The sequence below is a fragment of the Alcaligenes sp. Me129 genome (assembly GCF_050487245.1).
Taxonomy (GTDB): domain Bacteria; phylum Pseudomonadota; class Gammaproteobacteria; order Burkholderiales; family Burkholderiaceae_B; genus Alcaligenes; species Alcaligenes phenolicus.
Window position 1 is genome coordinate 1 of the sequence record NZ_JBKQGX010000003.1, and the last position, 112,765, is coordinate 112,765.

General features: G+C 57.0%; 107 protein-coding genes, 5 tRNA genes and 1 pseudogene (1 of these 113 cut by a window edge). 53 read left to right on the forward strand and 60 right to left on the reverse strand.

Features of this window, described 5'->3' with window-relative positions:
• Positions 1–85: 85 nt before the first annotated feature.
• The 4 genes from ACLPGZ_RS03910 to ACLPGZ_RS03925 all read left to right on the forward strand — a co-directional run bounded on the left by ACLPGZ_RS03910 (position 86) and on the right by ACLPGZ_RS03925 (position 558).
• Positions 86–162 (forward strand) — tRNA-Asp (locus ACLPGZ_RS03910).
• A gap of 123 nt (positions 163–285) precedes the next feature.
• Positions 286–361 (forward strand) — tRNA-Ala (locus ACLPGZ_RS03915).
• A gap of 25 nt (positions 362–386) precedes the next feature.
• Positions 387–462 (forward strand) — tRNA-Glu (locus ACLPGZ_RS03920).
• A 19-nt stretch (positions 463–481) separates the two neighbouring features.
• A tRNA-Asp gene (locus ACLPGZ_RS03925) sits at positions 482–558 on the forward strand.
• Positions 559–649: 91 nt separating this feature from the next.
• On the opposite strand, the gene ACLPGZ_RS03930 is transcribed toward ACLPGZ_RS03925, so the two are convergent.
• Positions 650–1,837 (reverse strand): MFS transporter, encoded by a 1,188-nt coding sequence (locus ACLPGZ_RS03930; RefSeq protein WP_239055141.1) that lies wholly within the window; start codon positions 1,835–1,837, stop codon positions 650–652.
• A gap of 121 nt (positions 1,838–1,958) precedes the next feature.
• Between ACLPGZ_RS03930 and ACLPGZ_RS03935 the strand changes: the two genes are divergently transcribed.
• The 5 genes from ACLPGZ_RS03935 (at position 1,959) to ACLPGZ_RS03955 (ending at position 10,254) form a co-directional block, all read left to right on the forward strand.
• Positions 1,959–4,670 carry an ATP-binding protein gene (locus ACLPGZ_RS03935; protein WP_239055140.1) on the forward strand — a complete coding sequence of 904 codons (2,712 nt, stop codon included), beginning with the start codon at positions 1,959–1,961 and terminating at the stop codon, positions 4,668–4,670.
• 175 nt (positions 4,671–4,845) lie between these two features.
• Entirely contained in the window at positions 4,846–5,457 is a 612-nt protein-coding gene (locus ACLPGZ_RS03940; protein WP_035271186.1) for a TetR/AcrR family transcriptional regulator, read from the forward strand.
• Positions 5,458–5,511: 54 nt separating this feature from the next.
• Positions 5,512–6,597 carry an efflux RND transporter periplasmic adaptor subunit gene (locus ACLPGZ_RS03945; protein ID WP_009463858.1) on the forward strand — a complete coding sequence of 362 codons (1,086 nt, stop codon included), beginning with the start codon at positions 5,512–5,514 and terminating at the stop codon, positions 6,595–6,597.
• Positions 6,594–9,656, forward strand: a complete 3,063-nt coding sequence (locus tag ACLPGZ_RS03950) for an efflux RND transporter permease subunit (protein ID WP_088451106.1) — start codon at positions 6,594–6,596, stop codon at positions 9,654–9,656. Before ACLPGZ_RS03945 ends, ACLPGZ_RS03950 begins: the two co-directional genes overlap by 4 nt.
• 115 nt (positions 9,657–9,771) lie before the next feature.
• Complete coding sequence (locus ACLPGZ_RS03955) at positions 9,772–10,254, forward strand: DUF3293 domain-containing protein (RefSeq protein ID WP_371477819.1); 483 nt, start codon at positions 9,772–9,774, stop codon at positions 10,252–10,254.
• Here the strand turns inward: ACLPGZ_RS03955 and ACLPGZ_RS03960 are convergent.
• Positions 10,231–10,653, reverse strand: coding sequence for an acyl-CoA thioesterase (locus ACLPGZ_RS03960; protein ID WP_239055139.1), 423 nt, complete (start codon positions 10,651–10,653; stop codon positions 10,231–10,233). The genes ACLPGZ_RS03955 and ACLPGZ_RS03960 overlap by 24 nt on opposite strands.
• A gap of 288 nt (positions 10,654–10,941) precedes the next feature.
• On the opposite strand from ACLPGZ_RS03960, the gene bioB reads away from it, so the two are divergent.
• From bioB to ACLPGZ_RS03975, 3 genes are all read left to right on the forward strand, one after another.
• Entirely contained in the window at positions 10,942–11,958 is a 1,017-nt protein-coding gene (bioB, locus tag ACLPGZ_RS03965) for a biotin synthase BioB (protein WP_429640989.1), read from the forward strand.
• Between the two features lies 1 nt (position 11,959).
• On the forward strand, positions 11,960–12,811 hold the full coding sequence (locus ACLPGZ_RS03970) for an EamA family transporter (protein ID WP_060186311.1): 852 nt from the start codon (positions 11,960–11,962) through the stop codon (positions 12,809–12,811).
• Between the two features lie 164 nt (positions 12,812–12,975).
• The gene (locus tag ACLPGZ_RS03975) at positions 12,976–13,995 is read left to right on the forward strand and encodes a BMP family protein (RefSeq protein ID WP_429640990.1); all 1,020 of its coding nucleotides are present in this window, start codon (positions 12,976–12,978) and stop codon (positions 13,993–13,995) included.
• Positions 13,996–14,097: 102 nt separating this feature from the next.
• Here ACLPGZ_RS03975 and ACLPGZ_RS03980 read toward each other — a convergent pair whose 3' ends face one another.
• The 3 genes from ACLPGZ_RS03980 to tet all read right to left on the reverse strand — a co-directional run bounded on the left by ACLPGZ_RS03980 (position 14,098) and on the right by tet (position 17,695).
• Positions 14,098–15,606: an MFS transporter gene (locus tag ACLPGZ_RS03980; protein WP_429640991.1), complete on the reverse strand. Its 1,509-nt coding sequence runs from the start codon at positions 15,604–15,606 to the stop codon at positions 14,098–14,100.
• A gap of 167 nt (positions 15,607–15,773) precedes the next feature.
• Positions 15,774–16,283, reverse strand: a complete 510-nt coding sequence (locus ACLPGZ_RS03985; protein ID WP_009463866.1) for a peroxiredoxin — start codon at positions 16,281–16,283, stop codon at positions 15,774–15,776.
• 197 nt (positions 16,284–16,480) lie between these two features.
• Positions 16,481–17,695 carry a Tet(A)/Tet(B)/Tet(C) family tetracycline efflux MFS transporter gene (tet, locus tag ACLPGZ_RS03990; protein ID WP_429640992.1) on the reverse strand — a complete coding sequence of 405 codons (1,215 nt, stop codon included), beginning with the start codon at positions 17,693–17,695 and terminating at the stop codon, positions 16,481–16,483.
• Between the two features lie 167 nt (positions 17,696–17,862).
• Here tet and tetR point away from each other — a divergent pair, with 167 nt between their 5' ends.
• Positions 17,863–18,498 carry a tetracycline resistance transcriptional repressor TetR gene (gene tetR / locus ACLPGZ_RS03995; protein ID WP_035271194.1) on the forward strand — a complete coding sequence of 212 codons (636 nt, stop codon included), beginning with the start codon at positions 17,863–17,865 and terminating at the stop codon, positions 18,496–18,498.
• A 187-nt stretch (positions 18,499–18,685) separates the two neighbouring features.
• Here the strand turns inward: tetR and ACLPGZ_RS04000 are convergent, their stop codons facing one another.
• The 3 genes from ACLPGZ_RS04000 to ACLPGZ_RS04010 all read right to left on the reverse strand — a co-directional run bounded on the left by ACLPGZ_RS04000 (position 18,686) and on the right by ACLPGZ_RS04010 (position 21,746).
• Positions 18,686–20,011: a TRAP transporter large permease gene (locus ACLPGZ_RS04000; RefSeq protein ID WP_035271195.1), complete on the reverse strand. Its 1,326-nt coding sequence runs from the start codon at positions 20,009–20,011 to the stop codon at positions 18,686–18,688.
• A complete protein-coding gene (locus ACLPGZ_RS04005; RefSeq protein ID WP_035271196.1) occupies positions 20,008–20,643 on the reverse strand; it encodes a TRAP transporter small permease in 636 nt (211 codons plus the stop codon). Before ACLPGZ_RS04005 ends, ACLPGZ_RS04000 begins: the two co-directional genes overlap by 4 nt.
• A 119-nt stretch (positions 20,644–20,762) precedes the next feature.
• Positions 20,763–21,746: a TRAP transporter substrate-binding protein gene (locus ACLPGZ_RS04010; RefSeq protein WP_429640993.1), complete on the reverse strand. Its 984-nt coding sequence runs from the start codon at positions 21,744–21,746 to the stop codon at positions 20,763–20,765.
• A 115-nt stretch (positions 21,747–21,861) separates the two neighbouring features.
• Here ACLPGZ_RS04010 and ACLPGZ_RS04015 point away from each other — a divergent pair, with 115 nt between their 5' ends.
• The 7 genes from ACLPGZ_RS04015 to ACLPGZ_RS04045 all read left to right on the forward strand — a co-directional run bounded on the left by ACLPGZ_RS04015 (position 21,862) and on the right by ACLPGZ_RS04045 (position 27,633).
• Positions 21,862–23,832, forward strand: a complete 1,971-nt coding sequence (locus tag ACLPGZ_RS04015; protein WP_052159349.1) for a PAS domain S-box protein — start codon at positions 21,862–21,864, stop codon at positions 23,830–23,832.
• Positions 23,825–24,463, forward strand: a complete 639-nt coding sequence (locus ACLPGZ_RS04020; RefSeq protein WP_035271198.1) for a response regulator transcription factor — start codon at positions 23,825–23,827, stop codon at positions 24,461–24,463. The genes ACLPGZ_RS04015 and ACLPGZ_RS04020 overlap by 8 nt, the downstream gene beginning before the upstream one ends.
• A 79-nt stretch (positions 24,464–24,542) precedes the next feature.
• Positions 24,543–25,046 (forward strand): cyclic pyranopterin monophosphate synthase MoaC, encoded by a 504-nt coding sequence (gene moaC / locus ACLPGZ_RS04025; RefSeq protein WP_009463872.1) that lies wholly within the window; start codon positions 24,543–24,545, stop codon positions 25,044–25,046.
• A 19-nt stretch (positions 25,047–25,065) separates the two neighbouring features.
• Positions 25,066–25,323, forward strand: a complete 258-nt coding sequence (gene moaD, locus ACLPGZ_RS04030) for a molybdopterin converting factor subunit 1 (protein WP_009463873.1) — start codon at positions 25,066–25,068, stop codon at positions 25,321–25,323.
• Between the two features lies 1 nt (position 25,324).
• A complete protein-coding gene (locus tag ACLPGZ_RS04035) occupies positions 25,325–25,804 on the forward strand; it encodes a molybdenum cofactor biosynthesis protein MoaE (protein ID WP_035271202.1) in 480 nt (159 codons plus the stop codon).
• Positions 25,797–26,327 carry a molybdenum cofactor synthesis domain-containing protein gene (locus ACLPGZ_RS04040; RefSeq protein ID WP_060186308.1) on the forward strand — a complete coding sequence of 177 codons (531 nt, stop codon included), beginning with the start codon at positions 25,797–25,799 and terminating at the stop codon, positions 26,325–26,327. The genes ACLPGZ_RS04035 and ACLPGZ_RS04040 overlap by 8 nt, the downstream gene beginning before the upstream one ends.
• Positions 26,328–26,427: 100 nt before the next feature.
• Positions 26,428–27,633, forward strand: a complete 1,206-nt coding sequence (locus tag ACLPGZ_RS04045) for a molybdopterin molybdotransferase MoeA (RefSeq protein WP_083054421.1) — start codon at positions 26,428–26,430, stop codon at positions 27,631–27,633.
• A gap of 229 nt (positions 27,634–27,862) precedes the next feature.
• Here the strand turns inward: ACLPGZ_RS04045 and mobA are convergent, their stop codons facing one another.
• The 3 genes from mobA to ACLPGZ_RS04060 form a co-directional block, all read right to left on the reverse strand.
• Entirely contained in the window at positions 27,863–28,462 is a 600-nt protein-coding gene (mobA, locus tag ACLPGZ_RS04050) for a molybdenum cofactor guanylyltransferase MobA (RefSeq protein WP_115634241.1), read from the reverse strand.
• Positions 28,459–29,562: a GTP 3',8-cyclase MoaA gene (gene moaA / locus ACLPGZ_RS04055; RefSeq protein ID WP_115634242.1), complete on the reverse strand. Its 1,104-nt coding sequence runs from the start codon at positions 29,560–29,562 to the stop codon at positions 28,459–28,461. The genes mobA and moaA overlap by 4 nt, the downstream gene beginning before the upstream one ends.
• Before the next feature lie 210 nt (positions 29,563–29,772).
• A complete protein-coding gene (locus ACLPGZ_RS04060; protein WP_022983231.1) occupies positions 29,773–30,879 on the reverse strand; it encodes a substrate-binding domain-containing protein in 1,107 nt (368 codons plus the stop codon).
• Positions 30,880–31,080: 201 nt separating this feature from the next.
• Here ACLPGZ_RS04060 and ACLPGZ_RS04065 point away from each other — a divergent pair, with 201 nt between their 5' ends.
• Genes ACLPGZ_RS04065 through ACLPGZ_RS04085 form a run of 5 tightly spaced genes read left to right on the forward strand, consistent with a single transcriptional unit; the run spans position 31,081 to position 37,234 of the window.
• Positions 31,081–31,587, forward strand: a complete 507-nt coding sequence (locus tag ACLPGZ_RS04065) for a formate dehydrogenase subunit gamma (protein WP_042483136.1) — start codon at positions 31,081–31,083, stop codon at positions 31,585–31,587.
• A complete protein-coding gene (locus ACLPGZ_RS04070; RefSeq protein ID WP_429640994.1) occupies positions 31,584–33,152 on the forward strand; it encodes a formate dehydrogenase beta subunit in 1,569 nt (522 codons plus the stop codon). The genes ACLPGZ_RS04065 and ACLPGZ_RS04070 overlap by 4 nt, the downstream gene beginning before the upstream one ends.
• 13 nt (positions 33,153–33,165) lie before the next feature.
• Positions 33,166–36,087, forward strand: coding sequence for a formate dehydrogenase subunit alpha (fdhF, locus tag ACLPGZ_RS04075; RefSeq protein ID WP_203145096.1), 2,922 nt, complete (start codon positions 33,166–33,168; stop codon positions 36,085–36,087).
• A 32-nt stretch (positions 36,088–36,119) separates the two neighbouring features.
• On the forward strand, positions 36,120–36,986 hold the full coding sequence (gene fdhD / locus ACLPGZ_RS04080; RefSeq protein ID WP_026485082.1) for a formate dehydrogenase accessory sulfurtransferase FdhD: 867 nt from the start codon (positions 36,120–36,122) through the stop codon (positions 36,984–36,986).
• On the forward strand, positions 36,983–37,234 hold the full coding sequence (locus ACLPGZ_RS04085; RefSeq protein ID WP_009463888.1) for a formate dehydrogenase subunit delta: 252 nt from the start codon (positions 36,983–36,985) through the stop codon (positions 37,232–37,234). Before fdhD ends, ACLPGZ_RS04085 begins: the two co-directional genes overlap by 4 nt.
• 60 nt (positions 37,235–37,294) lie before the next feature.
• Here ACLPGZ_RS04085 and ACLPGZ_RS04090 read toward each other — a convergent pair whose 3' ends face one another.
• Both ACLPGZ_RS04090 and ACLPGZ_RS04095 read right to left on the reverse strand, forming a co-directional pair.
• Entirely contained in the window at positions 37,295–37,756 is a 462-nt protein-coding gene (locus ACLPGZ_RS04090) for a universal stress protein (protein ID WP_009463889.1), read from the reverse strand.
• Positions 37,757–37,843: 87 nt separating this feature from the next.
• The gene (locus ACLPGZ_RS04095; protein ID WP_009463890.1) at positions 37,844–38,185 is read right to left on the reverse strand and encodes a protein tyrosine phosphatase family protein; all 342 of its coding nucleotides are present in this window, start codon (positions 38,183–38,185) and stop codon (positions 37,844–37,846) included.
• A gap of 50 nt (positions 38,186–38,235) precedes the next feature.
• On the opposite strand from ACLPGZ_RS04095, the gene ACLPGZ_RS04100 reads away from it, so the two are divergent.
• The gene (locus tag ACLPGZ_RS04100; protein WP_239055132.1) at positions 38,236–38,832 is read left to right on the forward strand and encodes a GNAT family N-acetyltransferase; all 597 of its coding nucleotides are present in this window, start codon (positions 38,236–38,238) and stop codon (positions 38,830–38,832) included.
• Positions 38,833–38,841: 9 nt separating this feature from the next.
• On the opposite strand, the gene ACLPGZ_RS04105 is transcribed toward ACLPGZ_RS04100, so the two are convergent.
• Positions 38,842–39,600, reverse strand: a complete 759-nt coding sequence (locus tag ACLPGZ_RS04105; protein WP_239055131.1) for a ChbG/HpnK family deacetylase — start codon at positions 39,598–39,600, stop codon at positions 38,842–38,844.
• A gap of 60 nt (positions 39,601–39,660) precedes the next feature.
• On the opposite strand from ACLPGZ_RS04105, the gene ACLPGZ_RS04110 reads away from it, so the two are divergent.
• A complete protein-coding gene (locus tag ACLPGZ_RS04110) occupies positions 39,661–40,038 on the forward strand; it encodes a GtrA family protein (RefSeq protein ID WP_022983235.1) in 378 nt (125 codons plus the stop codon).
• Here the strand turns inward: ACLPGZ_RS04110 and ACLPGZ_RS04115 are convergent.
• Together ACLPGZ_RS04115 and ACLPGZ_RS04120 are read right to left on the reverse strand one after the other, a co-directional pair.
• Complete coding sequence (locus ACLPGZ_RS04115) at positions 39,977–41,647, reverse strand: ArnT family glycosyltransferase (protein WP_226348173.1); 1,671 nt, start codon at positions 41,645–41,647, stop codon at positions 39,977–39,979. The two genes, ACLPGZ_RS04110 and ACLPGZ_RS04115, sit on opposite strands and share 62 nt — an antisense overlap.
• A gap of 142 nt (positions 41,648–41,789) precedes the next feature.
• Complete coding sequence (locus ACLPGZ_RS04120; RefSeq protein ID WP_060186300.1) at positions 41,790–42,809, reverse strand: glycosyltransferase family 2 protein; 1,020 nt, start codon at positions 42,807–42,809, stop codon at positions 41,790–41,792.
• Positions 42,810–43,152: 343 nt separating this feature from the next.
• On the opposite strand from ACLPGZ_RS04120, the gene ACLPGZ_RS04125 reads away from it, so the two are divergent.
• Both ACLPGZ_RS04125 and ACLPGZ_RS04130 read left to right on the forward strand, forming a co-directional pair.
• A complete protein-coding gene (locus ACLPGZ_RS04125) occupies positions 43,153–43,557 on the forward strand; it encodes a group III truncated hemoglobin (protein ID WP_026485076.1) in 405 nt (134 codons plus the stop codon).
• A 2-nt stretch (positions 43,558–43,559) separates the two neighbouring features.
• The gene (locus ACLPGZ_RS04130; protein ID WP_035271217.1) at positions 43,560–44,012 is read left to right on the forward strand and encodes an RrF2 family transcriptional regulator; all 453 of its coding nucleotides are present in this window, start codon (positions 43,560–43,562) and stop codon (positions 44,010–44,012) included.
• Between the two features lie 76 nt (positions 44,013–44,088).
• On the opposite strand, the gene serA is transcribed toward ACLPGZ_RS04130, so the two are convergent.
• From serA to ACLPGZ_RS04165, 7 genes are all read right to left on the reverse strand, one after another.
• Entirely contained in the window at positions 44,089–45,297 is a 1,209-nt protein-coding gene (serA, locus tag ACLPGZ_RS04135; protein WP_035271218.1) for a phosphoglycerate dehydrogenase, read from the reverse strand.
• Between the two features lie 220 nt (positions 45,298–45,517).
• Positions 45,518–46,519 carry a cytochrome-c peroxidase gene (locus ACLPGZ_RS04140; RefSeq protein WP_374697812.1) on the reverse strand — a complete coding sequence of 334 codons (1,002 nt, stop codon included), beginning with the start codon at positions 46,517–46,519 and terminating at the stop codon, positions 45,518–45,520.
• A 275-nt stretch (positions 46,520–46,794) separates the two neighbouring features.
• Positions 46,795–47,499, reverse strand: coding sequence for an ABC transporter ATP-binding protein (locus tag ACLPGZ_RS04145; protein WP_009462239.1), 705 nt, complete (start codon positions 47,497–47,499; stop codon positions 46,795–46,797).
• The gene (locus ACLPGZ_RS04150; protein ID WP_009462241.1) at positions 47,492–48,313 is read right to left on the reverse strand and encodes an ABC transporter ATP-binding protein; all 822 of its coding nucleotides are present in this window, start codon (positions 48,311–48,313) and stop codon (positions 47,492–47,494) included. Before ACLPGZ_RS04150 ends, ACLPGZ_RS04145 begins: the two co-directional genes overlap by 8 nt.
• Positions 48,310–49,272 (reverse strand): branched-chain amino acid ABC transporter permease, encoded by a 963-nt coding sequence (locus ACLPGZ_RS04155; protein ID WP_009462243.1) that lies wholly within the window; start codon positions 49,270–49,272, stop codon positions 48,310–48,312. The genes ACLPGZ_RS04150 and ACLPGZ_RS04155 overlap by 4 nt, the downstream gene beginning before the upstream one ends.
• Positions 49,273–49,275: 3 nt before the next feature.
• A complete protein-coding gene (locus tag ACLPGZ_RS04160; RefSeq protein WP_022983237.1) occupies positions 49,276–50,196 on the reverse strand; it encodes a branched-chain amino acid ABC transporter permease in 921 nt (306 codons plus the stop codon).
• A 20-nt stretch (positions 50,197–50,216) separates the two neighbouring features.
• Positions 50,217–51,386: an ABC transporter substrate-binding protein gene (locus ACLPGZ_RS04165; protein ID WP_009462245.1), complete on the reverse strand. Its 1,170-nt coding sequence runs from the start codon at positions 51,384–51,386 to the stop codon at positions 50,217–50,219.
• A gap of 325 nt (positions 51,387–51,711) precedes the next feature.
• Here ACLPGZ_RS04165 and ACLPGZ_RS04170 point away from each other — a divergent pair, with 325 nt between their 5' ends.
• The 4 genes from ACLPGZ_RS04170 to ACLPGZ_RS04185 all read left to right on the forward strand — a co-directional run bounded on the left by ACLPGZ_RS04170 (position 51,712) and on the right by ACLPGZ_RS04185 (position 54,579).
• Entirely contained in the window at positions 51,712–52,149 is a 438-nt protein-coding gene (locus ACLPGZ_RS04170; protein ID WP_137430704.1) for an Ivy family c-type lysozyme inhibitor, read from the forward strand.
• 74 nt (positions 52,150–52,223) lie between these two features.
• Complete coding sequence (locus tag ACLPGZ_RS04175) at positions 52,224–52,418, forward strand: heavy-metal-associated domain-containing protein (RefSeq protein ID WP_022983238.1); 195 nt, start codon at positions 52,224–52,226, stop codon at positions 52,416–52,418.
• A 229-nt stretch (positions 52,419–52,647) separates the two neighbouring features.
• Positions 52,648–53,712: a bifunctional DNA-binding transcriptional regulator/O6-methylguanine-DNA methyltransferase Ada gene (ada, locus tag ACLPGZ_RS04180; RefSeq protein ID WP_060186297.1), complete on the forward strand. Its 1,065-nt coding sequence runs from the start codon at positions 52,648–52,650 to the stop codon at positions 53,710–53,712.
• A 117-nt stretch (positions 53,713–53,829) separates the two neighbouring features.
• Positions 53,830–54,579: an SDR family oxidoreductase gene (locus tag ACLPGZ_RS04185; protein WP_429640995.1), complete on the forward strand. Its 750-nt coding sequence runs from the start codon at positions 53,830–53,832 to the stop codon at positions 54,577–54,579.
• Between the two features lie 64 nt (positions 54,580–54,643).
• Here ACLPGZ_RS04185 and ACLPGZ_RS04190 read toward each other — a convergent pair whose 3' ends face one another.
• From ACLPGZ_RS04190 to ccmA, 10 genes are read right to left on the reverse strand one after another with little or no spacing between them, the layout of a single operon-like run.
• The gene (locus ACLPGZ_RS04190) at positions 54,644–55,381 is read right to left on the reverse strand and encodes a cytochrome c biogenesis CcdA family protein (RefSeq protein ID WP_179136456.1); all 738 of its coding nucleotides are present in this window, start codon (positions 55,379–55,381) and stop codon (positions 54,644–54,646) included.
• A gap of 1 nt (position 55,382) precedes the next feature.
• A complete protein-coding gene (gene ccmI, locus ACLPGZ_RS04195; protein WP_022983240.1) occupies positions 55,383–56,258 on the reverse strand; it encodes a c-type cytochrome biogenesis protein CcmI in 876 nt (291 codons plus the stop codon).
• The gene (locus ACLPGZ_RS04200; RefSeq protein WP_060186295.1) at positions 56,255–56,728 is read right to left on the reverse strand and encodes a cytochrome c-type biogenesis protein; all 474 of its coding nucleotides are present in this window, start codon (positions 56,726–56,728) and stop codon (positions 56,255–56,257) included. Before ACLPGZ_RS04200 ends, ccmI begins: the two co-directional genes overlap by 4 nt.
• Positions 56,725–57,255, reverse strand: coding sequence for a DsbE family thiol:disulfide interchange protein (locus ACLPGZ_RS04205; protein ID WP_009462261.1), 531 nt, complete (start codon positions 57,253–57,255; stop codon positions 56,725–56,727). Before ACLPGZ_RS04205 ends, ACLPGZ_RS04200 begins: the two co-directional genes overlap by 4 nt.
• Positions 57,252–59,219 (reverse strand): heme lyase CcmF/NrfE family subunit, encoded by a 1,968-nt coding sequence (locus tag ACLPGZ_RS04210; RefSeq protein ID WP_429640996.1) that lies wholly within the window; start codon positions 59,217–59,219, stop codon positions 57,252–57,254. The genes ACLPGZ_RS04205 and ACLPGZ_RS04210 overlap by 4 nt, the downstream gene beginning before the upstream one ends.
• The gene (gene ccmE, locus ACLPGZ_RS04215) at positions 59,216–59,665 is read right to left on the reverse strand and encodes a cytochrome c maturation protein CcmE (RefSeq protein WP_022983242.1); all 450 of its coding nucleotides are present in this window, start codon (positions 59,663–59,665) and stop codon (positions 59,216–59,218) included. Before ccmE ends, ACLPGZ_RS04210 begins: the two co-directional genes overlap by 4 nt.
• Positions 59,658–59,843, reverse strand: a complete 186-nt coding sequence (gene ccmD, locus ACLPGZ_RS04220) for a heme exporter protein CcmD (protein WP_080655600.1) — start codon at positions 59,841–59,843, stop codon at positions 59,658–59,660. The genes ccmE and ccmD overlap by 8 nt, the downstream gene beginning before the upstream one ends.
• Entirely contained in the window at positions 59,843–60,574 is a 732-nt protein-coding gene (ccmC, locus tag ACLPGZ_RS04225) for a heme ABC transporter permease CcmC (protein WP_083054157.1), read from the reverse strand. Before ccmC ends, ccmD begins: the two co-directional genes overlap by 1 nt.
• A gap of 5 nt (positions 60,575–60,579) precedes the next feature.
• On the reverse strand, positions 60,580–61,248 hold the full coding sequence (gene ccmB, locus ACLPGZ_RS04230) for a heme exporter protein CcmB (RefSeq protein WP_429640997.1): 669 nt from the start codon (positions 61,246–61,248) through the stop codon (positions 60,580–60,582).
• Positions 61,242–61,862: a cytochrome c biogenesis heme-transporting ATPase CcmA gene (gene ccmA, locus ACLPGZ_RS04235; protein ID WP_035271226.1), complete on the reverse strand. Its 621-nt coding sequence runs from the start codon at positions 61,860–61,862 to the stop codon at positions 61,242–61,244. Before ccmA ends, ccmB begins: the two co-directional genes overlap by 7 nt.
• 222 nt (positions 61,863–62,084) lie before the next feature.
• Between ccmA and ACLPGZ_RS04240 the strand changes: the two genes are divergently transcribed.
• Positions 62,085–62,621 carry an ureidoglycolate lyase gene (locus ACLPGZ_RS04240; protein ID WP_035271227.1) on the forward strand — a complete coding sequence of 179 codons (537 nt, stop codon included), beginning with the start codon at positions 62,085–62,087 and terminating at the stop codon, positions 62,619–62,621.
• Between the two features lie 45 nt (positions 62,622–62,666).
• Here the strand turns inward: ACLPGZ_RS04240 and cynR are convergent, their stop codons facing one another.
• Entirely contained in the window at positions 62,667–63,554 is an 888-nt protein-coding gene (gene cynR / locus ACLPGZ_RS04245; protein ID WP_035271228.1) for a transcriptional regulator CynR, read from the reverse strand.
• Between the two features lie 108 nt (positions 63,555–63,662).
• Between cynR and ACLPGZ_RS04250 the strand changes: the two genes are divergently transcribed.
• Both ACLPGZ_RS04250 and ACLPGZ_RS04255 read left to right on the forward strand, forming a co-directional pair.
• Positions 63,663–64,313: a carbonic anhydrase gene (locus tag ACLPGZ_RS04250; RefSeq protein ID WP_035271229.1), complete on the forward strand. Its 651-nt coding sequence runs from the start codon at positions 63,663–63,665 to the stop codon at positions 64,311–64,313.
• Positions 64,314–64,573: 260 nt separating this feature from the next.
• Complete coding sequence (locus tag ACLPGZ_RS04255) at positions 64,574–66,373, forward strand: autotransporter outer membrane beta-barrel domain-containing protein (protein ID WP_257112990.1); 1,800 nt, start codon at positions 64,574–64,576, stop codon at positions 66,371–66,373.
• A gap of 85 nt (positions 66,374–66,458) precedes the next feature.
• On the opposite strand, the gene ACLPGZ_RS04260 is transcribed toward ACLPGZ_RS04255, so the two are convergent.
• Positions 66,459–67,100 carry a DsbA family protein gene (locus ACLPGZ_RS04260; RefSeq protein WP_257112989.1) on the reverse strand — a complete coding sequence of 214 codons (642 nt, stop codon included), beginning with the start codon at positions 67,098–67,100 and terminating at the stop codon, positions 66,459–66,461.
• A 488-nt stretch (positions 67,101–67,588) separates the two neighbouring features.
• Here ACLPGZ_RS04260 and ACLPGZ_RS04265 point away from each other — a divergent pair, with 488 nt between their 5' ends.
• The gene (locus ACLPGZ_RS04265; protein WP_257112988.1) at positions 67,589–69,202 is read left to right on the forward strand and encodes an ABC-F family ATP-binding cassette domain-containing protein; all 1,614 of its coding nucleotides are present in this window, start codon (positions 67,589–67,591) and stop codon (positions 69,200–69,202) included.
• 205 nt (positions 69,203–69,407) lie between these two features.
• Here ACLPGZ_RS04265 and ACLPGZ_RS04270 read toward each other — a convergent pair whose 3' ends face one another.
• From ACLPGZ_RS04270 to ACLPGZ_RS04285, 4 genes are all read right to left on the reverse strand, one after another.
• A complete protein-coding gene (locus tag ACLPGZ_RS04270; protein WP_170978554.1) occupies positions 69,408–70,196 on the reverse strand; it encodes an aminoglycoside adenylyltransferase domain-containing protein in 789 nt (262 codons plus the stop codon).
• A gap of 107 nt (positions 70,197–70,303) precedes the next feature.
• Positions 70,304–71,188, reverse strand: a complete 885-nt coding sequence (locus ACLPGZ_RS04275; RefSeq protein ID WP_115634260.1) for an EamA family transporter — start codon at positions 71,186–71,188, stop codon at positions 70,304–70,306.
• Between the two features lie 51 nt (positions 71,189–71,239).
• A complete protein-coding gene (gene asnB, locus ACLPGZ_RS04280; RefSeq protein WP_115634261.1) occupies positions 71,240–73,147 on the reverse strand; it encodes an asparagine synthase (glutamine-hydrolyzing) in 1,908 nt (635 codons plus the stop codon).
• Positions 73,148–73,250: 103 nt separating this feature from the next.
• Positions 73,251–74,021, reverse strand: coding sequence for a crotonase/enoyl-CoA hydratase family protein (locus tag ACLPGZ_RS04285; RefSeq protein WP_115634262.1), 771 nt, complete (start codon positions 74,019–74,021; stop codon positions 73,251–73,253).
• A 96-nt stretch (positions 74,022–74,117) separates the two neighbouring features.
• Between ACLPGZ_RS04285 and ACLPGZ_RS04290 the strand changes: the two genes are divergently transcribed.
• Positions 74,118–74,915 (forward strand): AraC family transcriptional regulator, encoded by a 798-nt coding sequence (locus ACLPGZ_RS04290; RefSeq protein ID WP_115634263.1) that lies wholly within the window; start codon positions 74,118–74,120, stop codon positions 74,913–74,915.
• Between the two features lie 144 nt (positions 74,916–75,059).
• Here the strand turns inward: ACLPGZ_RS04290 and ychF are convergent, their stop codons facing one another.
• The 9 genes from ychF to ACLPGZ_RS04335 all read right to left on the reverse strand — a co-directional run bounded on the left by ychF (position 75,060) and on the right by ACLPGZ_RS04335 (position 82,964).
• Positions 75,060–76,151, reverse strand: a complete 1,092-nt coding sequence (gene ychF / locus ACLPGZ_RS04295; RefSeq protein WP_009461081.1) for a redox-regulated ATPase YchF — start codon at positions 76,149–76,151, stop codon at positions 75,060–75,062.
• A 131-nt stretch (positions 76,152–76,282) separates the two neighbouring features.
• On the reverse strand, positions 76,283–77,104 hold the full coding sequence (locus ACLPGZ_RS04300) for a CPBP family glutamic-type intramembrane protease (protein ID WP_060186287.1): 822 nt from the start codon (positions 77,102–77,104) through the stop codon (positions 76,283–76,285).
• Positions 77,105–77,107: 3 nt separating this feature from the next.
• Positions 77,108–77,704, reverse strand: a complete 597-nt coding sequence (gene pth, locus ACLPGZ_RS04305) for an aminoacyl-tRNA hydrolase (RefSeq protein WP_009461083.1) — start codon at positions 77,702–77,704, stop codon at positions 77,108–77,110.
• Positions 77,705–77,832: 128 nt separating this feature from the next.
• Positions 77,833–78,432: a 50S ribosomal protein L25/general stress protein Ctc gene (locus ACLPGZ_RS04310; RefSeq protein ID WP_060186286.1), complete on the reverse strand. Its 600-nt coding sequence runs from the start codon at positions 78,430–78,432 to the stop codon at positions 77,833–77,835.
• A gap of 96 nt (positions 78,433–78,528) precedes the next feature.
• Positions 78,529–79,479 (reverse strand): ribose-phosphate pyrophosphokinase, encoded by a 951-nt coding sequence (locus ACLPGZ_RS04315; protein WP_009461085.1) that lies wholly within the window; start codon positions 79,477–79,479, stop codon positions 78,529–78,531.
• 104 nt (positions 79,480–79,583) lie between these two features.
• Positions 79,584–79,660 (reverse strand) — tRNA-Gln (locus ACLPGZ_RS04320).
• Between the two features lie 5 nt (positions 79,661–79,665).
• Positions 79,666–80,604, reverse strand: a complete 939-nt coding sequence (gene ispE, locus ACLPGZ_RS04325; protein WP_060186285.1) for a 4-(cytidine 5'-diphospho)-2-C-methyl-D-erythritol kinase — start codon at positions 80,602–80,604, stop codon at positions 79,666–79,668.
• A gap of 21 nt (positions 80,605–80,625) precedes the next feature.
• Positions 80,626–81,216, reverse strand: a complete 591-nt coding sequence (locus tag ACLPGZ_RS04330; protein WP_373568169.1) for an outer membrane lipoprotein LolB — start codon at positions 81,214–81,216, stop codon at positions 80,626–80,628.
• 2 nt (positions 81,217–81,218) lie between these two features.
• Positions 81,219–82,964, reverse strand: a complete 1,746-nt coding sequence (locus ACLPGZ_RS04335) for a tetratricopeptide repeat protein (protein WP_226348149.1) — start codon at positions 82,962–82,964, stop codon at positions 81,219–81,221.
• Positions 82,965–83,086: 122 nt separating this feature from the next.
• Here ACLPGZ_RS04335 and mutM point away from each other — a divergent pair, with 122 nt between their 5' ends.
• The 6 genes from mutM (at position 83,087) to fahA (ending at position 89,572) form a co-directional block, all read left to right on the forward strand.
• The gene (gene mutM / locus ACLPGZ_RS04340; protein ID WP_035271243.1) at positions 83,087–83,914 is read left to right on the forward strand and encodes a bifunctional DNA-formamidopyrimidine glycosylase/DNA-(apurinic or apyrimidinic site) lyase; all 828 of its coding nucleotides are present in this window, start codon (positions 83,087–83,089) and stop codon (positions 83,912–83,914) included.
• A 164-nt stretch (positions 83,915–84,078) separates the two neighbouring features.
• Complete coding sequence (locus ACLPGZ_RS04345) at positions 84,079–85,035, forward strand: MBL fold metallo-hydrolase (protein WP_009461090.1); 957 nt, start codon at positions 84,079–84,081, stop codon at positions 85,033–85,035.
• 24 nt (positions 85,036–85,059) lie between these two features.
• Positions 85,060–86,733 carry an FAD-dependent oxidoreductase gene (locus ACLPGZ_RS04350; RefSeq protein ID WP_009461091.1) on the forward strand — a complete coding sequence of 558 codons (1,674 nt, stop codon included), beginning with the start codon at positions 85,060–85,062 and terminating at the stop codon, positions 86,731–86,733.
• On the forward strand, positions 86,721–86,930 hold the full coding sequence (locus tag ACLPGZ_RS04355) for a DUF2783 domain-containing protein (RefSeq protein ID WP_009461092.1): 210 nt from the start codon (positions 86,721–86,723) through the stop codon (positions 86,928–86,930). Before ACLPGZ_RS04350 ends, ACLPGZ_RS04355 begins: the two co-directional genes overlap by 13 nt.
• 15 nt (positions 86,931–86,945) lie before the next feature.
• The gene (hmgA, locus tag ACLPGZ_RS04360) at positions 86,946–88,250 is read left to right on the forward strand and encodes a homogentisate 1,2-dioxygenase (RefSeq protein ID WP_239055118.1); all 1,305 of its coding nucleotides are present in this window, start codon (positions 86,946–86,948) and stop codon (positions 88,248–88,250) included.
• Positions 88,247–89,572, forward strand: a complete 1,326-nt coding sequence (gene fahA / locus ACLPGZ_RS04365) for a fumarylacetoacetase (RefSeq protein ID WP_009461093.1) — start codon at positions 88,247–88,249, stop codon at positions 89,570–89,572. Before hmgA ends, fahA begins: the two co-directional genes overlap by 4 nt.
• Positions 89,573–89,707: 135 nt before the next feature.
• Here fahA and ACLPGZ_RS04370 read toward each other — a convergent pair whose 3' ends face one another.
• On the reverse strand, positions 89,708–90,394 hold the full coding sequence (locus ACLPGZ_RS04370; RefSeq protein WP_009461094.1) for a phosphatase PAP2 family protein: 687 nt from the start codon (positions 90,392–90,394) through the stop codon (positions 89,708–89,710).
• A gap of 21 nt (positions 90,395–90,415) precedes the next feature.
• On the reverse strand, positions 90,416–91,831 hold the full coding sequence (locus ACLPGZ_RS04375) for an FAD-binding oxidoreductase (protein ID WP_009461095.1): 1,416 nt from the start codon (positions 91,829–91,831) through the stop codon (positions 90,416–90,418).
• Positions 91,832–91,960: 129 nt separating this feature from the next.
• On the opposite strand from ACLPGZ_RS04375, the gene ACLPGZ_RS04380 reads away from it, so the two are divergent.
• A complete protein-coding gene (locus tag ACLPGZ_RS04380) occupies positions 91,961–93,349 on the forward strand; it encodes a phosphomannomutase/phosphoglucomutase (RefSeq protein ID WP_060186277.1) in 1,389 nt (462 codons plus the stop codon).
• Positions 93,350–93,664: 315 nt separating this feature from the next.
• On the opposite strand, the gene ACLPGZ_RS04385 is transcribed toward ACLPGZ_RS04380, so the two are convergent.
• The 9 genes and pseudogenes from ACLPGZ_RS04385 to ACLPGZ_RS04425 all read right to left on the reverse strand — a co-directional run bounded on the left by ACLPGZ_RS04385 (position 93,665) and on the right by ACLPGZ_RS04425 (position 104,402).
• Complete coding sequence (locus ACLPGZ_RS04385; protein WP_060186330.1) at positions 93,665–94,780, reverse strand: glycosyltransferase family 4 protein; 1,116 nt, start codon at positions 94,778–94,780, stop codon at positions 93,665–93,667.
• 207 nt (positions 94,781–94,987) lie between these two features.
• A pseudogene (locus ACLPGZ_RS04390) lies at positions 94,988–96,058 on the reverse strand (glycosyltransferase family 4 protein); the annotation flags it as partial.
• Entirely contained in the window at positions 96,055–97,182 is a 1,128-nt protein-coding gene (locus ACLPGZ_RS04395) for a glycosyltransferase family 4 protein (RefSeq protein ID WP_239055116.1), read from the reverse strand. The gene ACLPGZ_RS04395 and the pseudogene ACLPGZ_RS04390, both read right to left, overlap by 4 nt.
• A 63-nt stretch (positions 97,183–97,245) precedes the next feature.
• Entirely contained in the window at positions 97,246–98,355 is a 1,110-nt protein-coding gene (locus tag ACLPGZ_RS04400) for a glycosyltransferase family 4 protein (RefSeq protein WP_009461099.1), read from the reverse strand.
• A gap of 39 nt (positions 98,356–98,394) precedes the next feature.
• Positions 98,395–99,756, reverse strand: a complete 1,362-nt coding sequence (gene murJ / locus ACLPGZ_RS04405; RefSeq protein WP_035271247.1) for a murein biosynthesis integral membrane protein MurJ — start codon at positions 99,754–99,756, stop codon at positions 98,395–98,397.
• Positions 99,753–100,778: an SDR family oxidoreductase gene (locus ACLPGZ_RS04410; RefSeq protein ID WP_239055115.1), complete on the reverse strand. Its 1,026-nt coding sequence runs from the start codon at positions 100,776–100,778 to the stop codon at positions 99,753–99,755. Before ACLPGZ_RS04410 ends, murJ begins: the two co-directional genes overlap by 4 nt.
• A gap of 14 nt (positions 100,779–100,792) precedes the next feature.
• Positions 100,793–102,073: a Vi polysaccharide biosynthesis UDP-N-acetylglucosamine C-6 dehydrogenase TviB gene (tviB, locus tag ACLPGZ_RS04415; RefSeq protein WP_022983251.1), complete on the reverse strand. Its 1,281-nt coding sequence runs from the start codon at positions 102,071–102,073 to the stop codon at positions 100,793–100,795.
• 49 nt (positions 102,074–102,122) lie between these two features.
• Positions 102,123–103,247 (reverse strand): MraY family glycosyltransferase, encoded by a 1,125-nt coding sequence (locus ACLPGZ_RS04420; protein ID WP_009461102.1) that lies wholly within the window; start codon positions 103,245–103,247, stop codon positions 102,123–102,125.
• 198 nt (positions 103,248–103,445) lie between these two features.
• On the reverse strand, positions 103,446–104,402 hold the full coding sequence (locus ACLPGZ_RS04425; RefSeq protein ID WP_009461103.1) for a LysR family transcriptional regulator: 957 nt from the start codon (positions 104,400–104,402) through the stop codon (positions 103,446–103,448).
• A 289-nt stretch (positions 104,403–104,691) separates the two neighbouring features.
• On the opposite strand from ACLPGZ_RS04425, the gene uraD reads away from it, so the two are divergent.
• The 6 genes from uraD (at position 104,692) to ACLPGZ_RS04455 (ending at position 109,810) form a co-directional block, all read left to right on the forward strand.
• Positions 104,692–105,222 carry a 2-oxo-4-hydroxy-4-carboxy-5-ureidoimidazoline decarboxylase gene (uraD, locus tag ACLPGZ_RS04430; protein WP_035271248.1) on the forward strand — a complete coding sequence of 177 codons (531 nt, stop codon included), beginning with the start codon at positions 104,692–104,694 and terminating at the stop codon, positions 105,220–105,222.
• Between the two features lie 145 nt (positions 105,223–105,367).
• Positions 105,368–105,880 (forward strand): ureidoglycolate lyase, encoded by a 513-nt coding sequence (locus ACLPGZ_RS04435; protein WP_035271249.1) that lies wholly within the window; start codon positions 105,368–105,370, stop codon positions 105,878–105,880.
• Positions 105,877–106,668 (forward strand): class II aldolase/adducin family protein, encoded by a 792-nt coding sequence (locus ACLPGZ_RS04440; RefSeq protein WP_239055114.1) that lies wholly within the window; start codon positions 105,877–105,879, stop codon positions 106,666–106,668. Before ACLPGZ_RS04435 ends, ACLPGZ_RS04440 begins: the two co-directional genes overlap by 4 nt.
• A gap of 27 nt (positions 106,669–106,695) precedes the next feature.
• Positions 106,696–106,881, forward strand: a complete 186-nt coding sequence (locus ACLPGZ_RS04445) for a 4-oxalocrotonate tautomerase (RefSeq protein ID WP_009461108.1) — start codon at positions 106,696–106,698, stop codon at positions 106,879–106,881.
• A 373-nt stretch (positions 106,882–107,254) separates the two neighbouring features.
• Entirely contained in the window at positions 107,255–108,739 is a 1,485-nt protein-coding gene (locus ACLPGZ_RS04450; RefSeq protein WP_239055113.1) for a nucleobase:cation symporter-2 family protein, read from the forward strand.
• Positions 108,740–108,934: 195 nt separating this feature from the next.
• Positions 108,935–109,810, forward strand: a complete 876-nt coding sequence (locus ACLPGZ_RS04455) for a hypothetical protein (protein ID WP_115634274.1) — start codon at positions 108,935–108,937, stop codon at positions 109,808–109,810.
• A 65-nt stretch (positions 109,811–109,875) separates the two neighbouring features.
• On the opposite strand, the gene ACLPGZ_RS04460 is transcribed toward ACLPGZ_RS04455, so the two are convergent.
• Positions 109,876–110,793: a LysR family transcriptional regulator gene (locus ACLPGZ_RS04460; RefSeq protein ID WP_026485032.1), complete on the reverse strand. Its 918-nt coding sequence runs from the start codon at positions 110,791–110,793 to the stop codon at positions 109,876–109,878.
• A gap of 110 nt (positions 110,794–110,903) precedes the next feature.
• Here ACLPGZ_RS04460 and gcl point away from each other — a divergent pair, with 110 nt between their 5' ends.
• Positions 110,904–112,679 carry a glyoxylate carboligase gene (gene gcl / locus ACLPGZ_RS04465; protein ID WP_035271252.1) on the forward strand — a complete coding sequence of 592 codons (1,776 nt, stop codon included), beginning with the start codon at positions 110,904–110,906 and terminating at the stop codon, positions 112,677–112,679.
• A 28-nt stretch (positions 112,680–112,707) separates the two neighbouring features.
• Positions 112,708–112,765 carry the 5' end (the start) of a hydroxypyruvate isomerase gene (gene hyi / locus ACLPGZ_RS04470; RefSeq protein WP_239055112.1) on the forward strand. The gene runs 731 nt beyond the window's last position, so the window shows 58 of its 789 coding nt (coding positions 1–58); it begins with the start codon at positions 112,708–112,710; the stop codon falls past the right edge of the window.

Sequence of the window (112,765 nt, forward strand, 5' to 3'; positions counted from 1 at the left end):
CTAGAGGCCTAGGACACCACCCTTTCACGGTGGGTACAGGGGTTCGAATCCCCTAGGGGACGCCAAGATTCTTGGCAACCGCTGCGGAGCGGTAGTTCAGTTGGTTAGAATACCGGCCTGTCACGCCGGGGGTCGCGGGTTCGAGTCCCGTCCGCTCCGCCAAAAGATTTAAAAATCAGTCCCAGACTGGTTTTAGCAGTTTGAAGTGGCAAGCCTCGTCAAGCCTGACACTTATTTCGATACTTTGGTTTTTTGACGCAGTTAAAAAACGAAGTAAAGAAAATTGGGGGTATAGCTCAGCTGGGAGAGCGCTTGCATGGCATGCAAGAGGTCAGCGGTTCGATCCCGCTTACCTCCACCAAAACGACGATTTAGTTGTAAGTCCTGTCCCCTTCGTCTAGAGGCCTAGGACACCACCCTTTCACGGTGGGTACAGGGGTTCGAATCCCCTAGGGGACGCCAAGATTCTTGGCACCGCTGCGGAGCGGTAGTTCAGTTGGTTAGAATACCGGCCTGTCACGCCGGGGGTCGCGGGTTCGAGCCCCGTCCGCTCCGCCAAAAAATTCAAAAAGCCTGATAGATTTCGATCTGTCAGGCTTTTTTCATTGGTGGACTCCGGCCTGCAAGCATGCGCACCAGAACACCTCTCTCAGCCTCTGGTGCCTATCGCTCGTCTACGGATACCGTGCAAAGAAAAACCGATAAGCACTAATGCCCCTCCAAACAGGCATACCGCATGCCACCCACCCAGACGCCAGGCAATACCAGCCCCCCATGATCCTGTCGCACCACCCACGAACATGCCGCTCATAAATAGCGTATTCAATCGGCTCCTGGCCTCCGGACGGAGTGAGTAAATCACATGCTGATTGGAAATGAGTGCCAACTGCTCACCAATATCCAGCAACAAAATACCCACAATCAAACCGGCAAGACTGCTCCAAAGCCCCAACACGGGGTATGACAGCAACATGATCAGGCAAGCAGCCGTGATAACAATATGCGGTCCACGATGATCTGCGCTGCGACCCGCCAGTGGAGCAATCAAAATCCCGGCAGCACCGACAACGCCCATCAAGCCAGCTACATCCGCTCCCAAGCCGTATGACTCCTGCATGTGCAATGCCAGAACTGTCCACAAACCCATAAAGGAGCCAAACAGGACCGCTTGAATACGGGTTGCTCTACGCAACAAAGGCTCTTCCCGCCACAGAACGATCAATGACTTTATAAGGCTGAAATAACGTTGCTGCACCTGGGGATTGCTATGGGGCAATTTGAGAAAAAGCATGAGCCAGGCAATCGCCGTCATCACTGCACCTAAGCAATATGTGGCCCGCCAGCCCCAATGATCGCCAATAAAGCCACCCACAGCCCTACCCAATAAAAGACCGCACAACACCCCGCTCATTACCGTGCCTACTACTTGTCCCCGGCGGCTCGGCGTCGCTAGTTCTGCCGCAAAAGGCACAATTTGTTGAGCGGCTGATGCAGAGATCCCCACCAACACGGACGCACAGACAAACCCCCAGGCATTAGGGGTTACCGCCAGACATACCAGCCCGACCAGCAAAACCGCCGCCTGCCCCAGAATCAATTTTCTACGGTCAACCCGGTCTCCAAGAGGGACCAGAAAAAACAGGCCGCAAGCAAACCCCAACTGGGTCGCCGTCGGGGCCAGATTAATCAGCCCTCTTTCCTGCGGAAATGCCTGTTGCAATAGTTCCAGAAGTGGCTGGTTGTAATAGACATTCGAGACAAATACGCCACAGGCAATCGCCATCACCATCAGAAGCGCCGTATCCAGACGACGCACCAAGGCGGATTCTTTGGACATCACTGACTCACAAAGTAAAAAGTAGGCTGTCATGGTGAAGGAACACGTAGCCAAAGTCTTTGGCCTACAATTTCAGACGTCTGAAATCTGCTTTTCCGCCCAACTTTACCCAGAGACAAGCATGTCTAACGGTACCCACCCCGCCCCTCAGAAACACTCAAGATCCGCCCAGGCCCGCGACGACGATATGCTGGCATTTGGCCGGTACCAGCTATTTCCGGGCCTGCGGCTTTTGCTGCGGGACGGTGTGCGGTTGGAGGTAGGCGAGCGTGCGCTTGATGTGCTCATCTACCTTGTAGAGGCAGCAGGAAAAGTGGTGTCAAAAGACTCACTCCTTTCGCAGATATGGTCCAAGGACGTGGTCGAGGAAAACAGCTTGCAGGCACAGATCTCATCATTACGGAAAACTCTGGGTGACGATAGAGACCTTATTTCCACGGAGTTTGGCCGAGGCTATCGATTCACCGGCGCTGTGCAACCCCATCAAGCGGCAAGCCCAATTATTGCTCATCAAACACGGAGCAAACTGCCACGTCCCAGGTCCCCCTTGATCGGCCGTATAGAGGAGCTACTGGAATTAAATCGGCTCCTTGCAAGCCAATGCCTGATCACGCTCGCCGGCCCTGCCGGTGTCGGCAAGACCCGTTTGGCCATAGAACTGGCCTCTGAAGCAAGCCCGCTTTTCCCTGATGGTGTTTACTTCGCGGACTTGTCCCAACTTGGCAGCCCCGCCTCTGTATTACCGAGCATCTCAAGCGCCTTGGCCGGCCTTGTCGGCACAGACACACAGGCCGCATCGCATCCAAACAGGGCACTCCTGCTAATTGATAACTGCGAACATGTCGCTTCGGCTTGCGCACACGTGATTGAACAACTTCTGGAGGCCGACCCGAAGCTGAGCATCCTCCTTACCAGCCAAACCCCTTTGGGACTGGAGGGCGAGCAAGTCTTTCGCATCACCCCTCTCTGCGTCCCCGCACACCCCATCAAGTTAGAAAACGCACGAGCATACAGTGCTATCGAGCTGTTCGTACGCCGGGTTATCGCCGCAGACTATCACTTCAAGCTGACCGAAGATAATCTGGATCAAATTACGGCACTCTGCAGAGCGCTGGACGGGGTTCCCCTGGCGCTGGAAATTGCTGCTGCCCGAGTTCCCTCGCTAGGGCTGGCTGCCGTCGCTGAAGACCTGGCTATTTCCTCGGGTTTGCTGGCCGCCCGGAAGACCCCATCCTCGGGGCGCCACCAGACACTGGGCGAGGCCATGCAATGGAGTTACCACTTACTGAACTCGCGTGAACAAAACGCTTTTCAGGAACTGGCTATTTTCCCTGGCGATTTCACCCTCTCCGCTGCAGAACAAATCATCTCTGCAAGACCCAAAGACTCGACCAGACTGCCCGATATTATTTACGGACTGGTTGAAAAGTCCCTGCTCACCCTGCAAGCCGGGACGCAGACTATCCGCTATCGCTATCTGAGTATGCTGCGCGCATATGCCCTGGAGCAGCTTGGGGATCGACAGACTGTTTTGGCGGACAGACATGCGCACTTTACTGCCCAACTGGCATCCCAGGCTCAACACGACTGGATGTCCTTACCCACGCCCCAGTGGAGGCAACAATATGAACACCACATCGATGACATCAGAACCGCTTTGGACTGGGCATTCCGAAATAATCAGCACCGCAGTCTGGGGCTCCATATCCTGGCCAACTCCGCCCCATTCTGGATACAGCTGTCGCTTCACGATGAAGGTCGTCAGAGAATTACGGATGCACTCAAACAAAGCACAGGCTCATCCCTAGAAGAACAGCAGGAGATGATGATTCAAGCCGCCCTGGCCACCTCCCTGACCTGGTCACGCGGCCCGACGCCAGAGAATGGACAGGCATGGACCCGAGCTGGCGAGCTCGCATTGCAGCTGGGCGACAGGGAGATGCAGCTACAAGCGGAATACGGCCTATGGCTCTTTCATCTTCGTAGCGGCCGGTACACCCAGGCTCTGGAACACGGCCAGAACATGGCGGATTTGGCTCTACAGTTCTCTGACCGAGCCGCTTTTCTGACTGCCCGCCGTCTAATTGGCACGTCCTATCATTTTTTAGGACGGCACGCTGAAGCCTTATTTGAAATCGAGGCCATGCTTGATGCCTATGTGCGCGACGAACGCCATGGCTCTCACTTCCGATTCGGATTGGATCAGCGCGTCGCGGGCTGGGCTTTTCTTTCCCGCATTCTATGGGTCATGGGGAACACGAACAAAGCTCGCCATGCGGCCCAATTAGCGATCGAGGAGGCCATACCGCTGGATCACGCTTGCACCTTATGTTGTGCACTGGCGGAAGGAAGCTGCACGGTGACAGCGCTTTCAGGGGATAGCCAGGAGGTCACTCGAATGTCGCGAGAGCTTAATCACCTTGCTGGCCAACATGGTTTGGAGTTCTGGGCACGGTATGGTTCGGCATTTACGCTTTGGGCAAAAGTCGCCGAGAACCCCGCTGAAGTTCCTTTCCAGACACTCCAGTCAGCTCTGACACAGTTACAGGAGCACGGGTTTGACACGGCATATTCTGTTTTCTTGTCTGACTTTGCACATGCAATGATCGAACAAGGGCATAGCCCGGAAGCGGTTGCACTCATCAAGGCCCGCCTTGCTGATGAGACCGCTGAAGAGCAACTATGGAACGCCCCGGAACTGTTGAGAATTCAGGCGCAGGCAATGATGCATCTCCCATCCGAACAACCATACGTATCAGCTACCTTGCAGAAAGCGCTATCCCTGGCACGCTCTCAACAAGCCAAAGCCTGGAAAGTCAGACTCAAAGCATGATCCCATCCTGCGGCTGCCCTGCTGCCTGCTCAAGCCATCGGCTGATCTAAAAGGTTTGCCTGTCAAGAAGAGTCCCATCAAGCAAAAAAACGGGATATGTGGCCTCAATTTACTTGCCGCGGCTTAACAAGGAAGTTAATGTATTGCGTTATCGTTACTTCAACATTCAACTTCTATGCCAGCCAGTACCCTGGGCCAGCGTGGTCCGACCGAGCATCATCGCCGCGAACAGATCATTGAGCAGGCCAATACGCATTTCCGGCTCTATGGGTATCGCAAGACCTCTGTTGCCAGCCTGGCCAAATCCATAGGCGTGTCCAGCGCTTATCTCTATCGTTTTTTCGACTCCAAGCAGGCTATCGGCCAGGCGATCTGCCACTCTGTGCTCAAAGGCATGCACGTGCAGCTGCAACAGATTGTGGAGGGCGACTTGCCCCCTATCGAACGTCTGCGCCACTTCATTGAAACCGCCTGCACGCTAAGCCTGGAGCTGTTCTTGCAGGAAGGCCGCATGCAAGAAGTGGTCATTGAAGCGCTGCAAAACAATTGGGCAACAGTGGACCAGCACAGAGAAGATTTGCTGACCCAAATCACCGCCCTGGTGCGCGCGGGCCGTGAAAGCGGCGACTTTGAACGCCGCACGCCCTTGGACGAGGTGGTTCAAGGCATCCTGTTTGCCTTGACCGCCTGTCTACACCCTGTCTTGCTGGAAATACATCCGCCTGAAAAAACCCGCCAAGGTTTGCTGGTGGTAACGCAGCTTATCCTGCGCAGCCTGATGCCTTGAACATCACGCCCCAAGTTACAGTTCATCCAACTATTTACCTACCCGGAGTCCTGCATGGCTCTTTTTCGCTCTCTTAGTCCTGTCTTGAGTTTGTCCGCCGCCCTTGTACTGATGGGGTGCAGCCAGCAGACGCAGGAGGCCGACCCTCGCACTCAGGCTCCTTTGGTAATTCAAAGCGTGATTCAGCCCAAGGCCGATCAGCAGCGACGTTTCCTGGGACTGGTCAGCGCACGGGTGGAAAGCCCGCTGGCATTTCGGGTAGGCGGCAAGATTGATACACGCAAGGTCCAGAACGGCGAGCACGTGGAAAAAGGCCAGCTCTTGATGACGCTGGACCCCAAGGATCTGCAACTGGATTACCGCGCCCGTCTGGCTGCCGTGCAGGCCGCCCAGGCTCAGGCCGAACAAGCCCAGTCAGATTACAAACGCTTGTCCCTGCTGGTGGAGCAAGGCGGTGTTTCCCGTCAGGCGCATGAACAAAGCCAGAAGGCACTGCGTAGCGCACAGGCAAATCTGAAGTCCGCCCAAGCACAAGCTGAAATAGCCCGCAACGCCGACCAATACAGTTCCCTGAAAGCAGAAGCCAGCGGCATCATTACCGCCCAGATTGCGGATGTTGGCCAAGTTGTCAGCCCAGGGCAAGCCGTGCTGCGCCTGGCCCAGGACGGTCCACGTGATGTCATTGTCAGCCTGCCCGAGCAGTGGGATATTCCGCTGGGTACTCGCGCCACTATTGAGCTGACGGACTCCCAGGAAAGCCTGCCCGCCCAACTGCGCGAGTTGGCCCAATCCTCTGACCCTGCAACCCGCAGCTATCAGGCCCGCTTTTCCTTCGAGGGCGAGAATGTCACCGCAAGACTGGGTTCCAGCGCCATTGTGCATTTGACGCCCCCGGATGCAGACGCCTTGAATCAAGTACCACTGACTGCAATTTACGATGCGGGTAAAGGGCCCGGCGTGTGGGTAATTGATGATCAGAAAACTGTGCACTGGCAGCCCGTGACCATTGCCAAACTGGCCCAGGAACACGCTTACCTGTCCCAAGGCCCTGAAGCCGGTACGGCCATCGTGGCGTTGGGCGCTAACCTTTTGCATGAAGGCCAGGAAGTTCGTCCTGAAACACGCGAGGTCAAGCAATGACAGGCCGCTTCAATCTCTCCGCTCTGGCGGTGCGTGAACGGGCCATCACGCTGTTTCTGATCATTGCTCTGGCAGCGTCCGGCATTTACTCCTTCGTGAAACTGGGTCGAGCCGAAGACCCGGCTTTTACCGTGAAAGTGCTGACCGTCACCGCCATGTGGCCCGGAGCCACCGCCCAGGAAATGCAGGATCTGGTGGCCGAGCCCATGGAAAAGCGCATGCAGGAACTGCGCTGGTTTGACAAGGTAGAGACGGTTACCCGTCCCGGCACCGCCTTGATGGTGGTGACCCTGAAAGACACCATGCCGCCGGCGGACGTTCAGAGCGAGTTCTATCAGCTCCGCAAGAAGCTGCAGGATCAGGCTCCGCGCTTGCCCAAAGGCGTGCAGGGGCCGTTTGTGAACGATGAGTACTCGGACGTGTCCTTCAGCCTGTTCGCGCTGCAAGCCCCTGGTTTGCCACCGCGCCTGCTGACTCGCGAGGCCGAGAAAGTACGCAGCCAGCTACTGCAAGTCCCCGGCGTCAAGAAGGTCAATATTCTGGGCGAGCAAAGCGAACGTATTTTTGTCGATCTGGACGAAGCCAAGCTGCACAACCTGCAGCTCAACCCTCAACAGATTCTGGAAGCCTTGTCCAAGCGCAGCGCCATGACAGCCAGTGGTGCCGTCAGCACCGATGGCCCGCGCATTCACATGCGCCTTAGCGCCGGACTGGAGGATGTAGAGGCCATCAGCAATACCTATATCTACGTGCAAGGCCACAATCTGCGTCTGGGCGACATTGCCACCATCAGCCGTGGATACGAAGACCCGCCCAGCTTCGAGATTCACCACAACGCACAATTTGCCATGTTGCTGGATGTGGTGATGCAGGAGGGCTACAACGGCCTGTATCTGGGCAAGGATCTGGAAAAGGCACGGGAAGATATTGCCGCTGCCCTGCCCCTGGGCTTCTCCCTGGATACCGTCACCAACCAGTCGGTGAACATTGCCTCCGCCGTAGGCGAGTTCATGTTCAAGTTCTTCGCGGCGCTGAGCGTGGTGCTGCTGGTGTGTCTGGTCAGCATGGGCTGGCGGGTCGGGATCGTAGTGGCTGCCGCTGTGCCCCTGACGCTGGCCATGGTGTTCGTCATCATGATGATGACAGGCAAGGTGTTTGATCGGGTAACGCTGGGCGCGCTGATTATCTCGCTGGGCCTGCTGGTGGACGACGCCATTATTGCGATCGAGATCATGATCGTGAAAATGGAAGAAGGCATGGACCGCCTGAAAGCCGCCGCCTATGCCTGGAACCATACGGCAGCCCCCATGCTGTCCGGCACCCTGGTGACGATTATCGGCTTTCTGCCGGTGGGTTTTGCCCGTTCCTCTGCCGGGGAGTACGCCGGCAATATCTTCTGGATTCTGGCCGCTGCCCTGCTGACGTCCTGGCTGGTCGCGGTGGCCTTCACTCCCTATATGGGCGTGAAATTGCTGCCCGCCATTCCAGCCCGTCCTGGCGGCCATCAGGCCATTTACGACACCCCCAATTACATGCGCCTGCGCCGCATGATTGCCTGGTCGGTACACCACAAGTTTCTGGTGGCCGGAATTGTGGTGACGGCCTTCGTGCTGGCGGTTGTAGGCATGGGTTTCGTCAAACAGCAATTCTTCCCCACCTCCGACCGGCCCGAGCTGCTGGTAGAGGTGCAGTTGCCCGAGGGCAGCAGTATTCAGTCCACGCAGACCGTTACTCGCAAGGTGGAGAGCTGGTTGCGCGAGCAGCCCGAAACCAAGCTGGTCACCAGCTATGCCGGGCAAGGCGCACCGCGCTTTTTCCTGTCCTACAACCCTGAACTGCCTGATCCCTCCTTTGCTCGTCTGGTGGTGCTGACGGCTGATCACCACGACCGCGATGCGCTGCTGCAACGCTTTCGCCAAGTGGTGGCCGATGGCCTGACACCAGAAGCGCGCGTCCGTGCCACTCAGCTGGTGTTCGGGCCATCCACCAAATACCCGGTGGAGTTCCTGGTACGTGGCCCTGACCTGAACAAGCTGCGTGATATTTCCGAGCAGGCCATGGCGGTGATGCGGGCCGACAAGGACATGCGTCAGGTGAACGTGGACTGGGGTTCGCGCGTACCCGTCCTGAAGCTGGACGTAGACCCACAACGTCTGCAAGCCTTGGGGTTGAATCGCCAGAGTCTGGCCGAACAAATCCAGTTGCAGCTGGATGGCACAACCGTTGCGGAATACCGCGAGGACCTGCGTAATGTGCTGGTTGTGGCGCGCAGCTCGGCCAGCAACCGCCATGACCCAACTCGCCTGTCCGGCCTGACCGTCATGAATGATCAGGGCCAGAACCTGCCCTTGGAGCAAGTCGGCAAGCTGGAAATCATGCAGGAAGAACCCAAGCTGGCCCGTCGCAACCGCCTGCCCACCATGACAGTGCGGGGAGATATTGCTCCGCACGTGCAACCGGCAGAAGTGGCCAACCGGGTGATGAAGGAGTTTGCCTCCTTGCAGGCTTCCCTGCCCCCTGGCTACCTGATCGAGATGAGCGGCATCACCGCCGAGGCCAAGAAGTCCAATGACGCGCTGCTGCCCGTCTTCCCGGTCATGATTGCCTTGATGCTGCTGGTTATCGTGATTCAGGTACGTTCGCTCTCGAACATGATCATGGTGTTCCTGACCGCCCCCTTGGGCCTGATTGGCAGCGTGCCCGCCTTGCTGATTTTCCAGCAACCCTTTGGCTTTACGGCGATTCTGGGGCTGATTGGTCTGGCGGGGATCCTGATGCGCAATACCTTGATTCTGATTGAGCAGATCAAGACCAACCGGGCTGAAGGTGCCTCGCCCTACGATGCCGTGATTGAAGCCACTGTGCAGCGTGCCCGCCCCGTCATTCTGACGGCGCTGGCGGCGGTACTGGCCTTCATTCCGCTGTCCTTCTCCGTGTTCTGGGGCTCCATGGCCCTGACACTGATCGGCGGTACAGCCATTGGCACCATCCTGACGCTCTTGTTCTTGCCCAGCTTGTATTCGATCTGGAATCGAATCCAGGATCCACGCGCCTCATAACTTGCTTGAAGGCTGAAACTGTGTAAATAATGGATGCATGGTTTGAACACAAACAAACCATGCATCCCACTGCCAGTCTTGTGGGTCCAGAGAACAGAACGACGCAAGATAGCTTATGTCTACACAGAAAGACCTGCCCGCCGCCCTGTCTCACGCTTTCGAGAAGGCGATCTACCGTGTACACAGCCCAAAGGGCGATATAGACGTGCGCATCGGCCAGCTCAACCGCCCTCTGAATCAATTACTGGAACAAGAAAACAGCCGTGGTGCGGCAATTTTGACCGCCTGCAATCCGGGCGCGCAAATTTGCAGCCGTGCCTTTAACGATGCGGTTCAGGAAAGCTTGCTGCGCGATTTGCAGAAACTGGATCTGCGCTGGTGGCCCGCTGTGAATCTGGACCCCAAGGGCAAATGGCCGGATGAACCCAGCCTGCTGGTGCTGGACATCAGCCTGCAACAGGCACGCTGGCAAGCACGCCTGTTCAAGCAATTGGCTTTTGTCTATATACCGCTCAATGGCAAGCCGCAGCTGCATCAAGTGCAGCAGCGCCTGCCGGTGTCTGATCAGGCCGCTTCAAACAGCCCCGTTCCCTTCTAAGCGCTGACGAAAGTCTTCAGCAATGGCGGCACCTTTCAGCCGCCCTTCCGGCAAGACCTGCGCCCAGGCGCGCCACTCGTGGCCGGTTGCTACCAGCACGCCGTCCATATTGAAGACTTGATATTCAAGCTTGAAACGCCGGTCCAGCCATTGAGCCACATGCACGCAAACGCGAATCTCGCGATCATAGGTGACAGGTGCGCGGAAGTTGGCACCGACATCCACCAAGGGCGTTACCGCATCATATTCCTGGCGCAAGATACGCTGGCTCAAGCCTGCTTTCCGCAGCCACGCCTGATACGTGCAATCAAACCAATAAAAATAATTGGGATAGAAAACAATCCCGGCCTCATCGCAATCACCCCATTCCACGGTGATGCGGCGCTCGAACACGTGCATGTTTATCCTTTTGCAAAATCGCCTGCCAGTTTACCTCGGATAAAAAGGTGGAAACCACGGTAATCAGGCACTGAATCAGCCGCTGAAACATTTTGCAAACACTACCTTTGAAATAGTTTGTATCCCTCACAATAATTGAAATTAAGCGAAGTTAGCGACAATTTCGTCTAAGCATCACTGAAATAGGCCCCATAGCGAGAAAAGCCTCCGGAGCCTGCCAGCCCCAGGAGTCGTCTTTCACAGGCAGAAAACCTAGCATAGCTGCGTCACTGAATAAGGTAGCCTGCCATGTCTGTAAATACCCCCGCACCCTGGACGATTCGTAGCATCATGGAGCTTTACGAGCTGCCCTTTATGGACCTAGTGTTCCAGGCGCAGACCGTACATAGACAGCACCACCCGGCCAATCAAATCCAGCTCTCCAGTCTGCTCTCCATCAAGACAGGCGCCTGTCCCGAAGATTGCTCCTACTGCCCGCAATCCTCCAAATACCAGACCGAGCTGGAACCTGAACCCTTGATGCCCCTGGAACAGGTATTGGAAGCGGCCCGCGCCGCCCAGGCACAGGGTGCTCAGCGTTTTTGCATGGGTGCCGCCTGGCGCTCTCCTACCGAAAAACAGTTGGACCAGGTAGTTGAGATGGTTAGCGCCGTCAAAGCGATGGGGCTGGAAACCTGTGTCACCTTGGGCATGCTCAAAGACGGTCAGGCGCAGCGCCTGAAAGATGCCGGGCTGGACTACTACAACCACAATCTGGACACCTCCCCCGAGTTCTATGGCCAGATCATCAGCACACGCACGTACCAGGACCGCCTGGACACGCTGGAACGCGTACGCGCAGCCGGTTTGAACAGTTGCTGCGGCGGGATTATCGGCATGGGTGAAAGCCGTCGCGAGCGTGCTGGTCTGCTGGCTCAGCTGGCCAATATGCGCCCTTACCCCGAGTCCGTGCCTATCAACCAATTGGTGAAAGTACCGGGCACGCCGCTGGATCAGGTCGATGATCTGGACCCCTTCGAGTTTGTACGTACGATTGCCATTGCGCGTATCCTGATGCCCACCAGCGCCGTACGCCTGTCGGCGGGTCGCGAAACCATGGATGACAGCACCCAGGCCCTGTGCTTTATGGCCGGTGCCAACTCCATTTTCTATGGCGAGCAATTGCTGACTACCGGCAACCCGCAGTTTGTGGCAGACCAGGATCTGTTTGCCCGCCTGCAACTGGAAGCGGCCAAAACCACACTGTCCGAACCCCCTTTGTCATTGGAACAAACCCGTCCACGCGCTATGGTCGAGGCCCTCTAACATGCTCACTCTGATCGCCAGCATTCTGTGCAGTGTTGCCGTTTCCATTCTGCTGAAAGTCGCTCGCCAGCGGCAGATCGATGTCGCCCAGGCCATCATGGTCAACTATGGCGTGGCGGTCACCTTGAGTCTGGTATTGCTGCAACCGCATCCCAGCAGTCTGCTGAATCCTGCTACCCCCTGGTGGATTCTGATTGCCTTGGGTGTGCTCTTGCCCAGCGTCTTTCTGTTCATGGCGGCGGCAGTGCGGCAAGCCGGGATTGTGTTGAGCGATGCTGCCCAGCGCCTGTCCCTGTTCATTCCCTTGTTGGCGGCCTTTCTCTTGTTTGGCGAGCATCTGGCTGGTCAGAAACTGCTGGGCATCGCCCTGGCCCTGATTGCCTTGCTGTGCCTGCTGATACGTCCGCGGCAGGCCAGTAGCCAGGAAGCAGGCTCCGGGCATCCTGCCCTGATGCTGCTGGCTGTATGGCTGGGCTATGGCGTGATCGACATCATGTTCAAGCAGCTCTCCAAAGCCGGTGCAGCTTTCTCCAGCAGTCTGGTGGTGTCCTTCTCGCTAGCCGGTGTGCTGATGCTGTGCTGGCTGCTGGCCAAGCGCACCAGCTGGCATAAAGGCAGCCTTTTAGCCGGTCTGGTGCTGGGCCTGCTGAACTTCGGGAATATTTTCTTTTATATCCGCGCCCACCAGATCTTCCCGGAGAATCCCACTCTGGTGTTCTCGGCCATGAATATTGGTGTGATTGCCATGGGTGCCATCATCGGCGCGGGCTTCTTCAAGGAAAAGCTCAGCGCGCTCAATATGGTGGGGGTTGCCCTGGCGATTGGCGCTATCGTAGCCTTGATTCCGCGGTGAACAATATCGGGCGTGTCTCATACATGCCCGCGTAAACGCACTATACGAGAATTCTTATATTTGACATTTAAAACTTCGGGGACCGCGGCTTTTCATCTCCTGTAGATTAGAAAAAAACGATTTTTACCGACGCCCACGTCGGAGACTACACAGGAGACATGATCATGACCGGATTTACCCGTCGCCAGTTACTGCTGGCCGCCGCTTCCGCTGGAGCCGGCGCACTGGCTGCCCCTTGGCTTGGCCGCAGTGTGCTGGCGGCCAACAAACCCGTCGTTGCCGCCCTGTTCTGCGGCCACATTGATGACAACGGCTTCATGCAAGCTGGTTATCAGGGCTTCAAGAAGGCCATGGACCAGTTGCCCATTACCGGCCACTACAAAGACCAGGTGGCTAACGAAACCCAGGCGCAAATTGCCGCCCTGCGCGAACTGGCGACACAATACAAACCGACCTTGCTGATCGCCCACGGCGGTCAGAACACCGATGCTGCCCTGGCCGTTGCCAAGGAGTTTCCGGATACCCGCTTTGTGATCACGCAAGGTGCCGTCACTGCCAGCAATCTGAGCAGCTATGACGTGCGTCAGGAAGAGTCAGCCTGGCTGGCCGGCGCCTATGCCGCTCTGATGACCAAGACCGGCGTGGTGGCCCACCAGTCCGGCATACGCGTACCCCCTGGTTTGCGCGCCCGCGCTTCCTATGCCGCTGGCGTCAAGCATGCCAATCCGGATGTGAAGCTGCTGACAAACTTCTCCGGCAACCAGGATGATATTGAGCTGGCCGCGCGGGTCACCCAGGCACAGGCCAAAGCTGGTGCAGACATCATCTACACCATGCTGAACAAAGGCCGTAGCGGCACAACGCAGGCCTGCCGTGAACTGGGCATCAAAGAAATTGGCAATGTAATTGACTGGGTCGCCCGCGAGCCCGACGTATTCGTCGGTTCCGCCTGGGCCGATGTAGGCATTGGCGTATTTGAAGCTTGCAAGGATCTGAGCGAAAACAAGTTCGAATCCGGCAAGATCTTCAAGGTAGGCCTGCAGCAACCGGATGCGGTGCGCCTGATCATGGCCCCGGACACACCGGATGCCGTGCGCCAGCGTATTGCAGCACTGCAGCAGGATATTCTGGCTGGCAAGATTGAGGTTGTGGCCGAATTCAACGGGCCTGAGTTCCAGATTTAAGATCCGGGCAGAAATAAAAAACCCAGGCTTGGCCTGGGTTTTTTTTATGAGTGAATCATGGTCGTAAAGCGCCACGACAACAGGCTCGATTCTGGCGACTGTTTAAGGGGCTGGATCTGAGGTTTTACGTGCTTTCTCTGCGTCTTTCTCAGCGCTCGAGCTTTCCACATCTGCCGCGCTCCCAAAAGCGTCCAAGCCTTCAGAATTCACAGAGCTTCCAACAACAGGATCGGCCCGTTTGTCGTCCTCGGCAAGTGTCGCCTCTGCAGCCTCATCCTCCGCCTTGCGCTCCGCAGCCGTGCTTTCCGTCGTTGCAGGCACCCGCTCTTCAACAGGCGGCAGATCCTCGAACACAGGGTCGTGCGACACGTCAGAGCTGATATCTACCCGTGGGTCCAGTGCCACCGCCGCAGCCGAGCTTTGCAAGCTGTCTGGCATAGGCACAAAGGTAGTAGGCGCATCCTGGCTCAAGTGATCGCCCAGTACCTTTTGCGGGCGGACCAGCAGAACCAAAGCCAAGCCACAGGCTGCCACGAAGATGTAGTACAGATTGCTGCCGATATAAGACATCAGGCCGCCGGCAAGCAGCGGCCCCAGACAGGCCCCCAGGCCATACACCATATACAAAATGGCGCTCAAGCCAACTCGCCGCTCCGGATCCACGTTGTCATTGGCGAAAGCCGCGCCCAAGGGGTACAGCGTAAATTGCAGAATCCCGAACAACGCCGAAAAAATCAGCAGAAACCAGAATGGGGCCTCAAACCAGCCCCACAAGGGAATGGCCAAGGCCAGCAAACAGATCGCGTTAATGCGGATCAGTTTGACGCGATTCATGCGATCCGCCAGCCAACCCACCGGCCATTGGGCCAGCACACCGGCGGCCACAGACACGGCGACAAACAAGGCAGCCTGCTCATTGCTTAGATGAACGCGCACCGCATACACCGGCGCCAGACCATAAAAGGCCCCGGTCAACATACCGGCGACCAGCAGCACCATCATGGACAAGGGTACGCGGTCCACGTAATAGCGTGCGTTAATGGGCGCGGGCACTTGCAAGGGTGGGTGACTGCGACGGGTAATCGCCACCGGCACCAGACTGAAGGCCGAACAGATCGCCACAAAAACCAGCGGCTCGTAATTCAGATGCGGGAACAGGGTCAAAGACAACTGCCCCAGCACGGTGCCCAGGCTGGAGAACACCATGTAAAAGGCAAAAATGGTGCCACGTTGACTATTATCGCTTTGCTCGTTCAGCCAACTTTCAATCCCCATGAACTGCACCACCATGGCCGCGCCCGCCAAAAAGCGCAGCAGCAGCCAGACGTACATGGAATCAACCAGAATCTGAACCAGCACACAGATGGTGACAATGGCAGCACTAGCGGCGTACGCCCGAATATGACCCACGCCCATGATCAGGCGGTGACCCATGCGAGCACCAAATACCAGGCCCAGGTAATACACCGCAATCAGCCCGCCAATCCATACCTCTGACACCGAGATGGCCGTCAGGCGCACCCCCATGAAGGTATTGAACAGGCCCGAGCTGAGCAAGAGCATCAGGGTCGCAAAGTACAGGGACGAAAACGCACCCACCGATGACAGCATCCAGACATCCTAAAAAAACCGCGGCACCGGCCCCCAACTCTCGCCACCATCCAGTTTCCGGCCTGGGTTTTGCGACAGGAGCACGGTAAAAAAAAGCGCCAGCTTGCCGCCAGCGCCTTGTAATCCTTCTATCCCTCGCCACGCCGGACTGGCGGGGGATCAGATACTTACGACTTTACCTGTTTCAACAGGGTGTCTGCATCCGATGTGTGCAGGCCGCCGTCGTTATCAATGTTCAGTTGTTTGACAACGCCGTCTTCCAGCAAGGCAGAGAAACGCTTGGAGCGCACACCCAGGCCTTTGGACGTCAGGTCAAATTCCAGACCCAATGCTTTGGTCCAGACAGCACTGCCGTCGGCCAGCAAACGTACTTTGCCATTAACGTTCAGGGACTTGCCCCAAGCGCCCATTACGAAAGGATCGTTCACTGCCACGCACCAGATCTCGTCTACGCCGGCAGCCTTGAACTCGTCTGCCTTGGCAATAAAGCCAGGCAAGTGCTGCTCGGAGCAGGTAGGGGTGAAAGCGCCAGGAACGGCGAACACGGCAATTTTCTTGCCTTTAACCAGATCAGCCACCTGAAAGTTGTTGGGGCCCATAGGGCAGCTTTCTGTGGCGGTTTCAATGTACTCGCTAAGGGTCGCGTCTGGAACGCGCGCACCGACTGAAATGGACATAAGGTCTCCGTATGAATAAATACCGCCAGTATGGCGGCCCGAACAATCTATGATACTAATAGACTGGCCTGCCTAATAGGCAAATAATACTTATCAGTACGTTTCACTTGCCTACATGCCCCAGAGAAAACGCGCCTTCAACAGCAAAAAAACCGTTTCCGAGCAAACCCTTTGCCAAACAGCGAAACAACGGCCTCTTAGTCCACAAGCTGCAAAGCGCGCCACAAGATGGGGAAACACAGCACATACAGACATCCCCCCAGTAGCCAAACCCAACCGTTCCACTGCGTAGCGGTATAACTGTAGAGCTGCGTGAACCCCAGCGGGCCAATCAAGGCGCCCAGATTATTCAAACTACCCAACACGCCCTGCAAGGTCCCTTGTTGATCGTTGACAACGCGCTTGGACATCATGGATTGCAGCGCAGGCATGCCCACACCACCTGCCGCCAGCAAAGCCAGCACAGGGAAGATCATCCAGCTATGCGAAGCAAAAGCCAGCAGCACAAAACCTGCGGCGTCAGCCATCATGCCCAACATCAAGGTCTTGCCCTCACCCAGGCGCTGCGACAAGGGACCCACAGCAAAGGCCTGGAACAAGACATGAGTGATGCCATAAGCGGTCAGGGACAAGCCCACCGTCATGGTGTCCCAAGCAAAGCGATCCTCTCCGAAAATCACCCACAAGGCGGCAGGCAGTTGGCCGATCAGCTGGACAATAAAGAATACGACGCCCAAGCCCAGCAAGCCCTGCCCTAAATCCTTCAAGCCCAAAAAACCAAAGGAGCTGAGAGGCGGCGCCTGCTTCTTTTCCGCCGATCCACAAGCTACACGTGTTTCACGCAGAAAAAGGCAGGCCAGAACAAAGGCACTGGCATTAAGCAGCGCCGCTCCCACAAAGGGCGCATGAGTCGACAAGCCCGCCAAGGTCCCGCCCAAGGCAGGCCCGGCAATCATGCCCAGGCCGTAGCATGCCCCGATATAAGCAAACCAGCGTGCCCGCTCTTGCTCCGGGGAAGCATCGGCAATGGTGGAAGCCACCACCGCAGCTGTCGCCCCCGTGATCCCAGAGACAAGTCGCCCTATATACAACACCCATAAAACGGGTGCCAAAGCCATGATGGTGTAATCCAGCGCTGCTCCAGCTAATGAGGCCAACAGCACAGGCCGCCGCCCATACCTGTCGGACAAGCGCCCCAGTAAAGGCGCAAACACAATTTGCATCAGCGCATACAAAGACAACAAGACGCCGTAATGACGTGCCACCTGCTCTACTGGAAGCATTTCTCGCAACAAGGAAGGCAGCACCGGCATGATCAAACCTATCCCTACCGCATCCAGACAAAGGATCAACAGAGCAATCAAGCAAGAGCGATTGTTCAACAGACAGTGGTGGGCACTGGAATCAGGCATCTAATTTATCACCGATAAATTAGCCTTATTTTTAACTTATCAGTGATAAATTAGCAAGTACAGCACCACTGCCCTGCAGAACAAGGCGCAGCCCTGCCGTTTGCAGCCTTACCTTAATGCGCTGTCGATTATCATTGATAAATTACGAGCACGGAGATCCAGCCCACATGAAGAAGATCAGCAAAGAAACCGTCATCGAGACAGCCCTGGAGCTGCTCAATGAAGTGGGCATGGACGGATTGAGCACACGCAAGCTGGCTGAACGGCTTCAGGTGCAGCAACCCGCCCTGTACTGGCACTTTCGGGATAAGCGCGCTCTCTTTGATGCCCTGGCCCACGCCATGCTAGTCAATAAACATAGCCACGCCCTCCCGGAAGATAACGAGGACTGGCGTATCTTCCTGAGGAAGAATGCTCAGGGTTTCCGGGCGGCGTTGTTGTCTTACCGGGATGGTGCCCGCATCCACGCAGGGACTCGGCCCACTGAATTGCAATTGGACATTGCACAGGCCCAGATCGGCTTTTTGTGCAAGGCAGGCTTTGAGGCGAAAAATGCCGTTTGGGCGCTATGGACGATCAGCCATTATGTGGTGGGGTCGGTACTGGAACAGCAAGCAGCGCAATCCGAGCAGCAAAACACGGATGCTCCCAGCACTTCAGCAACGCAAGCGGACACTCCCCCAGACCTGCTGTCCCTGTTTCAGGAAGTTGAACAGGAAGGCATGGATGCCGCGTTCGATTTCGGCTTGAACAGCTTGATCGCTGGTCTTGAGCCTTTTTGTAAACAAGGTACAGAACGCTGAACCGTTAACCCACTGCACCCAGTCAGTGCAGCGATAAACTTTTCGAGATCCCAAGCGATCGCTCACAAAAAAGGCCGGGCTTTTTGCCCGGCCTTCAAGGTGATTCACGTCTTGCGCAGCTTGCATCAAGCCGTACTGCCACATCATGGGCTCACCTTGCCCTGCTCGCGGATAGCGATCAGGACTACTACAGCCATCCCATCATGCGGGGCAGCCAAAGCGTAATTTCAGGTACGAAGGTAATCATCAACAGGAAGGCCAAACCAGTCAGCAACCAAGGCAATGTGGACTTGGTAACTTCGGTCAGGCCCAACTTCGATATGCTGGACGCCACATACAGGTTCAAACCCACTGGTGGTGTCGCCAGCCCAATCTCCATGTTCACCACCAGCATGATGCCAAAGTGAACCGGGTCCATGCCCAGCTTCATGGCGACAGGGAACAGGATGGGAGCCATGATCAGAATCAGTCCCGAGGGCTCCATCACCATACCGATCACCAGCAACAGGACGTTCACGAACAGCAGGAAGGCGATCAGGCCCATGCCTTGCGACACGATCCATTCCGCAATGGCCTGTGGAATCTGCTCGGACGTCAGAATGAAGGCGAACATGACCGCGTTGGTGATGATGTACAGCAGCATGGCACTCATGGCTGCCGATTCCAGCACAATGCGTTTGACCTCGCGCAGCTTCACGTCCTTGTAGACCCAGACCGCAATCACAAAGGCGTAAACCGCACTGATAGCTGCTGCTTCGGTAGGCGTGAACACACCGGAGTAAATCCCGCCCATCACGATAACGATCAGCATCAGGCCCCAGATGGAGTCCATGAAGGCACGCCAGCGTTCCTTGTAGGATGCGCGGGGCATACGGGGGTAACCCAGTTTCCAGGCGCGGAACATGGTGGTTGCACCCAGGAAAAACGCCAGAATCAAACCCGGAACCACACCGGCAATAAACAGCTGACCAATAGAAGCCGTACCGACTTTGACCCCATCCGGGCCTTCAACCATCATGCCGCTGGTTGCCACGGCGTACATCACCATCACAATCGAGGGTGGCAGCAAGATGCCCAGACCGCCGGAAGTCGCCACAATGCCAGTCCCGAATTGCACGGGGTAGCCTTGTTTGACCATGGCCGGAATCATGATGGAACCAATGGCCGCCACCGTGGCAGGCGAGGAACCACTGATAGACGCAAACAGGGCGCAAGCCAGCACCGCAGCCAGACCCATGCCGCCGGGCAAGTGGCCGACCATGGAAGCGGCAAAGCGAATCATGCGTTGTGCGACCCCGCCATGCGTGAGGAAGCTACCGGCCAGGATGAAGAACGGAATCGCCATGATCTCGAACTTCTCGATCCCGGTGAACAGCTTGAGCGCAATACTGTCCATCGGTACTTCGGTCATGGTGAACAGGAAACCCATCACCGTCAGACCCAGGGCAATCGATACCGGCATGCCTGTCAGCAACAGGATAGCCAGCAAGGCAAAAATAATCAGGGCGGTCATGCGCGCGCTCCTTCGGATTCAGACACACCGCGCTCTGTTTCAGCGATCAGATCCGCCGCAGGCTCGTGATGAGGCAAATGGCCCGTCTGGATAAAGTTCATCAAGGCTTGCAGGAAGCGGAAGCACATCAGCAAGGAGCCCGCGGGCACCGCCAGATACACAATCCATACCGGCACTTCCAGGTCAGCCGACACCTGAGCAGTCTGGGCAATGCCATACACAAAGCGGCCACCAATCCAGGCAACAATGGCTGTGAACAAGGCACCGGCGAACAGGGAAATCACCACCAGCAGATGACGCCAGCGTGGGCCCACAGCGTTTACCAGCACGTCCACACCCACGTGGATACCAACACGAACGCCGTAAGCGGCGCCGAACTTGGCCATCCAGACAAACAGGTAAATGCACAGCTCCTGTGCCCAGAGCAAGTTGACGCCGGCCACGCTTCGGTAGGTAGAACGGGCCATGGCGGTAATGGACTCATAACCCTGAGCCCGCGACCAGGACACCAGATCAGCCAGTAGGCTGACCGAGTAGCGCTGGCAGACCGCTACAAAAATAATCACTACGGCCGCCACCATCAGAAATGAGATGAACATTTCCTCAAAGCGGTCCAGAAATCGTAAAAACATGGGTAGCTCCAGACTACAGTCTGCCCGCCCGGGGGCCGGGCAGACACAAGCATGTAGCGGGAAGAAAAGAAGAACAGGTCTGAATCAGACCTGTACAAGACAATCAGATGAAGCAGGCTTTATTCGGTAGCCTTGTAGAAGGCGTCGATCACGTCCTGGCCGATACGCGAAGCCATTTCCTTGTGCACGGGACGCAGCTGCTTGACCCATTCCTGACGCTCGGCATCGCTCAGTTGGTAGAACTGGGTCTTGCCGGACTCTTCCATGGCCTTCATGGAATCGTTGTTCTCTTGCTCAGCAATGTCGTTGGCGTAAACCGTGGCTTCTTCCATGGCTTTTTCCATGCCTTGGCGAATATCGTCAGGCAGACCTTCCCAGAACTTCTTGTTCACGATCACGGCATAACCCAGGTAACCGTGGTTGGACACGGTGGCGTGCTTTTGCACTTCGTGCATTTTCTGGGTGTACATGTTCGATGGCGGGTTCTCGGTGCCGTCGACCACACCCGTTTGCAGAGCCTGGTACACCTCGGAGAAAGCCATCACCTGAGGCACAGCGTCCAGTGCCTTGAACTGGGCTTCCAGAACCTTGGAGGACTGGATGCGCATCTTCAGACCCAGGAAATCATCCACGCTTTTCAGGGGCGTGTTGGCGCTCATGACCTTGAAGCCGTTATCCCAGTAGGACAGACCCTTGATGCCCTTGGGCTCCAGCTTGTCCAGCAACATGCGGCCTACAGGACCTTCAGTCACCTTACGCAGGTCCTCACGGTTCTGAAAAATGAAAGGCAGGTCGAACACTTCAAATTCGCGTACGCCCAGAGGGCCAAACTTGGCCAGCGACGGAGCCAGCATGTGCACGGCGCCCAGTTGCAGGGCTTCCAGTTCTTCCTTGTCCTTGTACAGTTGCGAGTTCGGGTAGACCTCGACAACCACCTTGCCCTCGGTGTACTTTTCGGCCAGTTCCTTAAAGCGCACGGCGCCCTTGCCCTTGGGTGTATCTGGCGATACAACGTGGCTGAACTTGATGATCATGGGGCTAGCCAGAACAGGCGCGGACAAGAATACGGACGCCAGCAAGCTGGCCACAAGGGTCTTTTTCATGTTTGCCTCCGGTCGGTTAAGAGCCGACACGTTTTATTGATTGATGTGCTTGAAAGCGTGTAGCTTAAAAAAGCGGTCCCGAATTATCTATTGTGGAAATCCGAAACCATTTGTCATGATGCGTCTTGCCCGTCCGTCCGGATTCATACGCCAAGCGGCCTCGCGCACTCTGGCGGCCTACCCGATCAGCACCTATGTGCCTATTTTGGCCATCCTGATTATTGTGCTGCTGATGGGCGTGTTTGCCTGGGCGGTCAATAAGGAACGGGATGAGGAGCAGTCCAACGAGCTGATACGCAATGCCTTGTGGGTGGAGCAATCCCTGTCCTTTCAGCTGCGCTCGCACGAGAACAATTTAAGCCGCATTGCCAGCGAAATTGAAGTCCAGTCCCAGCCCGTCACGACCCAGACGGCACTGACGCAATTACAGCACTTCAAGACCATCCACCCGGATCTGCTGAAAGTGGCCGTGCAGGATCGCTTTGGCACCACCTTGCTGGTGCGCCCGCCCGGTGCTGATACGCGGATTGCAGCCCACGTCAGCACGCCGCGCACGTCCACCTGGCTACCGGCCTATTACTCCAATGAACACCAGGAAAGCGTGCTGGATCTGGTGGTTCCCATTTACGAAGACAACGATATTGTCGGCACCTTGCGCGCCACCTTTTCGCTGGCCACCATCCTGATGGAAAACGTGCCCTGGTGGATTGCCGAGCAATATCACGTCTCCCTGATCGACCAAAGCGACCAGACGCTGGCCACACGCTCCAAAGGCGAGCCGGGCGAAAGCCAGTTGCGTTACGCCATGTCGGTAGACCCGCCCTTGCACGGTGTGCGTTTGCTGATGACGCCTTACCCGCAAAAGAACATCCCCACCTTCACCTTGCTACTGACCGTGATTGCGGGCCTGGCCCTGCTGGCTGTGGTGAACCTGGCGATGCAACATCACTACGCCCGCAAGCGCCGTGAAGCCGAGCTGGCCCTGATGCAGGAGCAAGCCTTTCGCAGCGCAATCGAAAACTCCATGGTGACTGGCATGCGCGCCCGCGATCTGGACGGCAAGGTGCTGTATGTGAACCCGGCGTTTTGCGAACTGGTGGGCCGCAGCAGCGAAGAAATTATTGGTCTGGCCCCACCCATGCCCTGGTGGGTGCCGGAGATGATGGATGAAACACTGGAGCGTCGAGATCGACTGAAATCCTCCCGCTCGGTGCAAGTTTTTGACACCCTGTTCCAGCGCCCGGACGGCTCACGTGTCGATGTGCAGGTCTTTGAATCCCCGCTGATTGACGCGCAAAAACGGCACGTGGGCTGGATCAGTTCCATCATCGATATCAGCTCGCGCAAGCAGGCCGAAGCCCTGGCCAGTTCCCAATCCGAACAGCTCCACCACACAGCCAAGCTCATTACCATGGGTGAAATGGCCTCCACACTGGCCCACGAGCTGAACCAGCCGCTCTCGGCCATTGCCAGCTATGCGGCTGGTTCCCTGAACCTGCTGGGAAATGAACCGCTGGACCCGAAACAGCTGCGTCGCGGTCTGGAAAGCCTGGCGGAACAAACCCGCCGCGCAGGGCAAATCATCCACCGCATTCACGACTTTGTGCGCAAGCGCGATCCGCAGCTTAGCCCTCTGAATTTGCCCGATGCCTTGCAAGGCGCCCTGGCCATGGCCAAGGCAGGTCTGCGCCATCACCAGATTCAATTGATTGTGCCCTCCCACCCCGAAAACCTGCCCGTAATGGGCGACAAGGTACTGCTGGAACAACTGATTTTCAACCTGCTGCGCAATGCCGCCGAAGCCATGTCGGGCCTGGAGCCAGAACGCCGGGTACTGGAAGTGACCATGCAGGCCAGCAATGGTGTCGTGCTGGTGATGGTGGCCGACCAGGGCCCCGGCGTGGCAGCAACGATCATGGCAGAAGTGTTCCAGGCCTTTACCACCACCAAAGCCCAAGGTCTGGGTATTGGCTTGAATATTTGCCGCTCCATCGTGGAGTTGCACCATGGCAAACTCTGGTTTGAAAACGGTGTTCCCCACGGTGCCACTTTCCTGTTTTCCCTACCCTTGATCGAACATGACTAAGCGCGCTCCTTTGGTCCACATCGTGGACGACGACCCGGCCATCCGCGATGCCCTGGCCTGGCTGTTCTCCACCCGTCAGGTCAACACCGAACTCTGGGACAGCGGCGAGGCTTTTCTAAATGCCCTGAGCCCCGAAACGCAGGGCTGCATCCTGCTCGACATACGTATGGATGGACTGTCCGGCCTGGAAGTGTTCGAGCAATTGCGCGAGCGCCAATCCCGTCTGCCCGTTATTTTCCTGACCGGCCACGGCGACCTGCCCCTGGCCGTGACCGCGCTGAAACAAGGCGCGGCGGATTTCATCGAAAAGCCCTTTAACGATAACGATCTGGTGGACCGGGTACTGGACGTGCTGCGCAGCTACGAAGCCAGTCAGGAAGAACGGGACAACGAGCAGGCACTGGAGGAGCGGCTGGACACCCTGTCGCAGCGCGAGCGCGAAGTGCTGGCCCTGGCCCTGGAGGGACGGCTGAACAAGCAGATTGCCCAGGACCTGAGCATCACCATGCGCACTGTGGAAGTGCACCGCGCTCGGGCACTGGAAAAAATGCAGGCTCGCACCCTGATCGAACTGGCCCGACTGCTGGACCCGGCCCGCTTGCGGGAAGACCGCAACCCGCCGGGGCCTTAGCCAGAGCCACCGCGCCGGGTGTATATAATGCAACCATAAACAATTAGAACCGCGCACTAGGCCCGGTCCCGGAGCGATCATGAGCACCACTACCGAAAACACAGATTTGCACCTTTCCCATCTGGATGAAGATGGAAAAGTTCAGATGGTCGATGTCAGCCACAAATCCGCCACCTCCCGCTCGGCCACGGCCCGCGCCGTGGTGCGTTTGAGTCCCGCTGCTTACCAGTTGCTGTCGGCTCAGCACAATGCCAAGGGCGAAGTGCTGAACACCGCACGCGTGGCCGGTGTGCTGGCCGCCAAGCGCTGTGCCGAGCTGATTCCCATGTGCCACAGCCTGCCCCTGGATTTTGTCGGCATTGATTTTGAAAGCGACGCCGCAGCAGGCACCATTGCCGTGCTGGCCACCTGCCGCACCCGCTACACCACCGGCGTAGAGATGGAAGCCATGACGGCCTGCTCCATTGCCGCCCTGACCATTTACGATATGTGCAAAGCGGCCGACAAAGGCATTGTGATCGAACAGACCCGTTTGCTGGAGAAAACCGGCGGCAAAAGCGGAACCTGGACTGCCCAGCTCTAAGCCCTTTCACGGAGATAGCATGACAAGCCCTTTGACATTGCGCGTCCTGTACTTCGCCCAAGTGGCCGAACGCACAGGCCAGCGCCAGGAAAACTGGGAATGGCCCCAGGAAGGCACTGTCCAGCAATGGACCGAGGCCCTGCTGCAACGCCACCCGAATTTAAGCGATATGGCCGGCCGCCTGCATGTGGCCGTCAACCAGTTTCACGCCAAGCCTACCGACCCTGTCCGCCCCGGCGATGAAGTGGCCGTGTTCGAGCCCGTCACCGGAGGTTGAGATGATTCGTATCCAGACTGAAGATTTTGATGTTGCCGCCCTGAATGACGAGCTGCGCGCCACGGCTGGCGGCAAGGCCGGTGCCATGGTGACGTTTACCGGCTATGTGCGCGATCAGGCCGATGGCACCGCCACCGAATCCCTGTTCCTGGAACACTACCCCGGCATGTGCGAGCGCGAGATTGAAGCGGTTTGCGATCAGGCCCGTCAACGCTGGCCCATACTGGATACGCTGGTCGTGCACCGCGTGGGCGAACTGCACCTGACCGAACAAATCGTTTATGTTGGCGTCACCAGCGCCCACCGTGGCGACGCTTTTCGCGCCTGCGAATTCATCATGGACGTGCTGAAAACCCGCGCCCCTTTCTGGAAGCGCGAAACCCTGGCTGACGGCAAGCGTTTCTGGGTACAGCAGCGCGACAGCGACGCCCAGAAAACGGACTCCTGGAATACCTCTGCGGACACCGACAAGCATGTCTAAAGCCAAGACCGATTTACCCGCTGTTCGCCTGAACGCTGCTGTGCTGACCATTTCGGACCGCCGTGGCCCGGATGATGACACCTCCGGCGATTATCTGGCGGCCAGCCTGACTGACAGCGGCCATTACTGCGTGCAGCGCGCCATCAGCAGGGACAATATCTACGCCATCCGCGCCCTGCTCAGCCAATGGATTCTGGACCCGGAAATCAATGTCATTATTTGCAATGGCGGTACGGGTTTCAGTCATAAGAAATCCACGATTGCAGCGGTCACGCCTTTGCTCGATCAGGTCATTACCGGCTTTGGCGAGCAGTTCCGCTACCTGTCGTACCAGGATATTGGCTCCTCTGCCCTGCAATCCGATGCTCTGGCGGGAACAGCCAACCGAACCTTGCTGTTCTGCATTCCCGGCTCGGGCGGTGCGTGCAAGCTGGCTTGGGAAAAAATCTTGAAAGAGCAGTTGGACAGCCACCATCGCCCTTGCAATTTTGCCTCTGAATATCTGGAGCCAGCCAAGCCCTGATACCTGCAACGGTATGACAGCGACAGCTCCCGAACGACCTCCTTTCCACCGTGCTCTGACGCACCGAGCCACGAATTGTTTTATCGAATTTATCCATCCTATGATCGAATTTGACGTAGCACAGCAAAGGCTGGCCCAGGCAGGGCAAGTTCCCACCCAAACCGAAACCTGCGATCTGTCGCAAGCCTTGGGACGCATTCTGGCCCAGGATATTCAAGCCCAGCTGGACATGCCGCCCGCCGACAATAGCGCCATGGATGGCTATGCCCTGCGCCTGGCGGATATTGCCGACGGCAAGGTCCTGCCCATTCAGCAGCGCTGCTATGCCGGCGATATTCCTGAAACACTGAAAGAGAACATGGCGATTCGCATCTTTACCGGCAGCATGCTGCCACCCGGTGCGGATACAGTAGTGATTCAGGAAAACTGCCAGGAAGACGAACAAGGTGTGCGCATTCTGGAAATGCCCGTGGCTGGCGTGAACATCCGCCGCCGGGGCGAGGACATGCGCATTGGTGAAGTGCTGATCACAACAGGCACCAAACTGACCGCAGCCCATATTGCTCAGCTGGCTGCGCAAGGCCATGCTCAGCTACAGGTGTACCCGCTGCTGACCGTCGGCATTCTGACCACAGGCGACGAGCTGACTCCTGCTGGCCAGCCTTTGAAAGCCGGCCAGATCTACAACTCCAACGCCCCCATGCTGCGTGCGCAGCTGCAGGCGCTGGGTGTTGAAACTGTGCATGCGGTGCATGCCAAAGACACGCTGGAAGCCATTCAGGACGCCCTGAAAGAGCTGCTGCAACGCTGCGACCTGGTACTGACCGTAGGCGGTGTCTCGGTCGGGGAAAAAGACTTTGTGAAGCCTGCCATCGAAGGCATAGGCGGCCAGCTGGATCTATGGAAAGTGCGCATGAAGCCGGGCAAACCACTGGCGCTGGCCTACATTGCCGACAAGCCTCTGGTCTGCCTGCCCGGCAATCCGGTATCTTCTTACGCCGTGTTTTCCTTGATGGTTTCGCCGCTGATTCGTCGTCTGCAAGGTCGCCAACACGTGCTGCCGACCACACGTTACGGCGTGCTGCAAGGTGAACGCCACTTTGAAGGTGACCGCGAAGAATTCATCCGCGTACAAGTAGACAACGACGAGCAAGGCCGCCTGTTGGTGCGCCCCTTCGACAATCAGGGTTCGGGCGTCATCAGCTCCTTGCCTTGGGCACAAGCGCTGGCACGTATCCCTGCTGACTCTCATATCGCCCCCGGCGATGTGGTGCGTCTGTACGAATACAGCCAGTGGCAGGCATAAGCTCGAACGCTTATTCACGCTTTGGCCTTGCCATACAAAAACCGCCCTGATCAGGGCGGTTTTTTTTGTGTTGTTTGTTTTGGTTTGGAGCTATTTAAAGGTACTTCACGTAAAGACAGCCTACTGCTCAGGAGGGCCGCATAACGGAACGCTCACGCACGAACAGCCCACCCCGCCTCTGTTTTCCTCTGCTCATCAATACTTGCGCAGCAAAGCCACTGCAACAGGCTTACCAGCTTTGTGCCTGATCCAGATCCTGCGGCGTGTTGATATTGAAAAAAGCATGTTCAGGCGCATCGCGGAAATCCACTTCCACCGCGCCTATGCTCTCCAGCCAGCTCATGACACGGCGCTCGCCGCTAAGCAGATAGTCTTTCAGGCCCGCAGCCTGATCGGTGCGCAGTAACAGGCATAAAGGGTGGCTACGCTCTGCCTGCGCGTAGGCAGCCACAGCGCCCTGCTCCTCAACGGCCTTGATCAAACGCTTGCCCAGATCCACTGGCACAAAAGGCAAATCCACCGGGCAGGACAAGGCCCACGGCGTACTGATCTGATCCAGCACACTGGCCAAACCGGCCAGCGGACCCAGATAGCCCTCCAGCTCCAAGGCATCAGGGACCACACGCCCCCAATGGACATACTGCTCGGGATTGCGATTGGCACTGATCAGGATAGTCCCCACCTGCGGACGCAAGCGACGTACCAGATGCTGCACCAAAGGCTGACCCTGCAAGAGCAGCAAGCCTTTATCGATCTGGCCCGACAAATCAAAACGGCGGGCTCGTCCGCCCGCCAGCACAATACCGCTGATGTCCTGTGTGCTTATCATCCGCCGATATAACTCATTTCGATACGGTCACGACTCGTGGTTTGCTCACCCCGAATCTCGGAATATCGGTCCTGCCGTCCCGTCCAGACGCCGTGCATATAGGCGGCTAACTGTTCGTCGGACGCACCCGAGCGCAATTGCGCCCGGACATCATAACCCTGGGAAGCAAACAGGCACAGAAACAGGCGTCCTTCGGGCGAAAGACGCATGCGCGAGCAGTCTCCACAGAAGGGTTGAGTGACGCTGGTGATCACGCCAACTTCGCCCGTCCCATCCTTGAAGCGCCAGCGGCTGGCGACTTCGCCACGGTATTGGGCGGCCACTGGCTCCAGCTCGAAACGGGACTGGATACGTTCCACAATCTCCGCACCGCTGAGCACTTCTTGCAGATTCCAGCCATTGCTGGTGCCCACGTCCATATATTCAATAAAACGCAGAATCTGGCCCGAGCCTTTGAAGTGCTCCACCATGGGCAAGATCTGATCATCGTTCAGCCCTTTGCGCACCACCATATTGACCTTTACCGGGCTCAAACCCACGGCCTGTGCCTTGGCAATGCCATCCAGTACGGTGGAGACCGACACGCCGCTATCACTCAATTGAGTAAAACGGGCATCGTCCAAGGCGTCCAAGCTGACGGTGACACGATTCAGCCCCGCGTCTTTCAAGGCCTGAGCCTTGCGACCCAGCAAGGTGCCATTGGTGGTCAAAGTCAGCTCCACCGCATCACCTTCCGGTGTACGCAGCTTGGCCAACATGGCAATCAGCACTTCAATATTTCGACGCAATAGCGGTTCGCCACCCGTCAGGCGCAGCTTGCGCACGCCCAGAGCAACGGCCTGCCGTGCTAGGCGCTCAATCTCTTCAAAACTGAGCAGGGAAGAATGAGGCAGGAACTCGTAGTCCGTGCCAAAGACTTCCCGCGGCATACAGTAGGTACAGCGGAAATTGCACTTGTCGGTCAGGGAAATGCGCAGGTCACGAAATGGGCGGTGACGCTTGTCCAAAGGTTGCCCTGACACAGCGGCAATCCGCACGGTCGGGCGGCGTGCAGGCTCTGCAGCACCCGCTTGCGCCCCCTGCTCGATGCCGGACGGCATAACCCCCGCTCCAGCAGGCTGCGGGTCACTCGGCTCCAAGGGCCGGGCCTCGGAACCTGGGGGAGCTGCTTCTTGATATGGCCTGTACTGAACCTGGTCTACAGACACCGGTTCACGTTTTGGCCCATGCTCATCGCTCATGGTGTTCTCTTTTTCAAGGACAGGGTTCGTCCCCGTCTCATGGTGTGTGTTTTCGTCATGCAATGGGGTCTAACGCCAGAGCATGTCGGCAGCCTGCCCGAATGCCTGTTCCAGCGTCATGATCTGTCCCAAACCCCGTGGGTCGTAACCCACCAGACCTTCCATGAATTGACTATACGCGGAACCGCCAATCACGTTCATCAGTTCCTGCATAGGAGCCTTATCCAGCGCTTCTTGCTCGACCGCAATGAAATAACGCTCCTGGGCCAGGGGAATGAACTCCAGCCCGCATCGGCTGGCCGCTGTTTCCACACCCAGGCCGGTATCGGCCATGCCACTGGCAACGTGAGCCGCCACCGCCATATGTGTCAATTCTGTTGTTTCAAAGCCCAGCACCGCATTCGTGTTTACCCCTAACTGCCCCAGCAGCAAGGTCGCCAGAAAGCGGGTACTGGACCCCATCTGACGGTTCACAAAGCGCACATCGGGCCGCAACAAGTCCGCCATGCCGGTGATGTTCTTGGGATTGCCCTTCTCCACAAACAAGCCGGTCCGGCGAGTGGAAAGGAAAATCAGCCTGTGACGCGCCGGAGACAGCCACTGCCCATAACGGCGCATGGCAGCCACCTCGAACTCACCCACCGGAACCTGAAAACCGGCCAGATCGCAATCCCCGCGCTCCAGCGAAGCCAGCGCTTCAATGGCTGTGCGGTAGCGCAGCTCCAGCGGCAGACCATCGTGCTCATTGGCAAAGCGCATCAGGCCTTCAATCGCAAATCCGTGACTGGCCTGAAAGCGCAAACGGTCCAGAGGCTGCGCATACAAGCGGCCCAGCTCCTCTTCCAGCTCGGAAGCCATGCTCTCCAGGGTTGGCGTCAGACGCGCATCCAGTCGCCGATTCGCCCACAGCAAACGCTGGGCGAACTCGGTCAGTTTGGTGCCTTTGCGCCGGGAGGTTTCCAGCAAGGCCGCATCAAACTGTTTTTCGGCATTACGCAACAAGCCCCAGGCATGTCTGTAGGAAAACTGGCATTCCTTGCTGGCTCCCGCCAAGTGCCCCAGTCGCTCGATGGCACCCAACAAACGCAACACATCCCCCATGGGAAGGTCCACGCCGTCTGCATTTTCCAGAATCCATTCAGAGCGCAGCCGGGCTTTGAATTTCTGTTTGGTCATGTGTTTTTAAGACCAGTGTGTTTTCGTATTTATGTTTTGTGCTGCATGTACCAAACATTATATATGCGAAATATTGCTTATTGAAGTTATGGACTTAAGTGGTTAGATTACAAGGGAAAACACCGTCAAATAATATGCACGGCTGTGCATAAAAAAACATGGAGGCGCAGGCTCCCTATCCGGGTACCGCGCACACAGGACATGCAAACAACCCCTCATCACCAGGAGCAGGACCTGTCCGGTCTGACTCCTGAAGAGGTCGCCTTGCAGGCCGTGCAGGAGCACGCCGGCCAGAAAGGTAACCTGTTGCCTATTTTGCACACGATTCAGGACCGGATTGCCTGTATTCCCGAGTCCGTGGTGCCGGTGCTGGCCGAGCAGCTGGCGCTGTCCCGTGCGGAAATCCATGGCGTTATCTCTTTTTACGCCCACTTCCGCACCCAGCCCCACGCGACTCATACCCTGGAAATCTGCCGGGCAGAAGCCTGTCAGGCGCGGGGCGGGCTGGAGCTGACGGCTCATGCCCGTCGCCGCCTGAACTGCGACTTCCATGAAAACAGCGACGACGGCCAGTACACGCTGGAGCCTGTCTACTGTCTGGGCCTCTGTGCTCAGTCCCCCGCCGTCATGCTCGATGGCGTACCCCATGCACGCGTCACCCCCGAAAAACTGGATGCCCTGCTAAGCAGCCAGGAGGCCCAGTCATGAGCACCATTACCGTTTACGTTCCGCGCGACACCGCAGCGGTCGCCATGGGCGCCCATGAGATTGCCCGGCAACTGGCGGCCCAGGCTCAGGAGCGCGGTCTGGATGTGCAGATTGTGCGCAATGGCTCGCGTGGTTTGCTATGGCTGGAGCCCATGGTGGAAGTGCAAACGGCTGAAGGCCGCGTCGCTTACGGCCCTGTCCAGACTGAAGATCTGCCCGGTCTGTTCGACGCTGGTTTTCTGCAAGGCGGTGCACATAAGTTGTGCCACGGTCTGACGGACGCCATCCCTTACCTGAAGAATCAGGAACGCCTGACTTTTGCCCGTGTGGGGATTATTGATCCGGTCAGCGTGGCCGATTACCAATCCTGTGGTGGCTTCGAAGGTTTGCGCAAGGCGCTGAGCATGGAACCGGCCGCCATTGTGAAAGAAGTGACCGACTCCGGCCTGCGAGGTCGTGGCGGTGCGGCTTTCCCGACCGGCATCAAATGGAACACGGTACTGAACACCCCGGCACAGCAGAAATACATTGTCTGTAATGCCGACGAAGGCGACTCGGGCACTTTCTCCGACCGCATGCTGATGGAAGGCGATCCGCTGTGCCTGGTTGAAGGCATGGCGATTGCCGGGCTGGCTGTAGGTGCGACCTATGGCTACATCTACGTGCGTTCCGAATACCCTCTGGCCGTGCAAGCGTTGAACGAAGCCATCGTGGCGGCGCGCGCAGCAGGCTGGCTGGGCAAGAACATTCAAGGCAGCGGCTGCGAGTTCGATCTGGAAGTACGCAAGGCAGCCGGCGCCTACATCTGTGGTGAAGAAACCGCCCTGCTCGACAGTCTGGAAGGCAAGCGTGGCATGGTGCGTGTGAAACCGCCTCTGCCCGCCATCAAAGGTTTGTTTGGTCAGCCTACGGTCATCAATAACGTAGTGTCCCTGGCTTCCGTGCCAGTTATTCTGGCCAAGGGCGGTGCTTACTACCAGAACTACGGCATGGGCCGCTCGCGTGGCACGCTGGCATTCCAATTGACCGGCAATCTGCAAAACGGTGGCCTGGTGGAAAAAGCCTTTGGCGTCACCCTGCGCGAATTGCTGTACGACTACGGTGGTGGCAGTGCCAGCGGTCGTCCCTTGCGTGCAGTGCAAGTCGGTGGCCCCTTGGGAGCCTATCTGCCCGAACACCAGTGGGATGTCCCGCTGGACTACGAAGCCTACATGAAGATCAATGCCATGGTCGGCCACGGTGGCCTGGTGGCTTTTGACGATACGGTGGACATGGCCCACATGGCGCAGTACGCCATGGAATTCTGTGCCATCGAATCCTGTGGCAAATGCACACCCTGTCGCATCGGCTCTACGCGTGGTGTGGAGACCATCCAGAAGATCCGTCGCCGCGAAGACATGGATAACCATGTCGAGCTGCTGCGCGACCTGTGCGACACCATGTTCTCCGGGTCCTTGTGCGCCTTGGGCGGCATGACCCCTTATCCCGTCCTGTCCGCGCTGGAACACTTCCCCCAGGATTTTGGACTGGCCCCGCAAACCGAGCAGGACCTGGCCAAGGTCTAAGACGGAGATCACCATGAAAGAAACAGTCGCCGTACGCGAACGTGACCTGGGCACCCCAGCCTCGACCCAGACCGAGATGGTCAACCTGACCATCGATGGCAAATTGATTGAAGTGCCCGTCGGCACTTCCGTGATGCACGCAGCCGCCTTGGCCGGTATCAATATTCCCAAGCTGTGCGCCACCGATTCGCTGGAGGCCTTTGGCTCCTGCCGTCTGTGCCTGGTGGACATTGAAGGCCGTCGCGGCCACCCTGCTTCCTGCACCACCCTGGTGGAAGAAGGCATGGTCGTCCAAACCGAAAACGACACCCTGCACAAGCTGCGCCGCAACGTGATGGAGCTGTACATCTCCGATCACCCGCTGGACTGCCTGACCTGTCCTGCCAACGGCAATTGCGAACTGCAAGACATGGCCGGTGTGGTGGGCCTGCGCAGCGTGCGCTATGGCTTTGATGGTGCCAACCACCTGGACGACACCACCGACAATTCCAATCCTTACTTTGCCTACGACTCCAGCAAATGCATTGTCTGCAATCGCTGCGTGCGCGCCTGTGAGGAAGTTCAGGGCACCTTTGCGCTGACCATCGACAAACGCGGTTTTGAATCGCGTGTCACCGCCGGTCAGAACGATGGCTTCCTGGGTAGCGATTGCGTCTCCTGCGGTGCTTGTGTCCAGGCCTGCCCGACTTCTTCCTTGATGGAAAAGTCGGTTATCGACCTGGGTCAGCCCGAGCACGCCGTCATCACCACCTGCGCCTATTGCGGTGTCGGTTGCGGCTTCAAGGCCGAGATGAAGGGCGACAAAGTCATTCGCATGACACCCTGGAAAGACGGCAAGGCCAACCGTGGCCACGCCTGCGTGAAAGGTCGTTTCGCCTGGGGTTACGCCACACACCAGGACCGTATCCTGAGCCCCATGATACGCAAGAGCATTACGGACCCCTGGCAGGAAGTGTCGTGGGACGAGGCCATCAATTACGCTGCCTCCGAGTTTCGTCGCATTCAGGATCAGCACGGTCGTGACGCGGTGGGCGGTATCACCTCCTCGCGTTGCACCAACGAAGAAACCTATCTGGTGCAAAAGCTGGTTCGTGCCGCCTTTGGTACCAATAACGTGGACACCTGCGCCCGCGTGTGTCACTCCCCGACCGGCTACGGCCTGAAGATGACCCTGGGTGAGTCCGCCGGTACGCAAACCTTTGACTCGGTGATGCACACCGACGTAGTGATCGTGATGGGTGCCAACCCCAGCGCCGCTCACCCCGTATTTGCGTCGCGCCTGAAACGTCGCCTGCGCCAGGGTGCCCGCCTGATCGTGATCGACCCGCGTCAGACTGAACTGGTCAGCTCGCCGCACATCCAGGCCGACTATCACCTGCCCCTGCGTCCAGGCACCAACACCGCCATGCTGACCGCCATGGCCCACGTAATCGTCACTGAAAATCTGGTGAATGAGGCCTATGTGGCCGAACGCTGCGATACCGCCGCCTTTAATGAATGGCGCAGCTTTGTCAGCCAGCCCCAGAACTCGCCGGAAGCCATGGCCGAGATCTGCGGTGTGTCCGCCGACGACATCCGTGGCGCAGCCCGTCTATACGCCACCGGCGGTAACGGTTCGATCTACTACGGCCTGGGTGTGACAGAACACAGCCAGGGCTCCACCACTGTGATGGCCATTGCCAACCTGGCCATGGCTACGGGTAACGTAGGCCGCGAAGGCGTGGGTGTGAACCCGCTGCGTGGTCAGAACAACGTGCAAGGCTCCTGCGATATGGGCTCCTTCCCGCACGAGTTCCCCGGCTACCGTCACGTCTCCGACACCAGCGTACGCCAGCAGTTTGAAGAGGCCTGGGGCGTATCTCTGCAATCTGAACCCGGTCTGCGCATTCCCAATATGTTTGACGCCGCCTTGAGTGGCAGCTTCAAGGGGCTGTACTGCCAGGGCGAAGACATTGTTCAATCCGACCCGAACACCCAGCACGTGGCCGCCGCCATGGCTGCCATGGAGTGTGTGGTGGTACAGGATCTGTTCCTGAACGAAACCGCCAAGTACGCCCACGTGTTCCTGCCCGGTTCATCCTTCCTGGAAAAAGACGGCACCTTCACCAACGCCGAGCGCCGCATTTCGCGCGTACGCAAAGTGATGGAGCCCAAGGCGGGCATGGCCGACTGGGAAGTCACCTGCGCTCTGGCCCGTGCTTTAGGCTACCCCATGAATTACGAGCATCCCGGCCAGATCATGGACGAGATCGCCCGTCTGACCCCGACCTTTGCCGGCGTGTCTTACGATCGCATCCAGGAGCTGGGTGGCAGCGTGCAATGGCCTTGCAACGAACAGGCGCCTGAAGGCACCCCCACCATGCACATCGACGAGTTCGTGCGTGGCAAGGGCCGCTTCATGCTGACTCAGTACGTACCCACCGAAGAGCGCAGCAGCCGCAAGTTCCCCTTGCTGCTGACCACCGGCCGAATCCTGTCGCAATACAACGTGGGCGCACAAACCCGCCGTACCGACAACGTGACCTGGCATGCAGAGGACTTGCTGGAAATTCACCCGGTGGATGCCGAAGATCGTGGCATTCGCAGTGGCGACAAAGTCTCGGTCAAGAGCCGTGCGGGCGAGACCGCCCTGCGCGCGACGGTGACCGAACGAGTGCAGCCAGGGGTGGTCTATACTACTTTCCACTTTCCCGAGTCGGGCGCCAACGTGGTCACCACCAACAACTCGGACTGGGCAACCAACTGCCCCGAGTACAAGGTGACGGCCGTGCAGATTCAGCGCGTGACCTCCGAGTCGGCCTGGCAAAATCGCTGGAACCGTTTCCACGATATTCAGCAGCGTCTCCTGCAAGGCGAGACCGTCCCGGCCGAGGATTTGGCCCAGGCGGATCACAGCCATTCGCATGAGCATGCCGAGGCCGTCGCGAAAGTATGATGCGTCCCAACAGGCCCTAAGGAGTTGCCCACGTGAGCCAGGCAGATTTTCGTGATGCCAGCGCCCCTGCCACCGTATGGCGGCAGGCGCGTACCCCAGCAGAAGCACAAGCTGACACCCTGCCCCAAGAGGATCAGGATGCGCTGGCGCGCGAACAGGCCGTGGCTCTGGAGTTCAATGGCATCAGCCATAGTGCCTTGTTATGCAGCCCCAGCGATCTGGAGGATCTGGCTTACGGATTTTCCATGACCGAGGGCATCATCCGTACCGCTGACGATATACGCGGCGTGGATGTGCTGGAAGGCGAGCGCGGCAGCCTGCTGCAAATCGAGATTGCCAGTGCTTGCCAGCATCAGCTCAAGGCGCGTCGCCGTCAGCTGGCTGGCCGTACAGGCTGTGGCCTGTGTGGACTGGAAAGTCTGGACGAGGTACGCCGACAGCTACCCCGTCTGGACGCTCCCGAGCACCGCCCCGATGCTGCCGCCATCTTCCAGGCCCTGGATGCCTTGCGCTCCAGCCAGCCCTTGCATCGTCTGACGGGCGCTACCCATGCGGCTGCCTGGTGCAATCTGCAAGGCGATATCCTGGCCGTGCGTGAGGATGTAGGTCGCCACAACGCGCTGGACAAGCTGCTGGGCCACATGCTGCGCAACGATATTGATCCCCGCTCTGGCATGGTGCTGATCTCCAGCCGTGCCAGCTTCGAGATGGTCCAGAAGGCCGCTGCCATGGGCATCAACTTTGTGGTGGCCGTCTCCGCCCCCACCGCCTATGCCGTGCAGATTGCCGATGAACTGGGTGTCATGCTGGCCGCCTTTGCCCGTGACCGCAGCTTCACGCTGTACAGCCATCCCCACTATCTGAATTCTGCCGAGTCACGCTCGGCCACATCACCATGAACATTGTTCCTTTGATTCCCATGGCCAACCAGATCGGTCAGTTCTTTGAAATCCTGAGCAATCGGGAGCAAGGACTGCGCGAGATTGCGGAACATATCCAGAAATTCTGGGACCCGCGCATGCGCCGCTCCCTGCTGGATTTTGTGGAACAAAATCCCAGCGGTAAAAGCGAAGATGGCGAGCTGCTGCCTATTGTTTTGCAGGCAGTCGTGACCCATAAACAGCAGCTGGAGCCACGCAGCCAATAAGACGTGCCGCAGACACAGAAAAGCCCGCCTAGGCGGGCTTTTTCTTTGGGCTGAAAACGATTAATCGCTTTCTTTGACGCGGTACACCAGCACGGTATTCTTGGCCATATTCAGCACCTTGATGGTCACGCTACCCAGCAACAGGCGGGAAAGACCACTGCGGCCGTGGCTACCGATAAAGATCAGGTCGCAGCCTTCCTGCTCAGCGACCTGCACAATCCCATCGGCCACATTGAAATTCGATACGGATCTACCAGTGGCCTTGACGCCAGCGGTCTCGGCACGGTCCAGAATCTGCTGCAAGTACTTCTGCGACTGTTCCTTGGCAGTCTTGTCGTAGTCCTCGTCGGTGATGGCGTAGGCAGCAGCCATACCATCAAAACCAACGGTGGCAGCAAATGGCTGCGTCACGTGCAAAGCCAGAACCTCGGCACCAATTTGGCGGGCAAAGGTCACGCCTTTGTTGGCTGCTTGGGAGGAGAGCTCGGAACCGTCAGTTGGAATCAGAATTTTCTTGAACATGGCATAACCCCTTTGAATGGAGACAGATAGCTTACCGCTGCATACCGACACAGGACAAGCTAGTACAGACCTGAACCTTGAGCCAGGTCAGGATTCGTTCAATGCGCGGAACAATACGGCACAGCGAGTACCCGTGCGGCAGTAGGCCAAAGTCGGGCCTGGCAAGGCTTCAAGCAATTGACCAAAACGGGCAACATCAGCAGAAGTAATAGCGCTACCCACTACTGGCTGATACTCCACCTGCAAGCCTGCCGCCTGGGCGGCCTTCATCACGTCTGCCGACAAGGGCTGGTCGGGACCGCCTTCCATATCGGGACGATTGATGATGACACTTTTAAAACCGGCATCGGCCACGGCTTGCATGTCCTCTCCCGATAATTGAGGGGCGACGGCCAATTGCTCGGTCAAAAACTGGTGCGGGAAGGACATAGAAACTCCTGAAATCGGGATAAACTAAATCAGTTCAAAGGAAAAATAGTATGTTCCCCCCTGAGAGTACGCAAGCCCCTTTCTCTGCGTCCCTGCCACAAGGCAATCACGCCAGCGCCTTGCTGATACGTCACGCGACCTTGGACGATATGGCAGCAGTGCAAAACATCTATGCCTATCACGTGCTGCACAGCACGGCGACCTTTGAACAAAGCCCGCCCGACGAACAGGAAATGGGTGCCCGCTATATACAAGTGCGCGAGCAAAACTTGCCCTGGCTGGTCGCGGAACTGGACGGGCAGATCGTGGGCTATGCCTATGCAGGCACGTATCGCTCCCGCCCGGCCTATCGATTCACGATAGAAGACTCCATCTATCTGGCTCAAGGTCAGATTGGCAAAGGTCTGGGCAAAGCCTTGCTGGAACAATTGCTGCTGGAATGCGAGAAAGGCCCGTGGCGGCAAATGGTGGCCATCATCTCCGGCCATGACAGCCGGGGCTCGATTGCTCTGCACCGTTCGCTGGGCTTTGCCCATGTAGGTACTCAGCCAGCGGTAGGCTATAAATTCCAGCAGTGGATTGACGTGGTCATCATGCAGCGCAGTCTGGGTGACGGCAGCCAAAGCCAGCCAGCCCAGACGCCCTGATCTTCCTTCTCAGGCAATGCGCAGGCTGTATTGATCCAGCCATTGCTGCATCTCATCGCCAGCCAGCACCTCGTACTCTGCCTGACGTTGCAAGCCTACAGGATCGTCCTGCACGCTGCTCAAGGAGGGATGGCACATCATGCTGTCCCCGTGCTGCATCACCGCCAGCCAGGCTTTGACCAGGGCACTGTAGCGCTCCTTGCCACCCTGAAAGTCGTATACACCGGTAAAGCTGCTATTCAAGGTGGCACCTTTGGCTCTGGCCAGACGCAACAAATCTCTGGAACCCAGCCCGGCAATAATCTGCGCCTTGAATCGGTCCTTAAACGCAAAACCCGTAGCCAGACGCTGGGCACCGGTATAACGCAGCCAAGGCATGGAAGCCGCGTAACGACGCTCCATTTCTGCCAGCAAGGCCTCGCGAATCATGGGTAGCTGATGCACGTGCTGATGCCCGTCGATATAGTCCGGGCCCTGCCCCATCAACTCTTCAAAACGATCCAGCTGGCGAGCCACGCTATCCTTGACCTTCTGATCATCCAGACGATGCAGCAGGCTGCGGATAATCACCTGCTTGAGCGGCATGGCATACACGCCCGCTTGGGAAGCAAACTCGGTAAAATTCAGGTGCAAACCTTTTTGCAGCGTGCTCTGGCGCAGTGCTGGTGCATTTTGCACAAAGCTGTCCCCATCGACCAGGCAGGATGTTCCTGTCAGGCGTCGGGCCTGGGCCAATTTCAGTATGGCCTCGTCCACGGCGGGGGCCATGCCAAAATCATCCGCGCATATACTGATCTGCCTGTCCTTGGCCACTGCTCGCTCCGCTTTATGTCTCGTCAAATCATTCTGTTCATACTGGTCGGCACTTTGGCCGCCTTCACACACTGGGGCATTGTAATCGCCCTGGTGCAAACGCTGAGCCTGTCTCCGCTGCTGGCCAATCTTTTTGGCTGGCTGATTGCGTTCCTGGTGTCCTTTGGTGGCCACTACTGGCTGACATTCCGCTCCCAGAATGCCCGCTTTCTGCCGGCTCTGACACGTTTTTTTCTGGTGTCTGCCGCTGGCTTCGCCGTCAACGAAGCCAGCTATGCGTTTTTACTGAATCATTCCGGTCTGCGTTACGACTTGCTGCTGGGCCTGATTCTTATCGGTTTGGCTGTGCTGACGTTTCTGGCTGGGCGGCTTTGGGCGTTTCGCCGCACATAAGCTCGTACTCGTCGTGATCAAAGCGCCACAGAGCAATACGCTGATCTTCATACAGGCGCTGAGCATGGTTAAGCACCTGGCTTTGGCGCACGGCATCTGGCGAGCCGATCAACCAGACTACCGCCTTGCTGTCCCGACATAACTGCTGACGAAGGGTTGCCCGATCTATCAAGGTCAGCGCCCCACGTTGCGGCTCAAAGCGAGCTGCCTCCAGCAGCTCCTTGCGCCAACTATCGGTGCGCATGATTTCCGGATCATCCCAGCGTCCCATCACGCTGATGTTCTGCAGGCCCGGAACATAGAAACCCAGGTCATAACGGTAATTATTCAGAAAGACGACACGGTCACCCTTTTGGTATTCACTGGCCAGTACACGGCCCAAGGCCTGACTGTTAACCTGTGGGCGCAACATCATCGTCACCACGGCAAACGCACAAATCGCAACACAAACACCCATGCTCCAGACCGCAAAGCGCTCTACCTTTGCTTCCCCATCCCGCTGACTACGGCGAATCACCACATCCGCCAGAAAAAAAGCCCAAGGGCCAATCGCAGGCAGGACATAGCCCACCAGCTTGGACGTAGGAATGGAAAAGAAAACCAGCACAGTCAGCAATGCCGACAGCATCAAGCCTCGTACTGCTCCCAAACCGTCGGAAGCATTAGCAGAACCACGAAAGCGCTTGAACAAGAATGGCGTCCAACCCAAGGTGGCAACAGGCATCAGGGCAAAGTAGAACCAGAAAGGCTGAGGGTTGTTAAAGCCGGTTTCCAGAAAGCGCTGGAAGTGCTGATAGACGATGTAATAGTCAAAAAATCCGGGGTAGCGCGCCTGCATGGCCCACATCCAGGGCGTGGCAACCAGCAGCAAGACTCCCAGGCCTGTCACAGAAAACAGACGCAACAACGTACGCCACTGGCCTCGACCCAGCAGCCAGAACACCAAGACACCGCCGGGGATCAAAATCCCGATCAAGCCTTTTGCCAGAAAAGCCAGGCCTGCGGTGGCATACAGCCCCATCAAGGCCCAACGATAGGAGCGCCCTTGCTCCATCTGCAAGGCAGCATGACCACCCAAGAGCACGCAGCTACTGATCAAGGCAGCAACCGTCATGTCCAGATTGGCGTAATGGGAAGCACCGAAAAGCAAGGGGCTGCTGACCAGAATCAAAGCCGTCCAGCCCGCATGTTGCTGGCTGGCGTGACGCTTCAAGAACGCGTGCATACCGGCAATCAACAAGGCCGCCATCAAGGCAGGTACCAGACGAGCAGCCACAAAATTCACACCCAACACTTTCAGGCTCAGGGCAGTCAGCCAATAATGCAAGGGAGGTTTATGGAAAAACGGCAGGCCGTCCAGACGCGGCACCAGATAATCACCGGATTCCAGCATGGACAGGGCCACGCCGACATAACGCCCCTCATCCGGAATCAACAAGGGGTACGCCCCCAGGGTCAGCGCAAACCACAGCAGTGCCAGCAGCCCCACGGACACACTAGAGAGCGTACCCAGGCGCTGGACGCCGCAACGTAACCAGTAGGCCGGTCCACGCGCTTGTCCAAGCGGTAGTGTTGCACCGGAAGAGGAAAAGGAATTATCGATACTCATCGCTCAAAGCCAAACCAATAGGGGTAGGCAGCTACTTGTGTAGCTGTCGAAGCGATTCAGAATATCGATGTAGCGTTCAATTACAAATGAGAGCAGTTCGCCAATTAAACGATCCGGCCTGCCTTCAAAACCGGGCTTGCCTTCAGCCTTGCTGCGGGTCCTGATCGGGGGTCGCTAACTGCTTCTGGTCAGGTGCCGGTTCAGAGGCCTGAGCCAGTCCCTGCCCCCGGCGACGATGCACCAGATACAAGGGCCGGTGCTTGACCTCGGCAAAGATGCTGGCGACATACTCGCCCACCACACCCAGCGAGAGCATATTCACCCCCGCGAAAAACAGTACCACCGTAATCAAGGTTGCCCAGCCCCGAACGGCATCCCCATACAACAAGTGCTTGAAGATAATGAACAAGCCGTAGCTGAAAGACAGCATGGCCAACACTGCCCCTAACAGGCTCAACAAACGCAGTGGCCAGGTGGTGAATGCCGTCAAACCATCCACCGCAAAGCGCAATAGTTTAGTGGGGCGGAATCGGCTGACACCATGCAAGCGTTCGGCAGGCGAGTAGTAAATGGGCTCGGACGGAAAACCCACCCAGGCAAACAAGCCTTTCATGAAGCGGCTGCGCTCGGGCAAGGCCATCAAGGCATCAACGACACAGCGATCCATCAGGCGAAAATCGCCTGCATCACGCGGCACACGCAAACCGTTAGACGTGCGCATCAGCTTGTAAAACAAACTGGTGCCCGCCCGCTTCATCCAGGTCTCGTCGTCACGGGTTTCCCGCACGGCATAGACCATTTCCAGGCCTGTAGACCAGCGCTCCAGCATGGCTTCGATCAAGGCAGGGGGATGCTGCAAATCCGCATCCATGCACACGACCACCTGCCCGCGGCTGGCCTCCAGCCCTGCCGTCAACGCCGCCTCTTTGCCAAAGTTGCGCGATAACTGCAAATAGACCAATTGAGGGTAGGTTTGACGCAATTGCTCAATAACCAAAGGCGTTGCGTCGGTACTGCCATCGTCAACGAAAATGATTTCAAAGTCCGGAACCAGTTCGCGCAACTTCGCCACCAAAACCGGCAGCAATGCGGGCAGGTTTTCTGCTTCATTCAAACCAGGGATAACGCAAGAAAGCGTTTGGGCCTGTCGTTTTGTAATCATTATTCCTTGAGCACCGTGCTGTAACAAAACCAAGGTCTAGCCAACAAAAAGTAATCGTAGCCCGCCAGACCGCCTAGTGCAATTTACCTTCGGTGATACTTGTCTTTCTTAAAGAGCACCGTTCAAGACTTGTACAGCCCTTGCAAGCCGGCCAGACTGGCCAAACACCGCAAACGCAACATCCATACGCTGAAACGTGCAAGCAGTGTAGGAAAGCAAGCGTTGAATCAGCGTGAAATCCGGCGTGAAAATGTCCCGTTCCCAAGCGTTTTCTTTCCGGCTTGACCCCGATGAGTCATACCAATAAGATAGATAAAATATATATCTTTAAATTCAAAATATTATGGCTCTCAACCCTTTGTGTACCCGCCAGGAAATTCATGACCTGGTCTGGGACTTTTACGATCGCATCCGCATGGACGACGTCCTTGGCCCCATTTTCTCCGAGCGCATCAAGGATTGGGATACGCATCTGGGCGTAATGGAAGAGTTCTGGTCATCCCTATTGCTCAAGACCGATGGCTTCAATGGCAATCCCATGGCCAAGCATTTGTCGCTCAAGCATATTCAGGCCAGCCACTTTGAACAATGGCTACGCCTGTTCAAGGAAACCTGCCAGGAGCGTGAAAACCAGGCCATGGCCGCGCTGGCATTGGAATATGCCCAGCGCATCGCCCGCAGCTTCTGGTTTGGCTACCAGTTCCAGCACAACCCCACTAAAGTGGCCAGCGAGCTGCAACTGCCCTGATCATGCGTCTGACCAACCTTACCGACTACGCCCTGCGTCAATTGATGTATCTGGGTCAGAACGAAGACAGGCTCTGTACCATCGCGGAAATTGCCCAGTACCACCAGATTTCCCAAGCCCATCTGATGAAAGTCACCCACCTGCTTGCCAAGGGCGGGTGGATTCAGACACAGCGCGGGAAAAACGGCGGAATGCGGCTGGCCCGTGCGCCGGAAGACATCAACCTGGGCGAGCTGGTACGCTATACCGAAACCGATCTGGCGGTAGTGGAGTGCCTGGGCAGCGGCACCCACTGCATCCTGAGCGGTCGCTGCAACCTGAGCAATATCCTTAAACAGGCGCTGGCCCAGTTCCTGAGTTATCTGGATAACTACACCTTGCGCGACATTATTGTTCCTGGCAGCAGCCCGGAACAGACGATTGCCTGGCCCACCAAGTCCATGCACTCGGCCTGATCGCAGACGGACGGATAGCAGACGGCCCCGGATTCAAAAGAATCCGGGGCCGTTTGTTTAGGATCCGATTACCGCTTCAAGCCGGGAAAATCAGATCGCTCCGTACGGTACCAGGATGGGCACGCACAGCTTCCAGCAAACCCTGCTCGGGCACACGATCCAGGTCCGTCATGGCATAACCCAACTCGCCTTGCGTTTGCAGCTGCTGGCGGGTGATGTTGATACCGTGCTGGGCCAGAATATTGTTCAAGCCACCCATCGCGCCGGGAACGTTGCGATGAACATGCAGCAGGCGCACAGCACCCTGGATGTCGTAGTAAGACACTTCGGGGAAGTTCACCGCGCCCTTGGTAGCGCCGCTACGCAAGTAGCTAACCAGTTTCTCGGCCACTTCACGGCCAATGTTTTCCTGGGATTCCTGAGTACTACCGCCAATATGCGGCGTCAGGATCACATTAGGCATACCGATCAAGGGGCTCTTCAAAGGTTCGTCCACGCTTTTCGGTTCGGTTGGGAACACGTCCAGCGCAGCACCTGCCAGATGACCGCTAAGCAAAGCCTGGTGCAAGGCATCAATATCCACCACCGTGCCGCGAGAAGCATTGATCAGGATGGAACCGGGTTTCATGGCCGCAATCGTCTCGGCATTCATGATGTTGTGCGTGCCCTGCCCGCCTGGTACGTGCAAGGTGACCACATCGGACTCGGCCAGCATCTGCTTCAAGCTGCCATAGACACGGGCATTGCTCAGCGGCAGTTTGGATTCCACATCGTGGTAGAGCACGCGCATACCCAGCGCTTCGGCCAGAGTACCGACTTGGGAACCAATATTGCCGTAACCAATCACGCCCAAAGTCTTGCCACGGATCTCGAAAGCGCCATCGGCACTTTTGTCCCAGAAACCCTGGTGTACGCGCAGGTTCTTCTCGGGGATACGACGTAGCAACAAGATGGCCTCACCCAGCACCAGCTCGGCAACGGAGCGGGTATTGGAGAACGGCGCATTAAAGACCGGTACACCATGGTTCTGGGCTTGATCCAGATCCACCTGGTTGGTACCAATACAAAAGCATCCCAGCACTTTGAGCTGGTCTGCGTGCTCCAGCACCCGGCTGTCAAACTGGGTACGGGAACGAATTCCGACAACTTCGGCGCCTTTGACAGCGTCCAGTAGCTCCTGACCCGACAAGGCTCCCTTGTAGGTCTGAATATCGGTCAAACCCGCAGCCTCAAAAACTTCACGGGCGCTAGGATGAATGTTTTCAAACAGGACAATGCGACTCATGATGGTTCCAGTCATTGAAATAGTATCTAAATGGTACTATTTTTTTAGCCCGCCTGATCGAGCATCAACAATAACAGCAGGGGATTCTTGTCTTGAACGCCAAGCAAGGCCATGAATCCACAGCCAAATACAAAAACCCAGGCCAGGAAAATAAAAAATCCAGGACCTGGGTCACTTCAAGGCGGCCTAGCTCATGAAAAGCCGCCTGAATAGCCTGCTATCAAGAACCAAATGGCACCGGACGTGGTGTGTTGTCACGCGAAGGTGGCAGGATTGGCAGCACGATTTCAGGCTGTTTGCCCGTCAGCGTTTTCAGGAACGCGACGATCTGGGCATTTTCCTCTGCAGAGAAACTGCGACCCAACTGCAGACGACCCATTGTATCCACGGCTTCGGTCAAGGTATTGACGGCACCATCGTGGAAGTAGGGGTAGGTCAGCTCGACGTTACGCAAGGTAGGAACCTTGAAGTTGAAACGGTCGGCATCCTTACCCGTCACAGCTGCACGGCCTTCGGCCGGATTGGTGGTTTTGTAGGGTTCGATCAGACCCATTTTCTGGAAGGAGGTACCGCCCAGATTGGGACCGTTGTGGCAGGCCACGCAACCACTATTCTTGAACAGTTGATAGCCAGCCAGCTCCTGATCGGTAATGGCTTTCTTGTCACCCTTCAACCACAGGTCAAAGCGGGAATCGGGCGTCACCAAGGTTTCTTCAAAGGCAGCAATTGCGGAGGTGACTTCATCAATACCGAAGTCGGCCTTGCCAAAGACTTGCTTGAACTCGGCCTTGTACTCGGGGATGGAGCTCAGGAACTCCATGGCCAGCTCGTGTGTGAACGCCATTTCCTTGGGGTTGGCAATCGGGCCACCGGCCTGCTCTTTCAGGTCGCTGGCACGGCCGTCCCAGAACTGGGCCACGTTCAGGCTGGAGTTCAGGACGGTAGGCGAGTTGATGGGGCCTTCCTGCCAGCGATCCCCGATGGAGGTACGGATATTGTCCGTGCCACCCATGCTCAGGTTATGACAGGAGTTACAGGAGATGAAACCAGAACGGGACAGGCGAGGTTCAAACCACAGCTTCTTGCCCAGTTCAACGCGTGCCGGATCAGTGACAACTGCGGCGGGAATCGGCTGTACAGGCTCATTTTCCTGAGCTTGCGCGGCACTGCCGAGCAGTAGACCGGCGGCCAGAGCAGAGAGAGTGAACAGGCGTAATTTCATAACAACTTCCTTATGGGATGACAGAGCTTCCTGCCAGTGAGTGGTCCGGTTAGGACCCATAACCCTGCTGGCCTTATGGACATCGTAAGGAATGCCATTTCATTACACATTGATACATCGCAAGGAAATAATCTTTCCAGAGATGCTTAGGGAACTTTCAGAAGAAAGTGCAACTACTCCGCCACAATCCCCTATAGCGCCTTGACGAAACGCATAAAAAATGCCGCCTGCAATCCAGCAGGCGGCATCTTGGGATTGTTGCAGTTTGTGTTTTTTTACACGCCCAAATAGCGCGTCCACAAGGTGCGATCAGCCCCCAATGCTTCGGAGTTCCCCTGCCAGACCAATTTGCCACGTTCCAGAATGATGTGGTGATCCGACAAGGCCATCAGCCGCTCGACATATTTGTCGATCAGCAAGATGGTTTGCCCTTCTTCACGCAAGACGGCCAGACAGTTCCAGATTTCTTCACGCACCTTGGGCGCCAGTCCCTCGGAGGCTTCATCCAGAATCAGCAGCTTGGGGTTGGTGACCAGCGCACGGCCAATGGCCAGCATTTGCTGTTCACCGCCCGAGAGCTGGTTGCCCATATTGGACGCACGCTCACGCAAGCGCGGGAAAAAGTCATAGACACGCTCGGGCGTCCAGGTCTTGTTGGCTTTGGGGTTGCGGTTGCAGGCAAAGGCCGTCAGGTGCTCGGCCACGGTCAGGTTGGGAAAGCACTGACGCCCTTCGGGCACAATGGCAATCCCGGCACGGGCAATACGGTCCGGATTCCAGCCCGCAATGGACTGGCCGTCGAACTTCACATCGCCGCCGCGCACCGGCAACTGGCCCAGAATGGTTTTCAGCAAGGTGGTCTTGCCCATGCCATTACGGCCCAGCACAGTCACAACCTGCCCGCTACGAATGGACAGATCTACCCCGAACAGCACCTGGCTGGCGCCATAGCCGCTTTGTAATTGAGTCGTTTCAAGCATGGCTTTCCACCTTGGTTGGAACTGGCGTGTCGTCGTCGCCCAGATAAGCTTGACGCACAGCCTCGTTATCGCGGATTTCGGCAGCCGTGCCGGTAGCAATGATGTGCCCCGCCACCAGCACAGAAATCCGGTCAGCCAGACGGAAAACGGCTTCCATATCATGCTCGACCAGCAACATGGTGGCTTTGCCACGCATGGTTTCGATCAATTCAGTCAGGCGCAGCGTTTCGTCCGGCCCCATCCCAGCCATAGGCTCGTCCAGCAACAGAACTTGCGGACGGCTGGCCAAAGCCAGGGCGAACTCCACCTTGCGCTGCTCGCCATGCGGCAACACACCGGCCTGGGTATGCAGCAAGGACGCATCAATGGCACATTCGGCGGCCAAAGCACGGGCTTGCTCGTACAGCTCGGTTTCCGCCTGACGAGCACGCCAGAAGCGGAAGCTGCTGCCACTGCATGCCTGCAAAGCCAGCACCAGGTTATCCAGCACCGTGTAGTTCTTGAAGATGTTGGTGATCTGGAACGAACGTGCCAGACCGGCAGCCACACGCTGGTGACCCGACAAGGAAGTCACATCCCGGCCACCCAGCAAGAGCTGGCCCGAATCCGGGGTCAAGGTGCCCGACAGCAAATGAATCAGGGTCGATTTACCAGCCCCGTTCGGGCCGATCAAACCATGAATTTCACCAGGCACCAGGTCCAGGGACACATCATTGGTAGCCTGCAAAGCACCAAAGCGCTTCATCAGACCACGGGCTTGCAAAGCGGCCGAGCCGCTGCCCGCCTTGGAGGCGGTTGCTATCGTGTTCGTCATGCTTGCTCCTTGGCGGTAGTAGCGGGATCAGCGGCCGAGCGGACACGCACCAGTCCGGCCAGCCCCTTGGGTGCAAAAAACACCACCAGCAGCAACAAGATACCCAAAGGCATGTGCCAGTACTCGGTCCAGTTGCGCAGCAACTCTTCCAGCACCAACATCACGAACGCACCCAGAGCACCGCCATACAGCAAGCCAATACCCCCCACCAGCACCATGATGATCAGGTCAGCCGACTGGGTCCAGTTCATCAGGCTAGGCGAGACAAACAGGTTGTGGTTGGCCAGCAAGGCTCCGGCCAGACCCATGATGGCTCCGCTCAAGGTGTAAGCCGTCAGGCGAATGCGGTAGACGGGGTAACCCAAGGTTGTCATGCGGCTTTCGTTTTCACGCGTGCCCATCAAGGCCTGCCCGAAACGGGCTTTAACCAGACGATTGAACAGGAACAGCACCGCCACCAGAATAGCCAGAACCAGGTAGTAAAAGCTCAGCTCATTGCTCAGATCAATCCCGGGCAAGGATGAATGGCTGTACATGTTCAGGCCGTCCTCGCCACCGTACTGGCGCAAGGAAATGAACAGATAAAAGATCATCTGGGCAAACGCCAGCGTGATCATGATGAAGTACACACCACGAGTACGCAGCGACACGGCACCGGTCAGGAAAGCCAGCAAGCCGGAGATCACCATGGCGGCAGGCCAGGCAATCAGGCCACTTTGCACGCCTTCGGTAGCCAGGATACCCACGGTGTAGGCCCCTGCCCCAAAAAACGCGGCATGGCCCAGGGCCACCATCCCGCCATAACCCAGCACCAGATTCAAGGCACTGGCAGCCAGGGCATAGATGAAGATACGGCGTACAAACGAAATGTAGAACTCAAGTCCGTACATCGGTGCAATCAAGGGGAAAGCCAATAAGGCCACCAGCACCAGGGCGGAAAAAATACGCGAAGTAGACATACATTAACCTCGCGCCGGGAACAGGCCCGAAGGACGGAAAACAAGAACAACAGCCATCAGGACATAGATCGAAATGGCGGCAATCGTAGGACCGACGCTGGAAGCCACATCTGCCGGGAAAACGTTACGCAGCAACATGGGCAGGAATGCACGGCCAGCGGTATCAACCATACCCACCAGCAAGGCACCTACAAACGCGCCACGAATCGAACCAATCCCGCCAATCACGATGCAGACCAGAACCAGGATCAGAATGTCCTCGCCCATACCGATCTGAACCGCGGTAATCGGACCCAACAAGGCACCAGCCAGCGCAGCCAGAGCGGCTCCCAGAGTGAACACACCCAGGAACAGGATGGGAACGCGTACCCCCATCAGGGTGGCCATTTGTCGGTTGGAGGCACCTGCTCGCACCAGCACCCCAGCTCGTGTTTTGGTCACGAAGGCATACAGGGCCAGCGCCATCACCAGACCGACCGCAATAATCATCAGACGGAAGGCGGGATAGAGAAAGTCAGGCAAGAGTTCTACCGGCCCGGACAACAAGGCAGGCATATTCAACATAACGGGGGTTGGGCCCCAAATCATTTTGACCACATCATTGGCGATCAAAATAACGGCGTAGGTTCCCAGTACCTGAGCCAGGTGATCACGAGTGACCAGCTTGCGCAGAATGAGAATTTCCAAGGCAATACCGACCAGGGCTGTCACCGCCACCGCCACCACAATGGCGGCGGTAAAAGACCCTGTACGCTGCATGGTTTCCGCGGCCACATAGGCTCCCGCCATATAGAGGGAGCCGTGGGCCAGGTTCATGATATCCATAATGCCGAAGACCAAAGTCAGGCCCGCGGCAATCAGAAACAACATCAAACCAAACTGCAAACCATTCAGCAATTGCTCGCTAATCAGAATAAGCGACATGCTTTTACCACCTGTGAATCTTAATTAAGTTTGCATTCTTTGGCGTAGACGTCCTGGTAGGAGTCAAACACCTTGCTGACCATACGGTTCACAAGACGTCCGTCCTGATCCTTGACCACTTCACGCAAGTAATAAGCCTGCACGGGGAAGTTGTTGTTGCCGTAGGTAAATGGGCCGCGAACCGAGTTGTAGTCGGCGGCTTTCAGTGCCTTGAGCACCGCTTCGCGGTCGGACACCTTGCCATCAACCTGTTTGACGGCGGCGTCGATAGCCAGAATCACGTCATAGGCCTGAGCAGCGTAAACCGATGGATAGCGGCCGTCGTAGGCTTTGCGGAACTCTTCCACAAAGGTCTTGTTGGCAGGAACATCCAGGTCAGGCGACCACTGAGCCGTGTTCAACATGCCCAGGATAGGCTCGCCCACGGCGGGGATGATGTCCTCGTCACCCGAGAAGGCTGGGCCCAGCAACACCACATCTTTATTCAGGCCAGCGGCCACGAACTGTTTGATGAAGTTGATGCCCATGGCGCCGGGCAGGAAGAAGAACACGGCCTGGGGCTTGGCCGCACGGATCTGTGCCAGTTCAGCCGAGTAGTCAATCTGGCCCAGCTTGGTGTAGAGCTCGTCGTTGACGGGTTTGCCGTAACCACGCTTGAAGCCGTTCAGGTGATCCTTGCCGGCTGGATAATCAGGGGCAATGATGAACATTTTTTCGTAGTTGCGATCCGCAGCCACTTTACCGGCGGCCTCGTCAAAGGCATCGTTCTGGTAGGACACGCCAAAGAAGTACGGATTACAACCGGCACCGGCCAATTGGCTAGGACCCGGATTGCTGGTCAGGTAGGGCACTTTGGCCGAGAACAGAGCGGGAGCCACTGCCAGGGCTACGTTGGAACCCACGGGGCCGGTAAAGAAGTCGATCTTGTCGCGCTGCACGAAGCGATTGACCAATTGGCGGGCCTGGTCGGGATTACCGGCCATATCTTGTTGAATGAACTCGGCCGGGAAACCGCCCAGCTTGCCGTCCAGTTGTTTGATGGCCAGATTAAAGCCATCACGAACTTCACCACCAACGGCAGCGAACGGACCGGATGTGTCCATTGCCATCCCCACTTTGATGGTATCGGCATGAGCCAAAGAACCGCCAAAAGCCGCCGCCAGAGCTACGGTCAATGCAATACGTTTCATGTTATCTCCTTGCGCCACCGCGCTTATAGGCTGTCTTTAAATAAGATGCACAGCAGATCGAACTACAAATTCAACTATGCCAACCATTCATTTATAAATAGTTTAGTTATGAAACAATTTTGCTGGCAAGCTGTGGTTTTTACCTACACCCCTCAAATGCCCTGGTAATTCGACAGGAAACAAAGCCCCGTGCCAATCCCATGGACGGATAAGCACTATAACGACTGTAGGGATAGCCGTTTATGCAGGTTTTCCTTGATTTTGTTAACAATCCCGCACTAAGCGCGCTGCTAAACTGAAGGCTCGCCTCATTATTGGAGATCCCATGCGTATTTCCCATTCTCTGTGCCGCCTTGTCCTTGGCAGCGCCCTGCTCGTTCCTTTCCTGAGCAATGCACAGTCCTCGGAATCCGTTTATCTGGCTGACCTGGCCAAGTCCAACAAGCAAGTGGCCCAGCAGTATCAGAGCCTGATGCAGGACGTCGCCAAAAACGCCAGCTGGGTTAAAGATTTCGGTACGGCTTCGCCGGGCGAAACCGTGTCTCTGGATGGCCGCGACTACCAGGTTTTCCAGGGCTGCAAACCCCATGACTGCACCAGCTCCAGCTACGTAGTGCTACTGGACACCCAAAAGCAGACCATCTCCTACGGTGCTTTTGTGGAAAACAAGGAATCAGGCCCAGGTTTAGCCAGCAGCCAGATTCAATGGCTGGGCAATCCCGAGTTTGATCAGATCCGCCTGATGTCACCGGCCCTGTTTTAAAAAAAACAGCACTTGACCTTGCCCCCGTGGCAAGCCTTAAGCTGACTCCATTGTTTTTATCAAAGGAGTCAGCTATGTCCACCTTCTCCGTACCCGACATGACCTGCGGCCACTGTGTACGCAGCATCACTGAAGCCATTCAGGCTGTCGCCCCTCAAGCCACCGTCAGCACGGATCTGGAAAAACACCAGGTTACCGTTCAAGGTCTGGATGGCGCACAAGCCCTGAAAGTGATTGAAGAAGCGGGTTACACCCCCAGCGCCCTGTAAGCACGACGCGCCTTTCACGGTGCCAGCGCTTCAGAGCCAATAAAAAGGCCGGTTGATACCGGCCTTTTTTCATACTGCTTCGTTTAGCACGCACATACCGTCAACAACTGACAGGCTCTTGTGTGGTGTCAGCCGGGTCTGTCAATATTGACCGCAAGAATCGGAGTGCTTGCGATGAAAGACCCGCGTATTCTGGCTTCGTAATTGATGATGTCAGGATCCCTGCCCTATGACTACGAACCCTGCTTACAAAACCGACGATCAGCGCTGGGCGGCTGTGCAGGCACGAGACCCCGCTGCCGATGGCCAGTTCGTCTATGCGGTGCGTACCACAGGCGTGTACTGCCAACCCAGCTCAACAACACGGTTGCCCAAGCGCGAGAATGTCGAATTTTTCGATTCGCCCCAGAGCGCTGAAGCGGCAGGCTATCGTTATAGCCGTAGGGCCCATGGCTCTCAAACCAGCGCCGCAGCCGAGCGGGCCGCCATCGTGGCTCGTGCCTGCCGCCTGATCGAAACTTCGGAGACGCCGCCATCGCTGGACACGCTGGCAGCCGCGGTGGGCAAAAGCCCCTTCCATTTTCATCGGCTGTTCAAAGCCGAAACAGGTTTGACGCCCAAGGCATACAGCTCGGCCTATCGTGCTCGCAGACTGCGCGAGGAACTGAGTAGTCCGGACACGTCCATCACCAATGCGATCTACGACAGCGGATTCAACTCCAACAGCCGATTCTACGAAGCCTCTGAACAGTTGTTAGGCATGCGTGCACGGGACTACCGGGCTGGAGGGGCCGGTGCTGTCATCCGTTTCGCTGTAGGTCAGTGCTCTCTAGGAGCGATTCTGGTAGCCCAAAGCCAACGCGGCATCTGCGCCATCTTGCTGGGCGACGATCCCGATCAACTGGTTCGTGACCTGCAAGATCAGTTTCCCAAAGCCGAAATCATCGGCTGCGACGGCGACTTCGAGCAATTGATCGCTCAAGTCGTGGGCTTCATCGAAACGCCCTCTATTGGCTTGCACCTGCCAGTGGATGTACAAGGAACGGCCTTCCAGGAACGAGTCTGGCGCGCGCTCTGTGAGATCCCGCCAGGCGTCACCGTCAGCTACACCGACATTGCCGAACGCATAGGCTCGCCCAAAGCTGTGCGTGCCGTGGCCCAGGCTTGCGCCAACAACCACATTGCCGTGGCCATCCCATGCCACCGCGTCGTACGACGCGATGGCGATCTGGCCGGTTACCGCTGGGGGATAGACCGAAAACGTGAACTGCTACGCCGCGAAGTACAAGACTGATAGTCGGCTGCCTGCCCAATCATCAAGAACGAGTTTTGAAGGCAAGAAACGGAGTTCCCCGTCAGGCCAGGACACATACGATGTGAGCTCCCAATAGAAATACAGGAGATTTCACTCATGGCTTTGCTTGATGGAAAGGTTGCCCTTGTTACCGGCGCATCCTCTGGTATTGGACGCGCCATCGCATTGATGTTTGCTGAGCAGGGAGCGGCACTTGTTCTTACGGCAAGGCGTGGCGCATTGCTTGAGGCCGTCGCCAAGGAGATCCGGCAGTCTGGCGGCCGTGCCGAGTTTGTGACGGGGGACATTACGCAGGCTGAAACCCATGAGCAACTGATCGAAGCCGCGACCAGCAGATTCGGTGGGCTGGATATTGCGATCAATAACGCCGGTATTGTCGGTGCCCTCAAGCCGCTGGCCGAGATGACACTGGAAGAATGGCAAGCAACACTGAATACCAATCTTGAGGCAGCCTTTCTGGGTGCCCGTAGCCAGATTCCGGCCATGCTCCATCGCGGAGGCGGCTCGATTGTTTTCACATCGAGCTTTGTAGGTACCAGTGTCGGCCTGCCCGGGATGAGCGCTTATGGTGCCGCCAAAGCGGCACTCATGGGACTGGTCAAAGGCATCACGGCGGACTATGCGGCGCAAGGAATACGAGCTAACGCTCTATTGCCTGGCGGAACTGACACAGACATTGCCGGGGATCAGAGCTCCAAGGATTGGGCGGCGGGGCTGCACGCCATGAAGCGAATCGCCCAACCTGAAGAAATTGCGTCCGCAGCGCTCTTTCTGGCCAGCCCCATGTCCAGTTTTGTGACCGGCTCCGCCTTGTTCGCGGATGGAGGCAATGCGGCCGTGAAGTGACAATGCGGTGCTTCCTGATAGCTGATGAAGCACCACACTGATAACAGGCAAATGCTGAAGCTTGTTAGCCCAGTTGCCCTAACACCGGGAAGGTCTTGAGCACCCAGATAGCAAACCGCGCCAGCTCGCCGGTTGCCATGGCCCAGCCCATCACAATCAGCACCAGACCCGCCCCCCAGCGCACATAGCGCCCGATCTTCCTGATCTGGGTCATGCGCTGCAAGAAGGGGGTCAGGAAGCAGGCGGCCAGGATGAAAGGTACACCCAGACCCAAAGCGTAGACGGACAACAGGATACTGGCCTTGCCCGCACTGGCCGTGCTGGCTCCCATCATCAAAATGCCCGCCAGAATCGGGCCGATGCAGGGAGTCCAGCCAAAGCCGAACGCCAGCCCCATTACCGTTGCCCCGCCAGGGCCTGCCGCTTTGCCGGATTCAAAGCGATAGTAACGTTGCAGACTCAAGGGCATGCGCAGCACCCCCATCACACTCAAACCCGCTAAAGCCACCATGACACCTGCCGCCACATTCAACTCGTAGCGATAGGCCATCAACAGCTGGCCAAGGTAAGAGAGACTGGCTCCCAAGGCGATAAAAACCAGTGAAAAGCCAGCCACAAAGCAAACGCTGCGACCCAGTAGCTGGCTGCGCTTGACCTGCGTATACACCTGCCCGTCCCCGGCCAGATAAGACAAATAACCGGGAACCAAGGGCAAGACGCAGGGGGACAGAAACGAAGCCATCCCCGCCAGAAATGCCGTTATCAGGGCGATCAGGCCCAAATCCAAAGACACTATTTCCATATCAAGGGGCCGTGGCAGGTTCCGCTGCAGGGGCGGCCGGCATACGCATACGTTCGCGCGCCAGTTGCAAGCCCTGGTTCACGACCTTGGCAGTTTCCGAATCAGGTGGAAACTGCGCCAGCAAACGCTGCCAGTAGTCGATCGCCGCCGGATACTCCTCTTTATGCAAAGCGGCAGCGCCGGCCAGCATCAAGCCCAATGGCTCTTCGGGATACAGCTCCAGCGATCGCTTGACCAAACGACCCGGCAAACCGTCCAAGGTATCGACACCGGCCAGCAGCATGGATTCCGCATACTCAGCCAATGCCGTCGGGTCTCCATCCACCACGGCCATGGCCTTGGCATACGCCTGTGTCGCTTCCTGATGGCGGCCGTAATAGCGATGCGAACGGGCCATCATCAACCAGGCGCCCGGATCGTCCGGGTTTTCTTTCAGACGCTGCTCCAGACGGGCCACCATGGCCTCAATATCCACGGGCTGTGCGTTGGCCTGCTGCTGCACGGCGGCAGGATCGAGCATGGCCGGATTTCCCAGATAAAAGTACAAGGCGATAGCCGCGACCGGAATGCTGACCATCAAGGTCCAGGCCAGCTTCGGTGCGCCTGCTTGCTGCACAGATTCCGTTTTCAGCCCTTCGTTTTCTTCCAGCACACGCTGGCGCAAATCCATCTGCGCCTGTTCGAAGTCCTGAGCAGACAGGACACCGGCCTGCTTGTCCCGTTCGATTTCCTTGAGCTGCTCACGCAGAATCGCCAGATTGGCCTGCTTGTGTTCAACCACACGCTGCACGGCGGGCTTGCGCTTGACGCTCAACATCAAATACACCGCGCACAGCAGCACCAGTAGCGCGGCCACAATATAAAAAACAATAGTCACGATTGTTCATCCCGAGAAGAGCCCTGCAAGAGAGCATCGGCTTGACGACGTTGTTCCTCGGTCAAGGCCGTGTCATTACCCGCGCGGCGTCGACGGCGCAGGGTAAAGGCATAAACCAGAAAGCCAGTCAGCAATAACAGAGCTGGCCCGAACCAGAGCAGCAAGGTGGTGGATTTAAAGGGCGGGCGATACAAAATGAAGTCGCCATAGCGATCCACCATATACGTGCGGATCTGATCGGGGCTACGCCCCTGCCCCAACTGCTCCATGATCTGCTGACGCAAGTCCACGGCCAGCTCGGCACGCGATGCCGCAATGGATTCGTTCTGGCACACCAGACAACGCAGCTCGGCCGCAATTTCCAGCATCACCGATTCCTGGGCACCCTGCTCCCCCGACTGGGCCTGCGCCGCCGGCACCAGAAACCACACACTGGCCATCAAGGCCACCATCCATTGACGCATCATCATGGCTGCTGCTCCAAACGACGGATCAAAGGCAACAAGGTTTCCTCCATGGATTCACGCGACACGGGGCCTATGTGCTTGAAGCGCACAATGCCCTGCTTGTCGATCACGAAGGTTTCCGGCACACCGTATACGCCGAAATCAATGCCCACACGACCGTCCCTGTCCATGACAGAGACTTCATAAGAATTGCCATTGCGTAGCAGCCACTCGCGGCTTTCTTCAGGTACGTCCTTGTAGTTCAAGCCCACAATCGGCACCTTGTGCTTGGTGGACAGCTCTTTGATGAAAGCATGTTCGGTCAGGCACGGGTAACACCACGAGGCCCACACGTTCAGCAACCAGACGCGTCCCTTCATTTGCTCCCCCGAAAAACTGGCTTCGGGATTGTGCAATTGAGGCAGGCTGAACGCCGGAGCCGGTTTATCGACCAAGGGCGAAGGCACTTCGCTGGGCTTCAAGGTCAAACCTATGCCCAGAAATACCAGCAACAGTACAAAACCGATCAAGGGAACAGTGAAACGGTTCATGCCTGCACCTGCGTATTCATGGCTTTGTTTTGCACAGCGGCGCGGGTTTGCTTGGCGCGATAGCGTCGATCACTGATTGCCAGAGCACCGCCCAAGGCCATCAGCAAACAACCCAGCCAGATAAAGTCCACCAGAGGCTTGTAGTACAGACGAACACTCCAACCGCCCTGATCAAAGTTGTCGCCCAGCGCCACGTAAATATGACGCAAACCATTGGCGTTGATGGCCGATTCCGTCATGGGCAAGGCCGAGGACAGATAGGTGCGCTTTTCCGGATACAAGGTGGACACCACCTTGCCATCCTGCAGCAGTTCTACCGTGCCGCGTTCGGCCGAATAGTTCGGGCCGGGCACAATACGCACGCCCTGGAAGCGCGCGTCATACGCGCCCACCTGCGCCGTCTGACCGGGCTGCAACAAGACATCGGTTTCTGTCTCGTAGTGGCTGACCATGGTCACCCCCAGGACAAAGACAGCGACCCCGATGTGGGCCAAGTGCTGACCCAGCCAACTGCGTGATTGCGAGAACACGCCGGACCGCGTGGCGCGCACACGCTTGACCACATCAAACAAGCTGCCCAAAACAATCCACATGGCCAGACCCGCGCCCAAGGCGGCAGTGCCCTGCCACTGGCCGTACAGCAAAGGAATGGCTGCACCCAGCACGATACTGAACAGGATCACCAGGGCCAGTTGGCGCACCATATCCATCATGCTGGCACGCTTCCAATTCGCCATGACGCCAAACACGATCAGAACCAGAGCCGGGATCATCAAAGGCACAAACACCTTGTTGAAATAAGGTGGCCCCACGGAGATTTTGCCCAGGCCCAGCGTATCCATAATCAGGGGATACAAGGTCCCCAACAGCACCGTGCCCGTCACCACTACCAGCAAAACGTTGTTGACCAGCAGCAAGGACTCACGCGACACCACGGCAAACTGCCCACCTGCTCCGACACGCGGTGCGCGCCAGGCAAACAGGATCAGGGAGCTGCCCACAATGACGGCGAACAGACTCAGAATGAACACACCTCGGGCCGGATCTGTAGCAAACGCGTGTACTGAGGTCAGCACGCCGGAGCGCACCAGGAAAGCGCCCAAAATGGACAGCGAGAAGGTGCTGATTGCCAGCAACACGGTCCAGTTCTTGAAGCTGCCACGTTTCTCCGTGACCGCCAACGAGTGAATCAGGGCAGTACCCGCCAACCAGGGCACAAAGGAGGAGTTCTCTACCGGGTCCCAGAACCACCAGCCGCCCCAACCCAGCTCGTAATAGGCCCACCAGCTACCTACGGCAATACCCAAGGTCAGAAACAGCCAGGCCGAAGTTGTCCAGGGACGTGACCAACGCGCCCAACTGGCGTCCAGACGGCCTGCCAGCAAAGCGGCAATCGCGAAAGCAAAGGCCACCGAAAAGCCCACATAGCCCATATACAGCAAGGGAGGGTGAACAATCAGGCCAATATCCTGCAAGAGCGTATTCAGATCCAGACCTTCGGCCGGAACCGGGAACATGCGCTCAAAGGGGTTGGAGCTAACCAACACAAACAGCAGAAAACCGGCGGTAATCAGACCCAAGACGCCAAGCACACGGGCCAGCATGGCTTCCGGCAAGGAACGCGAATAAATGCTGACAGCAAAGGCCCAACCCGTTTGCATGAACATCCAGAGCAGCAGCGAGCCCTCATGCCCGCCCCACACTGCAGCAATGCGGTAGAACAAAGGCAGTTTGGTGCTGGAGTTCTGCGCCACGTAGGCAACAGAGAAATCAAAGCTCACAAAGGACCAGGCCAGACACAGCAAGCTGAAGGCCACCAAACCGAATTGCCAGCGGGCTGCGGGACGTGCAAAAGCCATCCAGGCCAAATTGCCACGCCAGGCACCATACAAGGACACAATGCCTTGGGCCAGCGCCAGTACAAAAGTCAGAATCAGGGCAAAGTGTCCAAGCTCCGGGATCATGGCTGGGCTCCTTGTTTCGCGCGCTCGGCCTGCTCCATGGCATGCATGGCCTCGGGCGGCATGTAGTTTTCATCGTGCTTGGCCAGCACTTCTTCCGCCACAAAATGGCCCTGCTCGTTCAAGCGACCTTGAGCCACCACGCCTTTCCCCTCTTGAAACAGGTCCGGCAAAATTCCCGTATAGCTGACAGGCACCTGGGCCGCGCCGTCTGTCACCACAAAGTTCACGGCCATGCCTTGGGCGCCACCACGGCGAATGCTGTCCATCTGCACAATGCCACCCACCCGGAAGGTCCGGTTTTCAGGGCTTTGCCCCTGGCTGACTTCAGTAGGGGTAAAAAAGAACACCAGGCTGCTTTGGAAGGCATTGAGGATCAGGGCGGTTGCCGCCCCCAGCACGATCAATGCGCCCAGAATCAGGACCAGACGATTTTGTCGCTTAGTCATGGCGCTGGTCCCCCAGGGCGCGCTCGTCACGTACCCGCTGCCAGGCCCGTGCCCGCCCTGCCCGGACGCTGAGCACTTCACCCAGCATCAACACGGTACAGGCCAGCACCGAGCCCCACACATACACGGCATAGCCGCCCATAGCGAAAAAATCGCCCACACTCGACCAATGCATCATCAGCCCTCCGTCAAGTTGCGAACCCAGGCGGTATGCGCCTCACGTTCAAGAATCAAATTGCGCACCCGGTACAGTGCGATGGCAATGCTGTAGCACCACATGGCCAGACTCATCAGCAACATGCCTGTCAGCATGACGGTGGCCATGGATGGCGAGCTGGTCAGCGATACCGAAGCCCCCTGATGCAAGGTGTTCCACCACTGCACCGAGAAATAGATAACGGGCACATTCACCACCCCGACCAAGGCCAGGATGGAAGCGGCTTTGTCTGCGCGGCGCGGGTCGTCGATGGCACCACGCAAGCCCATGAAACCCATGTACAAGAACAGCAGCAACAATTCGGAAGTCAGACGGGCATCCCAGACCCACCAGGCGCCCCACATAGGCTTGCCCCACAGGGCTCCGGTGACCAGGGACAAGACCGTACAGATCGCCCCGGTCGGGGCCAGCGCGGCTGCCATCATGGCGGCGGTACGACTATTGAAAACCAGGCAGATCAAGGACCAGAAGCCCATGGCCAGATAGATCAGCATGGACATCCAGGACACGGGCACATGCAGGAAAATGATGCGGTAGCCTTCGCCTTGCTGGGCATCAGTCGGGGCCAAAAAGAAGCCTACATAAGCGCCGACCAGAAACAGCAGAAAGGCCAGGATGGCAGCCCAAGGGATAATGCGTCCGGCCAGAACATAGAAGTTTTGAGGAGCGGCGTAGCGATACAGAAAGTTCATGGAATTTACTCAAGAGCAAGGCGCAACGCCGCTGCCGTAGCAGGTGGCGCAAAGAACAAAGCCAACAGTAAAAAAGCGGCCAGAACGGACAGATGCGCTTGCGCACCCAATCCGGCCTGAACCGCTTGCACCGCCCCCGCCCCGAAAACCAGCACGGGCACGTAAAAGGGCAAAATCAATAAAGCCAGCAAAACCCCTGCCGAGCGCAGGCCCAACACCAGAGCCGCGCCAATCGCCCCCAACAAGGTCAGAACGGGCAGGCCCAGCGCCAGGGACAGCATCAGCACGCCCAGGCTGGACGTAGGCAGACTGAATTGCAGCCCCAGAATCGGAGCCAGCAAAAGCAAGGGCAGGCCTGTCAAAAAGGTATGTGCCAGCACCTTGCCCAAAACCCAAAGGCTAAGCGGCAGGTGAGAAAACAGAACCTGCTCCAGTGCACCATCCTGCTCGTCCTGTTCAAACAGGCGGCTTAGCGACAGCATGGTGGCCAGCAAGGCCGACACCCACAGCACGCCAGGCGCCATCTTGGACAGCAAGGCCGCATCCGCCCCCACACCCAAGGGAAACAGGCTGCACACCACCAAAAAGAAAACCAGTGGAATCAGGACATCGCAGGGGCGACGCATCGCCAGGCGCCACTCACGCTTCATCAAGGCTAAAAAGAGACTCAACATGCCTGCCCCAAATCCAGGTGCTGCACCTTCAAATCCCAGGGCAAGGTCTGGTGGCTAGTTAGAATGACAGCGCCCTGCTTATGCAGATGCTGCGCAATCAACTCGCCCAGAAACTTCTGACCGGCGCTGTCCAGCGCAGTCAGCTGCTCGTCCAGAATCCACAAGGGGCGATTGCTCAGGGACAGGCGCACCAGAAACACGCGGCGACGTTGTCCGGCTGACAGTTGCCGTACAGGCACGCGACGGTAAGCCAGCAAACCGCCAGCCAACAACGCTTGGTCGCAAGCGTCCCGCTCTAGGGGAACGCGATCCTGCATGAGCAGGCTGTCCAGATTTTCTTGCACCGACAAACTGCTATTGAGTCCAGGCGCATGTCCGCCATACACCAGCTGCCGTCGGTAATCGCTATCGTTGCTTTGCACGGGACGGTCGTGCCAGATCAGTTGGCCTTCGTCGGCCTGGGCGATATTGGCCAGGATACGCAACAAGCTGGTTTTGCCGCTGCCATTGGGCCCACTGACCAAACAACATTGGCCAGCTTCAAGCCTTAGGCTCAGCTCGGAGAACACACGACGCTGGCCCCGTCTACAGGTCAGCGAAACAGCTTGAAGCACAGCAACCCCTTGTCAAGAAAGCAAACAGAGCGAAGCCGCCCCTGAAAAAAGGCGGCTTGCTTAGCTCGCTAAGTAAAGACGAGCCCTCTTCAAGACAGGGGATGTTTTACTTAGTTCCACAATACCCACGAGAAACTCAAGCTTATTGATCTAGGCCAATCCGGGTTCAAGGCTGCATTCTTGATAAGATGCTGCCTTAGTACTTTCTTTGAGCAATAAACCATGAGCACCCCAATCACCCTGACTCCCCAGCCCCTCAGCCCCGAGGCTTTTGCTCCTTATGGCTGGATGTTGGGTAAAGGTCTGGCCACGGCGCCGGCGACGGCCGCCTTCAGCAATGCCGCCACTGACTTCTGGCACGAACATGCGTTTGACACAGGTCCAAGCGGTCAGACCGAAGTGCTATGGGTGAATTACCGCATTCAAGACCCCAACATCACGACCCTGGAAAACCACCTGCTGACGCAACAGGCACTGATCCCGCTGACTGGCGAAGTAGTCCATATCGTGGCCGAAAGCAAAGCCGAAGGCGGCCCGGATCTGTCCACCCTGAAAGCCTTCCGTATCCCTCAAGGACAAGGTGTGTGCATGCGACCCGGTTGCTGGCACAGCAGTCGGGTTGCTGGGGGTGAAGTGGCCTGTCTGATGTTGACGCGCATCTCTACCACGGTAGATCTAGTCGCCCATTTGAACGAGGGCAAACCCGCCACGGAAAGCGAGCTGCGCCCTCTGGAACAAAGTGTGGTGGTGACGCTATAAGGTGCCCGCAGCAGAGGGGGACCATCGCTCTGCCCGACACTCGCATCAAAACGTCGATGCCGCGCCGTATTTCAGCGCCAGCTCAATAAAGGCGCGCATTGCAGCAGATTGATAGGCGCCCTTGCGCTGCATCAAAATGGCCCGCCGTTGCGGCGGGGCCGGGTCCAGACTCACAGCCACCAAATACTCGCTATTGCCGGCAATAGCGGCAGGCAACAAGGTCGCCAGACCCGTGCGCCGAACCACCTCGATCACGGCATTGAGCGAATTCGACTCCATCGATACGTTCAAATCCAGATCATGCTGACGACAATGGCGTTCGATCTGCCCACGCGTGGCAAACTCGGGCGTCAGCAAAACCAAAGACTCACGCATCAGCGTGTCCCTATCGATGCTGCGGCGCTCGGCCAAGGGGTGCGTGCGGCTCATCACCAACGCCAGCGTCTCCACCAGTAAAGGCTGAAACTCCACGGCAGCCGAAGTCGGCTTTTCAAAAGCGATACCAATATCCAGCTCGTCTTCGACCAATTGCGTTTCCACGCGCTCCTGCAGCATTTCCTGCACCACCAGGCGCACATTGGGATAGCGGCGGTAAAAGGCCTCTACCAGAGGGCCAATCAAATAAGACGTAAAGGTAGGCGCCACCGCCACTCGCAAGGAGCCTCGACTCAAATCGCTGACGTCATGCAAGGCCCGCCGCCCCTCTTCCAGATCCTGCAAGGCTTGCCGGGCATAGCGCAAGTAGACCTCGCCCGCATCCGTCAAACGCACAAGACGTCCGGTGCGATCAAACAGTTGTGCGCCCAGATGTTCTTCCAGCTGGCGTACCTGCTGAGACAAGGCCGGTTGAGACACGTGCAAGGCGCGTGCGGCGCGGGTAAAGCTTTGATACTGGGCAACCGCCAGAAAATAATTAAGATGGCGCAAAAGCATAAGGGACCCTTCTATAAGCAAACCCAATGCAAAGCATCAGAAATCGGTATTTTACCTTATGACCCTGAAGGGTTAATCTTCTATCCAAGCCGAACTACAAGGACAAGGATGAAAGACATTATCGACGGTTTCCTGAAATTCCAACGGGAAGCCTATCCCAAGCGCGCCAAGCTCTTCAAAAATCTGGCCACACAACAAAACCCCCGCGCTTTGTTTATCTCTTGCTCCGATAGCCGTCTGGTCCCCGAGCTGGTAACACAACGTGAACCCGGCGATCTGTTCGTGATTCGTAACGCTGGCAACATCGTTCCCTCCTACGGCCCGGAACCCGGTGGTGTGACCGCCTCCGTGGAATACGCCGTGTCCGCCCTGCGTGTATCCGACGTCGTGATTTGTGGACACTCGGATTGTGGTGCCATGACCGCCATTGCCTCCTGTCAGTGCCTGGACCATATGCCCGCTGTAGAACACTGGCTACGCTACGCCGACTCGGCCCGCCTGGTGAACGAAGCCCGCACCCACGCCAACGAGCAAGAACGAATTTCTTCCATGGTGCGTGAAAACGTGGTGGCCCAACTGGCCAATATCCAGACTCACCCTTCCGTGCGTCTGGCCATGTCCGAAGGCCGCTTGACCCTGCACGGCTGGGTCTACGACATTGAGTCGGGCACGATCGACGCTTACGACGGTGGCAGCATGAAATTTGTGCCTCTGGCTGACAACCCGAATGTGTGTGTTGCTCCCTTGGTACGCCGATAAGTTCCTCCCGGACAGAACAAAAAACGCCATGCATTTGCATGGCGTTTTTTTTGCTACCTGCCTACGTTTATCCCGCCCTCAAAAACCTGTGCCTGTCTGTGTCAGGAATAAACGCCTCCCTACTATGATGGTCCTGATCCGATGATCTTTTCATCCCTCTATTCCATCCGAGTAGCGCGTTCATCTTGAACATCACGATATAACAAGCAAAGCGCTGTTCAGAACATGCCGCTCGGAGACTCTTTTTTAATGGCTGAACAATGAAAAAAACATGTCTTGCCCTGGCCTTGATGGCCTTGCATGCCGGGACACAGGCACAAGGCTTCTCCAACACCTACTTTATCGGCGACAGCCTGACTGACAGTGGGCAGTTCGGCTCGCGCTTTACCACCAATCCTGGCCAGGTCTGGTCCCAGGTACTGGCTCAGAAACTGGGAACCGACGCGGCCCCTAGCAGCCAAGGTGGTAACAACTATGCCGTCGGCGGAGCCCGCGTGGCTGTCGATGAGCTGCTGGATCCTAGCAAGCCTCCCAGCCCCACTAATCCCCCTTTGCCCGCCATGACCACGCAGACCGCTCAACTGCTGGCCATGCACAATGGACGCTTGGACGGACAGGCCCTGTACACCGTCTGGGGTGGCGCAAATGACTTGTTTGCCGCCGTAAAAGATCCGTTCAATATGTCCCAAATCGTGGCTGATTCCGTAGGCAGTCAAACCGCCTTGATCAACACGCTATCGCAAGCGGGCGCTCGCTACATTCTGGTCCCCAACATTCCTGATCTGGGCATGACTCCAGAGTTCGCCGGCTCCCCTATCAGCGCGGGTATCGCCACCTTGCTCAGTGACAGCTACAACCAGGCGTTTACCCAGCAGCTCAGTTCCAGCTCTGCCAATATCATTCCCTTGAACGTCTCGGCACTCTTGCATGAAGTGGCTACCGACCCGCAGGCCTACGGCTTCAGCAACGTCAATACAGCAGCTTGCGGCAGTGTGTCCTCTCGCCTGTGTACGCCTGCCGATCTGGTGGCTCCTGGTGCAGACCAGAACTATCTATTTGCTGATGGTGTCCACCCCACGTCAGGCGGCCATGCTGTTATTGCCGACTATGCCCACGCTGTCGTCAGCGCCCCCAGTCAGGTAGCCATGCTGGCCTCCGCAGCCAATACCGCCGGGCAGATGCAAATGCAGCACATTGACCGTCGTCTGCAAACGGTCAGTTCGTCACAAGACAGGGATCTGGCAGTCTGGTTCCAGGGAGAGGCCATCACGCGCAATGGCAGCAGTGCGAACTCACGTCTGGATGGCACGCAGGCAGCCTGGAAGCTGGGTTTGGATAAGCGTCTGGCTGATTGGACGGTCGGTGCCTACCTGTCTTACGACAATCTGGATGGCGATACGGACGAAAAAGGCACTTATAGCCAGAAGCGTCAGTCCGCTGGTCTGTACGGCCGCTGGCAGGCCGAGAATCTATGGGTGAACGCCCAGCTTTTCTACAGCGATCTGGACAATAAAACCCGCCGTCATATCCGTCTGGGTGCCGCCACGCGCGAGCACCAGGCCAAAGCAGGTGGCAGCCAATACGGCGGCAAGATCAGCACGGGTTACGACTGGCAGGCCGGTGCCGTCACCCATGGCCCGTTGTTAAGCCTGAGCATGCAGAAGTCCAAGATCAAGGCTCTGTCGGAAGATGGCCGAGGTTTGTCTACCTCCATGGGTTTTGATGCTCAGGACCAGACTTCGGTACAAAGCAGCCTCGGTTACCAGATCAATGTTGCTGTCAGCAATCAGTGGGCCGTTTATGCCTCCGCACAGTGGCTGCATGAATTCAGGAAACCGGCAGAGCTGCTGGGCGCACGCTTGCAGGACGGCGTCTACAACCACCACCACTTTTATCTGCCTACGGATCAGGAGCGCGTGCGTGACACAGGCCTGTTGGAATTGGGTGCGACGGGTCAGCTAAGCAATAACTGGACGCTGGGAGCCGGTGTCAGCACCCAGGTTGGTAAAGGCACCAGCGCTCAAACAGCCTTGTACCTGAATACGGCTTACCGCTTCTAAGTCGGCAAGTCTTCACAACTATTGCGGCATCCTGGCCTGGCCAGGATGCCGCAATTTCAATCTGCTTTACGTACCGATCTGCTGATCAGCCCAACAAGGAATCCAGGGTCTGATTCAGCGTTTCCAAAGGAGTACCAACCGCCGGTAGCTTTGTCACTTTTCGACCATCCACAAACAGCAAGGTCGGATAGGATTGCGCGCCCAAAGCCCGTGCCAAGGCAAAATCAGCCAAGGCTTGTTCCCGGCCTGAACCGTCAGTCAAACGGCGTCGCACAGCATCTACATCCAGGCCATTGGCAGCAGCGATTCCCAGGCAGACCTCCTGATCAGACAAGCTGCGTCCGTTCAAGTAGAAAGCCTGCTGCAACTCGTGCACCCAATGAATGGCCTGCTCCGGATCTTGCGCTCGCAGCACCGCCAAGGCCGTGGCCGCTTCCAGTGAATCCATGACAGTCGAGCCCTCCTCTGCCAAGGCTTTATAAGCAGCCCCAAACGTCGCCCCCGTCATTTGCGCGATGCGCTCGTTGGATTCGGAAATATAAGGGTAGCGGGACATGGGCGCAGCCCGGTCACCCACGAACAAGCCACCCGAGATAGCAGTAAAAGGAATGCGGTGCTTATTGGCCGCCTCGAACTCGACCATGCGTTCGGCAAAGCCCCAGCACCAACCGCAATACACATCCTGCACATACACAATCGAACGAGCGGGTAAATTGAATGTGTTCATGACATTCCTTCAAAATGGTGTGGCTTCCCGGAATGGGAGAGAAACGGCACTCCTGATCCTAGCCCCCAGACATGAAATGACACAGAGGATAAAAAGACGAGGACTCCACTTTATTGAATAAACGTCAGGAAATAAACTTCATTTCCTGACAGGTGGCAGCCTCTCGCGGCTCAATATTTCAAGCGGCCTGCAGCAGCACAGGCCTCACCGCGCTGAAGCTTGTAAAACAAGATCCCAAAACTGTGAGACAAGCCCAGGCTTCTGAGCCCAAACCCGCTCCTGTGTTGGAATCACACGACCTTCATGGCTCCCTTGAGAGCCCGACCGGCTTTACCTTCCCGGCACAATGCTTTTATAGTGTGGCTTCGATTCATTTCCCGTGAGGTATTCGTCCAATGCGCCACTAATGCCGCCGTCTCTTTGACGGCCAGTCTCCACCAGCCCCCACAACGCAGGGGGAGTTCTTGGCATTAATGGAAGCATTACGCATGACGAATCCTTATCTGACGCTGGAAAGCGTGTCCTATACCTTGCCGCAAGGCAAGACCCTGTTTTCCCAACTGAACGAAACCTTCGACTCGCGGCGCACTGGCCTTGTCGGACGCAACGGTGTGGGCAAAACCATTCTGGCTCAAATCCTGGCCGGAGAAATTCAGCCTGGCAGCGGCCGTTGCCTGCGCTCGGGAAAAGTGCATTATCTGGCGCAGCAAGTGGCTTCTGTCAGCGGCTTGCGCGTCGCCGATCTGGCGGGCGTAGGACCGGCACTGGACGCCCTTGCCCGGATTGAATCCGGCAGTAGCGCCGTAGAAGACTTCAATCTGATCGAAGACCGTTGGGATATTCGACAGCAATTGCAGGAAGCGCTGGAGCGCAATGGCCTGGGTCATCTGACTGCCGAGACGCCTGCCGAAACATTAAGCGGCGGCCAGGCCATGCGGGTGTCGCTAATCAATGCCTTGCTGTCTCAGGCCGATTTCCTGATTCTGGATGAACCCAGCAACCACCTGGATCGCGACAACCGGCTTGCGCTGATTGAGCAGCTACGACACTGGCCCCATGGCCTGCTGGTCATCAGCCATGATCGCCAACTACTGGACACGATGGAGCACATTGTGGAGCTGTCTTCCCTGGGGCTACGTAGCTATGGCGGCAATTACAGCCACTACGCCGAGCAGAAAGCCTTGGAGCAGCAAAGCGCCATGGACCAGCTTGAGCACCGCAAGCTGGAGCGTCAGCGCGCAGAAAGCACCATGCAAGAGCAGCGTCAACGTCAGGAGCGTAGACAGGCACGTGGCAATCAACAGGGCAAGCAGGCCAATCAGGCCAAAATCCTGCTGGACAGGCAAAAGGGCCGCAGTGAAGCCACCACCGGCAAACTGCGTCAACAACACGTGACGGCTCAAAAGCAGTTAGCGCAACGCGTGCAGGAAGCGGCCGAGTTGATCGAACAGGACAGCGCCATCAATCTGCATGCCCTGCCCTTGGTGCCGCTAAGCCGCCAACGCGTTGTGGAGCTGGATGAAGTAAAGCTCCCTTTTGCCCCGGTAGACCAAACCCCAATCTCGATGCTACTAAGCGGCCAGCAACGGATAGGTGTCATAGGCCCGAACGGATGCGGGAAATCCACGCTACTCAAGGTCATTGCAGGCCAATTGGCACCCGTTTCAGGCCACTGCAAAGTAGTGCCACAACATGTTTATCTGGATCAGGGCTTGGCCGATCTGGATCCACAGCAAACCGTGCTGGAGCAGATACAGGCCGTCAACCGCAAAAGCAGCGAAGGCGACTTGCGCATGCGTCTGGCACAACTGGGACTGGACGCCCAAAAAGTCACCGGCCCCAGCGCTGCCTTGAGCGGTGGCGAACGCCTGAAAGCCGCCCTGGCCTGCGTGCTGTACGCGGATCCTCCGCCACAACTGCTGCTTCTGGATGAACCCAGCAACCATTTGGATCTGCCTTCAACCTTGGCCCTGGAAACCATGTTGAGCAGCTACCAGGGCACGCTGATGGTGGTCTCGCACGACGATGCCTTCATGAACAATCTTGGGCTGACGGAACGGCTGGAATTTAGTGAAGAAGGCTGGAAATTACGGCCTTGGTAGCGGAGCAAAAACATAAGTGACTCGCCCCCGCTATCTTGACTGCAAACACTGATGGCGGTGGATCCGAGATCCGAATTCCGGAGCAATTGCCCACTAATAACAAGGTTTTGAAGCTGCTGCGCTTAATGAATTGAACTATCACTTCAAATTCACTGTCTTTACGCGAAAAACCTGACGCTTTCCAAAGCATCGAAGCTGCATGATTTTAGATGCACTCGTACAAAGTCTGCCTAAGGTTCCCAAGTAGTTCCCTTGCCAAACGCTCTGCTTCCTCACCCCTCGTATCCCAACGATCAACCACCTCACCGACATACGCCAGACGCGCATATTCCAAGGTCTTTGCCAGCTCCGCGGACAGCCTGGGAATAGCCCACTCTGCTGCCTGCTCTTTAGTCACAAAATCCCCATGAACACCTGTTCGCCACATGCGCGCCAAGGTCAGCAGAACATTGCGCTCGTCTCCACGCAGCCCTTCATGCAAGGGATCTACACCATCCCGCATTGCCTGGCGTATATGCTCGATCGGTGTAGCCGGAACATCTGCCAGCACATCGCTCCCCCATAACAACTGCGCCTGCTGGCGGGCCTGGGCCAAGAGCAAGGTATATTCCGGGTCAGCAGAGGCGTCGGACAAGTAGCCCTCCTTGAAGGCATCCCGCAGCCATTCACCGTAAATAAACTCCACCTTGGCCGGATGAACATTGCGTTGAAGATCTGCCAGACGACACACCACCAGCTCGATACAACGCGGACCACCAGGCGTGGCCGGATGAGGGGCTGAAACAGACAATAAAGCTGCAATCAGATCCTGACGCTGTTCATCTGACAGGGGAGCATCAACCACCGCCAATATATCCAGATCGCTATGTGGCCGGAGCCCTCCGGCCACAGCGGAACCGTGCAGATAAAGAGCTTGCACATTAGGGGTCAAGATTTTTTGTACGAGTTCCAAGGTAGCGCGCAACTGGTTGTTTGGATTTTCTGAATCCAGCATTCAACAAAGTCTCTTCAAAAACAGGATTAGCGACATAAGACAGCCATCAAGGTTGGTGGCCCCTTCCTGCCATGCACCCTCACAAACCCCGACTGCCCGTCAAACTCTTAGCGCGTCGCTGGATACGAAACCGGACGCACTGGCCCTTTATAAAGCCCAAAGGCCAGACCCGCAATAATCGCGCTGATCGACAAGGCCTCAACAAAACTTACTTGCTCGCCCAATATCAGCATGGAACTGCCCAAACCAAACACCGGAATCAGCAAGGACAAGGGGGCTACCGTGGACACCGGATACAGCTTGAGCAAGGAATTCCAGCCCCAGTAAGAAAAGTGCGTAGCCAGATAAACCTGAAACAGAATCGACATGACCGACATCAGGTTGATCGCCTCTGGCAGAGTCGTGAAGGGTTCGGCCCCGTGCAGCCAGTACGAAACCAGAAAAAGTGGAATAGGTGGAAACAGGCTGGCCCACACCATGAACGAGAAAATCTCCTTCACACCGGACAGTTTGATGATCACATTCCCGATACTCCAGGACACGGCACTCAACACAACCAGCACCAGCCCGAAGGTGGCATCCCCACCACCCTGAGACAAGATAATGCCCACCAGGCCCACAAACGCGATCAAGGCTCCCAGCAGTTGCGTCGCTCGCAAGCGTTCCTTGAACAGCAAAGCGCCCCAGCCCATCGTAAAGAAGGCACTAAGCTGAATCAGCAGCGAGGCCACGCCCGGATGGACACCCACCTGAATGCCATAGTTGATAATCCCCCACATGCCCAGGCCAAAAATAAAGCCATAAATCACCACATAGCGAAACGGGATATTGGGTCTGGGAATGAAGAACACCAGCGGCAAGGCCGCCAGAGTAAAACGTATCCCCGTAAGCAGAAAAGGCTCCATGGAAAGCAAGCCCAGCTTGGTGATCGGGAAATTCACTCCCCAAACCAGAGTGACCAAAATGGCAAGAATCAGGTGTTTTTTTTGCATGTCCGACAGCTCCAGACGAGGCCGGGGGGTCAATTCCCCCGGCCTGCTCCACTAGTTGATTGAAAACCGCTTCTGCATCAGGCAAAGCCCCGCGATTTCCATCAACAAGTGATCAGCAGACAAGCGCTGCTCACTAGAAAGCGTGGGGATTTTCTTCAGGAAATTTCTGACTCGACCGGCATCGAAAAAGGGCACCCGATTCAAGAGATCGCTATGAAGGGTGTCACTGACAAACTGATGCAGCCGCGACTGAGGTGCCAGACTGGCTGGCGGCGCACGGAAGTACTGTTTTTTGCGCTCGTAGATTTCAGCAGGCAGGTAAGGCCGCATTGCTTCACGCAAGGCGTACTTCTCCGTTTTGCCGCGTACTTTCATGGGAATGGACAGGTTGCACGCATACTCCACGACACGGTGATCCAGCAGCGGAGGACGTCCCTCCAGACTGCCTGCCATCTCCATGCGGTCACCCAGCGACGTCAGCACCAGATTGGGCAAACTGGATTTGGCCACCATATACAGGGCCCGATTCACAGGCGACCAGGACGCAAAGGAATGCGGCTTGAGGCGGTTATAGAACTGGCCATAGGGATCGCGATACGCATTTCTGTCCATAAAGCCCGTGCTGTACAGGCTGGCCAAAGGATCAAAAATTCCGGCCTGCCCATCCAGCCAGGAGACTTTGTGTCCCAACTCGCGATTCACCCAGGCCGTCCCTACTTCCTGACTATCCAGATAACGGCCAGAACCTGCCCCCATCTGCTGCAACAACTCGGACACTACGGTCTGGTCCTGCCCCTGGTTGTCGTACAACAGCATGTCACGGCGGCTATGGGGATAACCGGCAAACACCTCGTCTGCCCCTTCGCCGGTAATAACGGCTCGCATCCCATTGCTCTGTACAAATTTGCACAATAGGTACTTGCCTACGCTATGAGCATTGGTGAAGGGCACTTCAGCGTGCCAGAGAGCATGTTCGTAATTGTCTGCAAGGTCATTGGAGCTGACGCTAAGCACATTCATGTGTGCTTGGTTATGCCGGGCAGCAATCTCGGCAAAATGGCGCTCGTCGTAACCCTCTTCACCCTCAAAAGACAGGTGAAATGCTTGCAGCTGCTGACCTTGCAATTGCGTGCACATGCCCAGCATGGCTGAAGAGTCCAGGCCACCACTCAGGCAAACCCCAATTGGTACATCCGCATGCAGACGCAGTTTGACCGACTCCTCGACCACTGCGCGCAGCCCCTCAATCTGCTCTTGTTCAGAGCGCGCTTCCAGAGTCTGGCCTGAATCCGGAAAGCTCCAATCCCAATAGCTCTCGGTCTGAACGCCGCTTTGATCCACGATCAGCCAAGAGCCTGGTCGCACGCTGCGGATCTTCTGGAACACGGTACGATCGCGCAAAATGAAATAGCGATTCGCGTACGAATCCTCATCCCACTGAGCCGGCACACCAGCTGCCAGCAAGGCTTTGATCTCGGAGCCGAAGTACCATCGGCCATTATGCTCGGCGTAGTACAGGGGCTTGACCCCGATCCGGTCCCGGATCGCAATCAGTTGGCGACGTGCACGGTCATACAACAGAATCGAGAACTCGCCGCGCAGCTCTTTAAGCGCACGCACACCATGTCGCCGGTACAAATGCAGTGCAATTTCACTGTCTGACGATGTTTTAAAGCGGCAACCACTGTCTTCCAGTTCTTTGCGAATGCGTTTGTAGTCATAAAACTCGCCATTCACCATCAGAACCAGATCACCCTCGTCCGCGACAATAGGCTGGGTGCCATTTCCCAGGCCCACCAAACCCAGTCGCACATAACCAAAACCCACTTGCCCCATGGGGTCAAACCAGGTGCTGGAGCTATCGGGCCCGCGATGGTGAATTTCGCGCAAAGCCTGATCAAACATATTTCGGGGCAAGTCCGTAGGGACTGCAGAGAACACACCGACATAACCACACATACAGCTCTCCCTTACTGCTCATTTGTTTTTGATGCCAAGTCACAGCGCCATCGCTTGATTGGCGATTTAATTGAGAAACTTCTGCTTCTTGCTGATGCCGGGCTTAGCTCACCTTGTTCTTTTTCTTGTCCAGAAAATCTGCCAGCCTGGCACTGGTTTCCGGATCAGACTGAACCACGGCGGCAATCAAGGCCTCGGTCAGCAAACCGTCTTGCTGGCTTTGATCCGTGATACGCGGCAGCACATGAGTAATGGCGTAATTGGTCATGGGCAGATTGGAGGCAATCGTCCTGGCCAGCTCCTTGGCTTTGGCCAGGGCCTCGCCTTCGGGCGTCAGATACTGGGCAATACCTTTGGTGATGCTCTCCTCGGCATAAACGCTACGGCCTGTCAGCATCATGTCCGTCATCAGGCTCAAGCCCGCCAGACGAGGCAGGCGCACGGAGCCACCTACCCCCACGTAAAGACCACGCATGCCTTCAGGCAAAGAGAAAAAGGCAGTCTCATCGACCACTCGGATATGGCATGCCGTGGCAATTTCCAGTCCACCACCAATTGCCGCGCCCGACATGGCCGCCACGACGGGGACCTTGCCGTACTGAATCAGCTCGAAGGTCTCGTGCCACTCACGGAAGAAATGCACACAATCAATCACCGACTGATTGCGCACTTCACCCAGATCCAGGCCCGCACAAAAATGCTTGCTGGTGCTGTAGAGAACAGCTGCCCCAATGTCGCTGCCTATCGTGGAAAAAACACGACGCAATTCATGCATCACCGCCAAGGACATGGCATTGCGCTTTTCTGGCCGGTTCAAACCCACCAGCAGCACCGCACCTTCCTGCTGCACCGTTAAATACTCAAAATCGTCCATTCCCTCTTATCCCCAAGTAATTAATGTTTGCTGATCTTATGGGGACTGCCGGATTCCCACCTTTAAAAGTGGGTCAGTTTTTGGCAAAATTGGGCCATGAGCATTTCCGTGAATGACTACCCTCTGGAAAACTCGAACTGGGATGTGGAAGTCAGCCTGCGTGCCTTCACATCAGGGTCGATCTTTCCCAAGCACGTGCACCAGTGCGGACAGCTTGCCTATGCCGCATCGGGGGTTTTGTCGATGTTCACGGAAAAGGGAAACTGGGTCGTGCCCAGCAAAAGGGCACTGTGGGTGCCGCCGGGCGTGGCGCATGAAATGCATATGCGTGGCGATGTCACGATGGTGAATACTTATCTGACACGACAGGCAATCGAACAGGCGCAACTGCCTGACGACTGCCAGGTGTTCGGCGTCTCGCCCTTGCTGCGGCATCTGTTCAGCGCGGCCATGGAACTACCTGCCGAACGGCCGGATTGCGAACGTACTCATCACGTCATTGGTCTACTGGTAGAAGAAATCCGGCTGATGCCCAGGCTGGGCCTGAGTGCCCCCCTGCCCTCTGACAGCAGACTCGGGGCCGCCTGTCAGCGCTTTCTGGATAATCCCACCCAGAATATCTCTACTGATGAGATGGCCGCCTGGGCCATGCTAAGCCGCCGCACCTTCACCCGTCGCTTCAAGGAGCATATGGGCATGACGTACCTGGCCTGGCGACAGCAAATGTGCCTGCTGGTGTCGATTACTCGTTTGGGAAATGGAGAGCCGGTCACCCGAGTGGCCTCGGATCTGGGCTTTAGCAGCCCCAGCGCATTTTCTACTATTTTTCGTCGCGCTTTGGGGCAACCGCCTAGCCAGTATCTGGCGACGAGCAGGGAAGTGCCGGTTTATTAAGTCTAACGCTCGCTTTTCATTAGCTTAATTTTCTGGCTTTTTTTATAACCTTTAAGAGCAACGTCACGCGTCATAAAAAAACAGGCCTTTGGAATATCCAAAGGCCTGCTATTTACTCTGCACGTCAAAAGACGCTCTAGGGTATTAGACGTTGAACAAGAAGTTCAGCACGTCACCATCTTTCACAACGTATTCCTTGCCTTCAGCGCGCATCTTGCCGGCTTCCTTGGCACCTTGTTCGCCCTTGCAGGCTACGAAGTCGTCAAAGGCGATGGTCTGTGCACGGATGAAGCCGCGCTCAAAGTCGGTGTGGATCACGCCTGCAGCTTGGGGGGCGGTATCGCCCACGCGGATGGTCCAGGCGCGGACTTCTTTAACACCTGCAGTGAAGTAAGTTTGCAGGCCCAGCAGGCTGTAGGCAGCGCGGATAACGCGGTTCAGGCCGGGCTCTTCCATGCCCAGGTCGGACAGGAACTCGATCTTGTCGGCGTCGTCCAGTTCAGCGATTTCAGCTTCTACGGCAGCACATACAGCGACAACAGGAGCGCCATCAGCGGCAGCATAGTTCTGCACGGCTTCCAGGTGTGGGTTGTTGGTGAAACCGTCTTCTTTCACGTTGGCCACGTACATGGTGGGCTTGGCGGTGATGAAGCCGTAGGATTTGATCTGGTGCAGTTCGTCTTCGTCCAGCTTCAGCGAACGCACGGACTTGCCTTCTCCCAGTGCTTTCTCGATACGCTCCAGCAGGGCTACCAGCTTGGCAGCGTCTTTATCACCCGAGCGAGCCAGTTTCTGGTTACGGTGCACGGCTTTTTCAACCACGCCCAAGTCGGCCAGCGCCAGCTCGGTGTTGATGATTTCGATGTCAGCCAAGGGGTCAACCTTACCGGCAACGTGAATGACGTTGTCATCGGCAAAGCAGCGCACCACGTGCACGGTGGCGTCGGTTTCGCGGATGTTGGCCAGGAACTGGTTACCCAGGCCTTCGCCCTTGGAAGCACCGGCGACCAGACCAGCGATGTCTACAAATTCCACCACGGCAGGCAAAATGCGCTCGGGGTTCACGATCTTGGCCAGATCTTGCAAACGCTGGTCAGGAACTTCGACCACACCGACGTTCGGTTCGATGGTGCAGAAGGGGTAGTTTTCAGCCGCAATGCCGGCTTTGGTCAGAGCGTTGAACAGAGTGGATTTACCAACGTTGGGCAAGCCAACGATGCCGCATTGCAGTGCCATGAGTATCCTGAAAATCAAAGAGTTATATAAACGATGCGCTATTGTAGCGCCCTTGGGCGCTACAGAGCCTGCAGACAGATCAGAACAGTCGTGCCGGGGACACAGGATAGCGCCTTGAGACGCGGGCTTGTCTAGACTGGAATGCCGTCAAACAGCTTGAGCAGGCCAATAATCAGCAAGACCGGGCCACCATTGAAGATGGCATGCAGCACGATCGATGCACCAATGCCTCGACGCACTCGCAACCAGGCCAGTACCAACCCTGTCAAACATTGGGGCAGCACCAGCATGGGCAGCAAATACCAGCTCATACTGTTGAGCTGGAAGTTATACAAATGCAGCGCTCCAAAGGCCAGCGTTGCACCATAAAACACCCAGGGAAAGAAACGCCAATAGCGTCGCATGGATGAAAAGCGCCATGCCCTTCCCTGCAAGGCACCCACCAGCTTGCGCCACCAGCTACTGCCTGCGGGCAAGGCTTGGCGTGGCATGCCGGTATAACGGCTAATCCAGACAGCCAGGCACAAGACCAGCAAGCCTTGTATCAACCACCAGCCTGGTCCCTGAAACATCAGGAACACCGCCAGCGGAACAACCGTCAGCCATTGTGACGGCCGTCTCAGCACGAAACGAAAGACCAGCTCTTCCACAATGGGTGCCCAGATAATGGCTTGCACCCAGGGAATACGCGTCGGGTCCAGGCGATGCTGCGCACCGCCCACACCTGCTACCGATACTGCGATCGGCCCCAGCACCAGCGCATTGATCAGCCAAAGCATGCCCGCCCATTGCAGCAGACGCTTCCAGGGCAAGGGAGCAAACCAGTCCAGATACCAGCCGTCACCCTGGACTCTGCCAGGCAAACGCCGGGCGCTGCGAGGGTGACGCAGAAAATAAAAGAAATCTTTAAGCTCGTCCCGGAAACGCATCTGGCTGCTTGGCGCTGGCTTCATGTATCAAGCCTTCTGGGGCGCGTAAAGCTGGCGGGTCGCCTGCTCAAAGTCGCCACGCAGCAAAGCAGGCATCATGACGCGGCAACGGTTCATACCGTCCTCGATCTCGCGCAGCTCTTCATTGCGAGGGGTATGCAGTACAAAGTTCACCACTTGCTGGGCCAGGCCCAAGGTGCGAGGGTGACCAATGCCCAGGCGCAAGCGCCAGAAATCCGGTGTCCCAAAGGCGGACTGGATGTCGCGCAGGCCGTTATGCCCAGCGTGTCCCCCCCCTTTTTTCATCTTCACCTGACCGGGCAGCAAATCCAGTTCGTCATGCAGGACCAGCACCTGTTCGGGTTTGAGCTTGTAGAAACGCATCAAGGCACCGGCGGCTTGCCCGGACTTGTTCATGAAGGTAATGGGTTTGGCGATGATGACGTTTTCACCTTCAAAACGCGCTTTGGCCACCCAGGAGAAAAAGGATTTTTCCAGGTTGAACGTTGCATGCAGATCATCAGCCAACTGGTCTGCCAACCAAAAGCCCGCATTGTGCCGGGTGGTTTCGTACTCAGGGCCAGGATTACCCAGGCCAACAATCAAACGGATAGGCTCAGACATGAATGTTTTCGCAGAAAGCGCCTGCTCCGGCAAAGGCGCAGGCACAAATAACAAACCCCCGCCAGCATACGCTGACAGGGGTTGATTCGCCAAGCTGCAAGCCGACCGAAGCCGGCTAGCAATCTTGATTACTCGGCGCTTTCTTCTGTTGCTTCCGAAGCAGCAGCACCACCGCCAACTGGCAGAGCAGCAGCCAGCAGAGGGTTGGCTTCGTTGCCAGCGTAAGTCACGCCACGTGGCAGCTTGACGCTGTCCAGGTGCACGTTGGCGTTGGCTGTCATGCCGCTCAGGTCCACAGTGATGGACGCTGGCAGGTTAGCTGGCAAGCAGGTGATTTCCAGATCGGTCAGGATGTGGCTGATAACTTGGCTGCTCAGCTTGACGGCTGGGGACACATCGCCACCTTCAAAGTTCAGAGGAACTTTGGTGGTGATGGCTTGCGAAGCCAGAACGCGTTGGAAATCAACGTGCAGAACTTGCTGCTTGTAAGGGTGCCACTGAACCGAGCGCAACAGCACTTTTTCAGCTTTACCGTCCAGTTCCATCGTCAGGATGGAAGCGTGGAAGGCTTCTTTGCGCAGGTTGTGGTAGGTCTCGTTGTGATCCAGAGCGATCACGACGGGTTGTTCGTCGCCACCGTAAACGATAGCGGGAACCTGGCCAGCGCGACGCAGGCGGCGGCTCGCACCCGTACCCTGTACATCACGCGAAGTAGCGGTGAATTTCATGTAGAACTCCAATTGCAGAACGCTTAATACGTACTGCGGAAAGTGGTAGCGAACTACCAAGTTGACGTGCGCCGCGACCAGCGCACGCTAAAAAACTTAATCAGTGAACAAGGAGCTGACGGACTCGGCGTTGGAGATACGCAAGATGGTCTCGCCCAACAGTGCTGCACAGGACAGCTGGCGAATCTTGCTGCATTCACGTGCCTTGGCGGACAAAGGAATGGTGTCCGTTACAACCAGCTCGTTCAATTGGGACTGCGTAATACGTTCGATAGCTTCGCCCGAGAGCACAGGGTGCGTACAGTAGGCGTAAACCGCCTTGGCACCGCGCTCTTTCAGAGCTTCAGCCGCTTTGCACAGCGTACCGGCCGTATCCACCATATCGTCCATCAGGATGCAGGTGCGTCCGTTGACATCACCAATGATGTTCATGACTTCGGAGACGTTGGCACGTGGGCGACGCTTGTCGATGATGGCCAGGTCCACTTCCAGTTGCTTGGCCAGTGCACGTGCGCGCACCACACCACCGATGTCAGGCGAGACAACCACCATATCCTGGTAGTTACAGCGCCAGATATCGCCCAGCAAAATGGGGGAAGCGTAGATATTGTCGACAGGGATATCGAAGAAACCCTGGATTTGGTCAGCGTGCAGATCCATCATCATGACGCGATCGACACCGACCACTTGCAACATATTGGCCACGACTTTGGCAGAGATCGACACACGCGCCGAACGGGGGCGTCGATCCTGGCGGGCGTAACCAAAGTAAGGGATAGCGGCGGTGATGCGACCGGCCGAAGCACGGCGCAAGGCATCGACCATCACCATGATTTCCATCAGATTGTCGTTGGTGGGAGCACAGGTGGGCTGCAGAACGAAAACATCGCGACCGCGCACGTTCTCGTTGATTTCAACCATGGCTTCCCCATCAGAGAAGCGACCCACCGTCATTTTCCCCAGCGACATATCAAGGTGGTTGACGACATCGACAGCAAGGCGAGGATTAGCCGTGCCGGTGAAGATCATGAATCGGTCTTGTGCCATGATGGGAGATAGATTTTGATGCAGGAAAAGCAAAGCTGTTGATCGAAACCCCTACAAGGAAACGACTCAACAGCTTTACATTATCGCAGGCTAGGCCTGAAAGGTGGCTGGGGAAGAAGGATTCGAACCTTCGCATGCTGGAATCAAAATCCAGTGCCTTAACCAGCTTGGCGATTCCCCAAATACTTACTTAATCCAGTCGCGTAGCGGATGATCTTGCAAACCTGAACAAACCCAAGTTTGTTCGACCAGCAATTTACCACTATTTGATTCTTCGCTACCAGAAAAATCTATTTTACTGCTATTTTGGTCAATTTCAAACTGACCTGTCTTGGCGCTTTGTTCGTCTCTGCACTCAACAAACAAACAAGAACCTGAGCCCGTCATTCTAGCATTCAATTTTAATCTTTGCAAGCCCTGTTTTAAATTTCTTAAACCAGGATAAAGACTGAATGCTACTGACTCCAGATTGTTTCTGCCAAAATAAGGATTGTCGTCCTTGGCTTGCCAGAATTTTTCTTGCCAATCAGTAAAGAACGTCATTGTGATGGGTTTTTCATCACGTGTCAAGCATTCGGAGGTAAATATTTCCCCCGTGGATATAAATTGCGGCGGACGGATGATGATGTAGTGTCGTGGCGGCATCTGAATGGCCTGCAACTGCTCACCCACCCCTTGGGCAAATGCGGCCTGTCCGAATACAAAAACCGGTACATCGGCGCCCAGGGGCAAGCCAATATCCATCAAGGCCTGACGGCTCAGGCCCAGGTTCCATAAACGATTCAGGGCAATCAAGGTGGTGGCCGCATCGCTGGAGCCGCCGCCCATCCCCGCTCCCGAAGGAATATTCTTGATACAAGAGATGTCTACGCCTTGCCGAGCGCCGGTCGCTTGTTGCAGGGCACGAGCGGCTTTGATCACCAGATCCTGCTCCGGCTCCACATCGCTCAAGGTACTGTGTGCCCGATGGATCTGCCCATCGCTACGTGGAACGAAGCTCAGGTAATCATTCAGGTCCACAAAACGAAAAGCGGTTTGCAAGAAATGGTAGCCGTCCTCACGACGGCCCGTGACGTGCAAAAACAGATTGATCTTGGCCGGAGCCGGGACGTTGTAGAGCGCCATTACACAAACCTGCTCGGGGCTTTACTGATCCACGACCAAACGCACGCTGATGGAGCGATTGGCCTCATGACGATTCAATTGCAGCAAGCGCGGGCCTTGTTCGTCGTAACGCGAGAGCGTCACACGCCAGCCGGACTGCTCGAAGCTGCTTAGCTTTTGCTGGTCATCCCGGCGTTCGCTTTGAACCGGGGCACTACCCGTGCGGCCATGCAGCCAGTCACGCAAGCCTGCAACAGGAACAGGACTGCCCAAGACCTGTTCAACCAGGGCATCGGGATGGGAGGCCATTTCCTGACTACCGTCTGTGCGTTCCAGAATGGCGCGCCCCGGTAACACCCAGACTCGCGCCAAGGTATTACCCAAAGGATTGCTCAAATCCAGCATCAGCTTTTGGCCGTCGTCGCGCCAGGAAAAGCCCCCCTGCACGGCTTCGACCTGCGAGCTGGAATGAGTCACGCTCAGCGCAAAACGGCCTGAACGAGACAAGGCGCTTGCCTCTTGCGACGCATCCGTAACGCTGCCAAGGTCAGATTTGGGCGGTGTCGCACAAGCACTGAGCAAAGCAACCAGGGCCAAAGCCCCTGCTCGGGTCCAAGCCCGCTGTTTCAAGATACTCACGGCAGCGGTACTCCCAGACGCTTGATGGTTTCTGTCAGTGTTCGGTTTTCGGGGTCTTTGCTCAAGCCAGCCCGAAAGACCAGCATGGCATCATCACGACGGCCTTTGACCCACAGCACTTCACCCAAGTGGGCGGCAACGTCCGCTTCAGGCAGGCGCTCGTAGGAACGCTGCAAGTATTCCAGCGCGGCTTGCAGATCGCCAACACGGAACAGATACCAGCCTACGCTGTCCAGAATATAAGGATTGTCCGGCTCCAGCTCCATGGCTCGTTCCAGCAAATCCTGGGCCTCGTCCAGACGGCGATTCTGATCCGCATAGGTGTAGCCCAAGGCGTTATACGCATTGGCATGGTCCGGGCGCAGCTCAATAACACGACGCATCAAGGTTTCAAACTTGTCGTGCTTGGCGCGCTGCTCGTACAACATGGCCAGGTTGTATTTGATCTCGGCGCTATCGGGCAACTCACGGTCCGCCCGCTCCAGCACTTCCAGAGCCTGGTCGGTACGACCGCTGTCTTGGTAGATAGAAGAATACGTCAAAGCCACAACGACCTGCTCGCTCATGTCGCGTGGGCGAGAGTTCTCCAGGGTACGACGTGCTTGCGGCAGATTGCCTTGGCGGGCTTGCAGGACGGCTTTATGAATCTGGGCCTGGAAACGCAGCGCGGGCTCTTCAATCAAGTCCAGCTGGCGAATGGCTTCGTTCATATCGCCCTGAGCTTCAGCAATTTGCACCAAGGACAAGCGGGCTTCAGAAATACTGGCCAAAGCCGTGTTGACGGCGTCGTTCAAGGACTGGCGGCGCTGCTGCTGGACCGCAATGTATTGCTCCAGCAATTTACGGGCCTGGTCAAACTCCTGGGCACGAATATGAATTTCGGCCTGGGTGTAGAGCAGATCAAAATCTTCAGGATTGGCGCGTTGCAAGGCGCTGACGATGGACTGGGCTTCGTCGAACTGCTGGCGCTCTACCAGCCGGTTGGCCAGCAGCAGTTGCAACTTGCGGCTATCCGGATTGGCTCGCACGAAGGTACGTGCACTTTGCAAGGCAGCCGAAGGATCAATCTTGATACCGTATTCCAGCACGCGCTGCGCGGCAGCTTCGGAATGCGGGTCCAGCTTCAGGGCTTCCCGTGCTTCGCGCTCGGCCCGGCTCATGTCCCCGGCACTCCAGGCGGTATCCGCCAAGGCCAGACGGGCAATGGGCAAGGAGCGCACGGGTTGCTGCAAGGCCTTGTCCAGCACTTCCAGCGCCAAACGGCGATCCACCATCTTGCTGACCATGCTCATGGCTTGGACCACGGCCTGCTCTTTATCCTGGGCGCGAGAGATACGCAGCCACAAGGCATCGGCCAAGCCTTCGGTCTGACCGCTGGAGGCTTCCAGGGCCAGAGCCGTTGCTTTAGCTTCGGGATCATTCGGGGCCAGCAAGGCCCATTCTTTAGCGGCGCGCAGCGCACGACCCAAATCACGGTCGGCCATGGCGTATTGAAAGGCGTTTTGAGCCAGGCGAGGATCGCTGGTGTCACGCGCCAAAGACAGGAAAGTCTGGCTGGCAACGTCGTATTCACCACGCGAAGCAGCCACTTCGGCAACCAGAATGCGATACAGAATGTCCGAAGTCAGGCTGACCAAAGGCAATTGCCCGCTGCGCAAACGAATCTTGTCAGCAGGCGGCTCCGCCTTGAGTATGGGAAGTGAGGGTTGGGCTTGCACCGAAACCGCTGCAAGCAACGACATCAGGCCCAGCTTTAGTGCTAAGGTCAGAGCATTCATCCAGAAAAACCCGTGCCCTGATACGCGCGACAAAACGCCCGATGGCACAATAAAGGAATCAGATTTGTTGATGGTATCACCCCCCCATGCCTGAACTGCCAGAAGTTGAAACAACTCGTCGCGGAATTGCGACGGTTATCCAGGGAAAAAATGTCCGACAATTCCTGGTTCACGAGCCCCGTTTGCGCTGGCCCGTGCCTGCCTCTTTGCCGCAATGGATTGAAGGCCAGGCCGTCCAGAATTGCACGCGTCGAGGCAAATACTTGTTGTTGCATTTTGAACAAGGCGTCCAGATCATCCATTTAGGAATGTCCGGCTCCCTGCGTCGTGTGGATCTGGATGAAGAACGCCGCAAGCATGATCATGCGGAATGGATCTTTGATGAGGCCCGCTTCCTGCTGCACGACCCACGACGATTTGGTGCGATATTATGGCACGCCCATAGGGACGGCCCTCTGGAAAACCACCTTTTACTACGTACTTTAGGCGTAGAGCCTTTCGATCCCCTGTTCACCCCCGAGTATCTGCACCGACATCTGCAAGGGCGGCGCGTCGCCATCAAACAGGCCCTGCTGGGCGGCAAGATTGTGGTGGGAGTAGGCAATATCTACGCTTCCGAATCCTTGTTCCTGGCCGGTATTCACCCCGAACTGCCCGCCGGTGAAGTTTCCTTGCATCGCTGCGAAAAACTGCACTCGGCCATCTTGAGCACCTTGCAATCCGCCCTGGACTCCGGGGGCAGCACCTTGCGCGATTACGTCAATGCCAGTGGTGAACCGGGCGCTTACTTCGACATTCACGCCAATGTATATGAGCGTGCCGGCAAACCCTGCCCACGCTGCCAACAGCCTATCAAACGGATAGTCCAAGGCCAACGCGCGACCTATTACTGCTCGCGCTGCCAGCGCCGCTAAACCCTCCCCCTTTTTTCTGACAGCGTCTGATGCCGGTTCCGGCAGGCAGGCGCTCGTCTGCTTTTTTTCCAACTAAGCCTACCCTATTCAGGTATTCACCTATATCTAACTGATTCACCATAAACTAATCTGACACCATCCCTATCGACTGTGGAGTCATTTTCATGAGCAAGTCCTTCGCCTCGCATAACGACCTGGAAGACAAAGTCGTTGCCTTTGAAAAACTGTCCGACAACGCCTACGCCTATACGGCTGAAGGTGATCCCAACACGGGCATCATCATTGGTGACGAGGCCATTATGGTGATCGACACCCAGGCCACGCCTGTCATGGCTGAAGACGTGATTCGCCGCATCCGCGAAGTCAGCGACAAACCCATCAAGTATGTCTTGCTGTCGCACTACCACGCCGTACGGGTGCTGGGTGCCTCGGCCTACAACGCCCAGGAAATCCTGGCCAGCCGCGACACCTACGACCTGATCGTGGAACGTGGCGAGCAAGACAAAGCCAGCGAAATCGGCCGTTTCCCCCGCCTGTTCCGCAACGCCGAATCCATTCCTCCCGGCCTGACCTGGCCCACCATGACCTTTGAAGGTCATATGACGGTGGACCTGGGCAATCTGGAAGTACACCTGATGCAAGTGGGTCGTGGCCACACCAAGGGCGACACCATCGCCTGGCTACCCAAGCAGAAAATACTGTTCGCCGGTGACCTGGTGGAATACCAATCCACCCCGTACGCAGGCGACTGCTACTTTCGCGAATGGCCCCGCACACTGGACCGTCTGGGAGACTTCAAAGCTGAACAAATGGTTCCTGGCCGTGGCCCGGCACTGAAAAACGCCACCGAAGTGCGTCAGGCCCTGGCCGGCACGCGCGCGTTTTTGACAGACCTGTACTCCAGCGTGCAGCAAGGCGCGGCAGCCGGTAAAGATCTGAAGACCATTTACCGCGAAACCTACGATTTCATGAAGCCTCGCTACGCAGACTGGGTCATTTTTGATCACTGCATGCCCTTTGACGTGTCCCGTGCCTACGACGAAGTCAACGGCCACGAAGACCCACGCATCTGGACCGCCGAACGCGATCTGGAGATGTGGAAACAACTCGAAGGTCAGTAAGACGCAAGGCCAGGGAGAAAGAAAATGGGAGACATTAATTACCAGACCCTGGAGCTGACGCAAGCGCCCCCACCGGCTACCCATGCCCGCCACCCCGTTGTGGTGGTGGGTGCCGGCCCGGTGGGGCTGACCATGGCCCTGGATCTGGCGGCCAAAGGCCACCGGGTCGTGATTCTGGACGACGACACCACGCTGTCCAAAGGGTCACGGGCCATTTGCTTTGCCAAACGCACCCTGGATATCTGGGATCGATTGGGCGTGGGCTCGCGCATGATGGACAAAGGCGTGTCCTGGAATGTGGGCAAGGTTTTTTTCCGCAATCAGGAAGTCTGGAGCTTCAATTTGCGGCCCGAAGAAGGCCACCAGCGCCCCGCCTTTATCAATTTGCAGCAGTATTACTGCGAAGGTTATCTCTACGAAGCAGTCTGCGCTCAGCCCCTGATCGAACTGCGTTCCGGCCATAAAGTGCTGAACGTGGTGAATCAGGCAGAAGGCGTGCATCTGGATATAGAAACCCAGCAAGGCAATTACACCCTGGAAGCAGAATGGCTGCTGGCCTGCGACGGCTCGCGCTCGGCCATTCGCCGTGCTTTGGGTGAAAGCAGCAGCGGACGCGTATTCAAGGACCGTTTCCTGATTGCAGACGTGCGCATGCAAGCCGACTTCCCCGCCGAGCGCTGGTTCTGGTTTGACCCGCCCTTCCACCCCAATCAATCTGTCTTGCTGCACAGCCAGCCGGACAACGTCTGGCGTATCGACTTCCAATTGGGCTGGGATGCCGACCCGGTTGAAGCCGTCAAACCAGAAAACGTGCTGCCCCGCATTCGTGCCCTCCTGGGTGCCGACGCCCCCTTTGAGCTGGAATGGGTCAGCATTTACACCTTTGCTTGCGAGCGCATGCAGCGCTTTCGCCATGGCCGTATTCTGTTTGCTGGAGACTCGGCCCACCGTGTCTCGCCTTTTGGCGCACGCGGCGCCAACAGCGGTATCCAGGACGCCGACAACCTGGCCTGGAAGCTGAATCTGGTTCTGAATGCCCAGGCTCCCGACAGCCTGCTGGACAGCTACAGCCATGAACGTGAATTGGCTGCAGACGAGAACATTCGCCATTCCAGCCGTTCAACAGATTTCATCACGCCTAAAAGCGAAGTCAGCCGCCTGTTCCGTGATGCGGCCCTGATTCTGGCGCGTCGCCACGCCTTTGCCCGTGTACTGGTCAATAGCGGCCGCCTGTCCTTGCCCAGCGCCTACCCAGACAGCCCCTTGAATACGGCTGACACACACGAGTTCTCCGCCACGGCCACACCGCTAGGAGCCTGCGTCCCCGATGCACCTATAGAACAAAACGGTCAGCAAGGCTGGTGGCTGGGTCAATTGGGCAGCGGCTTCACCCTGCTGGAGTTTGGCGAAGGCCAGGCCAGCCAGTCTGAAGTGGTAGACGAACTGGTCGCCCAAGGTCTCTTGACCCGCCTGCGTGTCTGGCCTGCTGGCACCAGCGCTACCCAGGCCCAGAAAGAGATCATCGACAGCCAGGATATGCTGCGCCAGCGTTACGACGCCCAACCCGGTTCCTGCTATCTGATTCGCCCCGATCAACACCTGTGCGCCCGCTGGCGTCATCTGGATGGGCAAGCTGTCCAGGCAGCCTTGCACAAAGCCTGTGGCCATTTCCTGGAGAGTGCTTCATGTCTACACTGAATACCGATACCCCCCTGGAACGGGCTGACGATTTCTACCAAATGTTGATCGATGCCCACCAAGGCCTGAGCACAGCACAAAGTCATGCCATGAATGCCGCTTTGGTGCTGTTGCTGTGCAATCATGTCGGCTCGCTGGATGTGATCAAGCAAGCCTTGGACGCCGCCCGCCAGACCTGCCTGGAGCAGGCTGCCTGAATCTGGAGACCCCTAATGAGCTCTTTGAATTATCAGATTGGTTTTGGTAACGCTTTTGCCACCGAGGCTCTGCCCGGTGCGCTGCCACTGGGACGCAACTCGCCGCAGCGCTGCCCTTACGGGCTGTATGCCGAGCAGTTGTCCGGCACGGCCTTTACCGCGCCACGCGCCGATAACCGCCGCTCCTGGCTGTACCGCATTCGCCCCAGCGCCAAGCAAGGAGCATTTACGGCATTTGAAGGCGCTCCCCACTGGAATGAAGACTTTGGTCAAGGCCCGGCCAACCCCAATCGCCTGCGCTGGAGCCCGCTGAATCTGCCCAGCAAGCCGACCGATTTTCTGGCTGGTGTCCATACCTGGGCAGGCAATGGCAGCAGCGACTCGCAAAGCGGCGTTGCCATCCATCTGTACGCCATCAACCAGTCCATGGGACGGCGCGTGTTCTATAACGCCGACGCCGAAATGATGTTCGTGCCCGAGCAGGGTCGCCTGCGGCTGGTCAGCGAATTGGGCATCATGGAAATCGAGCCTTGCGAGATTGCCGTCATGCCGCGTGGCGTCCGCTTCAAGGTAGAGTTGCTGGACGATGTGGCCCGTGGCTACTTGCTGGAAAACTTCGGCGCTCCTCTGCGTTTGCCCGAACTGGGTCCGATCGGCTCCAACGGCCTGGCCAATGCCCGCGACTTCAAAACACCGGTAGCCTGGTACGAAGATGTCAGCGAGCCGCATGAGCTGGTCACCAAATTCACAGGCGGCTTCTGGGTTGCGCAACTGACGCACTCGCCCTTGGACGTCGTGGCCTGGCATGGCACGCACGCCCCCTATAAATACGATTTACGTGACTTCAATGTGATCGGCTCGATCAGCTACGATCACCCCGATCCCTGCATTTTCAGCGTATTGACCTCGCCCTCCGACACACCCGGCACGGCCAACCTGGACTTTGCTATTTTCCCGCCACGCATTCTGGCCATGGAAAACACCTTCCGCCCCCCTTGGTTCCACCGTAACTTCGCCAGCGAATTCATGGGCCTGATCCAAGGTGTGTACGATGCCAAGGCCGATGGCTTTGCACCCGGCGGCTCCAGCCTGCACAATTGCATGAGCCCGCATGGCCCCGATGCCAACACCTTTGACAAAGCCAGCAGTGCGGACTTGAGCAAGGCAGACTATCTGCGCGGTACCATGGCCTTTATGTTCGAGACCCGCAAAGTCATCCGCCCCTCGCCACAGGCCTTGCAAAGCGACAGCCTGCAAGCCAATTACGATGCCGTCTGGGACGGACTGGAAAAACACTTCTCTACGGAACAAAAGGCATGACCCGACCTTATCTGAATGACACTCACGACCCCAAGCTGCAAAGCTGGGTGCCCGGCGCCAACGAGGCCGATAACGGTTTCCCTATCCAGAACCTGCCCTTTGCCGTGGCCCGTCGCCGTGACAGTCAGGAAGACTTCCGCGTCATGGTGGCCATTGGCCCCTACGCGCTGGACCTGGGCCTGCTGGCCTGCGATACCCCCTGGCACGGCAAAGCCGCCGACGCCCTGGCCGCTTGCGTCAAACCTGCACTGAACGGCCTGATGGCCTTGGGCCAGGAATACTGGAGCGCGCTGCGTGCCGCCTTGTCACATGACTTGCGCCAAGGCTCCTCTGCGGAGTCGCGCCTGCGCCCCATGCTGATCGAGCGCAGCAAGCTGGAATACGCCCTGCCCGCCCAAATTGGGGACTACACCGATTTCTATATTTCCGTGCACCACGCAACGGCGGTGGGCAAACAGTTCCGCCCTGATGCGCCCTTGCTGCCCAACTACAAGTGGGTACCCATTGGCTACCACGGCCGTGCCTCCAGCATCGGTGTGTCCGGCCAGCAATTCCCACGACCCGTCGGCCAGACCCGCCCACCCGAAGGGCAAGAGCAGCCCAATTTTGGTCCTTGCCAACGCCTGGACTTCGAACTGGAAATGGGCATTCTGATTGGCAAAGGCAACGAAGCCGGTCGCCGTATCCCTATCGCTCAGGCAGACGAGCACGTTTTTGGCCTGTGCCTGTTCAATGACTGGTCGGCGCGCGATCTGCAAGCCTGGGAATACCAGCCTCTGGGCCCCTTCCTGGCCAAGAACTTTGCCTCGACGATCTCCCCCTGGGTAGTGACACTGGAAGCCCTGGCTCCCTTCCGTCGCCCCTTCAGCCGCCCCGAGTCTGATCCCCAGCCTCTGCCTTATTTGCAGGATCAGACCAACCAGGAAAGTGGCGTTCTGGACGTGGAACTGGAGGTGTACCTGAGCACCGAACAGTCTCGCCAGCAAAAGAAAGACCCCGCTTTGCTCTCGCGCAGCAACTTCAAGGAAGCGTATTGGACTGTGGCCCAATTGGTCGCCCATCACAGCGTCAACGGCTGCAATCTGCAAACTGGAGACCTGCTGGGCACCGGCACCTTGTCCGGCCCGGCCAAGGGTCAGGAAGGCTCCTTGCTGGAAATGAACCAGGGCGGCAAAAACCCCATCGACCTGCCTTGGGGCGAACAGCGTAAATTCCTGGAAGATCAGGACGAGATCATTTTGAAAGGCCTGTGCCGTCAAGATGGCTACCCGACCCTGTCTTTTGGTGAATGTGCCGGTCGAGTATTGCCTGCCGTGCCTTAAATTCAAGACACCTTTGTAAACGACACCCCGCAGCCGGTATCTGGCTTCGGGGTGTTTTTACGTAAAGCTTTATCGAAACAGGCTCGCAAAAACAAAAAAGGGACTTGAAGTCCCTTTTTGCAAACTCAGAGAGCCCTAGGCAGGCAATTGCTTATGTCTGGCCCAAGACCAGAGGATATAAAACAGAACGCAGCCATACAGCCCCAGCACAGCGCCTGAAGCCAGCACCTGGCTAAGAAAATGGTAGCCCTGCATGATGCGTAGAAAGCCGAACAGCAAACCGGCGCTGATACCCAGCACAAAGCCCCCGGCGGCCAGTTTGCGGCAGCCTGTCATGACGCCCACAAAGAACAGGGACAGGAGCACAAAGCCGGATGCGGCATGAGCACTGGGCAAGGCATTGCCTGCCTCAGCCCAGGAATGCGCCCAGAAGTAGGTGGGCATGGATTCTATACCGCCAAACATGGCCAGATTAAAGGGTCTTGGCATGGCGGTCAGATGTTTCAGGACGCCTACCATTAACGGGCCACTACCCATGAAGAAAGCCGCCCCCGCCCAAGCCAGTTGGCGGCGGGAACCCTTGGGCTGCCGCCAGGCCACGATCGTCCATACCACTGCGCCGCCAAAGGGAACGAACCACACCAGCCTGCGCCCGAATAAATCGACAAAAGGCTGCAATCGCCAGGAAAAATCCTGGACTTGTGGGTCATAGAAATAGGCACTGAGTGACAGGTCCGTTGCTGAACCCATCGTCACTGCCGCAACGATTCCCAAAACAGTAAAAAAAACGGCACTGGCAACGATATAAGGACGAAAAAACATCTACACACCAAGTAGCTTCAATCAATCGGGCAATACTTTACCGGGGTTCATGATCCCCAAAGGATCCAGCGCCGTCTTGATCTGCTTCATCAAGGCCAGGGAAACCGGGTCTTTATAACGGGGCAGCAGTTGGCGCTTGAGCTGGCCTACGCCATGTTCGGCACTGATGGAGCCATGGAAACGGTGCACGCTGTCATGGACCAGCGCATAGATCTCATCCTGACGCTTCAGCAGCTCTTCCTCCGTGAAGGCCGTGCCGCGCGCGACGTTGTAGTGCAGGTTGCCATCACCCAAGTGCCCGAATGTCACGTTTTCCAGACCCGGGAAGGCTTCTTGCAAAGCCTTGTCCGTCTCGTGCACGAACTGGGACATCACAGACACAGGGATGGACACATCATGCTTGATGCTTTTCCCATAGGCTTTCTCTGCCAGTGGAATGCTTTCACGCAAATGCCAGAGCGCCTTGCTTTGTGCGATGGTCTCGGCGATAACGGCGTCTTGCACCAGATCTTGCTCCAGAGCCTGGCCGATCACGCTTTCAAAACGCTCGCGGGCATGCTCCAGGCTTTCGCTATCAGACAGCTCCAGCAAGGCATACCAGGCTGCTTTTTCAGCCGGGCCCTGGAAAGGCATACGTTGATCGGGATAGCAATGCAGCACGGCTTGCAGACAATTGCCTGCAATCAGCTCAAAGCCGGTCAAGGACGCCGCCAGCCCCTGGCGCGCCAATGCAAGCACCTGAACGGCATCTTCAATCGTATTCAATGCCAGCAAGGCGGTGCACGCTGCTACAGGCTGGGGATAGAGCTTGATGGTCGCGGCGGTGATGATACCCAGGGTGCCTTCGCTACCAATAAACAAGTTGCGCAGGTCGTAACCGGTATTGTCTTTGCGCAGCCCAAGCAGCCCATGCAGAATTTCACCTTGGGCAGTCACCACTTCCAGCCCCAGGGTCAGGTCACGAGCATTGCCGTAACGCAAAACCTGTGTACCGCCTGCATTGGTGGCCAGATTGCCGCCAATCGTGCAGCTGCCTTCTGCGGCCAGACTCAAGGGGAACAGACGCTGATGATCACGGGCGGCCTGCTGCACATTTTGCAAAATGCAGCCTGCTTCCACCACCATGGTGTCGTTGTCGGTATCCACGCTGCGAATCTTGTTCAGGCGCTCCAAAGACAGCACCAGCGCAGTGGCGCTGTTGTCCGGCGTTGCGCCCCCGCACAAACCGGTATTGCCGCCTTGAGGGACGATGGGCACGCGGTGCTGCGCGCATAGACGCACGACCTGGGCCACTTCTTCTGTCGTTGCAGGCCGGGCCACCGCCAAGGCAGTACCGGTATAGCGTCCACGCCAATCCTCCAGGTACTGCTGCATGGATTGTCCTGTCAGCACATGTTGCTGACCAATACGCTGTTCAAGTTCGTTCAGAAAAGTCATGACCCAAGCCACTCAAGAAAAACAATCAGGCGCTCTTGCTGTCGCGCTACAGCTCTTAATGGTAACTCACGAAAGCCGGTGGCATTCGCGCTAAACTTCTTTCTTTGTGTATTCGTTCAGGACGCGACAGTGACCCACATTCCCGCTCTACCGACCGCTGTATTCAAAGCCTACGATATTCGGGGCACCGTTCCCGAGCAACTGAATCCCGACTTCGCCTACCAATTAGGTCTGGCCCTGGCGGCCCTGGCCCGTGAACAAAGCGTGCAAACCCTGGTAGTGGGTTACGACGGCCGCCACAGCAGCCCTGCGCTGTCTCGTGCCCTGCAACAAGGGATCCAGGCAGGCGGAATCAACACAGTCGATCTGGGTATGGTTCCTACTCCCGTCGTCTATTTTGCGGCCAATGTACTGGAAACCGGCTCGGGCGTAGCCATCACAGGTAGCCATAATCCGTCCAACTACAACGGCTTCAAGATGATGATGGCCGGCAAGACCTTGCACGGCCAGGATATCCAGGGTCTGATGAAACGCATGCAAGCCGGTATTGAGCCTGCGGCTCAAGCAGGCACCGGCGAGAAAAAGGACTTGCTGGACCAGTACGTCAGCACCATCGCCGAACGTGTCAAACTGGCCCGTCCCATGAAAATCGCCCTGGACTGCGGCAACGGCGTGGGTGGCGTCGTGGCTGCTCGCCTGTTCAAGGCCCTGGGTTGCGAAGTGGACATGCTGTTTGAGGATGTAGACGGCAGCTTCCCCAATCACCACCCGGACCCGGCCGAGCCGCACAACCTGCAAGACCTGATCTCCCATGTTCAAAACACGGACTGCGAAGTGGGTCTGGCCTTTGACGGTGATGCTGACCGCCTGGGTGTGGTGACTCGAACGGGTCAGATCATCTGGCCTGATCGTCAGTTGATTCTGTACGCGCGCGATATTTTGCAGCGCGAACCTGGCTCCACGATTATTTTTGACGTGAAATGCAGCCGCCACGTCGCCCTGGAAATTGCCAAGGCCGGGGGTGAGCCCTTGATGTGGCAAACCGGCCATTCGCTGATCAAGGCCAAACTGGCCGAAACGGGTGCCCCTTTAGCTGGCGAAATGAGCGGCCACGTGTTCTTCAAGGAAGGCTGGTACGGCTTTGATGATGGCTTGTACACAGGCGCACGCCTGCTGGCGATTCTCTCGCGCGGTGACAACCCGACGGCAGAGTTGGAAGCCTTGCCGCAAGACCTGTCCACACCGGAACTGAAACTGCCGCTGGCCGAAGGCGAGCCTCATGCCTTGATTGCCCGCCTGCAAAAAGAAGGCCGTTTCCCCAGTTCCAATCAGCTCAACACGATTGATGGTGTACGTGCCGAGTACCCGGACGGCTTCGGTCTGGCTCGCGCCTCCAATACCACTCCAGTGATTGTGCTGCGTTTTGAGGCCCAGTCCCAAGAGGCGCTGGATCGGATCCAGGGAGAATTCCGGGCGGCACTGCTGGCTTTGAAGCCGGATGCAGCATTGCCTTTCTAAAGCCGTGGAAGTTCACTCATACCCAGATCCCTGCTCGCTGGTCTCTAGTCTCTAGTCTCTAGTCTCTAGTCTCTAGTCTCTAGTCTCTAGTCTCTAGTCTCTAGTCTCCAGCGCAGTATAAAAATGCCTCCACGCGGCAACTTTGGCTTGCTGTCCCCCAAGGGAGCACTTTTTACCGGGACGACTAGCCTTGGGGCAGCACAGCGATAAAAAAAGAGCTGCACTGCCTCTGAAACCTTGGATTCAACCCTAAGTCACAGCAAGCAGTTCAGCCCGTTTTTTATGCCTTGGCCCAGGACCAAGGCAGTCAAAGCCTTAACGGCTCAAATACTGATACAGATCCAGATGAGCCTCGCTGATGCGGCCTATATCAAAAGCCTCTTCAGCCAGACGGCGGCTTTCCGCCCCCATGGCTTGCCGCTTGGCCGTATCTTCACCCAAGTCCATCACAGCCGCCGCCAAAGCCTGCGCATTACGTACTGGCACCAGCACGCCCGTTACTCCAGGTTCAATGGCATCACGGCAACCGGGTACATCCGTTGTAACCACCGCGCGCCCGCAGGCTGCGGCTTCTACCAAGGACTTAGGCAGGCCCTCACGGTAGGACGGCAGCACGGCAATGTGTGATTGAGCGTAAAGCTGCGCAATATCGCTACGTTCGCCCAGACACTCCACCACGCCCTGCTTTTGCCAGCTCTGCCACTCCTGATCGCTGATACTGGCCGGATTACCGGGGTCGGGACTGCCAGCCAGTACCCATTTAACCGGGCTACCTTGAGCAGCGCTGATGCGTGCAGCTTCAACAAACTCACGCACACCTTTATCTACCAGCAGGCGCGATACCATCAGGGCAACGGGCGGACCTTCGGGCTCTGGCAAAGCCTGAAACTGATTCAAGTCCACGCCTGAGCCACGAATCAGGACGCACTGATCGCGTTTGACAACACGGTCTTCCAGCAAGACATCACGGTCATTGCTGTTCTGGAAAATCACACGGCTATTCGGATGTCCCAAGGCAATGCGGTAAAGCTGCAGGGCAATCCAGCGCACCGGATCAAAGGACTTGTCGCGCTTGGTAAATACATAGCCCAGCCCGGATACAGCGGCCAGAAAACCAGGCACACCGGCCAGTCGCGCTGCAATCCCGCCATACAGAACCGGCTTGATGGTGACCGCATGCACCAGCTCCGGACGCTCACGGCGAAACAAACGCCACAGGGCCCAAATAGTTTGCAGCTCTTGCAAGGGGTTGGTCCCGCTGCGTGTCATGGGCAAAGCATGGTGATGCAGGCCGTGACGCTCGATCTCGGCAACCGCCGGGCCGTCCATGGTGGCGACATGCACGTCATAACCCTCACGTTGAGCGGCTTGCGCCAAAGGCAAACGATGCGACAGGAAAAAAGCGGGGTTATTGACCACGAACATCAGCATGCTCGTTTTCTTGCTGGTTTCGTCCGTCAAGGCACTCAAGGCCTGACGGCTGCGCTTGCGCTTGGGGGGATACTGCGCCGTCAAGGTCTTCCAGGCCTGCGTGTAATTCTTGACCATGCCTTCCAGGGAGAACAGGCGGGCAACCCGTTCACGCGCATGCTCATGACGAGCCTGCCAGGAAGGTGCACCCAGTTCATCAACCGCGCTATTGATCGCGCCTGCCAAGGCTTCAGCATTGCTGGGGGGTACAATCCAGCCCTCATTACCGACGATCAAGGCAGCATCACCCACATCGGTGACCACATTGGACACCCCCGCAGCCATTGCTTCGCAGACCACGTTGGGAAAGCCTTCTGCCGAGCTGGACAAGACATGCACGTCCAGCGCATTCATCAGGCGAGGGACATCGCTGCGTCGTCCCATCAGGATGACGCTCTCGCGCAACTGATGCTGATCCAGCAAGCGCATCAAGGTTTCGTTATTGCTGTCCATACCATCGCCAATCAAAAGGCAACGCAAGCCCGGATGACGGTGCAGGCTGCGAGCTAAGGCGGCCAGCAGATTGGGATGATCTTTAAGCGGATTCCAGCGGGCCACACTGCCAATAACAGGCGTATCCAGTGACAGGCCCAATTCTTCGCGCACTTCTTCACGTGCCTGCGGGTCAGGATGCCAACGGCTTAGATCGTAGCCATTGGGAATCACTTTCATGATGTCTGCACGATAACCCCACTGCTTGTGACGTCGGGCGGCATTTTCTGCGCAGGACACAATCAAATTGGGAATAAAGCGTGACAGGCGGGCGCACAGCCAGGCCACCATACGAGCTTTCGGGCTGCCTTGATACAGATTCGCGCCGGAGTTACGAATACCCCAGGACACAGCCGGAATGCCGACCAGTCGCGCTGCGGCACCACCGATCAGATCGGAGTGATACATCCAGGTCTGCACCACATCGGGCTGCAAATCGCGCAGCAAGCGCGTCAGCGATCGCAGACCTTTCAAAAAGCCCAGCGGCGAGTGCATGTGCAGGCAGTACAAAGGAACGCCTGCAGCCCGCAATTGCGGCCCAAAAACATCTTCCTCGCCCAGAGAAATCACAATATGTTCGGTATCTTGACCGGGTGCTGTCACCAAGCGGAACAAGACGGTTTCTGCCCCACCCTGCCCCAGTCCCGCAATAATATGCACGACTCGCAAGGGCGGCGTTACTTTCTCCAGCTTGTCATCCACGGCGTCTGTGTCCTGATTGAACGACCTTGGCTGCATTGCACTCATGCTTTGGCTCCCTCTTTGATACCGCCACGGGCGGCCTGAAAGACCTGGTCCCAGTTAAGCAAAACCTGCTCTAGTTCATAACGCTGACGCACCGCTGCAGCGGCACGACGGCCCAAGACGCCCCGAAAGACGCCATCCCCCATCAGCTCGGCCAGGGCGGCAGTCAAGGCACCTTCATCCCCTACCGGCACCAGCAGGGCATCCTTGCCATCGGAACTGATTTCGCGCGGGCCGCTGGGGCAATCAACCGTCACGGCGGGCAGGCCCATGGCCATGGCTTCCAGCAACACGTTCGGAAAACCCTCTACTTCCGAAGTCATGACAAAGGCATGGGAGCGCGCCATTTCCTGCCAGGGCTCAGCGGTCTTGCCGGCCAGTTCGATACGATCGCCCGCACCGGACATGGCAATCTGCTGCACCAATTGGGCTCGCTGCGGGCCATCACCCCAGATTTTCAATTTCCATTCCGGATGCTCGGCGGCCAGGCCTGCAAATACACGGATCAAGACATCAAAACGTTTGGAGGGCACCAGACGCCCCATGGCCATCAAGGTGCAGTGACGGTTCTCCTCCACCCGCACCTCGCGCTGCACGGCATTCAAGGCCTGCGGCAAGGGGTTGGGAACCACCATGACCTGCTTCATGCCCGGCACCATGGCCTGGAACGCCGCCACACTGGCTCGGGTCTGCACAGTCACTACCTGCGCCTTGGGGTACAGACGGCGGCGCAGGCTTTGCAGCAGCTTGCCTGCGCTGCTGCTAAAGGCCGGGTTAGTGCGTTCACCCACCACAATAGGGACGCCCATGCCGCCCAGCCCCAGCAACACATTGATATTCACATTGGTCAGAAAAGACACGATGACATCAGGCTGTTTTTCATGCACCAGCTTGCGCATGGCGCGCAGCTTGGCCAAGGGTTTGGGCAACCAGCTACCGCGCATGCGATGGGCCAGCCACACCAGTTCCACCTTGGAGTCAATAGGGTAAAAGGCGCTGCCTCCTCCACTATAAGTAGGCACCAGGGTGACCTGATCGCCCCGCAAACCCCAGGCATTGGCCAGGGTGGAAGCGACGCGCTCGGCGCCGCCTGCGTTCAGGGAGCTGACGAAAAACAGAATATTCACTGGGCCTCCGTGGGCTCATCGACCGGGTAGCTTGGGCCTGCTGGCACTAGGCAAAGCGCCATTTTAAGGCCGACGCAAGCACTGTTCCAACACTTGCTGCCATAGCGCCAGAACTCGGGCCGAGGAAAAACGATCGCGCACATCCGTGGCGCGGCGTGCCAATCGCTGACGCTTGTCGTCGTTGGACATCAGGTCGGATAAATGGGCTGCCAGGGCTTCCACGTCTTCAATCGGGCGTACCAAGACGCCGTCAATATTGGCGCGGATAATCTCGCGCGGGCCGGTATCGCAATCAAAGGCAACCGCGGTCAAACCGCTGGCCATGGCTTCCAGCAGGCTGTTGGACAAGCCTTCCATGCGGGAGCTGAGTACATACAGATCTGACTGCTCGTACCAGTCCGCCATATTGCCGACGCGGCCGGGAAGCTGAATCCGCTCTTGCAGCTCCAACTCTTCAATTCGTGCTTCCAGAGGAGCACGCTGCTCGCCTTCGCCCAGAATCACCAAGTCCCAATCCGGGAAATAGTTGGACAACATGGCAAAGGATTCGATCAGGGTGTCAAACCCTTTAACCGGGTGCAGTCGCCCCACAGCCAGCAAACGTTTGCGGCCTTCTGGCAGTTCGGGCACCGGCACGACAGGCTCGGCACTATCCATAGGCCACCGTACGGCATTAGGAATTACCTGAACCTGGCTGCCGGGCACATGCTCGCGCAACCAGTCTGCAGTACCAGCAGTCAGCGCGATCACGGCATGAGCTTGCGGATAGGTACGCAAACGGGCTTTTTGCCAAAAAGAGGACAAGGACTGGGAGGGCGGATGCGTATGCTCGGTAGCAATCACCTTGCAGGGCAAGCCTTTGGCGGCAGAAATGGCCAGTACCGAGGAAGTGGTCATCATGCCCAGAACCACATCGGGTTTGGTCTTGCGTATCAGGGATCGCACCCGGCTCACGCGCCGCCAGTTCTTCCACAAGGCATCCAGGCGGCCACGACTGCTGCCTGCCGTTCCCAGCACGTGGCGCTCTACGCCCTCTGCTACGGTATACGCGTCTTTGTCACGGCCGGCCTGCGTCACCAGAGACACTCGATAGCCGCGCGCCACCCAGGCTGCGCTTAAATCGACGGCGACACGTTCTGCCCCGCCCCCACCCAAAGAGTGGATAAGCAGCATGATATGAGGGCGAACTACCGAATGACTGTGCACGTTTTCCTATTCCTGCGAACCAGGCGCAAAGGCACTGGCTGGCTTCAAGGCCAAGATGAAATAACAAGTGAAAGAAGCCGCATACATCAGGCTGGTCGCCAGCATGATGCCCGACGGACCCATGCGCGCCGCCAGAATCGGGTTCAGGGCCGCTTTCACCAAAAAATTGATCACGGCAATAATTGCCATGGATTTATAACGGTTCTGACTGGCCAGTAGCTGCACCAGAATCAGCACCCCAAAATAAAAAGGCAGTTGCACCAGTCCCCAGCTAAAAACCTGGGCGACGGTGGCCGTATCCTGCGCGGTAAACGCGCCACGCTCAAACAGCAGTGCCACGCCCCAAGGAGCCAGCAGGACGCCGATGGCCGCCGCTACTCCACCAGCCGCCAACATCATGACCGACCATTTCAAGGCCATGGAACGAGCACGGGCGTTATCGCCCCGGCTTTGAATATCAGCCAGCACAGGCAAGGCAGCACGGCCTACAGAGGCCGCCCCCACACCTAGAACCAGGGCCAGCAAGCGCGTGGCATAACCCAAGGTCGCGTTGGCATTCGCGCCCAGATTGGCCGCCGTATATTGGTCGATAGGGCCGACAAAGCTCATGGCAACCTGCCCCACCAGCATGATGGTGGCGGCCTTGAGCAAATCCGGCCACTGTTCGGCACGCAAGCTGATCGTGGGACGAGCCCAGATCTGATCAGCCCGAGAAGCCAGAATCATCAGCCACACGGCCTGGATCGTCATACCCAGCAAGGTGCCCCACAACAAGGGGCCAATGCCAGCATTGGCGCCTGCGGCCAGCACCCAGATCAGGATGACAAAGGCAGGAACACTTTCCAGCAAGGTGTTGATGTGACGCTCATGCGCCCGCAAACGGGCGGCACTCAGGCCAATCATCAGGGTCAGAACCGCCGCTGGCGCAAAGGCAAACAGCAGTTCCTGGCTCATTTCATGGACTGCAGGACTTAAACCCTGTCCCGTCCATTGCAGCACCCAGGGCCAGCTAATCCAGATCAATGCACCCAGCACGCAGCCCAGCACAATGCACCAGGCCTTGAGTTCACCCAGAAAACGGCTGCGCGCAGCCGGTTCCAGACGATGCAAGCGCACCAGAACGGGAATCAGCACAACGGACATGGAGCCAACGATTGTCACTGGCAGCCAATTGGCCATGACCATCGTGAACTGATAGGCATCGACTACATCGCTCACACCGTAGCGATAAGCCACCGCCATTTCTTTGAAAGCGCCCGCTGCCTTGCCCAGCAACAGAAAAAACGCCACCCGCATCGCCCCCAGGGCGATGCGACGATGGTCGTCATGCAAACTAGACAGACGTGCTTTCAGGCTGGCCCAAATCAACTCAGAAACGCCACGTACCAGGGCATGGCTGTGTTCAGGCCCTGCAAAATCGTGTGAGTCGGCTCGTAACCCAATTGGGTGCGAGCCTTAGTGATATCGGCTTGAGAGTGCAGCACATCGCCCGCGCGGAAGTCCGCATAGATGGGCTGTTTGGTGTAGTTCACACCATTTGCACTCAAGGTCTGCTTCAAGTGCTCGAACAGCTCGTTCAAACTGGTGCGAGCATTGACGGCCACGTTATAGACCTCGGCCACAGCGGGTTTTTGCTGCACGGCGGCCAAGATATTCATCTGAATAACGTTGTCGATAAAGCAGAAGTCACGGCTGGTCTGGCCATCCCCATTGATTTGCACATCCTGGTTCTGGATCATGGCCGATACCCACTTGGGGATCACCGCAGCGTAAGCACCATTGGGGTCCTGACGTTTGCCAAATACATTGAAGTAACGCAGGCCCACGCTGGAAAAGCCATAGGCACGGGCAAACACGTCCGCATACAGCTCGTTCACGAACTTGGTGACGGCGTAGGGGGACAGTGGACGACCAATCGTATCCTCCACCTTGGGCAAACCGGGATGGTCGCCATAGGTGGAACTGGAAGCCGCATAAACAAAGGCTTTAACCTGTTCGTCACGCGCAGCCACCATCATGTTCAGGGCACCGTTCACGTTGACCTCATTGGAAGTCAGCGGATCGTTCAAGGAACGAGGCACCGACCCCAAAGCGGCCTGGTGCAGCACATAGTCCACGCCTTTAACAGCTTCGCGACAGGTATCCAGATTGCGGATATCGCCTTCAATAAAGCGAAAACGGGCCCAGCGCTCGGCACCAACCTGATCGCGCACTTCGTCCAGATTGTATTGATGGCCGGTTGCAAAGTTATCCAGACCTACCACCTGCTGATCCATTTTCAGCAGGGCTTCCAGCAGGTTGGAACCGATAAAGCCGGCACAACCCGTAACCAGCCAGGTTTTAGGCTGATTACGCAGTTGCTGGCTCGCCTGTTCAAATGCAGCGCTCATAATGCTTTCCAAAATTAAAGACGCAGATCGGATTGTTCGCGATCAAACACATACTTCAAGTCGTAGAGCACATGCTCGGGCTTGCCCCATTGGCGCACACCTTCCACACCCAGCTCCTTGAACTGCTTGTGGGCCACAGCCACGATCACCCCGTCGTACTCACCCGCTTTAGGAGTCTCGACCGGAGTAATACCGTATTCATGTTGCGCTTCTTTAGGGTCAACCCATGGATCGTATACATCTACGTGAACATCGTATTGCTTGAGTTCATGCACGATATCGACGATGCGGGTGTTACGCAGGTCCGGGCAGTTTTCTTTAAAGGCCAGACCCAGCAACAGGACGCGCGAACCTTGCACCTGAATGCGGCGCTTGGTCATAGCTTTAACCAGTTGGGAGGCCACATAGCCGCCCATGGAGTCGTTCAGACGGCGGCCAGCCAGAATGATCTCGGGGTGGTAGCCAATGGCTTGCGCCTTGTGGGTCAGGTAGTAGGGGTCCACGCCAATGCAGTGACCACCCACCAGACCAGGACGGAAAGGCAGGAAGTTCCACTTGGTACCCGCCGCTTCCAGCACGTCCAGGGTGTCAATGCCCAGGCGGTTGAAGATCAGAGCCAATTCGTTGATCAGGGCGATGTTCACGTCGCGCTGGGTGTTCTCGATCACCTTGGCCGCTTCTGCCACACGAATGGAGCTGGCCTTGAAGGTACCCACCACAATGATCTCGCGGTACAAGGCGTCGACCAATTCAGCGACTTCAGGGGTCGAGCCGGAAGTGACTTTCTTGATGGTGGAGACGCGGTGTTCCTTGTCGCCCGGATTGATACGCTCCGGACTGTACCCCGCGTAGAAATCTTCGTTAAAGCGCAGGCCCGACACTTGCTCCAGCACAGGCACACACACTTCTTCGGTCGCGCCGGGGTAAACCGTGGACTCGTAAACCACGATGTCACCACGCTTGAGCACTTTACCGATGGTCTCGGAAGCGCGGACCAGAGGAGTCAGATCAGGCTGCTTGAATTCATCGATAGGCGTGGGCACAGTCACAATGAACACATTGGCCTGGGCCAGTTCATCGGCCTCGCAGGAGTAGCTCAAGCCACTGGCCTGGGCCAGTTCTTCGCTCTCGACCTCCAACGTGCGGTCTACCCCTTCCTTGAGTTCGGCGACACGACGCGCGTTAATGTCAAAACCAATAACGGAACGCTTTTTGCCAAACTCTACAGCCAAAGGCAAACCGACATATCCCAAGCCGATGACGGCCAGTTTCACATTCTCAAGTTGCAACTTCATTCTCCAGTTAGCGCTATGCGCAAGGAATAATCTTGAACGCCTGACAGTATCAGTCCCGATCTATCCGCCGCCGCACCGAGGGTAGCAGCAGCCAGGAAGGGCGACGCCACGAAACCAGACGGGAATAGAGCCAGATATAAACCAGTGAGAAGGCCAGCATGCTGGCACACAAAGCCCAGGTATTGTCCCACCAGATCGTGGCCGGCACCAAACCGATCAGGGCCAGTACCCACAGGTACGGCGAGGTCATGGCATTACAAAACGCGGGCAAGGCTCCGCCACTGTCACGACTGAACGTGGAACGCACCAGACGACGGAACACCAGTTGATGCAGGTGCAGCGCGTCCGGCTGGTCCACAGGCACACCGCGTTTGAAACGGCGACGCCAGATCGAAAACATGGTTTCAAAAACAGGGTAAAACAGCACGGCCAAGGCGTAAAACGGCGACACACTGGGGTTGCGCACCACCAGTTGCACCGCCAGTTCAGCCAGCATGAAGCCCAGGAAATATGCGCCCCCATCCCCCAGAAAGACCCGTCCAAAAGGAAAGTTCCATACCAGAAAGCCCAGGGTGGCCGACGCCAGCGAGGCGGCAATCAGGAAAATCGGAATGTCCTGCACCTGCAAGGCCACCAGAGCCAGGGACAGCGCCATCAAGGTGGCGATCATGCCGGCCAGGCCATTCATACCGTCAATAATATTCAGGGCATGGGTACAGCCGCCTACCGCAATCATGGTAAAGAGCAGCGAAATGGGCCAGAAACCCAGAACCCAATCAGCCCAACTCACCCCAACACGCGACACGCCCCCCAGCAACCACCAGGCAATCGCGGCCGACAGGAAAGCGGCCAGCAAGCGTTTCAGGGAACCTACGTCCTTGGTGATGTCCTCGACCAGGCCCGCCACAAATACCGGCATGGCAGCCAGAAACAAGACCGGCCACAGCCAGGTCAGTGTCATATTGCTGGGCCCAAGGACCAGCAAGCCAGCCAAACTGCCTGCCACCACGGCCAGACCACCCACACGCGGGGTAGGACGAGAATGGGACGCTTGGGGTTTACTAAGGTCGCTGTCCCCGGTCAGACGGCCATGCCAACGTTCGGAGGCCACGATCAGCCCGCCGACCATAAAAGCCACGACACAGATATACAACCAGGTAAGAGACTCCCCCATCTGAGGTAAAGACACCGCAAAACACCTGCTAGGTTAGGAACTACACATTATCAACCTGCCTTCCGGCTTGTGTCCGTGACCAGTCGCATTAAATGCAACAATTTCCGTCAAGTCCCGTATCACTTTCGTGTAGGCAGGAGTAGCTCGCTAATTTGCCCGAGCGCGAGCCCGAAAGCAAGTATTTTGCGGGATTGGGGCTCAGGAATCGGGTTGCGGCAACGGTTCTGTCGAGGCCAGCTGATTACCGCACTCGGTCAGGAGTCGCCGTAACCAGCGATGGCTGGGCGAATGCCGGTTACGTTCATGCCAGAGCTGATAAAAGCGCATGGGCGGAAACTCCAGCGGGGCCTCCAGAATCGCCAAGGGCAATAGTCGACAATAAAACTCGGCGAAATGACGCGAAGTCGTAAAAATCAGGTCTGTATTCTGTAGCAAATACGGTGCTGCCGAAAAGGACTGCACCGCCACGCTTTCATCACGCTGAATACGTAAGGTCGCCAAGGTTGTATCGATGACACCGCGCTGGTTGATGGAATACGGCATGGGCACCACATGGCGCGCCCGCACGTAATCATCCATGGTCAGCCCCTTGCGAGCCAAGGGGTGCGTTGCCGCTACCAGGCAGACAATCTGATCTTCCAGCAGCACGGACAGATGCATGCGATCGGGCGGTTCGGGCCAGTTCCCAATGACCATATCCAGGTCGCCTTCCGCCAAAGAACGCTCAAAATCAAAGCTGGCATCCAGAGAATGCAGATTCAAGCGTGCCCCCGGTGCCTCGCGACGCATGCGCTCGACCACTCCGCCAATAAAGACAGGCGCCAGATAATCTGGCGCTCCGATATGAAACTCACTGCGACTTACCTGAGGGTCGAAACTGTCGGGTGCATTAACCATACAGTCGATCTCGGCCAGAGCTCCTTTAGCGTGGGCCAGCAGGCCAATGGCGCGCTCGGTAGGCACCATGCCACCTTTTTCGCGCACCAGCAAAGGATCGCCAATAATGTCACGCAAGCGTCGTAAGGCCGCACTGATAGCAGGCTGCGACTGGTTCATTTTGAACGCGGTACGCGAGACGCTGCGCTCGGTAACGAGTAAGCAAAACACCCTCAAGAGATAGGTATCAAGCGGGTTATCCCCACGTCGGGCGGCCATCTTATTCTCTCCTTCTTACGCTTTTTTCCAGCATGATAATGACATACATGCACAATACGAGATGGCATATATCATTTATACGCCTAATTCTATTTTATTTATAAACAGAAAACTTAAACTGGTCCCATATAAGAAAATCATAGCCCACAGGCGGTGGTTTATAAGGGTTTGAATAAATCAAACATACCGTGTAAACGCCCACCCACTACCCTTGATAAAACGGCCTCCAGGCCTGGTCCTGGAGCCGCCTCGGCTCGCTCTATTTACGCTTAGATAATCGGACTGACACATGACTACTCAAACCCTTACCACCACACAGGCGCTCACCGAACTCTCCAGCCTGGATCAGAGCCAATTTGTGGACAAGCTCGAAGGTATTTTTGAACATTCCCCCTGGGTCCCTGAGCGTAGCTGGAACCAGCGTCCCTTTGAAAGCGTGGATCAGTTGCACGCCTGCATGGTGCAAGTGGTCCAAGAAGCATCGCACGAAGAACAGAAGAACCTGATCTGTGCTCACCCCGAGCTGGCTGGTAAAGAAGCCGAGCAAGGGACCCTGACCACCGCATCGACAGGCGAACAACGTGGCGCCGGCCTGGATCAGTGTTCGGCCGAAGAGCTGGCCCGTCTGCGTGGCCTGAATGCCCAATACCGTGAGCGCTTCGGTTTTCCCTTCGTGATTGCCGTCAAGGGTTTGAGCCGTTACCAAATCATGGATACAGTAGAAGCTCGTCTGAACAACAGTGCTGAAACCGAGTTTCAAGCTTGTCTGACTGAAATCGGCAAGATTGCCCGTTTCCGTCTGGATGCGCTGCTGGGCTGATTTTGCTGCCTGCCGGGTCTTGTTGACCCATCCAGTTCACGGGGTAGCGCCAGCCTGCGGGCACGCTGCCCTTTGTTTCCTCTGACCCTTCGTGGCGCGGCTGCTTTCAGCCCCACGCGGGTCTGCCCTACCAAGGACCTCTACCATGACAATCACATTGAAGTTGGAAACCCTGACAGCCGAAGCCTTCGCCCCCTTTGGTGATGTCATCGAGGCCTCCGACACGGTTCAGCACTTCACCATCAATGAAGGCAATACCGAGCGCTACCACGACCTGGCCAAGATCGAGCCGGGTGCAGACGGCCACGCGATTGTGTCCATTTTCCGTGGTCAGCCACGCACCCTGCCCTTTACCGTGGAAATGATGGAACGCCACCCCAAAGGTAGCCAGGCCTTCATTCCGCAGTCCGGCCAACCGTATCTGGTGATTGTGGCCCCTGCTGGCCCGACTCCCAAGGCAAGCGATCTACGCCTGTTCCTGGCCCGTGGCGACCAGGGCGTGAACTACGCAACTGGCGTTTGGCACCACCCCTTGATGGCACTGAATCAAGTGGCCGACTTCATCGTGATTGATCGCAAAGGCCCCGGCGACAACTGCGATGTGATTCAGCTGGAAGAAAAAGCCATCATTGCTGAACTGGAAACCACAGCAGCGTGAGCCAGTCCTGTCCCATCACGCCGGACATAGCGGCCATTTACGCCCATCGTCCGGCCGATATTGATCCTGAGCACTGGCGCGCCCGTGTCAATCTGGCCGCCGCCTACCGGCTGGCGGCCCGCCAGGGCTGGGACGATATCATCTACACCCATATTTCCCTGCGCCTGCCCGGCCACGACGACACTTTCCTAATCAATCCCTTCGGTTTGCGCTTTGATGAAATCTGCGCTTCCAATCTGCTCTTGATTGATACCCAGGGCCAGGTTGTGGACGGCACAGGCCGTCGTGCCAACCCCAGCGGTTTTGCCATTCACGGCGCCGTTCACCGCGCCCGAGCGGATGCACACTGTGTCATCCACTTACATACAGATGCCTCGATTGCCGTCTCGGCTCTGTCCTGTGGACTGCTGCCTCTATCGCAACACGCCATGCGGTTCTGGCAGGATATTGGCTATCACGACTATGCCGGTCTGGCCTTCCCACCCCAGGAGCAAGAGGCCCTGCTCAAGCAATTAGGCTCCTATCCCGCCCTGCTCTTGCGCAATCACGGTGCCCTGACCTGTGGCCGTACTGTTGCCGAAGCTTATGTCCTGATGGATGCCTTGGAGCGCGCCTGTCGCATTCAGCTCTCGGCCATGGCTGCCAGCCCGCAACTGCACCTGCCCCCAACGGATGTGCTGGATTTGACACGTCGCCAGCTGTTACCCGGGGATGAGCCAGAGGGCTTGTTAGAATGGCCAGCCTTGCTGCGCAAGCTCTATCAGAGCGAGCCGGATTTTTGCCGCTAAGACCCTTTCCACCCCTACGGAGCTTTTATGCCTTCTATTAACGTACAACTATTCGACGGCCGTCCCGTGGAAATCAAGCGTGAGCTCGCCCAGGCCCTGACTAAAGAAGCCTGTCGCGTGCTTGGCTGTACCCCGGAGGCCGTCGATGTGGTCTTTACCGACGTCAAACGCGAGGACTGGGCCACGGCCGGCGTCCTGTGGTCGGACAAATAAATCAGACCCATGAAAAAGCGGCCACAGGGCCGCTTTTTTTATATCTTTCAGCACCTTAACGGCTCTTCAAACGTAAATCAAACAGTAGTTTGGAGGCTGCTAACATAGATTTTCAGGACGGACTAGGTGGGCAATACCCCTAGCACTGAAAAATGCATGAAAAAAGCAGGAATCTGCTAGGGCGTGGCCTGAACACAGGCCCCATCTACAGGGCTTATATCCTTTCCCCCCTGTCAGCATCAGCCTGCCATACGCTTTTACGTATTCTACTTATCAAGCCGTACTGCCTTCCAGTGATACGGCCCATCCGATAACTTTATGCTTACGCGGCCCAGGCATCGGCTGCGCATAACGTATTAATAAGGAGACCCGGATGTCCGCCAACCCAGAAGTGTCCACACCTGCTGCTTGTGACGGTGTAGACGAACGCCTACCAACGGGGCGCCTGGCAACCCTTGGTTTGCAACACGTCATGGTGATGTACGCGGGCGCAGTTGCTGTCCCCCTGATCATTGGTGCGGCCTTGGGCCTGTCCAAGGAACAGATCGCATTCCTGATTAATGCCGACCTGCTGTGCTGTGGCCTGATCACCATCATCCAGGCTCGTGGCCTGGGTATGTTCGGTATCAAACTGCCCGTCATGATGGGCGTGTCCTTTGCAGCGGTCAGCCCCATGATCGCCATTGGCCTGGATCCGCAACTGGGCCTGCCCGGTATTTTCGGCGCCACCATTCTGGCCGGTATCTTCAGTATTCTGATTGCTCCGGTATTTAGCCGTCTGATGGGCCTGTTCCCCCCGGTCGTGACCGGCATCATCATCACCGTTATTGGTGTGACACTGATGCGTGTAGGTCTGAACTGGATTGGTGGCGGCGCTCCCACTATTACAGATCCGGCCACCGGCATGTCCATCCCCAACCCCGAATACGGCTCGCTGGAAAACCTGGGCATTGCCCTGATGGTGCTGACTGTGATCCTGCTGATCACCAAGTTTGCACGCGGTTTCCTGGCAAACGTGGCAGTGCTGATTGGTCTGCTGGTCGGTTTCTTTGTCTCTTTGGCCATGGGTCGCATCACCTTTGAAGGTCTGGATCAGACCAGCTGGTTTGCGGTGGTGACGCCATTCCACTTTGGCGTGCCTACTTTCAGCTGGGCCCTGCTGGGCGCAGCGGCAGTCCTGTCCCTGATCATGGTTGTGATCATGGTTGAGTCTCTGGGCATGTTCCTGGCATTGGGTTCCATCTGCGGCCGTCCTACCGACCGAGAAGCGCTGGTGCGCGGTCTGCGTACCGACGGCCTGGGCACCCTGGTGGGCGGCATCATGAACACCTTCCCGCACAGCTCGTTCTCGCAAAACGTGGGCCTGGTCAGCGTGACCGGCGTGCGCAGCCGCTGGGTATGTGTCATGGGTGGTGCCTTCCTGATCATGCTGGGCCTGTTCCCCAAAATGGCTTTCATTGTGGCCTCCATCCCCAACTACGTTCTGGGCGGTGCTGGCATTGTGATGTTCGGCATGGTGGCCGCTACCGGCATCAAGATCCTGATGTCGGCCAACCTGAACCGTAACCCTTACAACCCCTATATCGTGGCCATCAGCCTGGGCTTTGGCATGATTCCCCTGGTTGCCGAGCACCTGCTGGACAAGATGCCCCCTGCTCTGGCTCCCTTGCTGCATAGCGGAATCTTGCTGGCTGCCGTATCTGCCATCTTGTTGAACCTGTTTTTCAACGGCATGGAAAAATACGCCGACCAAGGTCACACCGTTGAATCCACCGCTGCTACCCAGGCCCGCAAACAGGCCGCCGCTCAAAAAGCGACTGAAGACAGTGGCAATCACCTGGCCTCGCAAAACGGCTAAGCCCCTTTTTGATCAGCCGCCCTGCCTGAAATGGGCGGCTGTTCAAATTTCCGCAGTACCTTCATAAAAGTATCGACTGTCCATAATTAATCTAAGCAAGGTCAGTAACACCCACTCAAAGAAAACTAAGGCCGCAGGCCGTAAGGGACATCAGATCCCAAGGACCTGCTTGCGCTCAAACAAAGAGGAGACACCATGAAAAAGCTACACCCTGCTCGCTGGGCATGCGCCCTGCTGGCCGCCCCACTGCTGTCCAGCCCCGCCTTGGCAGCCGACTGGAGCGACACCTTTTTAGGCTACCGTTTCAGCACGCAATACACCGAGCCGATGAACGATCGGACTATCCAGAAGCACATCCTGAGCCTGACACACGTCAACGGCTACAGCCTGGGCCAGAACTTCTTTAACCTGGATATTCTGCAGTCGGATCGCTACGACCCGTCCAGCGGCAATGGCAGCAATGGCGCCACCGAGTTCTACGCCACCTACCGCCACCAGCTCTCCATGGGCAAGGTATTCGACAAGGATCTGAGCTTTGGTCCCGTGAAAGATGTGGCCATTACTGCAGGCTTTGACCTGAACACCAAGAACACTGCCTTTGCACCTCGCAAACGCCTGCTGGTGCTGGGCCCGACCTTCAAATTCGATGTCCCCCGAGGTTTTGTGGACCTGAGCCTGATGGTGGGTAAGGAATGGAACCACTGCGGTCTGGGTGCCCCCGCCTGCCCCGACAGCCGCAGCTCCTTCCACACCCAGTTTCTGGCCAGCCTGAACTGGAATCTGCCCTTCGATGTGGGTTCGGTCCCGCTGAAGTTCCAGGGCTTTGCCAACTACGCCGGCCCCAAAGGTGACGACTACGCAGGCATCAGCACCAAGTCTGAAGTGCTGGTCCGTACCTCCCTGATGGCTGACGTGGGTAAAGTGGCCTTCGACAAGAAGAACACCCTGTGGGTGGGTATTGGCTACGAGTACTGGTACAACAAGTTCGGTAATCGCTATATGGCGAACGGCAACCTGAAGCCTGGCATCAAAACCAGCGCCCCCACCGTACAAGTGGAATGGCACTTCTAAGCGCCATGCAGCATAAAAAAAACCGCTTTTCGAAGCGGTTTTTTTTATTCAGAAGATCAAAGCAGTTAGAACTGCACCTCGCCGTCCCAATAACCCGGGGTGTTGTAGATGGCTCGCAAATAGTCGATAAAACGTCGCACTTTGGCTGGCAGATAACGCTGCTGCTGATACACCGCCTGGATGTCGTAGCTGGGAATCTCGAACTCATTCAGCACCGTCACCAGCTCGCCCCGCTTGAGTTCTGGCTGAATTTCCCAGGTGGAGCGCCAGCCAATCCCCCAACCTTGCTTGACCCAATTAAAGAGCAATTCACCGTCATTGCAGTCCAGATCACCATCAACCCGTACCGCCAAAGGACGACCATCCCGCAAGAAGGTCCAACCGCGTTGCTGCCCACCCTGCAAATTGAACGCCAGGCAGTTATGACGAGCCAGATCTTCCGGTACGCGCGGCACCCCGTGACGCTCGAAATACTCGGGCGTACCACACACCACACGCCGGTTCGGATACAGACGTACCGCCACATAGTTGGGGTCAGTGACCTCGCCAATACGCAAGGCCATGTCATAACCTTCGCGCACCAAGTCCACCACACTGTCGGTGAAGTTGAAAGACAGCTTCAGCTCGGGGTAACGCTTCTTGAAGGACAAGGCATGCGGTGCCACATGACGGCGCCCAAAGGCAGCCGGAGCCGATACCACCAGGTGCCCGCGCACCACTTTACGCTGGGCGCTGATGCTGGCTTCAGCCTCTTCAAAGTCCTTCAGAATTTGTTTGCACTGCTCCAGAAACTGCTCGCCCAGATCAGTCAACGTCAGCCCGCGCGTGGACCGGTGCATCAAACGCACCCCCAGTCTCTGCTCCAAGGCATCCAGGCGCCTACCCATCACCACCGGGGTAACGCCTTCGATCACGGACGCAGCCGCAAAACTGCCTTTTTCAGCGACCAGCGCAAAACTTCGAATTTCGGTATAACGGCTCATTCAATACTCCAAGTATCGATAGAAACAATCGTACCACCATTTCTAGGCAGGGCTATCACTCCTTATTATCGAGTTGTGAATTTCGTCAAACGATGATCTAGGAGATATCAATGGCTCGAATGAGAGCAGTGGACGCCGCCGCCGCGATTTTACGTAAAGAAGGCGTGAGCACCGTATTTGGCGTGCCTGGCGCCGCAATCAACCCCTTCTACTCCGCACTGCGCAAGGAAGGTGGCTTTGATCACATTCTCGCCCGCCACGTGGAAGGAGCTTCCCACATGGCCGAAGGTTTTACCCGTGCCAATCCCGGCAATATCGGCGTATGTATCGGTACTTCCGGCCCCGCTGGCACAGACATGATCACCGGCCTGTACTCCGCATCGGCTGACTCGATCCCAATTCTGTGCATTACCGGCCAGGCCCCTCGTGCCCGCCTGTACAAGGAAGACTTCCAGGCCGTGGACATTGAATCCATTGCCAAGCCCGTGACCAAGTGGGCCGTCACCGTGCGCGAACCCGATCTGATCCCGCGCGTGTTCCAGCAGGCTTTCCACATCATGCGCTCTGGCCGTCCTGGTCCTGTGCTGATCGATATGCCTATCGACGTGCAGATGGCCGAGATCGAATTTGATCTGGATACCTACTCCCCGCTGGAAGCCTACAAGCCTGCTGCCACCCGTGCCCAGGCTGAAAAAGCCATCGAACTGCTGAACGCTTCCGAGCGTCCGCTGATCGTATCCGGTGGCGGCGTCATCAACGCCAACGCATCCGAGCTGCTGCAGGAATTTGCCGAGCTGGTCAACGTACCCGTTATCCCGACCCTGATGGGCTGGGGTACTGTGGCCGACGATCACCCATTGATGGCTGGCATGGTTGGCCTGCAAACCTCGCACCGCTACGGCAACCAGACCTTGCTGGCATCGGACTTTGTATTCGGTATCGGTAACCGCTGGGCTAACCGCCACACCGGTTCCGTAGACGTCTACACCGAAGGCCGCAAGTTCGTGCACGTGGACATTGAGCCTACACAGATCGGCCGTGTATTTGGCCCTGATCTGGGTATTGCCTCGGACGCTGGCGCTGCACTGAAGCTGTTCATTGAAGTGGCCAAGGAGTACAAGGCTGCCGGCAAGCTGCGCGACCGCGCCGCCTGGGTAGCCGACTGCCAGAAACGCAAGGCCACCTTGCAGCGCAAGACCAATTTCGACAACGTGCCCCTGAAGCCTCAGCGCGTTTACGAAGAAATGAACCGCGCCTTTGGCCCTTCGACCACCTACGTCAGCACCATTGGCCTGTCGCAAATTGCTGCCGCCCAGTTCCTGCACGTGTACAAACCACGTCACTGGATCAACTGCGGTCAGGCAGGCCCATTGGGCTGGACGATTCCTGCTGCACTGGGTGTGGTTGCGGCTGACCCCGGTCGCGAAGTGGTAGCCATTTCGGGCGACTACGACTTCCAGTTCATGATTGAAGAGCTGGCCGTAGGCGCACAATTCAAGCTGCCTTACCTGCACATTCTGGTCAACAACGCCTACCTGGGTCTGATCCGTCAGGCACAGCGCGGCTTTGAGATGGACTATTGTGTACAACTGGCCTTTGACAACATCAACGCCCCTGAAACCGAAGGTTATGGTGTGGATCACATCACCGTGGTGGAAGGTCTGGGTTGCAAGGCCATCCGCGTACACAAACCCGAAGACATCCAGCCCGCCATTGAACAGGCTCGCGCATGGATGAAAGAGTTCAGCGTGCCGGTTGTGATCGAACTGATCCTGGAGCGCGTCACCAACATTGCCATGGGTACCGAACTGCACAATGTGACGGAATTCGAGTCCCTGGCCGAAGCGGGTATTGACGCCCCCACCGCCATCTCGCTGATGGACTGATTGCTGATTTAAAAAACGGAGTAGCACTATGCCAAAATTTGCCGTCAACCTGACCATGCTGTTTAACGAGCACGACTTCCTGGATC

Excerpts from the sequence above, each read along its gene's own strand:
- ACLPGZ_RS03930 (WP_239055141.1), bottom strand. The coding sequence starts at position 1,837 with ATGTCCAAAGAATCCGCCTTGGTGCGTCGTCTGGATACGGCGCTTCTG.
- ACLPGZ_RS03935 (WP_239055140.1), top strand. The coding sequence starts at position 1,959 with ATGTCTAACGGTACCCACCCCGCCCCTCAGAAACACTCAAGATCCGCC.
- ACLPGZ_RS03940 (WP_035271186.1), top strand. The coding sequence starts at position 4,846 with ATGCCAGCCAGTACCCTGGGCCAGCGTGGTCCGACCGAGCATCATCGC.
- ACLPGZ_RS03945 (WP_009463858.1), top strand. The coding sequence starts at position 5,512 with ATGGCTCTTTTTCGCTCTCTTAGTCCTGTCTTGAGTTTGTCCGCCGCC.
- ACLPGZ_RS03950 (WP_088451106.1), top strand. The coding sequence starts at position 6,594 with ATGACAGGCCGCTTCAATCTCTCCGCTCTGGCGGTGCGTGAACGGGCC.
- ACLPGZ_RS03955 (WP_371477819.1), top strand. The coding sequence starts at position 9,772 with ATGTCTACACAGAAAGACCTGCCCGCCGCCCTGTCTCACGCTTTCGAG.
- ACLPGZ_RS03960 (WP_239055139.1), bottom strand. The coding sequence starts at position 10,653 with ATGCACGTGTTCGAGCGCCGCATCACCGTGGAATGGGGTGATTGCGAT.
- bioB (WP_429640989.1), top strand. The coding sequence starts at position 10,942 with ATGTCTGTAAATACCCCCGCACCCTGGACGATTCGTAGCATCATGGAG.
- ACLPGZ_RS03970 (WP_060186311.1), top strand. The coding sequence starts at position 11,960 with ATGCTCACTCTGATCGCCAGCATTCTGTGCAGTGTTGCCGTTTCCATT.
- ACLPGZ_RS03975 (WP_429640990.1), top strand. The coding sequence starts at position 12,976 with ATGACCGGATTTACCCGTCGCCAGTTACTGCTGGCCGCCGCTTCCGCT.
- ACLPGZ_RS03980 (WP_429640991.1), bottom strand. The coding sequence starts at position 15,606 with ATGCTGTCATCGGTGGGTGCGTTTTCGTCCCTGTACTTTGCGACCCTG.
- ACLPGZ_RS03985 (WP_009463866.1), bottom strand. The coding sequence starts at position 16,283 with ATGTCCATTTCAGTCGGTGCGCGCGTTCCAGACGCGACCCTTAGCGAG.
- tet (WP_429640992.1), bottom strand. The coding sequence starts at position 17,695 with ATGCCTGATTCCAGTGCCCACCACTGTCTGTTGAACAATCGCTCTTGC.
- tetR (WP_035271194.1), top strand. The coding sequence starts at position 17,863 with ATGAAGAAGATCAGCAAAGAAACCGTCATCGAGACAGCCCTGGAGCTG.
- ACLPGZ_RS04000 (WP_035271195.1), bottom strand. The coding sequence starts at position 20,011 with ATGACCGCCCTGATTATTTTTGCCTTGCTGGCTATCCTGTTGCTGACA.
- ACLPGZ_RS04005 (WP_035271196.1), bottom strand. The coding sequence starts at position 20,643 with ATGTTTTTACGATTTCTGGACCGCTTTGAGGAAATGTTCATCTCATTT.
- ACLPGZ_RS04010 (WP_429640993.1), bottom strand. The coding sequence starts at position 21,746 with ATGAAAAAGACCCTTGTGGCCAGCTTGCTGGCGTCCGTATTCTTGTCC.
- ACLPGZ_RS04015 (WP_052159349.1), top strand. The coding sequence starts at position 21,862 with ATGATGCGTCTTGCCCGTCCGTCCGGATTCATACGCCAAGCGGCCTCG.
- ACLPGZ_RS04020 (WP_035271198.1), top strand. The coding sequence starts at position 23,825 with ATGACTAAGCGCGCTCCTTTGGTCCACATCGTGGACGACGACCCGGCC.
- moaC (WP_009463872.1), top strand. The coding sequence starts at position 24,543 with ATGAGCACCACTACCGAAAACACAGATTTGCACCTTTCCCATCTGGAT.
- moaD (WP_009463873.1), top strand. The coding sequence starts at position 25,066 with ATGACAAGCCCTTTGACATTGCGCGTCCTGTACTTCGCCCAAGTGGCC.
- ACLPGZ_RS04035 (WP_035271202.1), top strand. The coding sequence starts at position 25,325 with ATGATTCGTATCCAGACTGAAGATTTTGATGTTGCCGCCCTGAATGAC.
- ACLPGZ_RS04040 (WP_060186308.1), top strand. The coding sequence starts at position 25,797 with ATGTCTAAAGCCAAGACCGATTTACCCGCTGTTCGCCTGAACGCTGCT.
- ACLPGZ_RS04045 (WP_083054421.1), top strand. The coding sequence starts at position 26,428 with ATGATCGAATTTGACGTAGCACAGCAAAGGCTGGCCCAGGCAGGGCAA.
- mobA (WP_115634241.1), bottom strand. The coding sequence starts at position 28,462 with ATGATAAGCACACAGGACATCAGCGGTATTGTGCTGGCGGGCGGACGA.
- moaA (WP_115634242.1), bottom strand. The coding sequence starts at position 29,562 with ATGCCGTCCGGCATCGAGCAGGGGGCGCAAGCGGGTGCTGCAGAGCCT.
- ACLPGZ_RS04060 (WP_022983231.1), bottom strand. The coding sequence starts at position 30,879 with ATGACCAAACAGAAATTCAAAGCCCGGCTGCGCTCTGAATGGATTCTG.
- ACLPGZ_RS04065 (WP_042483136.1), top strand. The coding sequence starts at position 31,081 with ATGCAAACAACCCCTCATCACCAGGAGCAGGACCTGTCCGGTCTGACT.
- ACLPGZ_RS04070 (WP_429640994.1), top strand. The coding sequence starts at position 31,584 with ATGAGCACCATTACCGTTTACGTTCCGCGCGACACCGCAGCGGTCGCC.
- fdhF (WP_203145096.1), top strand. The coding sequence starts at position 33,166 with ATGAAAGAAACAGTCGCCGTACGCGAACGTGACCTGGGCACCCCAGCC.
- ACLPGZ_RS04085 (WP_009463888.1), top strand. The coding sequence starts at position 36,983 with ATGAACATTGTTCCTTTGATTCCCATGGCCAACCAGATCGGTCAGTTC.
- ACLPGZ_RS04090 (WP_009463889.1), bottom strand. The coding sequence starts at position 37,756 with ATGTTCAAGAAAATTCTGATTCCAACTGACGGTTCCGAGCTCTCCTCC.
- ACLPGZ_RS04095 (WP_009463890.1), bottom strand. The coding sequence starts at position 38,185 with ATGTCCTTCCCGCACCAGTTTTTGACCGAGCAATTGGCCGTCGCCCCT.
- ACLPGZ_RS04100 (WP_239055132.1), top strand. The coding sequence starts at position 38,236 with ATGTTCCCCCCTGAGAGTACGCAAGCCCCTTTCTCTGCGTCCCTGCCA.
- ACLPGZ_RS04105 (WP_239055131.1), bottom strand. The coding sequence starts at position 39,600 with ATGGCCCCCGCCGTGGACGAGGCCATACTGAAATTGGCCCAGGCCCGA.
- ACLPGZ_RS04110 (WP_022983235.1), top strand. The coding sequence starts at position 39,661 with ATGTCTCGTCAAATCATTCTGTTCATACTGGTCGGCACTTTGGCCGCC.
- ACLPGZ_RS04115 (WP_226348173.1), bottom strand. The coding sequence starts at position 41,647 with ATGAGTATCGATAATTCCTTTTCCTCTTCCGGTGCAACACTACCGCTT.
- ACLPGZ_RS04120 (WP_060186300.1), bottom strand. The coding sequence starts at position 42,809 with ATGATTACAAAACGACAGGCCCAAACGCTTTCTTGCGTTATCCCTGGT.
- ACLPGZ_RS04125 (WP_026485076.1), top strand. The coding sequence starts at position 43,153 with ATGGCTCTCAACCCTTTGTGTACCCGCCAGGAAATTCATGACCTGGTC.
- ACLPGZ_RS04130 (WP_035271217.1), top strand. The coding sequence starts at position 43,560 with ATGCGTCTGACCAACCTTACCGACTACGCCCTGCGTCAATTGATGTAT.
- serA (WP_035271218.1), bottom strand. The coding sequence starts at position 45,297 with ATGAGTCGCATTGTCCTGTTTGAAAACATTCATCCTAGCGCCCGTGAA.
- ACLPGZ_RS04140 (WP_374697812.1), bottom strand. The coding sequence starts at position 46,519 with ATGAAATTACGCCTGTTCACTCTCTCTGCTCTGGCCGCCGGTCTACTG.
- ACLPGZ_RS04145 (WP_009462239.1), bottom strand. The coding sequence starts at position 47,499 with ATGCTTGAAACGACTCAATTACAAAGCGGCTATGGCGCCAGCCAGGTG.
- ACLPGZ_RS04150 (WP_009462241.1), bottom strand. The coding sequence starts at position 48,313 with ATGACGAACACGATAGCAACCGCCTCCAAGGCGGGCAGCGGCTCGGCC.
- ACLPGZ_RS04155 (WP_009462243.1), bottom strand. The coding sequence starts at position 49,272 with ATGTCTACTTCGCGTATTTTTTCCGCCCTGGTGCTGGTGGCCTTATTG.
- ACLPGZ_RS04160 (WP_022983237.1), bottom strand. The coding sequence starts at position 50,196 with ATGTCGCTTATTCTGATTAGCGAGCAATTGCTGAATGGTTTGCAGTTT.
- ACLPGZ_RS04165 (WP_009462245.1), bottom strand. The coding sequence starts at position 51,386 with ATGAAACGTATTGCATTGACCGTAGCTCTGGCGGCGGCTTTTGGCGGT.
- ACLPGZ_RS04170 (WP_137430704.1), top strand. The coding sequence starts at position 51,712 with ATGCGTATTTCCCATTCTCTGTGCCGCCTTGTCCTTGGCAGCGCCCTG.
- ACLPGZ_RS04175 (WP_022983238.1), top strand. The coding sequence starts at position 52,224 with ATGTCCACCTTCTCCGTACCCGACATGACCTGCGGCCACTGTGTACGC.
- ada (WP_060186297.1), top strand. The coding sequence starts at position 52,648 with ATGACTACGAACCCTGCTTACAAAACCGACGATCAGCGCTGGGCGGCT.
- ACLPGZ_RS04185 (WP_429640995.1), top strand. The coding sequence starts at position 53,830 with ATGGCTTTGCTTGATGGAAAGGTTGCCCTTGTTACCGGCGCATCCTCT.
- ACLPGZ_RS04190 (WP_179136456.1), bottom strand. The coding sequence starts at position 55,381 with ATGGAAATAGTGTCTTTGGATTTGGGCCTGATCGCCCTGATAACGGCA.
- ACLPGZ_RS04200 (WP_060186295.1), bottom strand. The coding sequence starts at position 56,728 with ATGATGATGCGTCAATGGATGGTGGCCTTGATGGCCAGTGTGTGGTTT.
- ACLPGZ_RS04205 (WP_009462261.1), bottom strand. The coding sequence starts at position 57,255 with ATGAACCGTTTCACTGTTCCCTTGATCGGTTTTGTACTGTTGCTGGTA.
- ACLPGZ_RS04210 (WP_429640996.1), bottom strand. The coding sequence starts at position 59,219 with ATGATCCCGGAGCTTGGACACTTTGCCCTGATTCTGACTTTTGTACTG.
- ccmE (WP_022983242.1), bottom strand. The coding sequence starts at position 59,665 with ATGACTAAGCGACAAAATCGTCTGGTCCTGATTCTGGGCGCATTGATC.
- ccmD (WP_080655600.1), bottom strand. The coding sequence starts at position 59,843 with ATGATGCATTGGTCGAGTGTGGGCGATTTTTTCGCTATGGGCGGCTAT.
- ccmC (WP_083054157.1), bottom strand. The coding sequence starts at position 60,574 with ATGAACTTTCTGTATCGCTACGCCGCTCCTCAAAACTTCTATGTTCTG.
- ccmB (WP_429640997.1), bottom strand. The coding sequence starts at position 61,248 with ATGTTGAGTCTCTTTTTAGCCTTGATGAAGCGTGAGTGGCGCCTGGCG.
- ACLPGZ_RS04240 (WP_035271227.1), top strand. The coding sequence starts at position 62,085 with ATGAGCACCCCAATCACCCTGACTCCCCAGCCCCTCAGCCCCGAGGCT.
- cynR (WP_035271228.1), bottom strand. The coding sequence starts at position 63,554 with ATGCTTTTGCGCCATCTTAATTATTTTCTGGCGGTTGCCCAGTATCAA.
- ACLPGZ_RS04250 (WP_035271229.1), top strand. The coding sequence starts at position 63,663 with ATGAAAGACATTATCGACGGTTTCCTGAAATTCCAACGGGAAGCCTAT.
- ACLPGZ_RS04255 (WP_257112990.1), top strand. The coding sequence starts at position 64,574 with ATGAAAAAAACATGTCTTGCCCTGGCCTTGATGGCCTTGCATGCCGGG.
- ACLPGZ_RS04260 (WP_257112989.1), bottom strand. The coding sequence starts at position 67,100 with ATGAACACATTCAATTTACCCGCTCGTTCGATTGTGTATGTGCAGGAT.
- ACLPGZ_RS04265 (WP_257112988.1), top strand. The coding sequence starts at position 67,589 with ATGACGAATCCTTATCTGACGCTGGAAAGCGTGTCCTATACCTTGCCG.
- ACLPGZ_RS04270 (WP_170978554.1), bottom strand. The coding sequence starts at position 70,196 with ATGCTGGATTCAGAAAATCCAAACAACCAGTTGCGCGCTACCTTGGAA.
- ACLPGZ_RS04275 (WP_115634260.1), bottom strand. The coding sequence starts at position 71,188 with ATGCAAAAAAAACACCTGATTCTTGCCATTTTGGTCACTCTGGTTTGG.
- asnB (WP_115634261.1), bottom strand. The coding sequence starts at position 73,147 with ATGTGTGGTTATGTCGGTGTGTTCTCTGCAGTCCCTACGGACTTGCCC.
- ACLPGZ_RS04285 (WP_115634262.1), bottom strand. The coding sequence starts at position 74,021 with ATGGACGATTTTGAGTATTTAACGGTGCAGCAGGAAGGTGCGGTGCTG.
- ACLPGZ_RS04290 (WP_115634263.1), top strand. The coding sequence starts at position 74,118 with ATGAGCATTTCCGTGAATGACTACCCTCTGGAAAACTCGAACTGGGAT.
- ychF (WP_009461081.1), bottom strand. The coding sequence starts at position 76,151 with ATGGCACTGCAATGCGGCATCGTTGGCTTGCCCAACGTTGGTAAATCC.
- ACLPGZ_RS04300 (WP_060186287.1), bottom strand. The coding sequence starts at position 77,104 with ATGAAGCCAGCGCCAAGCAGCCAGATGCGTTTCCGGGACGAGCTTAAA.
- pth (WP_009461083.1), bottom strand. The coding sequence starts at position 77,704 with ATGTCTGAGCCTATCCGTTTGATTGTTGGCCTGGGTAATCCTGGCCCT.
- ACLPGZ_RS04310 (WP_060186286.1), bottom strand. The coding sequence starts at position 78,432 with ATGAAATTCACCGCTACTTCGCGTGATGTACAGGGTACGGGTGCGAGC.
- ACLPGZ_RS04315 (WP_009461085.1), bottom strand. The coding sequence starts at position 79,479 with ATGGCACAAGACCGATTCATGATCTTCACCGGCACGGCTAATCCTCGC.
- ispE (WP_060186285.1), bottom strand. The coding sequence starts at position 80,604 with ATGGCGCTCTACAACGTCCCGGCTCCGGCCAAGATCAATCTGTTTTTG.
- ACLPGZ_RS04335 (WP_226348149.1), bottom strand. The coding sequence starts at position 82,964 with ATGTCGTTGCTTGCAGCGGTTTCGGTGCAAGCCCAACCCTCACTTCCC.
- mutM (WP_035271243.1), top strand. The coding sequence starts at position 83,087 with ATGCCTGAACTGCCAGAAGTTGAAACAACTCGTCGCGGAATTGCGACG.
- ACLPGZ_RS04345 (WP_009461090.1), top strand. The coding sequence starts at position 84,079 with ATGAGCAAGTCCTTCGCCTCGCATAACGACCTGGAAGACAAAGTCGTT.
- ACLPGZ_RS04350 (WP_009461091.1), top strand. The coding sequence starts at position 85,060 with ATGGGAGACATTAATTACCAGACCCTGGAGCTGACGCAAGCGCCCCCA.
- ACLPGZ_RS04355 (WP_009461092.1), top strand. The coding sequence starts at position 86,721 with ATGTCTACACTGAATACCGATACCCCCCTGGAACGGGCTGACGATTTC.
- hmgA (WP_239055118.1), top strand. The coding sequence starts at position 86,946 with ATGAGCTCTTTGAATTATCAGATTGGTTTTGGTAACGCTTTTGCCACC.
- fahA (WP_009461093.1), top strand. The coding sequence starts at position 88,247 with ATGACCCGACCTTATCTGAATGACACTCACGACCCCAAGCTGCAAAGC.
- ACLPGZ_RS04370 (WP_009461094.1), bottom strand. The coding sequence starts at position 90,394 with ATGTTTTTTCGTCCTTATATCGTTGCCAGTGCCGTTTTTTTTACTGTT.
- ACLPGZ_RS04375 (WP_009461095.1), bottom strand. The coding sequence starts at position 91,831 with ATGACTTTTCTGAACGAACTTGAACAGCGTATTGGTCAGCAACATGTG.
- ACLPGZ_RS04385 (WP_060186330.1), bottom strand. The coding sequence starts at position 94,780 with ATGCTGATGTTCGTGGTCAATAACCCCGCTTTTTTCCTGTCGCATCGT.
- ACLPGZ_RS04400 (WP_009461099.1), bottom strand. The coding sequence starts at position 98,355 with ATGCTGCTTATCCACTCTTTGGGTGGGGGCGGGGCAGAACGTGTCGCC.
- ACLPGZ_RS04410 (WP_239055115.1), bottom strand. The coding sequence starts at position 100,778 with ATGAGCGCTGCATTTGAACAGGCGAGCCAGCAACTGCGTAATCAGCCT.
- tviB (WP_022983251.1), bottom strand. The coding sequence starts at position 102,073 with ATGAAGTTGCAACTTGAGAATGTGAAACTGGCCGTCATCGGCTTGGGA.
- ACLPGZ_RS04420 (WP_009461102.1), bottom strand. The coding sequence starts at position 103,247 with ATGGGGGAGTCTCTTACCTGGTTGTATATCTGTGTCGTGGCTTTTATG.
- ACLPGZ_RS04425 (WP_009461103.1), bottom strand. The coding sequence starts at position 104,402 with ATGGCCGCCCGACGTGGGGATAACCCGCTTGATACCTATCTCTTGAGG.
- uraD (WP_035271248.1), top strand. The coding sequence starts at position 104,692 with ATGACTACTCAAACCCTTACCACCACACAGGCGCTCACCGAACTCTCC.
- ACLPGZ_RS04435 (WP_035271249.1), top strand. The coding sequence starts at position 105,368 with ATGACAATCACATTGAAGTTGGAAACCCTGACAGCCGAAGCCTTCGCC.
- ACLPGZ_RS04445 (WP_009461108.1), top strand. The coding sequence starts at position 106,696 with ATGCCTTCTATTAACGTACAACTATTCGACGGCCGTCCCGTGGAAATC.
- ACLPGZ_RS04450 (WP_239055113.1), top strand. The coding sequence starts at position 107,255 with ATGTCCGCCAACCCAGAAGTGTCCACACCTGCTGCTTGTGACGGTGTA.
- ACLPGZ_RS04455 (WP_115634274.1), top strand. The coding sequence starts at position 108,935 with ATGAAAAAGCTACACCCTGCTCGCTGGGCATGCGCCCTGCTGGCCGCC.
- ACLPGZ_RS04460 (WP_026485032.1), bottom strand. The coding sequence starts at position 110,793 with ATGAGCCGTTATACCGAAATTCGAAGTTTTGCGCTGGTCGCTGAAAAA.
- gcl (WP_035271252.1), top strand. The coding sequence starts at position 110,904 with ATGGCTCGAATGAGAGCAGTGGACGCCGCCGCCGCGATTTTACGTAAA.